Below are 112,229 nucleotides of genomic sequence, written 5' to 3'. Positions count from 1 at the left end.
CAGGCAGCGCGGCTCGCGCGGCTCGCACGCCGAGCGCGAGCCGCGCCCGTCCCCGCGCGTCCTGCGGCCTCTGTGACCTCCCGAGTCGCCCCTGTGCGCGACGACTGTCGGCGATCGTCTACGCTCGGGTGCACCGGGGACGCCGAAGCCGCCCCGCTCACCCGCCTCCGGAGGCACGATGGGCACCGACACCCCGCCCGAGGTCCCGCCGCGACCGGCCCGACTCAGCCGCGAGCAGGTCCGGACCCGGCTGCTCGACGCCGCCCTCGCGGTCGTCCGCGCGGAGGGACTGCGCGTCGGCGTCTCGCACCTGCCGCTCGAGGACGTCATCCGCTCCGCCGGCGTGCCGCGCAGCACGGTCTACCGGATCTGGCCCACCCGCCAGGCGTTCTACGACGAGCTGGTCGCCGCGATCCCCGAGCGGATCCTCACGGCCCGGCTCGACCCCACCTCGCTCACCGCGGGGGACGCCTACCTGCACCGCCGCCTCGCCGAGCAGCCGACTCCCGAGCAGATGCGCGAGATCCTCGTCGCCTCGCTCACCGTCGCGATCGAGGCCAACTACGACAACGTGTTCGCCTCCCAGCACTGGCGCAACTTCGTCGCCCTGATCGGCGCGGTCGACTCGCACTCGGAGTCGGCCCGCGTCGCGATCCACGAGGCCCTGCACTCGCGCCAGGTGCACTTCATCGAGAACATGGCGAAGTACTACCGGCACACCCTCGCCGAGGCGGGTCTGCGCCTGCGCTCGGGCCGGGAGGAGGAGTACGCCGTGCTCGCCTCCGCCATCTCCTCGTTCATCGAGGGACTCTGCGTCGCCCGGATCGCCGCACCCGAGCTGGTGACCGGTCCGATCGATCCGGGCCGGCCGGGCTCGCCCTCGCTCGTGGTGGCGGGCGCGCTGATGCTGATCGACGGGTTCTGCGAGCCCGTGCCGCCCGAGCCCGCGCCCACCGGGTCGGCACCGGCGGAGGACGCTGCGCTCTAGCGGTCGGCGGGAGGCTCGTCCTCGGCGACCGGCTCGAGCATCCCGTCGACGATCGAGCGGATCGTCCAGGCGGTGAGGCTCCACTCGACCGGCTCGCCGTCCAGGCCGGGCGCCGTGACGACCGCGTCGAGCTCGTCGTCGAGGAGCCGCCCGCGGTGCACCAGCCCGTCCGTGACGATCGCGGTGAGGTGCGCGAGCTGGAGCGTGGTGAAGCCGGGCCGGAGCGAGGCGCTGAACTGGTCCAGGACGTCCTGGTAGTAGTCGCGCAGCCTCTGGCTGAGCATCGTCTCGAGCCGGCGGGCGGTGGCGCGCACCGCCTCGCGTGCGGGCCCCTCCTCCATCGAGAAGGTGCAGGCCAGCAGCGCGTTGTAGGAGGACCAGTCCACCGAGGCGCGGAGGGTCTCCACGCTGGAGTTCGCGCCGATGCGGATCATTTCCCAGGCCACCTGGCGGCGGCCCGCCGCGGTGCCGAGGTGGGCGGAGGAGCGCTCGTAGACCTCGGTCATCGCCCGCTGGGCGTCGGGATCCGCGCCGTCGGCGAAGCGGTCCGCGACGAAGATCTCGCCGATCAGGTCGGCGACGAACTCCTCCCGCGTGCTCCAGATCCGGTAGACCGAGCTGCGCGGCACGGCGGCCAGGCGGATGTACTCCTCCATCGGCAGGTGGGCGAAGCCGACCGTGAGCCCGTGGGCCGAGATGACCTCGCGGGCGGCGCGGAGCATCCGGGTCCGCACCTGGTCGGCGGGGATCCGGGTCGAGCGGAGGGCGGTCTCGTCGGAGTCGTTCATCGACACGGAGACTAGCCCTCCTGGGCGGGGTGCGAGCAAGGAGCGTGCTCGGCTGAGACGCGCTGATCGCCGACGGGACGGAATGTCCCGTGCGTGGCTCGGCCGGTCCTCCTTTCGCTACGGTTCGATCCAGGACGGACCCGACCGTCCTTGCAAGGGGTTTCCGTGGCGGAATTCGAGAAGTTCGCTGTGACCGTGGTGAGCGGTCTGTCCATCGAGCGCGCGGCGCTCACGGCCCTCCTGGCCGACGTCCTCCCGCACCTCGGTGTCGCGGACCCGGACGCCGCCGAGGCGGACACGATCGCGGTCCTGGACCTCGACCGGGTCGCGCCCGAGGTGCTGACCAGCACGCTCGCGGCGGTCAGCGCGCGGCATCGCGGTCTGGTGGTGCTGTCCGCGTCGGACTCGCTCGAGGCCGTCCGCGCCGTGCTCCGCCTCGAGCGCACCGCCTTCGTCTGGAAGGGCGACGAGCCGGGCGAGCTCGTCGCGGCCCTGGTGTCGGTCGCGTCCGGCCGCTCCTGGATCTCGGAGGCGGCGCGGCACCGCTTCCTCGCCGCCGGCGAGCACCGCCGGCCCGTGCTCAGCCGGCAGGAGAGCCGCGTCATGCGCTCGTACGGTTCCGGCGCGGCGGTCAAGGACGTCGCCCTCGACATGCGGATCGCCGAGCACACCGTGCGCACCTACATCAAGCGGATCAAGGCCAAGTACCTCGACGCCGGCATCGCGCTGGAGTCACGGGTCGACTTCTACCGCCACCTCGACGGGCACGACGTCGCGATCCGCAACGGCCGCGACCGGGTGCGGCCCGGCCTGCAGGAGGCGGGCGGCGGCGTGCGAGGCGAGGTCGTCTCGTGAGGCGAGCAGGATCGCATTGCCGCTCCCGCGGCCCTCGGCGTAGCTGAGCGGACCGACGGCGGCGACCACCGGCAGGACGCGCTGCACCTCCCGTCGGAGCCGCCGCAGGCGCCGGTGATCGGCGTCGTCGGCGACGTTGACCGCGAGCAGGCCGCCGCCCTCCACCAGCCCGGCGAGACGGCCGAGCACCTCGGCGCGGTAGAAGGGCTCCGGGATCTCGTCGCCGTCGTAGACGTCCAGCACGACGAGGTCGGCCGGCGGCACGGCGAGGGGGCCGGCGGCGTCCGCGGTGACGCTGCGCAGCCGCGTCCCGGCGGCGAGCGGTGCGTGCGCCAGCACGAACTCGACCAGCCCGGCGGCGCGCTCGACGACCGTCTGCTCGGAGCCCGGCCGGGTCGCAGCGACATGGCGCGCCAGGGCCAGCGCCCCGGCGCCGAGGTGGAGGACCGTCACGGGGACGCCCTGCGGCGCGAGCGCATCGACCGCGGCGCCGAGCCGGGCCAGGTACTCGAGGCCGAGCTGCTCGGGCGCGCGGAGGTCGATCAGGGACTGCTCCGAGCCGTCGATCTCCAGCACCAGCGAGCCCTCGCGGATCGGGTCGGGCTCGAGCGAGACCAGCGCTCCACCGGGGAGTCGGGCGGAGGGGGTCACCCGCTCACGCTAGCGGGCGCTCCCGCCTCGCGCCGGACCGCGGCCGCGGCTACGGTTGCAGCCATGGCCGCCCTCATCCTGCTCGACGTCGACGGCGTCCTGAACCCGTCCGTCTCGAGCGACCGCGCAGCCGGCGGCCACCGGCTGATGCTCGAGCCCGAGCGCGAGGAGCTGGTGCGCCGCCTCGCCGCCGTCGGAACGATCGTCTGGGCCACCACCTGGCCGCCGAAGCTCACCTCGGTGCTCGCGGACGACCTCGGTCTGCCGGCCGGCACCGAGGCCATCGTCTTCGGCGGCGGCCTGCCGCGCGACCCGCGCTTCCCCGGGCAGACCGGCAAGCTCCAGCCGGTCGCCGTCTGGCTCGAGCAGGCACGGGAGAGGTCCGCGATCGACGCCGTCGTCTGGATCGACGACAACCTCCGCGGCGACGCCTTCGACTGGGCGCGCGAGCAGGAGACGCCGTTCCACCTGATCGTGCCCGAGGCGGCGACCGGTCTGACGGCGGACGAGGTCGCCGGAGCGGAGTCGTTCCTCGCGGGACTCGGTGCCCGCCCGGCGTCACACGGCGACATCCGGGAATAGCGGTCCCCCTCCCGCTGGTTGGGTGGAGGGTGCGGACGCGTGCGATCGATCGCCGTCCGCTCCTCCCCACCCCACCGAACCGTGCGCGGCTCCGGCCGCGATCCGGTCGTGAGACACCGCGATGCTACGAAGGAAAGACACTGTGACGCTCCTCCCCGCCCGCACCTCGCTGCGCGTCCTGCTCGGCACGACCGCGGCCGCCGCCGCCCTCGTCCTCGCCGGCTGCGCCCCCGCCTCCACCGACGACGTGGTCTCCGGTTCCAGCGGCGACAGCACCGCGTCGACCGCCTCCGGGCTGACGCTCGCCGAGGTCGAGGAGTCCGGGAAGCTGACCATCGGCACCGAGGGCACCTACTCGCCGTTCTCGTTCCACGCGGACGGCGGCACCGGCGACCTCACCGGCTACGACGTCGAGGTCATCACCGCGGTCGCCGAGAAGCTCGGCGTCGAGCCTGAGTTCGAGGAGACCCAGTGGGACGCGATGTTCGCGGGACTGGACGGCGGCCGCTTCGACGTGATCGCCAACCAGGTCTCGATCAACGACGAGCGCAGCGCGAAGTACGACTTCTCCGAGCCGTACTCGGTGAGCCCCGGCGTGGTCGTCGTGCCGGCCGACGACACCGAGATCACCTCGCTCGACTCGCTCTCCGGCAAGACGACCGCGCAGTCGCTCTCGAGCAACTGGTACACGCTCGCGCAGGACAGCGGCGCGACCGTCGAGGGCGTCGAGGGCTGGGCCCAGGCCGTCGCCCTCGTCGAGCAGGGGCGCGTGGACGCGACCCTCAACGACCGCCTCACCTGGCTGGACTGGTCCACGACCTACCCCGACCAGGCCGCGGGCCTGAAGGTCGCCGTGACGACCGACGACAGCTCCTCCAGCGCCTTCACCTTCCCGAAGGGCTCGGACGACCTCGTCGCCGCGGTCGACGGCGCCCTCGACGAGCTGCGCGCCGACGGCACCCTCGCCTCCATCTCCGAGCGCTACTTCGGCGCCGACGTCTCCCAGTAGCCACGCCTCCGGCGGCGGGTCTCGATACGCCCCTCCGGGGCTGCTCGACCAGCAAGAAGGACGCCTGCGGCGCTGGTCGCCGCTTCCGACGGTCGGCTGCGACATGCTGATCGAGTAGCCCGCGCAGCGGGCGTATCGAGATCCACGGTCATCGAGACGTGAGTCCGCAGACCACCGTCTCGGCCACGGTGGGTCTCGATACGCCCCTCCAGGGCAACTCGACCAGCATGGGTGGACCGACACCCCCGCTTCGCAAGGCCGAGCGGTCCCGAGAAATGCGTGCCAGCATTTCTCGGAAGCGGACCGGACACGCTCCACCCACGCATCCACCTCGAAATGCCGACCGCGGTCTTCTCCCGCCCAGGCGGGAGAAGACAATGGAACTCTTCGTCAGGTCGTTCTGGCCGATCCTGTCGGGCGGCATCGTCGGCACGATCCCGCTCGCGCTGTCGAGCTTCGTGCTCGGCCTGGCCCTCGCGCTGGCCGTCGCGCTGATGCGCCTCTCGCGGGTGAAGGTCCTGGCCTGGATCGCCCGCGCGTACATCTCCGTGATCCGCGGCACCCCGCTCCTGGTGCAGCTCTTCGTGATCTTCTACGGCCTGCCCAGCCTGGGCGTGAAGATCGACCCGTGGCCGAGCGCGATCATCGCCTTCGCGCTCAACGTCGGCGGCTACGCAGCCGAGGTCATCCGCGCCGCGATCCTCAGCGTGCCCAAGGGACAGTGGGAGGCCGCGCACACCATCGGCATGGGCCGCGGTCTCGCCCTGAGGCGGATCATCCTGCCGCAGGCCGCGCGCGTCTCGGTGCCGCCGCTCTCCAACACGTTCATCTCGCTGGTCAAGGACACCTCGCTCGCCTCGCTGATCCTGGTGACCGAGCTCTTCCGCCAGGCGCAGAAGATCGCCACCGCCTCGAGCGAGTTCATGCTGCTGTACCTCGAGGCCGCCCTCATCTACTGGCTCATCTGCCTCGTCCTCTCCAGCGGCCAGAGCCTCCTCGAGAAGCGATTGGACCGCTATGTCGCCCGTTGACGCCCCCTCCGGCACCTCAGGCCGCCCCACGGACGGCGACCGGCCCGTCCTCCGCGCCACGGGGCTGCGCAAGTCCTTCAGCGGCGTCGAGGTCCTCCGCGGCATCGACCTCGAGATCCGCCGCGGCGAGGTGATCGCGCTGATCGGCCCGTCCGGCTCGGGCAAGACGACGGTGCTGCGCTCGCTGAACAGCCTCGAGGTCCCCGACGGCGGCCTGCTCGAGCTCGCGGACGGCTCGGTGCTCGACTTCGGCGGGCCGGTCGGCAAGCGCGCCCTCACCGCGCTGCGCGACCGCTCGGCGATGGTCTTCCAGCACTTCAACCTCTTCCCGCACCTCACCGTCCTGCAGAACGTCACCGAGGGCCCGCTGCGCGTGCAGCGCCGCCCGGCGTCCGAGGTGGTGCCGGAGGCGGAGGCGCTGCTCGAGCGCGTCGGTCTCGGCGGTCGTGGCGGCGCCTACCCGTTCGAGCTCTCCGGCGGCCAGCAGCAGCGGGTCGGCATCGTCCGGGCCCTCGCGCTCCGGCCCGACCTGCTGCTCTTCGACGAGCCGACGTCGGCGCTCGACCCCGAGCTGGTCGGCGACGTGCTCTCGCTGATGCGCGAGCTCGCGGGCGAGGGCTGGACGATGCTCGTCGTCACGCACGAGCTGGAGTTCGCCCGGCAGGTCGCCTCCGAGGTCGTCTTCATGGCGGACGGGGTGGTCGTCGAGCGCGGCGCCCCCGCGCAGATCCTCCGCGAGCCGCAGGAGCCGCGCACCCGGCAGTTCCTGCACCGCCTGCTGCACCCGCTCGAGTAGCGCAGCGGCGTCCCCCGTCCCGGGGTGGGCGCGGCGGTCGCTCGTCCCGCGCGGACCCGTGCCTAAGCTGTCGGAGTGACGGGGAACAGCGAAGCCGAGACCACGCGGATGCCGACGACGGGCGACGGGACCGAGCCGACCCGGGAGTACGTCTGGCCCGAGCCGGAGCCGGGCGGGCGCCGTCCCGCGACCGGCGCCACCGCCGTGCAGGAGGCGCAGCCCGCGTCGCCGTCCCCGCTCGGCTCCGTCGAGCCGGAGCCGGAGCCCGCCCGCCGGAAGGGCAACCGCCTCGCCGGCCTAGCGATCGCCCTGCTCACCACCGCGGTCTTCGCCGCCCTGTACCTCGTCGCCCTCACCGCGATCCGCGTGCTGATCGACGCCGTCGAGGGCGACCCCGTGGCGCTCGCGCTCGCGCAGGGCCCCACGGCCGTCTTCCTCCTCCCGGTGGCCGCCTTCTTCGTCGGCCTCGCCCTGATCGTCCTCGCCGTCAACCGCGCGGGCTGGTGGGCCTACGTCCTCGGCGGCTTCTTCGTCGCCCTGCTCGCCGGCGCGGCGGCCCTCGTCGGCGCCTGGTCCGCGGTCGGCGGCTTCGCCGTGCCGCAGGACCGCACCGCCGTCGTCGACTTCCTCCGCGACCCCGCGACCCTCCTCGCCGTCGCCGCGGCCGCCGTGCTCGCCCGGGAGGTCAGCGTCTGGGGCGGGAGCCTCATCGCCGGCCGCGCGCGGGGAGTGAAGCGCCGCAACGCCGAGCGCGACGCCGCCGCGCAGTCGTGACGCCCGCCGGCCCGGGGGAGCAGGGCCGCGGCGCCGGGCTCGGCTACGGCATCGCCCTCGCGGCGTTCGCGTCCTTCCTCTACCTCGCCCTCGTGGTCTGCGCGTTCGGCGTGCTCAGCCTGCTGCTGGACCAGGACGTCGTCCCCGAGCGCGACGCCGGCCCGATCCTCGGCCCGGTCGTGGTGGCGGTCTGCGTCCTCGCCGTCCTCGTCTCGATGATCACACTCGCCGCCCGGCCCGGCGTCAGCCGTCTCGTCGGCCCCTCGCTGCTGACGGCGGTCGTCGTCTACGCGCTCTTCCTCCTGGTCGGCGGCGCGATCTACGGCCTGGGCCTGGGGGAGCCGGGCGCCATCCTCCGCTTCGTCGTCGACCACGCCGCGACGCCGTTCGCGATCGCCGCGGGCGTGCTGGCCGGAGCGGTGCAGATCCTCTTCCTCGCGATGCTCGCCCGCCGCGACGCCGGCGGCGGGACCCCGCACTGGGGCTGGGAGGGCGACGAGCGCGAGTGAGGCTCCCGGGCGGCGTTCTCTCCCAGGGCGAACGCCGTCCGGTTGACCGCCCCCGTCACTCCCCGTAATATTCTTCGGGTGTGCGCTTTGTCGTGCGCTCGTGTCGTGCCTCCGGGCCGGCACAGTGCCGCGCTTCGCTCCACCGGGTCCGCGAGGACCCGCGGGTTCGTCCGATCGGGCGGCCCCCACGGCATACCCCTCCCCTTCCCCGGTTCCGCTCGTCGGTGCCGAGAGGGAGTCGGGTCCAGATGAACTCGGCCGTCCCGGAGACGGGCAGGCCGAATGTCGACCATCGATCCGCTGTCACCGTGCAGCATTCAAGGAGCAAATCAGTGCCAACGATTCAGCAGTTGGTCCGAAAGGGACGCACGCCGAAGGTCACCAAGACCAAGGCGCCCGCCCTGAAGGCCAACCCCCAGCAGCGCGGCGTCTGCACGCGCGTCTACACGACCACGCCCAAGAAGCCGAACTCGGCCCTCCGCAAGGTGGCCCGCGTGAAGCTCTCCAACGGCACCGAGGTCACGGCCTACATCCCCGGTGAGGGCCACAACCTCCAGGAGCACTCGATGGTGCTCGTCCGCGGCGGTCGTGTGAAGGACCTCCCCGGTGTCCGCTACAAGATCGTTCGCGGCGCCCTGGACACCCAGGCCGTCAAGAACCGCAAGCAGGCTCGCAGCCGGTACGGCGCGAAGATGGAGAAGAAGTAATGCCTCGTAAGGGACCCGCTCCTAAGCGCCCCGTCGTCGCAGACCCCGTCTACGGCGCCCCGGTCGTCAGCCAGCTCGTGAACAAGATCCTCCTGGACGGCAAGAAGGGCCTCGCCGAGCGCATCGTCTACGGCGCGCTCGAGGGGGTCTCGACCAAGAACGGCCAGGACGCCGTCGTCACGCTCAAGAAGGCGCTCGACAACGTCCGTCCGACCCTCGAGGTCCGCAGCCGCCGCGTCGGCGGCTCGACCTACCAGGTCCCCGTCGAGGTCAAGCCGCACCGCGCCAACACCCTCGCCCTCCGCTGGCTCACCAGCTACGCGAAGGCCCGTCGCGAGAAGACGATGACCGAGCGTCTCATGAACGAGATCCTCGACGCGTCGAACGGTCTGGGCGCCGCTGTCAAGCGTCGCGAGGACACCCACAAGATGGCCGAGTCGAACAAGGCCTTCGCGCACTACCGCTGGTAGCGCACCCCGCGCCCGCCCCTGGCGAGCGCGACCCCCGGTCCCGCGGCGCGCGCCTCAGTGCGCGCGCCGCGGTCCCGGACCCGGCGGCGGATCCTCGGATCCGGCGTGGACGGGCGACCGCCACCATCACGATCCCAGCCGATCGGCCATGAACCCGTTGCGCTGGCTCCATCACCTATCGGAGGAACTCCGTGGCACAAGATGTGCTCACCGACCTGAACAAGGTCCGCAACATCGGCATCATGGCCCACATCGATGCCGGCAAGACCACCACCACCGAGCGCATCCTGTTCTACACGGGTATCACGCACAAGATCGGTGAGGTCCACGACGGCGCCGCCACGATGGACTGGATGGCGCAGGAGCAGGAGCGCGGCATCACGATCACGTCCGCCGCGACGACGTGCTTCTGGAACAAGAACCAGATCAACATCATCGACACCCCCGGTCACGTCGACTTCACGGTCGAGGTCGAGCGCTCGCTGCGCGTCCTCGACGGCGCCGTCGCCGTCTTCGACGGCAAGGAGGGCGTCGAGCCCCAGTCCGAGACCGTCTGGCGTCAGGCCGACAAGTACGACGTCCCGCGCATCTGCTTCGTCAACAAGATGGACAAGCTCGGCGCCGACTTCTACTTCACCGTCGACACGATCATCAACCGCCTCGGCGCCAAGCCGCTGGTCATCCAGCTGCCCATCGGCGCGGAGTCCAGCTTCGAGGGTGTCGTCGACCTCGTCGAGATGCGCGCGCTCACGTGGCGCGGCGACTCGAAGGGTGACGTCGCGCTGGGCGCGAAGTACGAGATCGAGGAGATCCCCGCGGACCTGGCCGACAAGGCCGCCGAGTACCGCGAGAAGCTGCTCGAGACCGTCGCGGAGACCTCCGACGAGCTGCTCGAGAAGTACTTCGGCGGTGAGGAGCTCACGGTCGCCGAGATCAAGGGCGCCATCCGCAAGCTGACCGTCAACTCGGACATCTACCCCGTGCTCTGCGGCTCCGCGTTCAAGAACCGCGGCGTCCAGCCGATGCTCGACGCGGTCGTCGACTACCTCCCCTCCCCGCTCGACGTCCCCGCCATCGAGGCGCACGACGTCCGCGACGAGGACAAGGTCATCATGCGCCACGCGGACTCGACCGAGCCCTTCTCGGCGCTCGCGTTCAAGGTCGCGGTGCACCCGTTCTTCGGTCGCCTCACCTACGTCCGCGTCTACTCGGGCAAGCTCGACTCCGGCGCCCAGGTCATCAACTCGACCAAGGGCAAGAAGGAGCGCATCGGCAAGATCTTCCAGATGCACTCCAACAAGGAGAACCCGGTCGACTCGGTCACCGCCGGCCACATCTACGCCGTCATCGGCCTCAAGGACACCACCACCGGTGACACCCTGAGCGACCCGACCGCGCAGGTCGTGCTCGAGTCGATGACCTTCCCGGAGCCGGTCATCGAGGTCGCCATCGAGCCCAAGACGAAGGCCGACCAGGAGAAGCTCGGCACCGCGATCCAGAAGCTCGCGGAGGAGGACCCCACCTTCCGCACCGAGCAGAACCAGGAGACCGGTCAGACGGTCATCAAGGGAATGGGCGAGCTGCACCTCGACATCCTGGTGGACCGCATGAAGCGCGAGTTCAACGTCGAGGCCAACGTCGGCAAGCCGCAGGTGGCCTACCGCGAGACGATCCGCCGCACGGTCGAGAAGTACGACTACACCCACAAGAAGCAGACGGGTGGCTCGGGCCAGTTCGCGAAGGTCCAGATCTCCATCGAGCCGATGGAGGTCGAGGCCGACAAGACCTACGAGTTCGTCAACGGCGTCACCGGTGGTCGCGTCCCCCGTGAGTACATCCCCTCGGTCGACGCGGGCATCCGCGACGCCATGCTGGTCGGCGTCCTCGCCGGCTACCCCATGGTGGGCATCAAGGCGACCCTGACCGACGGCGCGGCGCACGACGTCGACTCCTCGGAGATGGCGTTCAAGATCGCCGGCTCCATCGCGTTCAAGGAGGCCTCGCGCAAGGCGCAGCCGGTCCTCCTCGAGCCGCTGATGGCCGTCGAGGTCCGCACGCCCGAGGAGTACATGGGCGACGTCATCGGCGACCTCAACTCGCGTCGCGGGATGATCCAGTCGATGGAGGACGCCGCGGGCGTCAAGGTCATCAAGGCCAACGTCCCGCTGTCCGAGATGTTCGGCTACATCGGCGACCTGCGCTCGAAGACCTCGGGCCGCGCGGTCTACTCGATGACGTTCGAGACCTACGCCGAGGTCCCCAAGGCCGTGGCCGAGGAGATCGTCCAGAAGAACAAGGGCGAGTAGCACTCGTCCCACCCCCGCCGCGGTTCTGCGGAACCGCGGCGGGCCTGGTAGTGTCGTGCGGGTTTGCTGCCGCGTTCTGCGCGCCTCGGATCCTCATCGGATGGCCCGCGCGACCACTGCCGGTAACATACCTACACAAAACCCCCGCAAGTCCTCCTGTCCTCGTGCCGCCCCGTGCGGCGTCGGATGCGGATGCTTGCACCTAAGTCCTGAGGAGGACCCACAGTGGCTAAGGCCAAGTTCGAGCGGACCAAGCCGCACGTCAACATCGGAACCATCGGTCACGTCGACCACGGAAAGACCACCCTCACCGCGGCGATCTCGAAGGTTCTGGCGGACAAGTACCCGTCCGCGACCAACGTCCAGCGTGACTTCGCGTCGATCGACTCCGCTCCCGAGGAGCGCCAGCGCGGCATCACGATCAACATCTCGCACGTCGAGTACGAGACGCCGAAGCGCCACTACGCGCACGTCGACGCCCCCGGTCACGCCGACTACATCAAGAACATGATCACCGGCGCGGCTCAGATGGACGGCGCGATCCTCGTGGTCGCCGCCACCGACGGCCCCATGGCTCAGACCCGTGAGCACGTCCTCCTCGCCAAGCAGGTCGGCGTGCCGTACCTCCTCGTCGCCCTGAACAAGGCCGACATGGTGGACGACGAGGAGATCCTCGAGCTCGTCGAGCTCGAGGTCCGCGAGCTGCTGTCCTCGCAGGGCTTCCCCGGCGACGACGCCCCCGTGGTGCGCGTCTCGGGCCTCAAGGCGCTCGAGGGCGACGAGACCTGGACCCAGTCCATCCTCGACCTCATGGACGCCGTCGACGCCTCCGTCCCGGACCCGGTCCGCGACAAGGACAAGCCGTTCCTCATGCCGATCGAGGACGTCTTCACGATCACCGGTCGTGGAACCGTCGTCACCGGTCGCGCCGAGCGCGGCACCCTCTCGCTGAACTCCGAGGTCGAGATCGTCGGCATCCGCCCGACGCAGAAGACCACGGTCACCGGCATCGAGATGTTCCACAAGCAGCTCGACGAGGCCTGGGCCGGCGAGAACTGCGGTCTGCTCCTCCGCGGCACCAAGCGCGAGGACGTCGAGCGCGGCCAGGTCGTCGTCAAGCCGGGTTCGGTCACGCCGCACACCGACTTCGAGGGCACCGCGTACATCCTGTCCAAGGACGAGGGTGGGCGTCACAACCCGTTCTACGGGAACTACCGCCCGCAGTTCTACTTCCGCACCACCGACGTCACCGGCGTCATCACGCTGCCCGAGGGCACCGAGATGGTCATGCCCGGCGACACCACCGACATGACGGTCGCGCTGATCCAGCCGATCGCCATGGAGGAGGGCCTCGGCTTCGCCATCCGTGAGGGTGGTCGCACCGTGGGTGCCGGAACGGTCACCAAGATCGTCAAGTAGGTTCTCCTACTGATCTCTCGAGAGGGGTCGTCCGCTTCGGCGGGCGGCCCCTCTCGTCGTTCCCGCCGTAGGTCGGCCCCGGTCGCGAGTCGCTCGGCGGAGGCTGACTAGCGTGGGAGGCATGCCCTTCGTGAAGACGAACCCGTCCGCCCCCGCGCAGTTCTTCGAGTGGGAGGCGGCGGGACTGCGCTGGCTGGCCGAGGCAGAGGGGGCCGGGGGAGCGCGCTGCGCCGAGGTGCTGCAGGTCGGGCCCGGCCGCATCGAGCTCGAGGAGATCCCACCCGCACGTGCGTCGCGGGAGGCGGCGCGGCGGTTCGGCGGGGCGCTCGCCCGCAGCCACGACTCGGGCGCCGACGCCTTCGGTGCGCCGCCGACCGGCTGGACCGGTCCCGCGTTCATCGGACGTCGCGCCATGCCCTGCTCACCGGAGCAGTCCTGGGGGCGGTTCTACGCGGAGCAGCGGGTCCGGCCGTTCCTGCGTCCGGCCGTGGCGGCGGGGAACCTCTCCTCCGCCGAGGCCCGCACGGTCGAGAGCGCCCTCGAGCTGGTCGCGGCCGGGGCCTTCGACGACGACGACATCCCGGCCCGCCTGCACGGCGACCTCTGGAACGGCAACGTCCTGTGGTCGGCGGAGGGCGCCGTGCTGATCGACCCGGCCGCGCACGGCGGTCACCGCGAGACCGACCTCGGCATGCTCGCGCTGTTCGGGCTGCCGCACCTGGACGACGTCCTCGCCGGCTACGAGGAGGTGCATCCGCTGCGCGCGGGGGCCGCCGACCGGGTGCCGCTGCACCAGCTCCACCCGCTCGCGGTGCACGCCGCCGGGCACGGCCCCTCCTACGGGCGGGCACTGGCCGAGGCCGCGGCGCGCGTGATCGCGCTCTGAGCTCCCGGCGCGTCCCGCACCGTTCGTCCAGGCGGTGTCGCCACACTGATGCTCGCGCGGCCCCTGCCCGCACGGATCAAGGAGGAACCATGGTGGATCTCGGCAAGCTCGGACGACAGGCCGGCGAGCTCTTCAACAGCAAGAAGGTCCAGGACACGCTCCGCAGCGAGAAGGCGGAGGGCGTCTCGGACCAGGTCCTCGAGAAGACCGGCGACATCGCCAGCCGCCTCACCAAGGGCAAGTACGACGACCGCATCGAGGACCTCAAGCGGCAGGCCGACAAGCGCCTCGGCAACGAGTAGCGCAGGGCCCAGGGGGCGCCCGTCAACCCGGTGCCGGCGCCGGCGCCCCCGCCCTATCGTCGGGTCGATGGCCGATTCGCTCACCCAACGACTCCGCCGGACCGACTCGAGCGGCCGCGGCTACAGCCGGGTCCGCTCCGGCTCCGGCTTCAGCTACCGCGACCCCAAGGGTGCGACGGTCACGGACCCCGAGCTGCGCGAGCGCTTCGAGCACCTCGGCATCCCGCCGGCCTGGCAGGACGTCTGGATCGCGCCGTACCCCAACGGGCACATCCAGGCCACGGGCGTCGACGGCGCCGGCCGCCGGCAGTACATCTACCATCCGACCTGGCGCGAGCAGAAGGACCGGATCAAGTTCGACCGGGCGCTCCGGCTCGCGGAGGCCCTCCCCGGCGCCCGACGCCGGGTGACGATCGCCCTGCGCGACGAAGGGCCCACCCGCGAGCGCGCGCTGGCGACCGGCTTCCGGATGCTCGACACCGGCTCGCTGCGGGTCGGCAGCGAGCAGTACGCGAAGGAGCACGGCAGCATCGGCCTCACGACGCTGCTCTGCTCGCACGCGACGACGCACGGCGACCGCGTCGCACTCGCCTTCCCGGGCAAGAGCCACCAGGCCTGGACGAGCGAGATCCTCGATCACGACCTGGCCCGCGTGGTCCGGGCGCTGAAGCGCCGCGGCCCGAACGCCCGGCTCCTGGCCTGGAAGGACGGCCGCGTCTGGCGCCCGGTCTCCGCGGCCGACGTCAACGACTACGTGCGCGAGCGCGCCGGCGACGACTTCACGGCGAAGGACTTCCGCACCCTGCACGGCACCGTCGCCGCCGCGCTGAGTCTCGCGAAGGCGGGACCGCAGCCCACCCAGCGGCTGCGCACGAGGGCGATCTCGCAGGCGATGAAGGACGCGTCCGAAGTGCTCGGGAACACGCCGACCGTGGCTCGCGCGAGCTACGTCGACCCCCGGGTGCTCGATCACTTCCGGGCGGGCGAGACGATCGATCCGTCCCGCCCCGGCTCCGCCGAGACGACGCTGCGCGCTCTGCTCTTCGAGTGACCGGCCCGCGCGGCCCGGGCCCTCTGAGGCCCGGGATTCCGCGGGCGGACGCCTGCGGCCACGGACCTCCGCGCCGCGACACGCCCGGGTTGCACGGGTGCAGGATCCGTGAGAGACTCTTCTAGTTCAAAATTTCCGCCCGCGCAGCGTGCTGCGAGGGGGTGGAACACTGCCAGGCAGTGCCGAGACGGCGCCCCAGCGGCTCGACCCGAGAGGGCGGCCCCGCGAGTGCGACGTCGAGGCGGCGGGTAGCAGAACGACAACAACCGACAACTCAACGGGCTCTCCGTGCGTCGTGCGTTCTGCACGGCTCTCAGAGCGCCTCGAGCGCGGTGCTTTTGACAGAAGAACACTGGTGCACTTCCTCCGGTTCTCCGGATGTTCCTTCGCGAGCGCGTCCTATGCGACACGAGCCCGGCTCCGGCCGGGGGAGTGGCGTACGACGCAATAACAAGAGAGTGAGAGATCACACATGGCGGGACAGAAGATCCGCATCCGACTGAAGTCGTACGACCACGAGGTCATCGACACGTCGGCGCGCAAGATCGTCGACACGGTGACCCGTGCCGGTGCAACGGTCGTCGGCCCCGTGCCGCTTCCGACCGAGAAGAACGTGGTCTGCGTGATCCGTTCTCCCCACAAGTACAAGGACAGCCGCGAGCACTTCGAGATGCGCACCCACAAGCGCCTCATCGACATCATCGACCCGACGCCCAAGGCCGTCGACTCGCTGATGCGCCTCGACCTCCCGGCCGACGTCAACATCGAGATCAAGCTCTAAGGAGGAGTGCCACCATGTCTGTCACTGTTTCCCCCACGCTGAAGACCAGCAAGGGCCTCCTCGGCACGAAGCTCGGCATGACCCAGGTCTGGGACGAGAACAACAAGCTCGTCCCCGTCACGGTCATCGAGATCAGCCCCAACGTCGTGACCCAGGTCCGCACGGAGGAGAAGGACGGCTACACCGCCGTCCAGCTCGCCGCCGGTGCGATCGACCCGCGCAAGGTGAACAAGCCCGCCGCCGGTCACTTCGACGCCGCGGGCGTCACCCCCCGCCGCCACCTCACCGAGGTCCGCACCTCCGACGCCGCCGACTACTCGGCCGGCCAGGAGCTGACCGTGGACGCCGTCTTCGAAGCCGGCACCAAGGTCGACGTCGTCGGCACCTCCAAGGGCAAGGGCTTCGCCGGTGTCATGAAGCGTCACAACTTCAAGGGCGTCTCGGCTTCGCACGGTTCGCACCGCAACCACCGCAAGCCCGGCTCCATCGGCGCCTCCTCGACCCCCAGCCGTGTCTTCAAGGGCATGCGCATGGCCGGTCGCATGGGTGGCGAGCGCGTCACCGTGCTCAACCTCAAGGTGCACTCCGTCGACGCCGAGAAGGGTCTGCTGCTCGTCAAGGGCGCCGTCCCCGGCGCGCGCGGTCGCCTCGTGTTCGTTCGCAACGCCGTGAAGGGAGCGTAGTTCCATGGCTACCTCTGTCGACATCATCGACGTCCAGGGCAACAAGTCGGGCGCGTTCGAGCTCCCCGCCGAGCTCTTCGACGTCCAGACCAACATCCCCCTGATCCACCAGGTCGTCGTGGCGCAGCTCGCCGCGGCGCGCCAGGGCACCCACTCCACGAAGAACCGTGGCGAGGTCTCGGGAGCCGGCCGCAAGCCGTTCAAGCAGAAGGGAACCGGTCGCGCTCGTCAGGGCTCGATCCGCGCCCCGCACATGACCGGTGGTGGCGTGGTCCACGGACCGACCCCCCGCAGCTACGCGCAGCGCACCCCCAAGAAGATGATCGCCGCAGCCCTGCTCGGTGCTCTCTCGGACCGCGCCCGCGGCTCGCGCGTGCACGTGGTCGAGTCCCTCGCCCTCGGCGAGACCCCGAAGACGAAGGACGTCCTCGTCCTGCTCGATGCCCTCTCGGTGTCGCGCAACGTCCTCGTGGTCCTCGAGCGCGACGACTTCATCGCCGAGCTCTCGCTCCGCAACGTGCCGTTCGTGCACATCCTGCCGTCCGACCAGCTCAACGCGTACGACGTGCTCGTCTCCGACGACATCGTCTTCACGAAGGCCGCACTCGACGCGTTCGTCGCCTCGAAGTCCGGCGCCAAGAAGGAAGAGGTGAACGCATGAGCCAGTCCGCCGCGTTCAACAAGGACCCCCGCGACGTCATCATCTCGCCGGTGGTCTCGGAGAAGTCCTACGGCCTGATCGACGAGGGCAAGTACACCTTCGTCGTCGACCCGCGCTCCAACAAGACCGAGATCAAGCTCGCCATCGAGAAGATCTTCGGTGTCCAGGTCGCGTCCATCAACACGCTGAACCGTCAGGGCAAGACCCGCCGCACGAAGTTCGGAACCGGCAAGCGCAAGGACACCAAGCGCGCGATCGTCACGCTGAAGTCCGGCTCCATCGACATCTTCACGAGCGTCGGCTGAGCCGAAGAAGCGTAGAGGAAACAGACAATGGCTATTCGTAAGTACAAGCCCACGACCCCCGGTCGCCGCGGCTCCAGCGTTGCCGACTTCGCCGAGATCACCCGATCGACGCCCGAGAAGTCGCTCCTTCGCCCGCTGTCCAAGACCGGTGGCCGCAACAACTCCGGTCGCATCACGACGCGTCACATCGGTGGTGGCCACAAGCGCCAGTACCGTCTGATCGACTTCCGTCGGAACGACAAGGACGGCATCAACGCCAAGGTCGCTCACATCGAGTACGACCCCAACCGCACCGCGCGCATCGCGCTGCTCCACTTCGTGGACGGCACCAAGCGCTACATCCTGGCTCCGAACAAGCTCTCGCAGGGCGACGTCGTGGAGTCGGGCTCGGGTGCCGACATCAAGCCCGGCAACAACCTGCCGCTGCGCAACATCCCGACCGGTACGGTCATCCACGCCATCGAGATCAAGCCGGGCGGCGGCGCCAAGCTCGCCCGCTCGGCCGGCACCTCGGTCCGCCTCGTCGCCAAGGACGGCCCCTACGCGCAGCTCCGCCTGCCGTCGGGCGAGATCCGCAACGTCGACGCGCGCTGCCGCGCCACGATCGGCGAGGTCGGCAACGCCGAGCAGTCGAACATCAACTGGGGAAAGGCCGGCCGCATGCGCTGGAAGGGCGTCCGCCCGACCGTCCGCGGTGTCGCGATGAACCCGGTCGACCACCCCCACGGTGGTGGAGAGGGCAAGACCTCCGGTGGTCGCCACCCGGTCAGCCCCTGGGGTCAGTCCGAGGGACGCACCCGTCGCCCCAACAAGGAGAGCGACAAGCTCATCGTTCGCCGCCGCACCGCCGGTAAGAAGCGCAAGTAGGAGTTGTAGAAGATGCCTCGCAGTCTCAAGAAGGGCCCCTTCGTTGACGACCACCTGCTCCGCAAGGTGTTCACGGCCAACGAAGCCGGCAACAAGAACGTCATCAAGACCTGGTCGCGCCGTTCGATGATCATCCCGGCGATGCTGGGACACACCATCGCGGTCCACGACGGACGCAAGCACATCCCCGTGTTCGTGACCGAGACCATGGTCGGCCACAAGCTCGGCGAGTTCGCCCCCACTCGGACCTTCCGCGGTCACGAGAAGGACGACAAGAAGGGCCGTCGCCGCTGACGCGGCGACGAGAAGGAGGAGAGAAATGGTGGAGTCGATCGCACGCGTGCGACACATCCGCGTCACCCCCCAGAAGGCTCGCCGTGTCGTGAACCTGATCCGCGGGAAGCAGGCGGAGGAGGCCCTGGCCATCCTCAAGTTCGCCCCGCAGGGTGCGTCCGAGCCCGTCTACAAGCTCGTCGCCTCGGCGATGGCCAACGCTCGCGTCAAGGCCGATGCCTCGAACGAGTACCTCGACGACCAGGACCTGTTCGTGTCCCGCGCCTTCGTCGATGAGGGAACCACCCTCAAGCGATTCCAGCCCCGTGCTCAGGGTCGTGCCTTCCGCATCAACAAGCGCACCAGCCACATCACCGTCGTGCTGGCCACTCCTGAGGAGGGGACCAAGTAATGGGTCAGAAAGTAAACCCCTACGGTTTCCGTCTGGGAATCACCACCGACCACGTGTCGCGCTGGTTCTCCGACAGCACCAAGAAGGGCCAGCGGTACAGCGACTTCCTCGCTGAGGACGTCAAGATCCGCCGGCTCCTCGCCACGCAGCTCGACCGCGCGGGCGTCGCCCGCATCGAGATCGAGCGCACCCGCGACCGCGTCCGCGTCGACATCCACACCGCCCGCCCGGGCATCGTGATCGGTCGCCGCGGCGCCGAGGCCGAGCGCATCCGCGCCGACCTCGAGAAGCTCACCGCCAAGCAGATCCAGCTGAACATCCTCGAGGTGAAGAACCCCGAGGCCGAGGCTCAGCTGGTCGCGCAGGGCATCGCCGAGCAGCTCTCCGCCCGCGTGGCCTTCCGCCGCGCGATGCGCAAGGGGCTGCAGGGCGCGCAGCGCGCCGGCGCCAAGGGCGTCCGCATCCAGGTCTCCGGCCGCCTCGGCGGCGCCGAGATGAGCCGCTCGGAGTTCTACCGCGAGGGACGCGTGCCGCTGCACACCCTCCGCGCGAACATCGACTACGGCTTCTACGAGGCGAAGACCACCTTCGGCCGCATCGGCGTGAAGGTCTGGATCTACAAGGGCGACATCACCAACAAGGAGCTCGCTCGGGAGCAGGCGAACAGCAAGTCGTCGCGCCCCGAGCGCAGCGACCGTCCGCGTCGCGCCCCCCGCCAGCAGAGCGAGGCGCCCGTCGCAGCAGGAGTTGAGGCATAACCATGTTGATTCCGCGTCGAGTCAAGCACCGCAAGCAGCACCACCCCGGCCGTTCCGGCCAGGCCACCGGTGGCACCAAGGTGTCTTTCGGTGAGTACGGCATCCAGGCCCTCACCCCGGCCTACGTGACCAACCGTCAGATCGAGTCCGCTCGTATCGCCATGACGCGCCACATCAAGCGCGGTGGAAAGGTGTGGATCAACATCTACCCCGACCGCCCGCTGACCAAGAAGCCCGCCGAGACCCGCATGGGTTCCGGAAAGGGCTCGCCGGAGTGGTGGGTCGCGAACGTCAAGCCGGGTCGCGTCCTCTTCGAGGTCGCCGGCGTCGACGAGCAGCTCGCTCGTGAGGCCATGACCCGTGCCATCCACAAGCTGCCCCTCAAGGCACGCATCATCAAGCGCGAGGAGGGAGACGCATAATGGCGATCGGATCCAAGGAGCTCGTTCCCACCGAGCTCGACACCTTCGAGGACGAGCGTCTCGTCTCGGAGCTGAAGAAGGCCAAGGAGGAGCTGTTCAACCTCCGCTTCCAGTCGGCCACCGGCCAGCTGGACACCAACGGCCGCCTGCGTGCCGTCAAGCGCGACATCGCCCGCATCTACACGGTCATCCGTGAGCGCGAGCTGGGCATCCGCGCCACCCCCGCCCCCGTCGAGGCTCCGGCCAAGGCGGAGAAGAAGCCGAAGACCAAGAAGGCCGCCAAGGCCGAGGTCGCGGCGACCGAGTCGAACGAGGAGGCCAAGTAATGGCAACCGTCACTGACAGCGCCGGCCACGAGTCGGCCGCCCACGACATCAAGGAGGCGGGCGCTCGCGGTTACCGCAAGACCCGTCGCGGCTACGTGACCAGCGACAAGATGGACAAGACCATCGTCGTCGAGGTCGAGGACCGGGTGAAGCACCCGCTGTACGGCAAGGTCATCCGCCGCACGTCCAAGGTCAAGGTCCACGACGAGCTGAACTCCGCCGGCATCGGCGACTCCGTCGTCATCAGCGAGACCCGTCCCCTCAGCGCCACCAAGCGCTGGCGCCTGGTCGAGATCCTCGAGAAGGCCAAGTAGGCCACGGCCCGCTTGAGTTAGCAGGAGAGACACATGCTTCAGCAAGAATCCCGAGTCAAGGTCGCCGACAACACCGGCGCCAAGATGCTCCTCACCATCCGCGTGCTCGGTGGCTCCGGCCGCCGCTACGCCGGCCTCGGTGACGTCATCGTCGCGACCGTCAAGGACGCGATCCCCGGCGGAAACGTCAAGAAGGGCGATGTGGTCAAGGCCGTCATCGTCCGCACCATCAAGCAGACCCGTCGTCCCGACGGCTCGTACATCAAGTTCGACGAGAACGCCGCCGTGATCCTGAAGAACGACGGGGACCCCCGCGGCACCCGCATCTTCGGACCGGTCGGTCGCGAGCTCCGCGACAAGAAGTTCATGAAGATCGTCTCGCTGGCACCGGAGGTTATCTAGTCATGGCCAAGATCAAGAAGGGTGACCTCGTGCAGGTCATCTCGGGCGCGACCCAGGCCCGCGGCGGAGACCGCGGCAAGCAGGGCAAGGTTCTCGAGGTCCTGGTCGAGAAGAACCGCGTCGTCGTCGAGGGTGTGAACTTCGTCAAGAAGCACAACCGCGTCGGCCAGTCGCAGCGCGGCTCGAAGGAGGGCGGCATCGAGACCATCGAGGCCCCCCTCCACATCTCGAACGTCGCGGTCGTCGACCCGAAGACCAAGAAGCCGACCCGGGTCGGCCACCGCAACGTGGCCGTCACCAAGGACGGCGTGACCAAGACGGTTCGCGTTCGCTACGCGAAGGCGTCGGGTGAGGAACTGTAATGACTGACACCACCGCAGTGGCTGCGAAGGTTCAGCCGCGGCTCAAGGCCAAGTACCAGGCCGACATCATCCCCGCTCTCAAGGAGCAGTTCGGCTTCTCGAACATCCACCAGGTCCCCGGCCTGGTCAAGGTGGTCGTGAACACCGGAGTCGGCGAGGCTGCCCGCGACGGCAAGATCATCGACGGCGCCATCAAGGACCTCACCGCGATCACGGGCCAGAAGCCCCAGGTCACGAAGGCCCGCAAGTCCATCGCGCAGTTCAAGCTGCGCGAGGGCCAGGCCATCGGCGCGCACGTCACCCTCCGCGGTGACCGCGCGTGGGAGTTCCTGGACCGCCTGCTCTCGGTGGCGCTGCCGCGCATCCGCGACTTCCGCGGTCTGTCGGACCGCCAGTTCGACGGCAACGGCAACTACACCTTCGGCATCACGGAGCAGTCGATCTTCCACGAGATCGACCAGGACCGCATCGACCGCGTCCGCGGCTTCGACGTGACCGTGGTCACCACCGCGAAGACCGACGACGAGGGTCGCGCGCTGCTCAAGCAGCTCGGCTTCCCGTTCAAGTCGGCGGACAACGCGTAGCACGACCCCCGAGGCCGGAGGGCGGATCACCCGCCCTCCGGCCTCGCTGTGCACCCGCCCGCCCCGCGGCGCGGAAGCACTCTCAGAGCTCCGGTCCTCTCCCGGGAGGATCGGCCGTCGGCCCTCGACCGCCGGCCCTCAGCCGTGTACCATGGCTCGTTGGCCTGCGCTCGCGCGGCCGCATGGGCGTCGACGTCGTCGGCGCCGTCCCACACCACAGGTCGTCACTCTTGTAAAGGGTGCCGAAACCAGGCGAGAAAGGCACCATCAGCCATGACCATGACTGATCCGGTCGCAGATCTGCTGACCAGAATCCGCAACGCGAACTCCGCGCACCACGACTCCATCGCCCTCCCCGGCTCGAAGCTCAAGGCGAACATCGCCGAGATCCTCAAGCGCGAGGGCTACATCTCCGACTGGAAGGTCGAGGAGGCGCGCGTCGGCACGACGCTGTCCATCTCCCTCAAGTACGGACCGAACCGCGAGCGCTCCATCGCCGGCATCAAGCGCGTCTCGAAGCCCGGCCTGCGCGTCTACGCGAAGTCGACCGAGATCCCCACCGTCCTCGGTGGCCTCGGCGTCGCCATCCTGTCCACGTCGAGCGGTCTGCTGACCGATCGTCAGGCCGAGAAGAAGGGCGTGGGTGGGGAGATCCTCGCCTACGTGTGGTAACCCCATGTCGCGAATCGGAAGACTCCCCATTGAGATCCCGGCGGGCGTCGACGTCTCCGTCGCCGGATCCGTCGTCACCGTCAAGGGCCCCAAGGGCGAGCTGACCGTCCCGGTCGCCAGCCCCATCCAGGTCGCCGTCGAAGGCGGCCAGGTCCTCGTCTCCCGCCCCGACGACGAGCGCGAGTCGCGCTCTCTCCACGGCCTCACCCGGACGCTCATCGCGAACGACATCATCGGTGTCACGCAGGGCTACTCCAAGGGCCTCGAGGTCGTCGGAACCGGTTACCGCGTGCTGGTGAAGGGCTCGGACATCGAGTTCGCCCTCGGCTTCTCGCACCCGGTCGTCGTCACCCCTCCCGCGGGCATCTCGTTCACGGTCGAGGGCAACAACAAGGTCACCGTGCACGGCATCTCCAAGCAGGCCGTCGGTGAAGTGGCCGCCAACATTCGTAAGATCCGCAAGCCCGAGCCCTACAAGGGCAAGGGCGTGCGCTACGCCGGCGAGGTCGTTCGCCGCAAGGCCGGAAAGAGCGGTAAGTGATCATGGGACTCGGAACCAGAGGAAAGAGCAAGTCCGCTGCGCGCGGTCGTCGTCACGACCGTCTGCGCAAGAAGGTCGTCGGCTCCGCCGAGCGCCCCCGTCTCGTCGTCAACCGATCGGCCCGTCACGTCTTCGTGCAGATCGTCGACGACTCGCTGGGCCGCACCCTCGCGTCCGCGTCGACCCTCGAGGCCGACCTCCGCGTGTTCGACGGTGACAAGACCGCCAAGGCCCGCCGGGTCGGCGAGCTTCTCGCCGAGCGCGCGAAGACCGCAGGAGTCGAGGCGGTCGTCTTCGACCGCGGAGGCAACAAGTACGCCGGTCGCGTCGCCGCGATCGCCGATGGAGCACGAGAGGCAGGGCTCAACCTGTGACCGCCGCAGAGAGCAAGGAACCCGAGGTCGCCGCCGTGTCGGAGGCCCCCGTCGAGACCGCTGCGTCCACGCAGCCCCAGCAGGAGGCTCGCGAGCCCCGTCGTGGCGGCCGTGACCGCAACCAGGGTGGCCGCGACCGCGGTGGCCGCGACTCCGAGAAGAGCCAGTTCCTCGAGCGCGTCGTGACCATCAACCGCGTGTCGAAGGTCGTCAAGGGCGGTCGTCGCTTCAGCTTCACCGCGCTCGTCGTCGTCGGCGACGGCAACGGACTCGTCGGAGTTGGCTACGGCAAGGCCCGCGAGGTCCCCACCGCCATCTCCAAGGGCGTCGAGGAGGCGAAGAAGAACTTCTTCCGCGTCCCGCGCGTCGGCTCGACCATCCCGCACCCCGTCCAGGGTGAGGCCGCTGCCGGTGTCGTGCTCCTGCGCCCCGCGTCGTCGGGTACCGGTGTCATCGCCGGCGGTCCCGTCCGCGCCGTGCTCGAGTGCGCCGGCATCCACGACGTCCTGAGCAAGTCGCTGGGCTCGTCGAACACCATCAACATCGTCCACGCGACGGTGACGGCCCTGCAGCAGCTCGAGGAGCCGCGCGCCGTCGCCGCTCGTCGCGGGCTCGACTTCGACCAGGTCGCGCCGCCCCGGCTCGTCCGTGCCGAGGCCGACGCCCTCGCCGCCGCGTCCAAGTCGAAGGCAGGTGCCTGATGGCCCAGCTCAAGGTGACCCAGATCAAGTCGAAGGTCAGCGAGAAGCAGTACCAGCGCGACACGCTGCGCTCGCTCGGCCTCAGGAAGATCGGTCAGAGCGTCGTCCGCGAGGACAACTCTCAGAACCGCGGATACGTGAAGACCGTCGCCCACCTGGTGAAGGTCGAGGAGATTGACTAATGGCTGAGAAGAACCAGGCCGTCGCGGAGTCCACGACTCCCGCGCAGGCCTCGACCAAGGAGCACGTGCTCAAGGTCCACCACCTCCGACCCGCAGTGGGCGCCAAGAAGGCGAAGACTCGCGTCGGCCGCGGTGAGGGATCCAAGGGAAAGACCGCCGGTCGCGGCACCAAGGGCACCAAGGCCCGCTACCAGGTGCGCGTCGGCTTCGAGGGTGGGCAGATGCCGCTGCACATGCGCACCCCGAAGCTCCGCGGCTTCAAGAACCCGTTCCGCGTCGAGTACCAGGTCGTGAACCTGTCCGCTCTCGCGGAGCTCTACCCTCAGGGCGGCGACGTCACCATCAGCGACCTGGTCGCGAAGGGTGCCGTCCGCAAGAACGAGAAGGTCAAGGTTCTCGGCGACGGGGACATTGCGGTTACGCTGAACGTCGCGGTCGACAAGGTCTCCAGCTCTGCCGAGCAGAAGATCGTCGCCGCGGGCGGATCCATCAAGTAGCACCAGCAGCTTGTCGGTCGGGCTTGCCACGACGACTCCCCACGGGCACCTCGCCCCTGGAGAGCGCGTGGCAAGCTCGACCTGTATCCCGCACCAAGAACTGAGCAGGAGACCCTAGGTAGATGTTTGGCGCCGTAGCGCGGATCTTCCGCACCCCCGACCTCCGCCGCAAGATCGGCTTCACCCTCGCGATCGTGGCGATCTTCCGGCTGGGATCCTTCATCCCCGCTCCGTTCGTCGACTTCGAGGCCGTCCAGGCCTGCCTCGCCGGCAACCAGGGCACCTCGGGTCTCTACGAGCTCGTGAACCTCTTCAGCGGTGGAGCCCTGCTCCAGCTGTCGATCTTCGCGCTCGGCATCATGCCGTACATCACGGCGTCGATCATCGTGCAGCTGCTGCGCGTGGTCATCCCGCACTTCGAGACCCTCTACAAGGAGGGCCAGTCGGGCCAGGGCCGTCTGACGCAGTACACCCGCTATCTCACGATCGCGCTGGGCGTCCTGCAGTCGACCACCCTCATCACCGTCGCCCGCTCGGGCGCGCTGTTCGGCAACTCCGGCGTCCCGGAGTGCTCGGCGCTCATCATCACCGACGAGTGGTACTCCATCCTGCTCATGGTCATCACCATGACCGCGGGCACCGGCATCATCATGTGGATGGGCGAGCTCATCACCGAGCGCGGCATCGGCAACGGCATGTCGCTCCTGATCTTCACCTCGATCGCCGCCCAGTTCCCCACCTCGCTCTGGTCGATCGCGCAGTCGCGCGGCTTCGAGACCTTCCTCCTCGTCCTCGCGGTCGGGCTCGTGCTCGTCGTCGCGGTCGTCTTCGTCGAGCAGTCGCAGCGGCGGATCCCCGTGCAGTACGCCAAGCGGATGGTCGGGCGCAGGACGTACGGCGGGAACAACACGTACATCCCGATCAAGGTCAACATGGCCGGCGTCGTGCCCGTCATCTTCGCCTCGTCGCTGCTGTACCTGCCCGCGCTCATCGCGCAGTTCAACCAGCCGGCGGCCGGCCAGGAGGCGCCGTTCTGGGTGACCTGGATCACGAACTACCTCACCAAGGGCGATCACCCGCTCTACATGGCGCTGTACTTCCTGCTGATCGTCGGCTTCACCTACTTCTACGTCGCGATCACCTTCAACCCCGACGAGGTCGCCGACAACATGAAGCGCTACGGCGGCTTCATCCCCGGCATCCGCGCCGGCCGTCCGACCGCCGAGTACCTGAACTACGTGCTGACCCGGGTGACGCTGCCCGGCTCGGTCTACCTCGGTCTGATCGCGCTCGTGCCCCTCGTGGCGCTCGCGCTCGTCGGCGCCAACCAGAACTTCCCGTTCGGCGGCACGTCCATCCTGATCATCGTCGGAGTCGGACTCGAGACGGTGAAGCAGATCGACTCCCAGCTGCAGCAGCGCCACTACGAAGGGCTCCTCCGATGACCTCGACCCCGGTCGGCTTCCGTCTGCTGCTGATCGGCCCTCCGGGCGCCGGCAAGGGGACTCAGGCCGCTCGGCTCAGCGAGGTCCTGAAGGTCCCCGCGATCTCGACCGGAGACATCTTCCGCGCCAACGTCGCCAACGAGACCGAGCTCGGCCTGCAGGCCAAGTCCTACCTCGACGCCGGCCGCTACGTGCCCGACGAGCTCACGAACGCGATCGTGCACGACCGGCTGCAGGAGGCCGACGTCTCGACGGGCTTCCTCCTCGACGGCTACCCGCGCACCACGGAGCAGGTCGACGAGCTCGACCGCATCGTCGCGGCCGACGGCAACCGGCTCGACGCGGTCGTGCAGCTGACCGCCGACCCCGACGAGGTCGTCGCGCGTCTGCTCAAGCGCTCCGCGGAGCAGGGCCGCAGCGACGACACCGAGGAGGTCATCCGGCACCGTCTCGCCCTCTACGAGGAGCAGACCGCGCCGCTGATCGACATCTACGCCGCGCGCGGGCTCGTCATCGTCGTCGACGGCCTCGGCCCGGTCGACGAGGTCACCGAGCGCATCGTCGTCGCCCTCGAGGGCCACCGCGTCGGTCGCCTCGTCGGCGACTCGCCGGCCGCCTGACCCGTGGCGCTGCGCTCCTCCCTCTACAAGACGCCGGCCCAGCTGCGATCGATGATCGCGCCCGGGCTGGCGACCGCCGCGTCTCTCGACGCTGTCCGTGCCGCCGTGCGACCCGGCGTCAGCACGCTCGAGCTCGACGCGATCGCCGAGGCTGCGATCGTCGCGCTCGGCGGGCACTCGAACTTCCAGCTCGTGCCCGGCTACCGGCACACGATCTGCGCCTCGGTGAACGAGGAGGTCGTGCACGGGATCCCCGGCGGCCGCGTCCTCGAGCCCGGCGACATCGTCTCGATCGACAGCGGCGCCGAGATCGACGGCTGGAACGGCGACTCCGCCATGACGATCGTCCTGCCCGACGTCGAGCGCCCCGACGAGGTCGCGCGCCGCGAGGCCCTGTCCCGCGTCACCGAGGGCTCGCTCTGGCGCGGCATCGCAGCTCTCGCGTCCGCCCGGCACCTCAACGAGGTGGGCGCGGCGATCGAGGAGTACATCGAGGACGAGGCGGAGGCCTCCGGCGCCGTCTACGGCATCCTCACCGACTACATCGGCCACGGCATCGGCCGGACGATGCACGAGGCGCCGCCGGTGTTCAACTACCGGGTCCGCCAGCGCGGCCCGGAGGTGAAGCCCGGCCTCGTCGTCGCCATCGAGCCCATGGTCACGGCCGGCAGCGCCGAGACGGTCGTCCGCGAGGACGAGTGGACCGTCGCCACCATCGACGGCAGCATGTCGGCGCACTGGGAGCACTCGGTCGCGGTGCACCGCGATGGCATCTGGGTGACGACGCTCGCCGACGGCGGCGCCGCCGGCCTCGCGCAGTACGGGATCGTGCCGACGCCGATCGCGTAGGGGAGGACTTGGTCGCGGTGATGCGACCCATTGAGGGTCGCCGTCGCGTTGTCGAGTCTTCCGCGGTGAGGGCGGTCCACCGGACCGCCCGGCTGGCCGCCTTGGAGGAGCTGGTCAGGGTGACCGACAGCTAGCTGTCGATCACCCTGACCAGCTCCTCGATGAAGCCGCCGAAGTCCGCGGAGCGGCGGATCAGGCGCTGCACCTCGGCGCGGTCGGCGAAGACCTCGACGAACTGGTCGAAGACGGACTGGAAGCTGCTGCGGCCGGCGGAGGCGAAGGCGATCATCGCGATCACGTTCACCCGCTGCTCGCCCCAGGCCATCGGCACGTCGTTGACGACGATGGCGATCGCGGTCCGGCGCGCGCTCATCGCCATCGCGTGCGGGACGGCGAGGTTGTCGGTGAACGCGGTGGAGCTCATCCGCTCGCGCTCGATCGCGCCGTCGACATAGTCCTCGTCGATGATGTCGCCCGCGATCATCCGCTCGCCGAGCAGCCGGATCATCGCGGCCTCGTCGCGCGCGTGCACGTTCCGGAAGAAGAGCGACTCGTCGAAGAACTGCAGCAGCTCGTCCTTGATCCGCGCGCGGCGGCGGTGCCGGCGCACCCGGGCGATCGCGCGGCGCACGGCGTCCACGTCGTGGTCGGTGAGGAACGGCTGCACCACGACGACCTCCTCGGACGCGGGCCGCTCGTCGATCGTGGTGATCACCAGGTCCGCGGTGAGGCGGTCCCAGTCGACGTCGCTCCGGGTGATCAGCGAGCGGACCTCCACCTCGGTGCCGAGCGAGCGCTCGACTCGCAGCCGCAGCATGTGCGCGAGGTCGTAGTAGTTCGGGCAGACGATGACGCAGGAGAGCCGCTCCTCGCGCCGGGACACCCGCTCGAGGAAGGAGCCGACGTGCAGGGCGATGTAGGCGATCTCGTCCTCGTTGACGGTGATCCCGCGCAGCCGCTGCAGTCCGCTCGCGAGGAACACCGCGATCTCGTAGGTCATCGGGAAGCTGGTCTTGATCGAGCGGGTGAGCGGGTTCCGCGAGTAGCCGCCCTCGGCCGCCCGCGCGACGAGGTTCCGCACGTGCAGCGCGAGGCGGACGATGAAGCCCTCGTCGTCCAGGTCGACGAGATAGGCCTCGTTGACGTCGGCGACGAGCTCGCGGACGACGGCGACGTCCTCCGGATCGAGGTAGTTCTCGACGACGGCGGCGACGGGCTCGTTCTGACCCGGCGTCGCCACCCGCGTGGTCATCAGGATCGCGAGCTGGGCGAGCTCGGCGTCGGTGAGCCGCGTGGCGAAGTGGCGCTCGACGAGCTCGGCGAGCAGCGCGGCGAGCTCGCCGTGCACCGCGGGGGAGGGGCGCGAGCCCGACGGGTCACCGATGCCCCGCGACACGCGGTCGACGGCGATCGCGATGTGCAGCAGCACGCTGTTCACGCCGTAGTCGTTGATGTAGTAGCCGCGGGTCTCGAGCTCGGCCAGCAGCTCGGTCTTGAACGCGCCGAGACCGGGGGAGGCGAACTCGCGCTGCACGTCGTCGAGCGTGAAGACGCCCTGCGCGCTCTCGTCGCGGAACATCCGCGAGATCAGCCGGCGCCGGGCCTCCTCGCTGCCCTCGAGACGAACGGAAGGGCCGCGGCGCACGAGGGCCAGCCCGGACTCGTCCGCCAGCGCCTTCACCCGGCGCAGATCGGCGTCGATCGTCGACTCGCTGACGGAGAGCGTGTCCGCGAGCGCCGCGACGTCGAGTCCCTCGTCGGAGTCGACCAGGCGCCGGACGATGCTGTACAGCCGGTCGCGCGGGGTGTCCGGCTCGTCGTCGCGGAGCAGCCGGGTCTCGAGGAACGCCGTGTACGCGTCGCGCGCGAGCCGGTAGCCGTTGGCCGACGACTCCACGGGCTCGAGCGGGGCCGCCTGGGCCTTCACCGCCGTCACGTAGCTGCGGACGCTCCGGGTGGTGACCCCGAGCCGGTCGGCCAGCTCGTGCGCGGTCACCCAGCCGTCGGCGCGGGAGAGGTACTCCAGCAGTCGTTCGCGGTTGTCAGGCATCGGTCTTCCAGTCAACCATCTCCGCGTCGGCGCGGTCGGACCCGCGCCGAAGCCGCCGGGAGCGCTCTTCCGCCCCCGCGGAAGATTGTCTGCGGGGGGCGGACGCGCGGCCCCCGAGATGCTTGGATGAGGCAAGACCCGGACGCGAGGAGGCGAACGAGGTGCGCACGATTCTGATCGTCTGCGGTGCAGGCGCGTCGAGCACGTTCCTGGCCCACCGGCTGCGAGCGGGCGCGAAGCAGCGCGGCATCGATGCCGTGTTCCGATCCGAGACCCTTCCCGGTCTCGCGGACGCTCTGCCCCAGGCGGACGTCCTCCTGGTCGGACCGCACCTCGAGCCGCAGTTCGACGAGCTCCGCCAGCGCGCGGTGCACGTCGGCGCCGCGGCAGCCCTCCTCCCGCACGACGTCTTCGGGGCGCACGGTGCCGATGCCGTGCTCGACACCCTTCCCGTCCTCTTCGCCGCTCGCGCGGTCGTCGCAGGATCGGACGGGGACGCCCCACCTCCCGCCCCGGGCCTCGCGCCCGGCACCGGGAACCACTGACGCAGTTCCGACTGCAGGATCAAGGAGAAACGTTCATGGTCGAGCGCACCGTGCAGGTTGCATCGTCGAAGGGCCTCCACGCCCGCCCCGCCTCGCTCTTCAGCCAGGCCGCGGCGAAGTCGGGTCAGAAGGTCCTGGTGAAGAAGGGCGAGGGCACCGCGGTGAACGCGGCCTCGATCCTCGGCATCATCTCGCTCGGCATCGAGCACGGCGACTCGCTGACCCTCTCCGTGGAGGGCGACAACGAGCAGGCGATCCTCGAGGAGCTGTCCGAGTTTCTGAGCACTGACCACGACGCTTAAGACCCCTCGCCCCACCGCCCTCTCACCGACGAGACGCACGACAGGAACCGGGAACCCATGACGCTGTCCACTCCTTCCACCGCCTACGCCTCCGCGAAGCTCCAGGGCACCGGAGTCGGCCGCGGCCTGGCCCTCGGGCCGGTGCTGCGCATGCCCGACCCGCTCCCCGAGCCCGAGGACACCGCCAGCACCCGCTCCGTCGCGCAGGAGGAGGAGCGCGCGGTCGCCTCGCTGTCGGCGACCGCCGCGACCATCCGCCACCGCGGTGAGCGCGCCGGCGGCTCGGCGAAGGACGTCCTCGACGCCCAGGCGCTGATGGCGGAGGACCCCTCGCTCGCGGACGACGTCAAGACCCGCCTCGCCGCGGGCAAGACCGCCGAGCGCGCGGTGCACGAGGCGTTCGCCGGCTTCCGCGACCTGCTGGTCGCGATGGGCGGCTACATGGCCGAGCGCGCGACCGACCTCGACGACGTCTCGCAGCGGGTCGTCGCCCACCTGCGCGGCGTCCCGGCGCCCGGCGTCCCGGAGTCGGACGAGCCGTTCGTCCTCGTCGCCCGCGATCTCGCGCCGGCCGACACCGCGCTGCTCGACCTCGAGAAGGTCCTCGGCCTGATCACCAGCGACGGCGGCCCGACCTCGCACACGGCGATCCTCGCCCGCGAGAAGTCGATCACCGCCATCGTCGGCACCACCGGCGCGCTCGACCTGCGCGACGGCCAGCTCGTCATCCTCGACGCCTCCTCCGGTGTCGTGACGGTGAACCCGTCCGACGTCGAGATCGGCGACGCGAAGTCCTCGATCGCGGAGCGCGCCGAGATGCTCGCCGCCCCCGTCGTCCCCGGTGCCCTCGCCGACGGTCACGCGGTGCCGCTGCTGGCGAACCTCGGCTCGGCCGACGGCGCCGAGAACGCCGTCGAGCTCGGCGCGGAGGGCGTGGGCCTGTTCCGCACCGAGTTCCTCTTCCTCGACGCGAAGGAGGCCCCGACCGTCGCCGAGCAGGCCGAGCAGTACACCCGCCTCCTCGCCGCCTTCCCCGGCCGCAAGGTCGTGGTGCGCGCGCTCGACGCCGGCGCCGACAAGCCGCTCGCCTTCCTCAACGACAACCACGAGGAGAACCCGGCGCTCGGCCTCCGCGGCCTCCGCGCCCTGCGCGCCAGCGAGCAGATCCTCCGCGACCAGCTCACCGCGCTCGCCCAGGCCGACGCCGCGACCGACGCCGACCTCTGGGTCATGGCGCCGATGGTCGCGACCGTCGACGAGACCCGCTATTTCACCTCCATGGCCAAGGAGCTCGGGATCCGCACCGCCGGCGTGATGGTGGAGGTCCCCTCCTCCGCCCTGCTCGCCGACCGGATCCTCGGAGTCGCCGACTTCGCCTCCATCGGCACCAACGACCTGACCCAGTACACCCTGGCGGCGGACCGGATGCTCGGCACCGTGTCCGCCTTCCAGGACCCGTGGCACCCCGCCGTCCTCCGCCTCGTCGGCGAGGTCGGCCGCGCGGGCGCCGCACTGGGCAAGCCCGTCGGCATCTGCGGCGAGGCCGCCGCGGATCCGCTGCTCGCCGTGGTCCTCGTGGGTCTCGGCGCGACGACCCTCTCGATGTCGCCGTCGGCTCTCGCCGACGTCCGCGCCGAGCTGGCCGAGCACACCCTCGAGGACGCGAAGCGCTACGCCGAGCTCGCCCTCGCGGCCGACAGCGCGGCGGACGCCCGGTCCGCCGTCACCGAGGCGATCGCCGCCTCCTGATCCCGGGGATCGCGCGGCCCGCATCCGCACGATCCTCCGCAGCACCACCCCGCACCACCGCACCATCCCGCACCACCCCTGCACCACCCCGTCTCGTCCCGCCCCGCGGGAGCCCGGTCCGCCTCAGGAGCGACCGGATCTCCCACCCTCAGAATCGGAGAACACACCACATGACAACGACGTCAGCGACGTCGACGCGCGGAGGTACGCGCGTCCACGTCCAGCGATTCGGCACCTTCCTCTCGGGGATGGTCATGCCGAACATCGCGGCCTTCATCGCGTGGGGTCTCATCACCTCGCTCTTCATCGCCGCGGGTTGGCTGCCCAACGGCATCCTCGGCGGCTTCGGCGACGCGGCCCAGATCGGCTGGGAGGGTGCCCGCACCCAGCTCGCCGCCGGTGAGGACGGCGCGACCTTCCAGCAGTACGTCGGTCTCGTCGCCCCGATGATCACCTACCTGCTCCCGCTGCTCATCGCGAACACCGGTGGCCGCATGGTCTACGGCCAGCGCGGTGGCGTGGTCGCCTCGATCGCCACCATGGGCGTCATCGTCGGCGCCACCATCCCGATGTTCCTCGGCGCCATGATCATCGGCCCGCTCGCCGCGTGGCTGATGAAGAAGGTCGACTCGATCTGGGACGGCAAGATCAAGCCCGGCTTCGAGATGCTGGTCAACAACTTCTCCGCCGGAATCCTCGGCATGCTCCTCTCGCTGGGCGCGTTCTTCGGCATCGCGCCGATCATCTCGTTCCTCACCAAGATCCTCGGCGACGGCGTCGACCTCCTGGTGAACGCGGGCCTGCTGCCGCTGACCTCGATCTTCATCGAGCCGGCGAAGATCCTGTTCCTCAACAACGCCATCAACCAGGGCGTCCTCACCCCGCTCGGCACCGTCATGGCGCAGGAGCAGGGCAAGTCGTACCTGTTCCTGCTCGAGGCCAACCCCGGCCCCGGCATGGGCGTGCTGCTCGCCTTCGCGATCTTCGGTGTGGGCATCGCCCGCGGCTCCGCTCCCGGCGCCGCGCTGATCCACTTCGTCGGCGGCATCCACGAGATCTACTTCCCCTACGTGCTGATGAAGCCCGCGCTCGTCGCGGCCGTCATCCTCGGCGGCATGACCGGTGTCGCGACCAACGTCGCGTTCGACTCCGGCCTCGTCGCCCCGGCGTCGCCGGGATCGATCATCGCGGTGCTCCTGCAGACCTCGCGGGACAGCTACCTCGGCGTGATCCTCTCGGTCCTGCTCTCGATGGCCGTGTCGTTCGTCGTCGCGTCGTTCATCATCCGCGGCAGCCGCAAGCGCGACCTCGACGCGATGGCCGCCGGTGACGACAAGCTCGCCGCCGCCGTCGCCGCCAACTCGTCGAACAAGGGCAAGGAGAGCGCCGTCGGCTCGCTCCTCAACGCGAGCGGCGCCTCCAACCAGGACGGTGCCTCGGCGACCGCCACCGCCACCCAGGTCCGCAACATCGTCTTCGCCTGCGACGCCGGAATGGGATCGTCCGCCATGGGCGCCTCCGTCCTGCGCAACAAGATGAAGAAGGCGGGCTTCGAGGACGTCACGGTCACCAACAAGGCGATCGCGGCCCTCGAGGACGACGTCGACCTGGTCATCACCCAGGCCGAGCTGACCGAGCGGGCGCGCCAGCGCACGCCGGGCGCGATCCACGTCTCCGTCGACAACTTCATGAACAGCCCCAAGTACGACGAGGTCGTCTCGCTCGTCGCGGAGCAGCACGGCAAGTAGTCGGGAACACCCCTGAGGGAGCCCGTAGGGTGCGACGTGGCGGAGACGCTCCGCTCGCCCCTGCGGGTTCCCTCATTCGTTCACCACCCACGGAAAGGACGCACGCCATGAGCGATGTGCTCACCATCGGACAGATCAACGCCTCCGGCACCGCCACGTCGAAGGAGACCGCCATCAAGGAGGCCGCCGACATGCTGGTCGGCGTCGGCGCCGTGACGCCCGCTTACCACGAGGCGATGCTCGCCCGCGAGGCGACCGTCTCCACCTACATGGGCAACCTGCTCGCCATCCCGCACGGCACGAACGACGCGAAGGACGAGATCCGCTCCTCGGCGCTCTCCTTCGTCCGCTACGCGCAGCCGATCGACTGGGACGGTAACGAGGTCCGCTTCGTCGTCGGCATCGCCGGCGTCAACAACGAGCACCTCGAGATCCTCTCCAAGATCGCGATCATCTTCTCCGAGGAGGACGAGGTGCAGAAGCTCCTCGACGCCCCGGACGCGCAGTCGCTCTACGCGCTGCTGGGCGAGGTCAACTCCTGATGCCCACCGCCGTCCACTTCGGCGCCGGCAACATCGGTCGCGGCTTCGTCGGGCTGATCCTGCACGGTGCCGGCTACGAGCTGGTCTTCGCCGACGTCAACGCGGCGCTGATCGACCAGCTCGCCGCCGCCGACAGCTACGAGGTGCACGAGGTGGGGGAGTCGTCCGCGACGCACGTCGTCGACGGCTTCCGCGCGATCAACTCGGCGAGCGACGAGGAGGCACTCGTCCGCGAGATCGCCGCCGCGGACATCGTCACCACCGCGGTGGGTCCGAGCATCCTGCGCTTCGTCGCCCCGGTGATCGCGAAGGGCCTCGCGGCCCGAGCGGAGTCGGCGCCCCGCCTGGCCGTGATGGCGTGCGAGAACGCGATCAACGCGACCCGTCTGCTGCAGACCGAGGTCGCCGCGAGCCTGGGCGCGGACGAGTGGGAGCGCCTGCGCACCCGCGCGGTCTTCGCCGACACCGCGGTCGACCGCATCGTGCCGAACCAGGCGGCCGGCCAGGGTCTCGACGTCACGGTCGAGAGCTTCTTCGAGTGGGTCGTCGACCGCACGCCGTTCGAGGGCTCCGAGCCCGCGATCCCCGGCGCGACCTGGGTCGACGACCTCGAGCCGTTCATCGAGCGCAAGCTCTTCACGGTGAACACCGGACACGCCACCGCGGCGTACGTCGGCTTCGCGGCCGGCGCGCACAAGCTGTCGGACGCGCTCGCGCTGCCCGAGGTGCACGATGCGGTGAAGGCCGCGCTCGAGGACACCAAGACGCTGATCGTCGAGAAGCACGGCTTCAGCGACGAGGAGCAGGAGGCCTACCTCCAGAAGACGCTGAAGCGCTTCGCGAACCCGGGTCTCACCGACACGGTGGACCGGGTCGGGCGCCAGCCGCTGCGCAAGCTCTCGCGGCACGAGCGCTTCATCGGCCCGGCGGCGGAGCTCGCGGAGCGCGGGCACGTGCCGAGCGGACTGCTGACGGCGATCGGCGCGGCCCTCCGCTTCGACGTGCCGGAGGACCCGCAGAGCGTCGAGTTGAAGGAGAAGCTGGCGGCGCTGTCGCCGGAGGAGTTCGTCGCCGAGGTGACCGGCCTCGGCGCGGACCACCCGCTGTTCGCGCAGGTCGTCGCGGTCGTCCGCGGCTGACCTCCGCGAGGCTTCGTCCGGAGGGGCGGGATCGGGTGCTCCGGCATCCGGCCCCGCCCCTCCGCGGTTCGCGCCGCGATCCGGAACGCGACCCGGGCTAGAAGAGGCGCCAGCGGGTCAGTGGCCAGGCGACGGCGAAGACGCGCCCGACCACCCGCTCGATCGGCACCGTCTTCACGCAGGAGTCGATCGGGCCCGGCGCCCCGCGGCAGTCGCCGAGCGAGTCGTTGGAGTTGGAGCGGTGGTCGCCGAGGACGAAGAGCGTGTCCTCCGGCACCGTGTACTCCTGGAAGCAGCGGGTGGAGGCCGGCTGCGAGTCGCAGTCCTGGGTGCCGGGGGTGAACGGGAAGTCCTCGAAGACGTAGTCGCCCGCGAGCGGCTGCCCGTCCACGAGCACGTGCCCTTCGGCGTCGCAGCAGGACACCGTCTGGCCGGCGGTCGCGATCACGCGCTTCACGAGGAACTCCTCGTGCGACGGGCCGATGCTCGTGACGTCGCCGAAGTACTTCACCGCCTCGGAGAGCGGGTTCCCGACCGCGTCGGCCGCGCCCCAGCGCGCGTCGCGCGAGAAGACGACGATCTGCTCCGACTCCGGGGCGCCGTGGAGCGCCGCGGTGCGGTCGACCAGGATGCGGTCGCCGAAGAAGCCGCCGCCCTGCAGGGTGTTCTCCATCGAGCCGGTCGGCACGGTGTACACCTTCACGAAGAACGTCTGCACGAGGGCGATGACGACGATCGCGACCAGCACGGTCACCAGGGGGTGCGAGTACCAGCTCCGCCGGCTCCTCGCCGTGCCGCCGTCCGTCGTCTTCTCCGTGCGCGCCATCCGCGGTCCCTTCGACGAGGGAGAGCCTAGGCGGCGGCCGTCGTGCCCGCGCTCCGCGGCGCGCACACCGCCGTCAGCGGCGGGTGCCCGCACCTGTCCTGAGGCGACACGCCCGGGCTGGCGGAGAAGCGGGGATTCGCGTAGTATCGACCCTTGGTGTTTGCGCGTGCTCCGGCACGCCCGCGCACCGCTCCCCAGGCTCCGCCCGGGGGGAGGATCGTCGCGGAAGCATTCGCACGACCAGTACACACACTACTTCCGAACGACAGTGAGGCTATGGCCAAAAAAGACGGTGTCATCGAAATCGAAGGTGCGGTTGTCGAGGCGCTCCCCAACGCGATGTTCCGCGTGGAGCTCACCAACGGACACAAGGTTCTCGCCCACATCTCGGGCAAGATGCGTCAGCACTACATCCGCATCCTCCCCGAGGACCGCGTGATCGTGGAGCTCAGCCCCTACGACCTGACCCGCGGCCGGATCGTCTACCGCTACAAGTAGACGTTCGCTCCGCTCAGTTCGCGACGTGCGTGTCCTGTAAGGAACGGCCCCGGCATCCGCCGGGAGCACGACGCCAGCGAAAACAAGGAACAGAACAATGAAGGTCAACCCCAGCGTCAAGCGCATCTGCGACCACTGCAAGATCATCCGCCGCCACGGCAACGTGATGGTCATCTGCAGCAGCAACCCCCGCCACAAGCAGCGTCAGGGCTAGTCCTCCGGGACTCCCGGCGCTCCTGCGAGGAGCGCGGGCGGGAAACCGCCCAGCAGCACGGCAACACACCACCCCGCAACGTCAGAAATCGCGCAGCGCCCCGGGTCTCCCGGGGTGAACGGCGAGGACACCTTCGGTCGGAGGCCGAGGCACCGACGTTGCTTCACACCTCCACTCACTCACAGGAGAAGCCACCATGGCACGTCTGGCAGGAGTAGACATCCCGCGCGAGAAGCGCGTGGAGGTCGCACTGACCTACATCTACGGAGTCGGCCGCACCAGCGCGCTGAAGACGCTGAGCGACACGGGGATCGACGGGAACATCCGCGTCAAGGACCTCACCGACGACCAGCTCGTCGCGCTCCGCGACTACATCGAGGGCAACTACAAGGTGGAGGGCGACCTCCGCCGCGAGGTCGCCGCCGACATCCGCCGCAAGGTCGAGATCGGGTCCTACGAGGGCATCCGCCACCGTCGCGGCCTCCCGGTCCGTGGACAGCGCACCAAGACGAACGCTCGCACCCGCAAGGGCCCGAAGCGCACCGTCGCCGGCAAGAAGAAGGCCGGCCGCAAGTAACGCGGGCGACACGGACCTAGAGGAGATAACAAGTGGCTACCCCCAAGTCGGCCGCGCGCAAGCCGCGCCGCAAGGAGAAGAAGAACATCGCTGTGGGCCAGGCCCACATCAAGTCGACGTTCAACAACACCATCGTGTCGATCACCGACCCCGCCGGGGCCGTCATCAGCTGGGCTTCGTCCGGTGGAGTCGGCTTCAAGGGCTCGCGCAAGTCGACGCCGTTCGCCGCCCAGCTCGCTGCCGAGTCGGCCGCGCGTCAGGCGCAGGAGCACGGCATGAAGAAGGTCGACGTCTTCGTGAAGGGCCCGGGCTCGGGTCGCGAGACCGCGATCCGCTCGCTCCAGGCCGCAGGCCTCGAGGTCGGCTCGATCAACGACGTCACCCCGCAGGCGCACAACGGCTGCCGCCCGCCGAAGCGCCGTCGCGTCTAACGCAGCACTCGCAGCCGTCGGCCGGCCGAACGAAGCGCTCTCCAGCGCGACGTGAGGCCGGCCGGCGGATCGCGCATTTCTTTCACAACTTCAGACTCGCAAACGCACGTGTCATATAGCGGACACGTGATCGAAAGGAATCAACAGTGCTTATCGCACAGCGTCCGACGCTCACCGAGGAGAACATCTCGGAGTTCCGTTCCCGCTTCGTCATCGAGCCCCTCGAGCCCGGCTTCGGCTACACGCTCGGCAACTCGCTGCGTCGCACCCTGCTGTCCTCCATCCCCGGCGCCGCTGTCACCAGCATCCGGATCGACGGAGTCCTGCACGAGTTCACGACCGTCCCGGGCGTCCGCGAGGACGTCACCGAGATCATCCTGAACATCAAGGGACTCGTCGTCTCCTCCGAGCACGACGAGCCGATCACCGCCTACCTGCGCAAGCAGGGCGCCGGCCAGGTCACCGCCGCCGACATCTCGGCTCCGGCCGGTGTCGAGATCCACAACCCGGACCTCGTCATCGCGACCCTGAACGACAAGGCGAAGTTCGAGCTCGAGCTCACCATCGAGCGCGGCCGCGGCTACGTCTCGGCGACCCAGAACCGCAGCGAGTTCTCCGAGGCCGGCCAGATCCCGGTCGACTCGATCTACTCGCCCGTGCTCAAGGTCACCTACCGCGTCGAGGCCACCCGTGCCGGCGAGCGCACCGACTTCGACCGCCTCGTCGTCGACGTCGAGTCGAAGCCGGCGATCACGCCGCGCGACGCCATCGCGTCGGCCGGTCGCACGCTGACCGAGCTGTTCGGTCTCGCCCGCGAGCTGAACAACGCGGCCGAGGGCATCGAGATCGGCCCCGCGCCGGTCGACGCCGTCCTCTCGACCGAGCTGTCCATGCCCATCGAGGACCTCGACCTCTCGGTGCGCAGCTACAACTGCCTCAAGCGCGAGGGCATCAACAACGTCAATGAGCTCGTCGCCCTCTCGGAGACGCAGCTCATGAACATCCGCAACTTCGGTCAGAAGTCGGTGGATGAGGTCAAGGAGAAGCTGACGGAGCTGGGCCTGTCGCTGAAGGACTCGGTCCCCGGGTTCGACGGCGCCCACTTCTACAGCTACGACGACGAGAGCATCTAGGTCTCCGCTCCGGCGTTCGACCTTCTGACACCCCTTTAGTACTGGAGTAAAGCCATGCCCAAGCCCACGAAGGGCCCCCGCCTCGGAGGCGGTCCCGCACACGAGCGTCTGCTGCTCGCGAACCTGGCCGCGGCCCTGTTCACGCACAAGAGCATCAAGACGACCGAGACCAAGGCCAAGCGCCTGCGTCCCCTCGCCGAGCGTCTGGTGACGTTCGCGAAGCGCGGCGACCTGCACGCCCGCCGCCGCGTCCTCGCGACCATCGGCGACAAGAGCGTCGTGCACGAGCTCTTCACCGAGATCGCGCCGCTCGTCGCCGAGCGTGAGGGCGGCTACACCCGCATCACGAAGATCGGTCCCCGCAAGGGCGACAACGCCCCGATGGCCGTCATCGAGCTCGTCCTCGAGCCCGTGACGCCGAAGGTCAAGAAGTCGCGCACCGGCGCCGCTCCCGTCTCGGCTCCGGTCGAGGACGAGACCGTCGTCGCGGACGCCCCCGCCGAGGACGCCACTGTCGAGGAGGCGCCCGTCGCCGACACGACCGAGGCCGATGCGACCGTCCAGGACGCGCCCGTCGAGGACGCCCCGGTCGAGACGACCACCGAGACCAAGTAGTCCCGAGCACGTCTCGAGAGCCCTCCGCCCCCTCGGGGACGGGGGGCTCTCGTCGTTCCCGGCCGCGGCACTCCTGCGTGCTCGGTGGCGCGGAACGTCGCTTACGATGGCGGGATCATCCCGACAGAGGGGCGGAGGCGTCCGGTACCCGGGCGTCCGTCCTCGTCGGCCAGCAGGAGGAGTTCCGTGCGCGCGCACCATGCGGTCCTGCTCCTCGCCGCGACGGCCCTGCTGGCGGGCTGCTCCTCCACCGGGGTCGTCGACGTGCCGGAGTCGGCGCGCACGACGGCGCCGGGCGCCGCCTCCGAGTCCGTGCCCAGCGCGACTGCCACGGCCGTCGCGCCGCCGGCTCCCGCCCTCGACTGCTCCGCGGCCCTGCCCGCCTCGGCCGTCGAGACGGCGGTCGGTCTGCCCGCCGGGACGGCCGTGCTCGTCCAGGCGGGGGACACCTGCTCCTACGGCATCGCCGGCAACCCGTCCGCGGTCCTCGTCGGCGTCGGGCCCGCACGGCTCGCTGAGACGTTCGCCGGCGCAGGCGAGGCCGTCGGCGCCGTGCCGGCTCCGCTGGGGGAGGCCGCCTACCGGCTCGAGGGCTCGCCGACGACGCCGTCCCAGCTGGCCGTGCTGGCGGGCGGCTACGAGCTGCACGTCGAGTCCTTCGTCGGGGACCAGGACGTGCTCGCCGACTGGGCGGTGGCCGTCTTCGACTCGCTCGGCGTCCGGCTCTCGGCGGGCTGATCCGCGATCCGAGGCGGCCCGGCGGACGACCTAGACTCGTCGGGTGCTCCACCGCGTCCGCCTCGACCTGGCCTACGACGGCACCCACTTCGCGGGCTGGGCACTCCAGCCCGGTCTCCGCACGGTGCAGGGCGTCCTCGAGGACGCGCTCGGCGTGCTGCTGCGCTCGGAGGAGCGGACGGTGGTCACCGTCGCGGGACGCACCGACGCGGGCGTGCACGCGAGCGCTCAGGTGGCGCACCTGGACCTCACGCCCCAGCAGTGGTCGCGCCTGAACGGCAGCCCGCGGGCCGGGACCGAGAAGGTCGCGCCCGAGGTCGTGCTCCAGCGCAAGCTCCAGGGGATCCTCGGTCAGTACTCGGACCTGTCCGTGCACCGGGTGACCCGGGCGCCCGAGGGCTTCGACGCGCGCTTCTCCGCGCGCTGGCGGCGCTACGAGTACCGGCTCGCCGACCGCACCTCGCTCCGTCGGCCGCTCGAGCGCGGCTTCACGACCTGGATCAACGAGGCGGTCGACGAGGGCGTGATGGCGCAGGCGGCCGAGTCGCTTCTCGGCCTGCACGACTACGCCTCGTTCTGCCGCGCGCGCGTGGGAGCCACCACCATCCGGAGCCTCCTCGACTTCACCTGGGAGCGCGACGAGGACGGCGTGCTGCACGCGCACCTGCGCGCCGACGCCTTCTGCCACAGCATGGTGCGGGCGCTCGTCGGCTCCTGCGTGGCCGTGGGGATCGGCAAGCTGGACGCGGGAGAGCTCCCGCTGCTGCGCGACGCCGCCCGCCGCACGAACGCCTTCGCGGTCATGCCGGCGCGCGGCCTCATCCTGCGCGAGGTCGATTACCCTGAGGACTCGGAACTGGCCGAGCGGGCCGTGCTCACCCGGGTGAAGCGCACCCTGCCCGGCGGGGACGCCCAGGGGGAGGACGACGAGTGATCCGCAGGAACCACCGCGTGAGGGCGCTGGTCGCCGCGCTCGTCCTGCCGGCGGGGCTGCTGCTGGCCGGCTGCTCGTCGTCGGCGATCGACGTGCCGGACCGGGCGCCCGCCGCCGCGGTCGACTCCACCGCGCCGACCGCCGTGCCCACCGCGGTGCCGACCGCTCCCGCGGCCGAGCCGACCGCCGGTGCAACGGTCGAGGTCCTCGACTGCGCCGCGGTGCTTCCGGTGCCGGCGATCGAGGCGGCGCTCCAGCTGCCCGAGGGCTTCGTCACCGCCTCGGATCAGGGCTCCGGCTGCGCCTGGGCGATGGCGGGCAACCCCGCCGCGCTCGTCCTGCAGACGGCGACCGGCGCCACCACGGCCGACGTCGCCGCGCAGGAGTCCGCGGCCCCCGTCGGGCCGAGCGGGCTGGGCGACGCCGCCTTCTTCCGCGCCGGCGACCCGGCGGTCGACCCGGCCGCCACGGTCGTCGTGCTCGCCGGGGATCGGCTGCTCTCGCTCCGCTCCTACGTCGGCGGCCAGGCCCCGCTCGAGGAGCTGGCGACCGAGGTCCTGGCCGCGCTGGGGCAGGACGACTCCTGACCCGGACCGCCCGGGGGAGCGCGGCGGCGAACCCGTGAGCTTCCGCTCCGGTACGGATTGCTGTACTGTCGACCCTTGGTGTTCTCGGCCGCGTGCCGGCACCCGAAGTTGAGCCCTCCATCGGATCGGTTCGGCCCCCTCGCGGGTCGAACGGCCACGGAGCGGGATTCACGAACTCCTCACTCCGATCAGAAAGCAGCACTCACGTGACTCGCACTTTTTCTCCGAAGCCGGCTGACGTCCAGCACGACTGGATCGTCATCGACGCGTCCGACGTCGTGCTCGGCCGTCTGGCCACCCACGCCGCTGCGCTCCTGCGCGGCAAGCACAAGCCGACGTTCGCGCCGCACATGGACATGGGCGACTTCGTCATCATCGTCAACGCCGAGAAGGTGGCCCTCACCGGCCAGAAGCTCCTCCAGAAGAAGGCGTACCGCCACTCCGGCTACCCGGGCGGCCTCACGGCCACCACGTACGCCGAGCTCCTCGAGAAGAACCCGATCCGCGCCGTCGAGAAGGCCATCCGCGGAATGCTCCCCAAGAACTCCCTCGGTCGTGCGCAGCTGCGCAAGCTGAAGGTCTACACGGGCACCGAGCACCCTCACGCGGCTCAGCAGCCCAAGGCGTACGCCTTCACCCAGGTCGCCCAGTAGGCTCCGGCCCTCCCCGACACCCCAGACTTCGAAGACAAAGGATCACCTACACCGTGGCGAAGATCGCAGACCAGATCGACGTGGCTCCCGAGAGCTACTCCACCGAAAGCCCGGCCACCGAGGCGTCCTCGACGCCCCGCGCCGTCCTCAACGTCTCCGGCGCAGCCGTGGGCCGTCGCAAGCAGGCCATCGCCCGCGTGCGCCTGGTCCCGGGCTCCGGCAGCCTGACCGTGAACGCCCGCGAGTTCGCGGAGTACTTCCCCAACAAGCTGCACCAGCAGCTGATCAACGACCCGTTCAAGGTCCTCGACCTCCTCGGCTCGTACGACGTCGTCGCGAAGATCACCGGCGGTGGCCCCTCCGGCCAGGCCGGTGCACTCCGCCTGGCGATCGCGCGTGCGCTGAACGAGATCGACCGCGAGAACAACCGCGCCATCCTCAAGAAGGCCGGCTTCCTCACCCGCGACGCTCGCGTCATCGAGCGCAAGAAGGCCGGTCTCAAGAAGGCCCGCAAGGCGTCCCAGTTCTCGAAGCGCTAGTCGCTGCGGCCCCCGTGGCCGCCGATCAGCAGCTTCAGAAGGGGACTGGCATCATGCCGCGTCTGTTCGGAACAGATGGCGTCCGTGGCCTCGCGAATCGCGACGTCACGGCCGACCTGGCCCTCGGCCTCGCTCAGGCGGCCGCCCGTGTACTCGGTGCGGCCGCCCGGGCGGAGGGCCGTCGGCCCCTCGCCGTCCTGGCCCGCGATCCTCGGATCTCGGGCCAGTTCATCGGTGCCGCCGTCGCGGCCGGCCTCGCGAGCGCCGGCGTCGACGTGCTGGACGCGGGAGTCATCCCGACGCCCGCCGCCGCATACCTCATCGCCGATGAGAGCGCCGACTTCGGCGTGATGATCTCGGCGTCGCACAACCCCGCCGCCGACAACGGCATCAAGTTCTTCGCGGCCGGCGGCCGCAAGCTCCCGGACGAGCTCGAGAACCGCATCGAGGCGGCTCTCGGCGTCCCGCCGCTCACGCCGCTCGGCCCGGACGTCGGCCGCATCCGCCGCTTCGCCGACGCGGAGGACCGCTACGTCCTCCACCTGCTCGGCTCGCTCGGCAGCACCCGCCTGGACGGACTGCACGTGGTCATCGACTGCGCGCACGGTGCCGCCGCGGGCATCTCGCCGGAGGTCTTCACCGACGCCGGCGCGACCGTCACCGTGATCGGCAACGATCCGGACGGCATCAACATCAACGACGGCGTGGGCTCGACCCACCTCGACCACGTCGCCGAGGCGGTCCGCGAGGCGGGCGCCGATCTCGGCATCGCGCACGACGGCGACGCGGACCGCTGCCTCGCGGTCGACGCCGAGGGGCGAGTCGTCGACGGCGACCAGATCATGGCGATCCTCGCGACGTCGATGGCGCGGCGCGGCGTCCTCCGCGACAACGTGCTCGTCGCCACGGTGATGAGCAACCTCGGTCTCAAGACCGCGATGGCCGACGCCGGCATCCGCGTGATCGAGACCGGCGTGGGCGACCGCTACGTGCTCGAGGCCATGAACGACGGCGGCTACTCGCTCGGCGGCGAGCAGTCCGGCCACGTCATCATGAGCCGCTTCGCGACGACCGGCGACGGCGTCCTCACCGGGCTGCAGCTCGCCGCCGAGGTGGCGCGGACCGGGAAGTCGCTCGCCGAGCTCGCCTCAGTGATGCGGGTGTTCCCGCAGACGCTCGTCAACGTCCGCGGCGTCGACCGCGAGGGCGTGCACGACGACGCCGTCATCGCGGCCGCCATCGCCGAGGCGGAGCGCGAGCTCGGCACCGGCGGGCGCGTGCTGCTCCGCCCCTCGGGCACCGAGCCGATGGTGCGGGTCATGGTCGAGGCCTCCACCAAGGAGACCGCCGACCGGCTGGCCGAGTCCCTCGCTGCGGTCGTGCTCGAGCAGCTGCGCGTCGCGGCCTAGCGGCTGCACCCGCCGCTGACCGGGGGATCTCGATACGCCCCTGCGGGGCTGATCGACCAGCATGCTTCGATCAGCACGCTTCCGCCGCGCACTCAGATCTTGCGGAGGAGCACCGAGGAGACGGTGTGGTCGGCCTGCTTGCGCAGGACCAGGCTCGCCCGCGAGCGCGTGGGCCGCACGTTCTGCAGCAGATTCGGCTCGTTGATCGAGGACCAGATGCTGCGGGCCCGCTCGCGCGCCTCGTCGGGCGTCAGCGAGGCGTAGCGGTGGAAGTACGAGTTCGGGCTCGCGAAGGCGCCCTGCTGCAGTGCGAGGAACCGCTCCTCGTACCAGCGCGCGATGTCGCTCGTCCGCGCGTCGACGTAGACCGTGAAGTCGAAGAGGTCGCTGACCGCGAGGCCGTGCCCGGGCGCGGGCGGCTGCAGGACGTTCAGGCCCTCGACGATCAGCACGTCCGGTCGCCGCACGACGATCTCGGCATCGCGGACGATGTCGTAGGAGAGGTGCGAGTAGAACGGAGCACGCACCTCGGCCGCCCCGCCCTTCACCTCGGAGACGAAGCGCAGCAGCGCGCGGCGGTCGTACGACTCCGGGAAGCCCTTCCGGCTCATCAGCCCGCGCCGCTCCAGCTCGCTGTTGGGCAGGAGGAAGCCGTCGGTCGTCACGAGCTCGACGCGCGGGGTGTCGTCCCAGCGGGCGAGCAGCTCGCGGAGCAGGCGGGCGATGGTCGACTTGCCGACCGCGACCGAGCCGGCGACGCCGATCACGAACGGAGTGGGCTGCGCCCGCTCACCGAGGAACGTGCTCGTCGCCCGGTGCAGCTGGCGCGCGCCGCCGGCGTAGAGGGTCAGCAGCCGGGACAGCGGGAGGTACACCTCGGCGACCTCGGTGAGGCTCAGCCGGTCGCCCAGCCCGCGCAGTTGCACGACCTCGGTCTCGCTCAGCGGCAGCTCGGTGCTGCGGGCGAGCTCGGCCCAGTCGGAGCGGACGATCTCGACGAACGGGGAGGGGTGCGCCTCGCGCCCGGGTTCGCGAGCTGACGAGGACATCTGCACGATCCTAGCGGCCGCCGCGGCTCGGCCCCGTCGCCGCAGGAGCGCCCCCGCACGCGATTAGGATCGAGCGCATGTGTGGAATCGTTGGATACGTCGGCGCGCGCGACAGCCTGGCCGTGCTGCTCGGGGGACTGAAGCGACTGGAGTACCGCGGGTACGACTCCGCCGGAGTGGCCGTGATCGACGCCGACGGCCGGATCGACAGCCGCAAGCGCTCGGGCAAGCTCAGCGTCCTCGTCGACGACCTCGAGGCGCACCCGATCGCGCAGGGCACCACCGGCATCGGGCACACCCGCTGGGCGACGCATGGCGGCCCGACCGACCGCAACGCGCACCCGCACCTCGCGGACGACGGGCGCCTCGCGGTCATCCACAACGGCATCATCGAGAACTTCCAGCCCCTCAAGGAGGAGCTGCTCGCCGAGGGCGCCGTCTTCGAGAGCGAGACCGACACCGAGGTCGCCGCGCACCTGATCGCCCGCGAGCACCGCCGCACCGGGGACCTGGTGCTCGCGTTCCAGGCCGTCGTCGCGCGGCTCGAGGGCGCCTTCACGCTGCTCGCCCTGCACCAGGACCAGCCCGGCGTCGTCGTCGGCGCACGTCGCAACTCGCCGCTCGTGATCGGCCTCGGCGACGGCGAGAACTTCCTCGGCTCCGACGTCGCCGCGTTCGTCGAGTTCACCCGCCGCGCGGTCGCCATCGGCCAGGACCAGATCGTCACCATCACGCCCGACGCGGTGACCGTCACCGACTTCTTCGGCAACGCCGTCGAGACCGAGCCGTTCGAGATCGCCTGGGACGCCTCCGCCTCCGAGAAGGGCGGCTGGTCGAGCTTCATGGCCAAGGAGATCAGCGAGGGCCCGGAGGCCGTCGCCAAGACGCTCCTCGGCCGCATCCAGGACGGCGCGATCGTCCTGCCGGAGCTCGCGTCGCTCGACGCGACCCTCACCGACATCGACCGGATCACCGTGATCGCCTGCGGCACCGCCGCCTACTCCGGCATGGTCGCCAAGTACGCCATCGAGAAGTGGGCGCGCGTGCCCCTCGAGGTCGAGCTGAGCCACGAGTTCCGCTACCGCGACCCGGTGCTGACCCCGCGCACCCTCGTCGTCTCGATCAGCCAGTCCGGCGAGACCATGGACACGCTGATGGCCGTCAAGTACGCCCGCGAGAAGGGCGCGAAGACGCTCTCCGTCTGCAACACCCAGGGCGCAACGATCCCGCGCGAGTCCGACGCCGTGCTCTACACCCACGCCGGCCCGGAGGTCGCGGTCGCCTCGACCAAGGCGTTCGTCGCCCAGATCGCGGCGCTCTACCTCTTCGGCCTGCACCTGGCCGCGGTGCGCGGCGCGGCCACGCCCGAGCTGATCGCCTCGCAGGCCGCCCAGCTCGCGGCGATCCCGGAGAAGCTCTCGCGCGTGCTCGACGCCTCCGAGGCGATCGCCCAGCTCGCCGGCTGGATGGCGGACACCCGCGCGGTGCTCTTCCTCGGCCGCCACGTCGGCTACCCGGTGGCGCTCGAGGGCGCGCTCAAGCTCAAGGAGCTCGCCTACATCCACGCCGAGGGCTTCGCCGCGGGCGAGCTCAAGCACGGGCCGATCGCGCTGATCGAGCCCGGCCAGGTCGTCTTCGTCATCGTGCCGAGCCCGAGCGAGTCGTACGAGCTGCAGCGCAAGGTGATCTCGAACATCCAGGAGATCAAGGCTCGCGGCGCCCGGGTGATCGCGATCGCCGAGCAGGGCGACGCCGCCGCGATCCAGATCGCCGACGAGGTCGTGCCGATCCCGCTGGCCGACCCGCTGTTCGAGCCGCTGCTCGCGGTGACGCCGCTGCAGATGTTCGCGATGGAGCTCGCCTCGGCGAAGGGCCTCGACGTCGACCAGCCGCGGAACCTCGCCAAGTCGGTCACGGTCGAGTGACCCTGCCGTGATCGTCGGGATCGGCGTGGACGTGGTGGATCTCGCGCGCTTCGAGCGGGCGATCTCCCGCACGCCCCGGCTCCGCGAGCGGTTGTTCGCCGAGAGCGAACGCGACCTGCCGACGGCCTCGCTGGCCGGACGGTTCGCGGCGAAGGAGGCGCTGATCAAGGCGCTCGGCGACTCGGCCGGCGCGCGCTGGCACGACATGGTGGTCGAGCGGGACGAGCACGGGAATCCGTCCTTCGTCCTGCACGGCGCGGCGCGCGCGGCGGCGGAGTCGCGCGGGATCGCGCGGGTGCACCTCTCGATGAGCCACGACGCCGGCGTCGCCTGCGCGTTCGTGGTGGCCGAGTCGTGATCGCGCCGCTCGCCTTCCGCGAGGCGCTGATCGATCTGGACGCCGTCGCGGCGAACACGGCGAGGCTCCGCGAGCTGACCGCTGCTCCCCGGCTGATGGCGGTCGTCAAGGCGAACGCCTACGGGCACGGCGCCCTCGCGGTCGCGCAGGCGGCGCTGGCCGGCGGCGCGGACGCGCTCGGCACGGCCGATCTCGACGAGGCGGTCGCCCTCCGCGAGGCCGGGATCCTGGCGCCGGTGCTCTGCTGGCTGCACGACCCCGAGCAGGACTTCGACACCGCCCTCGAGCACGGGATCGAGGTCGCCGTCTCCTCGGTCGGTCAGCTCGACCGGCTGGCGCAGGCCGCTGAGGACCGCGGGGTGCGCGGGGCGGTGCAGCTCAAGGTGGACACCGGTCTCAGCCGCAATGGCGCCGCGGAGGCGGAGTGGGTGCCGCTCGCGCAGTCCCTCGTCCGCCACGCGGCGCGCGGCTCGCTGCAGCTCACCGGGCTGTTCTCGCACCTCTCCAACACCTCGCGCGAGGAGGACCTCGCCCAGCTCGAGCTCCTGCGCCGGGCGGAGGAGGTTCTGCGCGCGCATGGGACGCCGGCGCCGCTGGTGCACCTGGCCGCCACGGCCGCGGCGCTCCGCCTGCCGGAGGCGCGGCTCGACCAGGTGCGCACCGGCATCGGCGTCTACGGGCTCTCGCCGTTCGACGACGAGACGTCGCTCGGACTCGGCCTCGTACCCGCGATGACCCTGCAGGGGCGCGTCGCCGGAGTCCGGCGGGTGCCCGCGGGGACGGGCGTCAGCTACGACTACGCCTACCGCGCGTCCGGCGAGACGACGCTCGCGCTGGTGCCGTTCGGCTACGCCGACGGGATCCCGCGCGCCGCGTCCGGAGTCGCCGAGGTCTCGATCGGCGGGCGCCGGCACCGCATCGCCGGGAGGGTGGCGATGGACCAGTTCGTCGTCGACGTCGGGGACGCTCCCGTTGCGGTCGGCGACCCGGTGACCCTGTGGGGCGACCCGACCACCGGGGTCCCGTCGGTCGACGAGTGGGCGCGCTGGTGCGGCACGATCAACTACGAGCTGGTCACCCGGGTCGGGCACCGCGTTCCGCGCAGGACGGTCGGCGGCGCCGCGGGAGGCGTCCGTGCCTGAGCGCGATCGGTTCGCCGACAGCACCGTCGAGATCACGGATCCGGAGGCGATGGAGGAGCTCGGCCGCTCCCTCGGCCGGGTGCTGCGCGCGGGCGACCTGCTGGTGCTGACCGGGCCGCTCGGCGCGGGCAAGACGACCTTCACCCGCGGCCTCGGCGAGGGGCTCGGGGTGCGCGGGCCGGTGACCAGCCCCACGTTCGTCATCGCGCGGACGCATCCTCCGCTGCACGGCGGGCCGCCGCTGGTGCACGTCGACGCCTACCGCGTCGGGTCCGCGGTGGAGCTGGACGACCTCGACCTCGACCTCGAGCACTCGGTCGTCGTGGTGGAGTGGGGCGCCGGCCTGCTCGACGGCGTCGCCGAGTCGTGGCTCGACATCGTGATCGAGCGCCCGACCGGCGGCTCCGACGCCGAGGACGGCGAGGAGCCGATCGAGCCGCGGACGGTGCGCTTCCGCGGCACCGGCTGGCGCTGACCGCTCTGCTGACGGCGGGTCTCGATACGCCGCTGCGCGGCTGCTCGACCAGCATGGTCTGCATGCTGACCGAACAGCCGTCGGAGATGTCCGCCGTCCATGCTGATCGAGTAGCCCTCGGAGAGGGCGTATCGAGATCCACCGAGCATCTTTGGAGCGCCGCAGGCTCCTCGGTCGGTGCCCGTCCTCCCGCGGGTACCCTGTCAGGGTGCTGCTCGCGATCGACACCTCCTCCGGTACCTCCGTCGCCGTCGTCGGCGCCGACGGGGTGGTCCGGGCCGAGCGCACCGAGACCGACACCATGCGGCACGCCGAGGTCGTCGGCCGGCTGATCGAGGAGGCCCTCGAGGCGGCCGGCATCGGCCCGGACGCGATCGAGGCCGTCGCCGTCGGCATGGGCCCCGGCCCCTTCACCGGACTCCGGGTCGGCATCGCCGCCGCCCGCGCCTTCGCGTTCGGCCGCGCCGTGCCCACCCTGCCGGTCGTCTCGCACGACGCGGTCGCACTCGGCGCGCTGCGCCACGGCCGTGCGGACGGCTTCCTCGTCGTCACCGACGCGCGCCGCCGCGAGCTCTACTGGAGCGCCTACGCCGGCCTCGACGAGCAGGGCCTGCCCGTCCGCACCGCCGGACCCGGCCTCGACAAGCCGCCCGCGCTGCCCTTCCCCGAGCTGCCCCGCCTCGAGGCGGAGACGGTGTCCGCGGCCGAGCTGGGCGTGGTGGCCGCGCTCACCCACGCGGCCGGTCGCGCCCCCGCGGCGGACGAGCCGCTCTACCTCCGCTCGCCCGACGTCACACTCTCGGCCGGTCCCAAGCGGGTCACCGCGTGAGCGCGGAGCTGCGCGACGCCACCGTCCACGACCTCGACGCGATCATGGCGATCGAGGAGTCCGAGTTCACCAGCGACGCCTGGTCCCGCACGATGATGCGCGAGGAGATCCGCAGCCGGCACACCCGCTACCTGGTCGCCGAGGACGCGGGCGAGCTGGTCGGCTACGCCGGGCTGCTCTGCCCGGTCGGCGCGCACGAGGGCGACGTGCAGACCATCGCGGTGCTCGCCTCCGCGCGCCGCACCGGACTCGGCAGGCGCCTCCTGCGCGCGCTCGTCGCCACCGCCGCCGAGCGCGGTGCCCGCGAGGTCTTCCTCGAGGTCCGTGCCGACAACCCCGTCGCCCAGTCGCTCTACCGCTCGGAGGGCTTCGAGGAGATCGGGGTCCGCCCCGCCTACTACCAGCCCGACAACGTCGACGCGCTCGTGATGCGCGCGCCGATCGCCGCCCCTCGACAGGAGTCGCCATGACCGCCGGTCCGCTCGTCCTCGGCATCGAGACCAGCTGCGACGAGACCGGGATCGGCATCGTCCGCGGCACGACGCTGCTCGCCAATACCATCGCCTCGTCGATGGAGGAGCACGCCCGCTACGGCGGCGTCGTGCCCGAGGTCGCCGCCCGCGCGCACCTGGAGGCGCTCGAGCCGACGCTGCGGACGGCGCTCGCCGAGGCCGGCGTCTCGCTGCAGGAGCTGGACGCGATCGCGGTCACCAGCGGTCCCGGACTCTCCGGGGCGCTGATGGTCGGCGTCGGCGCGGCCAAGGCGCTCGCGGTCTCGCTCGGGAAGCCGCTCTACGCGGTCAACCACCTCGTCGGACACGTCGGCGCCGACGTCCTGCGCGCCGACGGCGGCGAGGGCGGCCCGGTCGAGGTGCCCACCATCGCGCTGCTCGTCTCGGGCGGGCACACCTCGCTCCTGCACGTGCGCGATCTCGTCTCCGACGTCGAGCTGCTCGGCGAGACCATCGACGACGCTGCCGGCGAGGCGTTCGACAAGGTCGCCCGCGTGCTCGGCCTGCCCTACCCCGGCGGCCCGCAGATCGACCGCGTCGCCGCCGACGGCGATCCGCGGGCCATCCGCTTCCCCCGCGGCCTCACCCTCCCGAAGGACAGGGAGAAGCACCGCTACGACTTCTCCTTCTCCGGGTTGAAGACCGCCGTCGCGCGCTGGGTGGAGAAGCGCCAGGACGCGGGCGAGGCGGTGCCGGTCGCCGACGTCGCCGCGAGCTTCCGCGAGGCGGTCGCCGATGTGCTGCTCACCAAGGCGATCGCGGCCTGCGTCGACCGGGACGTGCCCCGGCTGCTGCTGGGCGGGGGAGTGGTCGCCAACGCGCGGGTCCGCGAGCTCGCCGCGGAGCGCTGCGCGGCGGCGGGCATCGCGCTGCGGATCCCCCCGCTCTCGCTCTGCACCGACAACGGCGCGATGATCGCGGCGCTCGGCGCGCAGCTGATCGAGGCGGGGCACGCGCCCTCGAGCCTCTCCTTCGGCGCCGACTCCACGCTGCCCGTCACCGAGATCCAGGTGCGCTAGGCGCTCTACCGCAGTGCCGTCTCGCGTCACAAGCGCCGTCCAGGGTTTTGACAGCCCTCCGGGGACGCTGCCACGCTGAGCGCATCCACTCGTTCCTGATCAAGGGGGATCCACCATGACCGCTCCGTACACGCCCGCGTCCGATCGCTACAACATCCTGGCGATCATCGGCTTCATCGCCTCGTTCTTCGTCTCGATCGTCGGCATCGTCCTCGGCTTCATCGCCCTCTCGCAGATCAAGCGGACCGGTGAGCGCGGTCGCGGCCTCGCGATCGCCGCCGTCGTGATCGGCTTCGTCGCGATCATCATCACCATCATCTCCGCCGTCGCGCTGTTCTCCCTCGCGGGCATCGCGAGCACGACGAACTACTGATCCCCACCGCCCCGCCCCGCACGGCCGGGACGGCGGAGCGCTCGAGGAGGGCGACGTGAACGACGAGTCCACCGGCGATCCGGCACCGGGATCGGTGCCGCCCCCGCCGCCGCGGTACGCGCCGCCCTCCGGAGCACCGTCCCCCGCCTCCGCTCCGCCGGCCGCCGGTGCCGCGTCCGGCTGGACCGGGGAGGCCGTTCCCCCCGGAGCCCCGAGCGGCCAGGAGGCCTTCGACGGCTCCGCGCATCCCGGTGCTCCCGCGCCGCGGCCGCCGCTGAACGGCCTCGCCGTCGCCGCTCTGATCTGCGGCATCCTCGGGCTCGCGCCCGCTGCGATCGTCCTCGGGCACGTCGGCTTCGCGCAGGCGCGCCGCTCGGGGCAGCGCGGCCGCGGACTCGCGATCGCCGGCTTCCTCCTCGGCTACCTCGCGCTCGTGCTGCTGCTGGTCGGCGCTCTCGCCTACTCGACCTTCGTCGGCGGACTCCGGACGGACGGCTACCTCCCGGCCTGAGCCGGTCGGCGGCCTCGTTCTAGACTTCGAGGCATGAGCGACAGCAGCCGGCCCGGGTCCGACGACCGACAGGGCCCTCCCGTTCCCCCTGCCCCTCCCGTGCCGCCGGCGCCCCCGGCCCCGCCGGTGCACTCCGGCGGCACTCCGGCGCCCCCGGCCCCGCCCGCGTACTCGAGTGGCGCCCCGACGGCACCGGGACAGGGCGCCCAGGACACCCCGCCGCCCGCGTACGGGACGCCGCTCCCGCCGGCCCCGAGCGCCGCGCCGCCGCAGTATGCCTACGTCCCGGCGCCGACGACGGTGCCCAAGACCCTGAGCCTCACCGGCATGATCCTCGGCATCGTCGGCCTGGTGATCTCGATCTTCGGCTGGGGCTTCGGCTTCATCCTGTCCGCGCCCGCGATCGTGCTCGGCTTCCTCGGCCGCCGTCGCGAGCCGGGAGCACGCGGATTCGCGCTGACCGCGATCATCACCGGCATCGCCGGCGTCGTGGTCTCGCTGATCTACCTGGCCGTCACGATCGTGATCTTCGTGGTCGCCCTCGACGCGGCGACCTCCTCCTCCGGCTACTAGGCGCCGGCGCCCGGTCTCAGGAGACGCGCTCGGCGAGCAGGGCGCGGTGGCGCCCCTGGATCCTGGTGAGGATCAGGACGGCGCTGCCCCGCCCGGCCAGGCCGAGCTTCCTGCGGAAGCGCGCGGGGTCGACGTCGACGCCGCGCTTCTTGATCTCCAGGACGCCGATGCCGCGGGCGCGCAGCTCGCGCGCGAGGGTGCGCTCGTCCAGGGGCAGCTCCGCGAGCACGCGGAAGCTGCGCAGGAACGGCGACGCGGACGGCTCGTCGCCCGTGAGGTAGGCGATGCCGGGAGAGAGCATCCGCGAGCCGCTGGTGCGGGCCAGCTCGCCGAGCAGGCGCGCGCGGATGGCCGACCCGTCCGGCTCGTGCACGAACGCGCCGAGGTCGCCCACCTCCTCGTCGTCGCTGTCGGCCGGCGCGGTGAGCTCCACGGCGCCGGTCGCCGAGAGCAGGAGCGCGGACCGGCGGACGCCCGGCCGCGCCAGCGGACCGAACCACAGCCCCGTCTCGATGAGCTCGCCGTCGACCGACACCCACTGCGCCTCCGCGTCCGCGGGGATCCGCTCGCGGTCGAAGCCCGGCCCGAGCTTCACGCCCGCGGGCCGCGCCTCGGCCAGGCCGAAGGCGAAGTCGAGCGAGGGGGAGTAGTCGTCGGGATCGTCGAGGCGCCGCGTCTCGCGGTGGCCGGCGGTGCGGCGGGCCGGGTCGAGGTAGACGGCGTCGAAGCCGTCCAGGTCGAACGACTCGGCGTCGGCGTGCACGGCCTGCGCGGAGGGGAACGGGGCGAGGTTGAAGCTGGCGAGGGTCGCGGTGATCTCGTCCGCGTCCACCGCGGTCACCTCGAGGTCGATGGCCGCCATCGCGAGGGCGTCGCCGCCGATGCCGCTGCCGAGGTCGGCGATGCGGGTGAGCCCGGCGGAGGAGAAGCGGCCGGCGTGCAGCGCCGCGACCCGGAGGCGGGTCGCCTGCTCGAGCCCGGCGTCCGTGAAGAGCATCGACCGGGCGAACTCGCCGAACTTGCCGGTCGCCTTCGCCCGCAGCCGAGCCTGGGTCAGCACGGCCGACACCAGGCCGGGGGAGTGGCCGGCGGAGCGGAGCGCCGCGACGGCGCGCACCAGGTCGTCCGCGCGGTAGCCGTCGAGCGAGTCGAGGAGCCGGAGGCCCTCGGGGGAGAGGAGCTCGACCAGCTCGGCGCGTTGCATCCGGCCATGCTAGGCCACGCCCTCCGCACGACGCGGCGCGCCTGCCTGGCACTCTGATTGCACGAGTGCCAGCGGAGCCTCTACAGTGGAGCTAGCACTCTCGGAGCGTGTCTGCCAACGGCGGCGCTCCGCCCCCGTCGTCGTCAAGAAAGAGGTCAACCGTGTCGGTGTCCATCAAGCCGCTCGAAGATCGCATCGTCATCAAGCAGGTCGAGGCCGAGCAGGTCACTGCTTCCGGTCTCGTCATTCCCGACACCGCCAAGGAGAAGCCCCAGGAGGGCGAAGTCGTCGCCGTCGGCCCCGGCCGCATCGACGACAACGGCAACCGCGTCCCGCTCGACGTGGCCGTCGGTGACAAGGTCATCTACTCCAAGTACGGCGGAACCGAGGTCAAGTTCGGTGGGGACGACCTGCTGGTCCTCTCCGCCCGCGACGTCCTCGCGGTCGTCGTCCGCTAGAGACGGATCCCCGAAGGGCCCGGCGACGACAGTCGCCGGGCCCTTCGTCTTTCAGCGCAGTGGGCCCGGCGACGACAGTCGCCGGGCCCTTCGTCGTCCCGTGCGGTGGGCCCGCCGGCGGGAGTCGCCGGGCCCACCGTCGTGCGCCCGGTCCTCTTCGCGACCGGTGGCCTGATCCTGACGTCCGGTGGCCGTTCCGGGCGGTCCGCGGGCGCCGGCCCTGCGTAGCATCGGACGGGTGCCCGCCTCCCGCCTCCCCGCCGATCCCGCCTCGCCGACGACGGGCGACGCCGCGGCCGGCGAGGGTGTCGAGGCCCTGCCCGTGAAGGGCGCCGGCGGCGCGCTGTCGTCGACCGGCCTCTGGTTCGGCTTCGCCGCCTACCTGCTCTGGGGCGCGATGCCGCTCTACTTCATCGCGATGGCCCCCGCCTCGCCGTTCGAGATCGTCGCGCTGCGCGTGCTCTTCTCGCTGGTCTTCTGCCTGCTCCTGCTGACGGTGACCCGCAGCTGGCGCGGCTTCGCGGCGCTCTTCCGCGAGCCGAGGCTGCTCGGCGTGATGGCGATCGCCGGCGTGCTGATCTACATCAACTGGCAGGTCTACGTCATCGCGACGACCACGGGCCACGTGATCGAGGCGGCCCTCGGCTACTTCATGAACCCGCTCGTCACGGTGCTGCTCGGCGTGATCGTGCTGCGCGAGCGGCTGCGGCGGGCGCAGTGGGTCGCGATGGCGATCAGCGCCGTCGCCGTCCTCGTGATCGCCGTCGGCTACGGCTCCTTCCCCTGGGTCTCGCTCGCGCTCGCCTTCTCCTTCGGCCTCTACGGCCTGGTGAAGAGCCGGGTCGGCGGCCGGATGGACGCGGTCAGCGGTCTCACGCTCGAGACGCTCTGGCTCACGCCGCTCGCGATCGTGCAGCTGCTGGTCGTCGGCTCGACGGTCGGGCTGACGCTGGCGACGGAGGGCACGGGGCACGCGCTCATCCTCGCCTCGGCCGGCATCGTCACCGCAGTGCCGCTGCTGCTGTTCGCGGGCGCCGCCCGGCGGCTGCCGCTCTCGATCGTCGGCTTCATCCAGTACCTGACGCCGGTGCTGCAGTTCGTCGTCGGCGCCTTCCTCCTGCACGAGGAGATGCCGCCGGAGCGCTGGATCGGCTTCGCGCTCGTCTGGGCGGCCCTGGCGATCTTCTCAGTCGACCTCGTCTCGGCCGAGCGCCGGAGGCGGCGCGTGACGGCCGGACCTGCGGATCGCGTCGCGGGAGAGCGCTCCGACGACGAAAAGTAACGATCAGGTCGCGAAACGCATCTGAAACACCCCCGTATTGTTCACGGCTTCTCCGAAGGTTAGGTTGGCCGAGCGGTTGCCTCCGGCACCGCTCCCACGACAGAACCTCTCAAGGAGAAACATGCGCGTTCACGCGAAGGCCGGGACGGCCCGTACGCGATCCCTCCGGGCGACCCTGAGCGGGGTCGCCTTCCTGGGCGCCAGCGCTCTCGTCCTCGCCGGTTGCGCCAGCGGCGGCGGCGGAGACGCGGGCACCGACGGCGGCGAGTCCGGCGACCTGTCCCTGAAGATCGGCACGATCCTCCCGCAGACCGGCACCCTCGCCGTCCTCGGCCCGCCCGAGATCGCGGGCGTCGACCTCGCCGTCAAGGACATCAACGACGCCGCTGCCGGCCTCACCATCGATGTCGAGCAGAAGGACTCCGGCGACACCACGACGGACATCGCGACGCAGTCGGCGACCTCGCTGATCGCCGACGGCGCGAGCGTCATCATCGGTGCGGCCTCCTCGGGTGTCTCGAAGACGTTCATCGACCAGGTGACCCAGGCGGGCGTCGTCCAGATCTCGCCGGCCAACACCTCGCCGGACTTCACCACCTACGACGACGACGGCTACTACTGGCGCACCGCCCCCTCGGACGTGCTCCAGGGCCGCATCCTCGGCAACAAGATCCTCGGCGACGGCAAGACCAACGTCTCGATCCTGTACCTGAACGACGCGTACGGCACCGGCCTCGAGTCGAACATCAAGGAGACCCTCGAGGCGGGCGGCGCGACCGTCGCGGCCGAGGAGATCTTCGAGCCGGCCTCGACCGACTTCAACTCGGCGCTGACCTCGCTGCTCGCCCCGAACCCGGACGCGCTCGTCGTCATCTCGTTCGACGAGATCACCACGATCGCGGAGCAGCTCGCGGCCAAGGGCTTCGACTTCGCGAACCTCTACGGCACGGACGGCAACTACGGCGTCATCACCGATGCGGACACGAACGTCGACATCGACGGCGCGCAGTTCACCAACCCCGGTGTGCAGGCGTCGGAGGAGTTCCAGTCGAACCTCCAGGCTCTCGTGAAGGAGCAGGGGAACGACGCGCTGACGGTGTTCAGCTACGCCCCCGAGTCGTACGACGCCACGGTGCTCGCCGCTCTCGCGGCGCTCGCGGGCGGCGCGACCGACGGTGCGACCATCCGCGACAACCTGCAGGACGTCTCGACCGGGGGCACGAAGTGCACCACGTTCGCCGACTGCGCCACGATGCTCGCCGACGGTGAGGACATCGACTACGACGGCCTCTCCGGCCCGATCTCGTGGGACGAGAACGGCGACCCGACCGAGGCGTCGGTGTCGATCTACAAGTACGGCGCCGGCAACGTCACCTCGTTCGAGGAGACCGTCGACGGCTCGCTGAACTAGCACCCCGCCTGCGGCTCCGGCCGCGACGCGAAGGGGCCCGGTCATCCGACCGGGCCCCTTCGTCGTGCCCGAGGTCTCGATACGCCGGTGCGCGGCTACTCGACCAGCATGAAGCGCCGGCTTCCCGTTCCGGTGGACCCGCGCCGATCTCGATCGGCAGGCCATCTCCATGCTGATCGAGTAGCCCTCGGAGAGGGCGTATCGAGATCCACCACCGAACGAACGTGGGTCCCCGCTCCGTCCCTCCCGGTGCCGCACGACGCAGCGAGCGCGCGCCCCCGAGGGGACGCGCGCTCGCTCAGTGCTCGGTGCGGCTCAGGAGGCGCGGAGGAGCTCCGCCTCCTGGGCCAGGCGGTAGGTCACGAACGAGCGGCTGTAGTTGCGGCGCTTGCCGCCGGTGGTCTCGGCGATGACGACCTGCGCGTAGACGCCGACGACGGACCAGCGCTCGTAGTCGCCGATCGCACCGGTGCCGAAGGTCGCGCCGAGGGCGACGGGTGCGGGGGTGTAGCTCTTCATGGGTCGGCTCCTTCGAAGACGGGGACCGCGGCGCCGGAACGGGACGCGGAAGGGGAAGGAATCGGTGCCGAGGACAGCGGGAATCCGCCCCTGATCAGGGGGAGAGGAGTCCGGCCGGGGTGTCGGCGCCGATGTTTCTTGTCACCAAAATTACGGCACGGCGGCCGCTGTCCTGGCCCTCGGGCGGGGGGTGCCAGCGCAGAGAGAGACTCGATGTCCGTGCGGCGCCGGCGCTCACTGCCAGCGGCAGGAGTCCTCGGCGATGAAGCGGTAGAGCGCCCCGCGCACGGCGTCGGAGACACCGATCGCGACGACTCCCGACGTGCCGTCGTCGAGTGTGACGGCGACCGGGAGGAACGTGCCGCGCTTGTCCTCCGAGACGGTGTGCGTGTTGCAGTTGCTCGGCAGGATCGCGAGGTCGACGCGGGAGGCGTCCGCGCCGGCGTCCAGGCGCACGCCGACGGGCCAGGCGTCCGCTCCCGAGGCGGGCCGGAGCAGGATCGTCCGGCCGATCGCCGCGATCGAGACGCCCCCGTCCGCCCCCGTGGGGGTCAGGACGACCTCCAGGTGCGCGACCGGCTCTCCGCCCTCCTGCGCCACTGTGACGGCGTCTCCGGGCACGATCGACACCACGTCCGCCACGCGCTGCGCGAGGCAGTCCTCGGCATGGATGCGCGGCGGGCTGCCGAGCGGGTCGTCCGGCGCGACCACGGCCGTCCCCGACACCCCGCCCTGCGTGAAGGCGAGCCGCACGCGGGCGTCCGCGCCGGGGTCCGCGCAGTCCGGGGGAGCGAGCTGCAGCCGGAGCGCGGTCGTCGTCCCCGGGCGCACCGTGGTCGGGCCGTCGGTGGCGGCCGGGTCGGTGAAGGCGGGGGAGTCGAGCCGCGCCTCCCAGACGTCCAGGGGCTCGTCGGCGGTGTTCGTCACCAGGACCTCGAGCCGGCGGGGACCGTAGTCGTCGCGGTTCTGCTGCACGCCGACGGAGACGCCCGCCGGCAGCTGCGAGACCGGCCCGGGTGCGCAGCCGGAGAGGAGCCCCGCCGCGAGCGCGACGACGACCACAGCGGCGCTGCGGTTCATCCGGTCCTCCTCCTCGACGACGACGGGCCCGCCCCCGCCTCTCGGCGGGTGACGGGCCCGGGGGTGCAGCGGCCTCAGCCGCCGACGGTGGGCGTGCTCGTGGTGACCTCGTTGGTCGTCGCGAGCGTGCCGAGGTAGAGCTCGATCACCTTCGGATCGTTCATCAGCTCGCGGCCGGGGCCCTCGTAGGCGTCGCGGCCCTGGTCGAGCACGTAGCCGCGGTCGCAGATCTGCAGCGCGCGGCGGGCGTTCTGCTCGACGATCATGATCGAGACGCCGGCGCGGTTGATCCGCTGGACGTTGACGAAGGTCTCGTCCTGGCGCATCGGCGAGAGACCCGCGCTCGGCTCGTCCAGCAGCAGCATCGACGGGTCCATCATCAGGGCCCGCGACATCGCGACCATCTGGCGCTCGCCGCCCGAGAGCGAGCCGGAGCGCTGCTTGAGGCGCTTGGTCAGCTCGGGGAAGAGCTCCGTCACGAACTCGAGGCGGTCCTTGAACATCTTCGGCTTCTGGTACATGCCCATCTCGAGGTTCTCCTCGATGGTGAGCGACGGGAAGACGTTGTTGTTCTGCGGCACGAAGCCGACGCCCTTGGAGACCAGCTTGTCGGCCTTGAAGCCGGTGATGTCCTCGCCGTTGAGCAGGACCGTGCCCTGGCGGATGTTCACCAGCCCGAACATCGCCTTGAGCAGCGTCGACTTGCCGGCTCCGTTCGGGCCGATGATGCCGACGAGCTCGCCCTTCTTCACGTAGACGTTCGACCCGTTCAGTATGTTGACTCCCGGCACGTACCCCGCGTGGAGGTCGTGCGTCTCGAGCGTGTTCTGGGTCACTTCTCGTCCTTTCCGAAGTCGACGGCGGGCGCGTCGGTGGTCGGCGCGATGCTCGTCGGTGCGCCGTCCGCCGGTGCGGCCGTCGCAGGGGCGTCGTCCACGGAGGATGCCGTCGCAGCGGAGGCCGCAGGGCTCGCCGCGGCCGCGTGCTCGCCGCCCGTGTGGTGCACGTCGACGCCGGCCGCCTCGGCCCGCTTCTCGACGTCCTCGCGGACCAGGTCCGAGTCCATCTCCTCCGCGACCTCGAGCTGGCCCTCGATCGTGCCGAGGTCGGTGTCGTGGTGCGCGCCGAGATAGGCGTCGATGACCGCGGGGTCGTTCATCACCGTCGAGGGCGGTCCCTCGGCGACGACCTTGCCCTCGGCCATCACGATCACCCAGTCGGCGATGGTGTTGACCATGTGCATGTCGTGCTCGACGAAGAGCACGGTCATGCCCTCGTCCTTGAGGTTCACGATGTGGCCCAGCAGCGACTGCGTCAGCGCCGGGTTGACGCCCGCCATCGGCTCGTCGAGCATGACCAGCTCGGGCTCCGACATCAGGGCGCGCGCCATCTCGAGCAGCTTCTTCTGACCGCCCGAGAGGCTGGACGCGTAGTCGTCCTTCTTGGTGTCGAGCTTGAACTTCTCCAGCAGCCGGATCGCGCGGTTCTCGATCGACTCCTCCTCCTTCGACCACAGCGGCCGGATGAGCGAGGTGAGGATGTTCTCGCCCTTCTGCCCCTTGGCGCCGAGGAGCATGTTCTCGAGCACGGTCATGCCGCCGAGGGCCTTGGTGAGCTGGAACGTGCGCACCATGCCCATCCGGGACACCTTGTAGGCGGGGACGTTCGCGAGGTTCTTGCCCTTGAAGTTCCAGCGTCCGGTGTTGGGCTTGTCGAAGCCCGTCAGCAGGTTGAAGAACGTGGTCTTGCCGGCGCCGTTCGGGCCGATCAGCGCGGTGATCGAGCCGCGCGGGATCTCGACGTGGGCGACGTCGACCGCGGTCAGGCCGCCGAAGCGGCGGCTGACGCCGTCGGCGACGAGGATGGGGTCCTTCTTGACGACCCCGGGGACGATTTCCTGCTCGGTGATGTCCGAGACCGGCGTTTTAGGCAAAGTGCAGATCCTTCTTCTTGCCGAAGATGCCCTGGGGTCTGAAGATCACCAGGAGCATGAGGGCCACACCCACCACGATGAACCGGATCGGTCCGGTCTGCACGGTGGTGAGCTTGATGAGGTCGTTGTTGAGGACCCCGGTGTCGATCCCGAGCGTGAGCAGTCCGTCGGTCAGACCGAGGACGACCCAGAAGATGATCGAGCCGACGACCGGCCCGAAGACCGTCGCGGCACCGCCCAGCAGCATGATCGTGTAGAGGAAGAACGTCAGCTGGGTGCCGTAGTTGTCGGGCTGCAGGGAGCGCGGCAGGATGAACAGCGCTCCGGCCAGGCCGCCCAGCACGCCGCCGAGGATCAGAGCCTGGATCTTGTAGGAGAAGACGTTCTTGCCCAGCGAGCGCACGGCGTCCTCGTCCTCGCGGATGCCCTTGATGACGCGGCCCCAGGGGCTGCGCATCAGGAGGAAGACCAGCAGGCAGGCCAGGAGCACGAGGCCCCAGCCGACGATGCGGACCCACCACTGGTCCTGGTTGTACATGAGGATGCCGATGCCGAAGCGCCCCTCCGGCAGCGGGTTGAGGTCGTTGAACGCCTTCGCCGCGCCGTTGATGCCCTCCGAGCCACCGGTCACCGCCGAGAACTCGGGTGTCTTGACCGAGAGCCGGACGATCTCGGCCGCCGCGATCGTGACGATCGAGAGGTAGTCCGCCCGCAGTCTCAGCGTCGGGATGCCGAGGATGAGGGCGAAGAGGGTCGCCGCGACGATCGTCGCGAGCAGGGAGCCCCAGACGGGCCACTCGAACTTGACCGAGGTGATGGCGAAGGCGTAGCCGCCCACCGCCATGAAGCCGGCCTGGCCGAAGTTGAGGAGGCCGGTGAATCCGAAGTGGATGACCAGGCCGATGGTCGCGAGCGCGTAGGCGGCGACGGTGGGATCGACGATCTGCCCGATCGCCAGCCAGATGAAGTTGAGGTTCATGGTGTCAGCCGATCCGTTCCTTGCGACCGAGGATGCCCTGCGGTCTGACCAGCAGGATGATGATCATGAGGACGAGCGGAGCCACGTACTTGAGGTTCTCCGGGATCCAGATCGTCGAGATGTTCATCATCAGGCCGATGATGAGCGAGCCGACCAGCGCTCCGTAGGCGGAGCCGAGTCCGCCGAGCGTGATCGCCGCGAAGATCAGCAGCAGGATCGACGCTCCGGTGTCCCAGCGCAGCGACTGGTAGTAGCCGATGTAGACGCCGGCCAGTGCGGCGAGGGCTCCGGAGAGCACCCAGACCACGCGGATGACGCGCTCGACGTTGATGCCGGAGGCGGAGGCGAGGGCCCGGTTGTCGGACACCGCGCGCATCGCCTTGCCGATCTTGGTCTTCGTGAGCAGCAGGGCGACGCCGACGATGCAGACGATGCCGACGGCAGCGCCGACGAGGTCGGTGAACTTCAGGCTGATGCCGAGCGCCGGCACCGTGAAGAACGGCGCCGTGCTGTTGGGCAGCGAGAGCCGGTCCGCGCCGAAGAAGAAGACGAAGGTGTAGCGCAGCGCGAGCGACAGGCCGATCGTCACGATCATCAGCGGGATGAGCTGGATGTTCCTCTTGCGCAGCGGCTTCCAGAGCAGGCCGTCCTGCGCGAAGCCGAACGCCCCGCCGAGGATCACCGCGATCGGGATCGCCAGCAGCGCCGGCAGCCCGAAGACGCCGGAGAAGAGGTACGCCATCAGCGCGCCGAAGGTGACCAGCTCGCCGTGGGCGAAGTTGTTCAGCCCGGTGACGCCGTAGATCAGCGAGGCGCCGATGGCCGCGAGGGCGATCAGGAGTCCGAAGATCAGGCCGGTGACGACCTTGGGCCAGAAGATGATCCAGAAGGTGTTCGCCGTGACCGGCTGGTTCGCCGCGGTCGAGGTCCCGTCGGGGTTCGTCGCGTCGTTGCCCGTGGTGCCCTCGGTGGCGGGGTTCGTGGGGGCGGCGGAGTCGGTCGGGACCGGAGCGCTCGCACCCGTGCCGATCGGGTTGGCCGTCGACACGATGAAGTTCACGATCTGGTTCTGCGAGGAGACGATCGTCACCTGCTTCGGGTTCTGCCCCGCTGCCGGGTAGCCCTTGTCGGCGGGGAGCGTCTCCTCGTCGACCGTCACGCTGAAGGTGCCGGCCTCCTCGAGGGGGAAGACCGCGCGGCCGTCGTCGCCCGTGGTGAGGGTCGCGGTGGCGTCGCCGCCGAGCTCGACGGTCACCCCCACCAGGTTCTCGTTCGTGCCCTGCACGCGGACCCAGGCGATGATCGACTGGTCGGCCGTGGTCTCGGCGGTCGCGGCGGGCGCTGCGGCCGCGACGCCCGTCAGGGTCGCGGCGAGCAGGCCGAGAGCGACCAGGCCGTCGCGGAGCGTGCGGAGTGTGGGGAGCCGCCTAGGCACGGGGAGCCTCCCGGTCCGTCGGATGCAGGGTCGTCGCGCGCTTGTGGCGCGTCGAACGGCTGGCTGTGAGCAAGACGTCTACCTCTCGTCAGGGTGCACAGACGGATGGGGTCCTCGGGCGCGCCCGGATCGCCGTCGTCAAACAACGTTGGTTGACCATACGTTCCGCATGTGTCGGCGGTGTTTCCCCACCTGCACTACTGCGTGACGACATTATGCGGGGCGGAGAGCGCTCCCGTGGCCCCCGCACGGGTCGCGAGCGCGCCCGGAGCACATCCGAGGGACGTCCGGGCAGGAATACCGGGCGCGTCGCCGCGCTTAAGATTGAGCATCCGGGACACCCGTGACCGGATGCGCGACCTCCACCACCGGGCCACCCGCACGACCTGCTAAGGGGCATTGATGGACCAGCCGGATCCCTTCGGATTCCTCGGACTCACCTACGACGACGTCATGCTCCTCCCCGGGCACACCGACGTCATCCCGAGCGAGGCCGACACGGCCTCCCGGCTCACCAAGCGCATCACGGTCGCGACGCCGCTGCTGTCCGCGGCGATGGACACCGTCACGGAGTCGCGGATGGCGATCGCCATGGCCCGTCAGGGCGGCCTCGGCATCCTGCACCGCAACCTCTCGATCGCCGATCAGGCCGATCAGGTCGACCGCGTCAAGCGCAGCGAGTCGGGCATGGTGTCGAACCCCGTCACCACCACTCCCGACGCGACCGTCGCCCAGGTCGACGACCTCTGCGGCCAGTACCGGATCAGCGGCCTCCCCGTCGTCGACGCGAGCGGCGTCCTCGTCGGCATCATCACCAACCGCGACATGCGCTTCGTCTCGCCGTTCGAGAAGGCCTCCACCCTCGTCCGCGACGTGATGACGAGCGCCGGCCTGATCACCGGCCGCGTCGGCATCCCCGACAGCGAGGTGATCGCGCTCTTCGCGCAGCACAAGATCGAGAAGCTGCCCCTGGTCGACGCGCAGGGCAAGCTCGCCGGGCTCATCACCGTGAAGGACTTCGACAAGTCCGAGCAGTACCCGAACGCGACCAAGGACGAGGAGGGGCGCCTGCGCGTCGGCGCCGCCATCGGCTTCTTCGGCGACGCTTGGCAGCGCGCCACCGCGCTCCTCGACGCCGGGGTCGACGTCCTCGTCGTGGACACCGCCAACGGCGACTCCGCCGGCGTCCTCGAGATCATCCGCCGCCTCAAGGCAGACCCGGCCTTCGCCGGCGTCGACGTCATCGGCGGCAACGTCGCCACCCGCTCCGGCGCGCAGGCGCTCGTCGACGCGGGCGCCGACGCCATCAAGGTCGGAGTCGGCCCCGGCTCCATCTGCACCACCCGCGTCGTCGCCGGCGTCGGCGTGCCGCAGGTGACCGCCGTCTACGAGGCGTCGCTCGCCGCCCGCGAGTCGGGCGTCCCGGTGATCGCCGACGGCGGACTGCAGTACTCCGGCGACATCGCCAAGGCGCTCGTCGCCGGTGCCGACACCGTCATGCTCGGCTCGCTCCTCGCCGGCTGCGAGGAGAGCCCCGGCGACCTCGTCTTCCAGAACGGCAAGCAGTTCAAGACCTACCGCGGCATGGGCTCGCTCGGCGCGCTGCAGACCCGCGGCGAGCGGACCTCCTACTCGAAGGACCGCTACTTCCAGTCCGACGTGCCCACCGACGACAAGCTGATCGCCGAGGGGATCGAGGGGCAGGTGCCGTACCGCGGGCCGCTCGCGAATGTGGCGTACCAGCTGGCGGGCGGGCTGCGGCAGTCGATGTTCTACGTGGGGGCGCGGACGATCTCGGAGCTCAAGGAGCGCGGGAAGTTCGTGCGGATCACGGCGGCGGGGCTCAAGGAGTCGCATCCGCATGATGTGCAGATGGTGGTGGAGGCGCCGAACTACCGGCGCTGAGGCTGCTGCTGGGGCTCTGGGTGGGGGTCGGCGCCGGGTCGTGAGGGCGGCCCCTCTGCCCGATGGGCCTTCGGCCCATACGCCCACCACGCCGGAGGGGCCGCCCTCACGACCCGTCGCCTCCCACTCGGGGCACGCGGACCTGTGGGAGACCGAGGGACGCAGCGCGAGCGGCGCTGGCGCGCCGCCGCGACTGCGCCGGCTGTCGGCAGCGCGAGCGGGCCTTGCCCGCCGCGACTGCCCCGTCAGACACGCGCGGCAGCAAGGTGGGAGCGCTATCCGGCGATCCGCGTGCCAGCGGATCGCCGTGCGTGGACGCGGGACGCTCTGCGGGACGCGACCGCCTGCCTGAGCCGACTGCGGGCGAGCGACGAGCGGAGGGGCGAGCGCAGCGAGGCGCGGAGCGAGGAGCGAGCCACCGGTAACATCGCCCTCATGGAGATCGAGATCGGGCGCGCCAAGCGCGCCCGCCGCGCGTACGCCTTCGACGACATCGCGGTGGTCCCGAGCCGCCGGACCCGCGACCCGGAGGTGGTCTCGGTGAAGTGGGCGATCGACGCCTACCAGTTCAGCACTCCGATCCTCGCGGCGCCGATGGACTCGGTGGTGTCGCCGGCGACGGCGATCACGCTCGGCCGGCTGGGGGCGCTGGGCGTCCTCGACCTCGAGGGGCTGTGGACGCGCTACGAGGACCCGGAGCCCCTGCTCGCGGAGATCCGGGAGCTGCCGGCGGAGCGGGCGACGCAGCGCATGCAGGAGATCTACTCGGAGCCGGTGAAGCCGGAACTGGTGACGGCGCGGCTCGCGGAGATCCGCGCGGCCGGCGTGACGGTCGCGGGCGCGCTGTCGCCGCAGCGCACCGCCGAGCTGTACCAGACGGTGGTCGACGCGGGGGTCGACGTGTTCGTCATCCGCGGCACGACCGTGTCGGCCGAGCACGTCTCGCGGGACACCGAGCCGCTCAACCTGAAGAAGTTCATCTACGAGCTCGACGTGCCGGTCATCGTCGGTGGGGCCTCGACGTACACGGCCGCCCTGCACCTGATGCGCACGGGCGCCGCGGGCGTCCTCGTCGGCTTCGGTGGCGGTGCGGCGTCGACCACCCGCGCAACGCTCGGCATCCAGGCGCCGATGGCGACCGCGGTCGCCGACGTCGCCGGCGCTCGCCGCGACTACCTCGACGAGTCCGGCGGACGCTACGTGCACGTCATCGCGGACGGCGGCCTCGGCACCTCCGGCGACATCGTCAAGGCCGTCGCGGTCGGCGCCGACGCCGTGATGCTCGGCTCCGCGCTCGCCCGAGCCACCGACGCGCCCGGCGGCGGCTGGCACTGGGGTGCCGAGGCACACCACCAGCAGCTCCCGCGCGGACGCCGCGTCCAGGTCGGCACCGTCGGCACGCTCGAGCAGGTGCTCTACGGCCCCGCGACCGACGCGAACGGCACCGCCAACCTGATCGGCGCCCTCCGCCGCTCGATGGCGACCACCGGCTACTCCGACCTCAAGGAGTTCCAGCGCGTCGAGGTCGTCGTCGCCCCGTACCAGCCCAGCTAGCCGGCCGGCCGGCCGAGGCGTCCCCGAACGGTCGAGACGTCCCGCAGCAGCTGGACGCTTCGACCGTTCGAGGCCGTCTCGGTGGGGTGGACTCCCGCGCGCGCGAGGGCGGCGAGCATCGGGCGCGCGGCGTAGGCGTCCTGCCAGCGCCAGCGGACCACGCCGCTGACGAGAGCGCGGAGGCGGTCCTCCCGGCGCTTCTCGTCGAGCAGCGCCCGCTCGGGGCTGCGCCCGCGAAGGAACCGCGGATCCGTGTACTTATGCGCCCCATCGGCCTCGCCGACGACGTCGGCGTCCTCGAAGAAGAAGTCGACCGGGCCGATCAGGCCCGCGTCGTCGTGGAACGGCCGCTGGAGCACCGGGCGGGGGAGCCCCGCCTGGTGCATCGCGACCCGGCTGATCGACTCCAAGGGCGAGTCGGCGCGCTCGTCGGCGAAGTCGATCGCCCGCGCCGCCGCCGTACGACCGCGGGCCCCGCCGGGAAGGACGGCGAGGCGCTCCCTCAGCTCCTCCGGCTCGAGAAGGTGCTCGCCGTGGCTGCCGCGCATCCGCAGGGCGTGGTCCGCCGCAGTGATGGCGCGCCGGAAGGACGAGAAGCGGCAGAGGTCGAGAACGGTCTGCGCGAGATCGGAGATCGTCAGCCCGTCGACGACCACCGCGGAATCGGATGACACGCCTCCGTGCTCCGCGACGCGGTTGCGCGTTCGGCTGCCGACCGCCGGCGACGCCGCGACGTGCACGGTCTCGTCGAGCGGCTCGACCAGGGGGAGGCCCCAGACAGCGGCGGCGGACTCACGGAGGAAGACGGGCCGGCTCCACGTCGCGGCGACCGCGTCGATGCGGGCGCGGTGGCGCGCGTCGACCGAGGCGCTCGCCCACTCCGCCGCGCGCACGTGCACCCCGCGACGGAGGCGGACGAACTCCGCCGACCTCCCGCAGGCCCCTCCCCGGAACAGCTCCACCCGTGTCATCCCGGAACCCTCCCACTCCGGGCGCCCTCATCGGCCTGCCTCTCCCCACCTCTGTGGACGGCGCGCGACACCCTGTGGAGAGCGAGGCGTCCCACTGTGGTCGAGACGTCCCGCTGCGGATGGACGTCTCGACCGTTCGGGGACGCCTCGGCGGCGGCGGCCGGCGGCCGGCGGCCGGGTCCTCCGTGGGCGAACGGGGGCAGGGGGCGGGCGGTGGCCGCCTAAACTGGGAGGAATCCCGAGGTCGGAGCGCTGTCAGGCGCGGATGGAGCACGCATGGTCGAGGTCCGCAGGGTCAAGCTGCCCGGTGTCGGTGTCCTGCACACCTTCCTCACCGCCGACGGCGGCAAGGTCGGCGTCATCGCGCACCGCTCGGGCCACAGCGACCTGATCACCTTCGCCGAGGGCGACCAGGACGGCGCGAAGGTCTCGCTCCGCCTCAGCGACGACGAGGCGCACACCCTCGCCGAGCTGCTCGGCGGCACCCAGATCACCGAGTCGCTCACCGCACTCGACCAGATCCCCGGGCTCTCGATCGACTGGTTCACCGTCGACTACGACGACCACATCGCGGGCCAGCAGCTCGGCAAGCCCGCCGACCGTGGCATCGTCGGCCTCACCGTCGTCGCGGTCGTCCGCGGTGACGCGGCCAATCCCGCTCCCGCCCCCGACTTCCGGGTGTTCCCGGGCGACACGCTCGTCGTCGCCGGCAGCCCCGAGAAGGTCGCCAAGGCCTTCGCCTTCTTCCGCTCCGGCGTCTTCGCCAAGGCTCCCGAGACGCCGCCCGGAGCCTGAGGATGCACCACGGCGAAGACCTCATCGTCCTCGGTGTCCTGTTCGTCGTCGCCTACGTCCTCGGGCGGCTGGGGCGCACGATCGGCCTTCCGGCCATCCCGATCTACATGGTCGTCGGCCTGCTCGCGAGCCCGAACTTCCACCTCTTCCCGCTCGACTTCGAGTCGTCCTACATCGAGCTGACGGCGGTCTTCGGGCTGATCCTGCTGCTGTTCAACCTCGGCCTGGAGTTCGATCAGGACGAGTTCTACGGCAATGCGGCGCGGCTGATCCTCTCCGGCGGCTCCTACATCGCCGTCAACATGGCGGCCGGGCTCGCCTTCGGCTTCGTGCTGGGCTGGGGCAGCCGCGAGGCGCTGATCATCGCGGGCATCACGGCGACGAGCTCGAGCGCGATCGTGACGAAGCTGCTGATCGAGCTCAAGCGCCTCGCCAACCCGGAGACGCCGATGATCCTCGGCGTGACCGTCGTGGAGGACATCTTCATCGCGGTCTACCTGGCGATCGTGTCGGTCGTGCTCTCGGGCGAGACGGAGCCGTGGCCGGTCGTCCTGAAGCTGGTCATCGCGTTCGCGTTCCTCGTGGTGATGTTCGCGATCGCGCGCTGGGGCGGCCGGGTGGTCTCCCGGTTCTTCCGCACCCGCGACGACGAGCTGTTCACGATCCTGTTCTTCGGTCTCGCGATCCTCTTCGGCGGGATCGGCGAGGTCCTCGGCGTCACCGACGCGATCGGCGCGTTCCTGATCGGCCTGGTGATCGGCGCCACCCGGTTCCGCGCGCGGGTCGAGCGGATCGCGATCCCGCTCCGCGACGTGTTCGGCGCCTTCTTCTTCGTGAACTTCGGCCTCGGCCTCGATCCGGGAGCCTTCCCCGACGTCGTGCTGCCGGTGATCGCCGCCGCGGTGATGACGATCGTGCTCAACCTCGGCGCCGGCCAGTTCGTCGCCTGGCTGAACAAGCTCGGGCCCCGCGCCGGGCTCAACGCGGCCTTCATCCTGCACAACCGGGGCGAGTTCGCGCTGATCCTCGCGACGCTCTCGCTCTCGGCGGGGCTCGACGAGCGGATCCAGCCGTTCGCAGGTCTCTACGTGCTGATCATGGCGATCGTCGGCCCGATCCTCGCCTCGCGCTCGGAGAGCATCGGGCAGTTCCTCTCGCGGCGGCGGCACCGGCCGAAGCCGGCCACCCGCAGCGCGATGGCGGAGGAGGACTTCGCCCTGGTCGAGGCGGCGATGGCGGACGGGGCGGCGGACGAGCGTCCGGCGGCCGACCCCGCCGAGGCGCCGGTCGCCGAGCCTGCTCCCCGCCCGCGCCGGCCCGTCGAGCCGGACGAGCTGGACGACGAGTTCCCGGACCCGATGCGGCAGGCCCTCATCGACCAGGCGATGCAGCAGTCCGACGGCATCGACTCCGACCGGCCGCGGCGCCCGCGCGAGCCCGACTACTGAGCCGTCCGATCCGATCATCGGGCGGACCTTCATGCTGGTCGAGTAGCCCGCGGAGCGGGCGTATCGAGACCCACCTGAATCAGAAGGACGGGTCTGCAGCCCCGCCGTGCTGATGGCGTCGGGTCTCGATACGCCCCTGCGGGGCTGCTCGACCAGCATGGAGAGGGGAGCCGCCGCTTCGGCGGTGCTCGACCGGCTTGAGCGGCAGCGATCCGAGGGTCCTCCCACCCTGGTTGGCTAGGCTTCAGCGGTCCGCCGCCGCCGAGCGGATCCGCCCCGAACGAGGAACGCATGACGCAGAGCGCCCCGCCGCAGAGCACGGTCTGGCAGGTCGCCCGGCGACCGCGCTGGCTCGCGGCCCTGGCCCTGGCCCTGGTCATCGCGGGGCTCTTCGCGGCCCTCGGCCAGTGGCAGGTGGGACGCGCGGTCGAGGCCGCCGCGCCCGACTCCGGCGTCTCCGAGACGGTGCTGCCGCTCGACGAGGTCGCCGCCCCGTCGCGCCCGATCACCGCGACCGCCGACGGCCAGCGCGTGGCGGGCAGCTCCGAGTTCGTCCCGGGCGGCGCCGAGATCCTCGGCGGGCGCCTGAACGGCGAGCAGCCGGGCTGGTGGGTCATCGCGCGCACCCGCACCGCTGACGCCGACCTCGTCGTCGCCTACGGCTGGACCGCGGACGAGGATCAGGCGCGGAGCGTCGCCGAGCGCCTGAACGACGGCGCGGAGGCGGCGCCGACCGGCTTCACCGGCCGCCTCGTCGCGAACGAGGCCGCCGAGGTGCCCGCCGAGGGCACCGATCCGATGACCCTCACCGCGCTCTCGATCCCGGCGCTGATCAACCGCTGGCCGGACCCGCCGCTGGACGTCTACCAGGGCTACGTCGTCCTCGACCAGCCGGTCTCCGGCCTCGAGGCGATCGACTCGCCCGCCCGCGTCACCGACGTCTCGCTGAACTGGCTCAACGTCTTCTACGCGATCGAGTGGGTCGTCTTCGCCGGCTTCGCGCTCTACCTGTGGTTCCGCCTCGTCCGCGACGCCTGGGAGCGCGAGACCGAGGAGGCCCTCGAGGCCGCAGAGCTCGCGCAGAGCCCGGTCACCGCCTCCGCCCCGTAAACTGGACCCCATGCCCCTCGAGCCCAAGCCCGCGCAGTTCCCTGCGATCCGGAGCGCGCTGCGCTTCTACCGGGTGACCTCGATCATCACCGGCGTGATGCTCCTGCTGCTCTGCGCGGAGATGCTGCTGAAGTACGTGTTCCACCTCGAGCTGTTCGTCTTCGGGCAGCAGGGGATCGCGCACTTCGCCCCGATGTACGAGGTGCCGGGCGGCGAGTGGAAGTCGAGCGGGACGGGCGCGAACCTGTCCACCGGCATCCTGATCGCGCACGGCTGGTTCTACGTCGTCTACCTCTTCGCCGACTTCCGCCTCTGGAGCCTGATGCGCTGGCCGTTCTCGCGGTTCATCCTCATCGCGCTCGGCGGCGTCGTGCCGACCCTGTCCTTCTTCGTCGAGACCCGCATCGCCCGCGAGGTGGAGCAGTACCTCGAGCGGCGCACCGCCGCCCTCGAGCCGACGACCCCGACCGACTCCGTGGAGGCCCCCCATCAGTGAGCAGTCCGGCGCCAGCGCGCCGCAGTCCGCCCCGCAGCCGCACCTCGCCGCCCAGCCCGTGCTCGTCGTCGACTTCGGCGCCCAGTACGCGCAGCTGATCGCGCGGCGCGTCCGCGAGGCGAACGTGTACTCCGAGATCGTCCCGTCCGGCACGACGGCCGCGGAGATCGCCGCCAAGTCGCCGGTCGGGATCATCCTCTCCGGCGGTCCCTCGAGCGTGTACGAGGAGGGGGCGCCGCAGCTCGACCCCGCCATCTTCGACCTCGGCATCCCCGTGCTGGGCATCTGCTACGGCTTCCAGGTGATGGCCAAGACGCTCGGCGGCGAGGTCGCGAACACCGGCCTGCGCGAGTACGGCGCGACCGACGCGTCCCTCACCGCCGACGGCGGCGTGCTCCTCGGCGACCAGCCCGTCGACCAGACGGTGTGGATGAGCCACGGCGACCAGGTCTCGAAGGCGCCCGAGGGCTTCGACGTCCTCGCCTCGACCGGCTCGACCGCCGTCGCCGCGTTCGGCAGCGACGCGCGCCGCCTCTACGGCGTGCAGTGGCACCCCGAGGTCAAGCACTCGGCGCACGGCCAGGCCGTCATCGAGAACTTCCTGCACCGCGCCGCCGGCATCCCCGCCGACTGGAACTCCTCCAACGTCATCGACGACCAGGTCGCGCTCATCCGCGAGCAGGTCGGCACCGGCCGCGTCATCTGCGGTCTGTCCGGAGGCGTCGACTCCGCCGTCGCCGCGGCGATCGTGCACCGCTCGGTCGGCGACCAGCTGGTCTGCGTCTTCGTCGATCACGGCCTGCTGCGCAAGGACGAGCGCCGCCAGGTCGAGGAGGACTACGTCGCCGCCACGGGCGTGCGACTGGTGACCGTCGACGCGCGCGAGCAGTTCCTCGACGCGCTGGCCGGCGTCAGCGACCCCGAGCAGAAGCGCAAGATCATCGGCCGCGAGTTCATCCGCACCTTCGAGGGCGCCGCCGAGGCGCTCGTGCTCGAGGCGCAGGGCGAGGGCACGTCGATCGACTTCCTCGTGCAGGGCACGCTCTACCCGGACGTCGTCGAGTCGGGCGGCGGCACCGGCACCGCGAACATCAAGTCGCACCACAACGTCGGCGGCCTCCCCGAGGACCTCCAGTTCGCGCTCGTCGAGCCGCTGCGCACCCTCTTCAAGGACGAGGTCCGCGCGATCGGCCGCGAGCTCGGGCTGCCCGAGGCGATCGTCGGCCGCCAGCCGTTCCCCGGCCCCGGCCTCGGCATCCGCATCGTCGGCGAGGTCACCCAGGAGCGGCTCGACCTGCTGCAGGAGGCCGACGCGATCGTCCGCGCCGAGCTCACCGCCGCCGGGCTCGACGGCGAGATCTGGCAGTGCCCGGTCGTGCTGCTCGCCGACGTCCGGTCCGTCGGCGTCCAGGGCGACGGCCGCACCTACGGCCACCCGATCGTGCTGCGCCCCGTCTCCTCCGAGGACGCGATGACGGCCGACTGGACGCGACTGCCCTACGACCTGCTCGCCCGCATCTCCAACCGCATCACCAACGAGGTGAGCGGCGTGAACCGCGTGGTGCTCGATGTGACCTCGAAGCCGCCGGGAACCATCGAATGGGAGTAGCCGCGATCGCGGTCTGAGAACGGGCCTCCTTCGGGGGCCCGTTCCTCGTTTCCGGGCGGGTGGTCCGATGAGCAGGAGATTGCGGCGCAAGGGCGCGCTCACCCGCGTCGGACGTGAACGGGCGGCCGGATCGCCTGCGAATCGGACGGGGGCGGGCGGGACGGGCGGGTCAGACGGGGGTGTCGAGGACGCCGACGAAGCGGGTGCCGATGCCGTCGTACTCGTCGCGGCGGTGGCCCTCGGGGTGGTGCGGCCACGCGTCGGGGGAGTGGTCCTCGCAGACGAGGAAGCTGAAGTCGGGCCACCACTTCTTCGGGCGGGCCGACTCGGAGCGGCCGCAGATCGCGCAGTCCAGGGTCACCCAGACCGGGCGCTTCCCGGTGCGGTTCTCGCGCGACTGGGCGAGCCAGGCGGGCGGGTCCTGCTCGAGGGCGACGAGCTCCTCCTCGGAGAGCCGGGTGGGCAGCCCGTGCCGCGTCGCCATCTCGACGGGGATGTCGAGGCGCTGAGCGGCTTCGCGTCGCGTGATCATCGGATCACCCTAGCCGAGCGCCGGCCGAGCGGCCCGGGTGCGCGGCCGGAGCGACGCCCGCGCGACCAGCCACTCCAGCGGCCCCTGGCCGACGAAGCGACGCCAGAGCAGGGCGCCGAACACCGCGACGACGGTGAAGGACGCGAGCAGCGTCCAGCTCTGCCAGGCGGCGAAGTCGAACGGCTCGAACGGGATCAGGTACACCGCCAGCGCGACGAGCTGCACGGAGTAGACCGTGAGTGGCATGGCCCCCACCGCGGCGAGCGGCGCGGTGACCGCGCGGACGACGGCGAGGCGCGCGGCGAGCGCGGTGAGCGCTCCGATCGCGACGGCCGCGAGGCCGCCGGCGCCGACGATCTCGGCGGTGGTGCTCGAGTGCGCCTCGACGCTCTCCGGCCCGCCGAGGGCGAGGCCGACACCGTAGCCGAGGACCGCGGCGACCGCACCGCCGATCACGAGCCGGCGCTGCGTCGTGGCCGAGCGGATGTCGCAGCGCGCGACCAGCAGCCCGAGCATCACGTAGGCGAGCCAGGAGGGCACGGGGTAGTACTGCGTCAGCCAGGTGAGCGGCATCCGCGCGAGCAGGGCGTCCTCGGGGGAGAGCGTCGCGATCCAGTCGTTCCCGGTGGTGACGATCCGGTCGACGAGCAGGGGGCCGCCGGTCGCGAAGACGGCGGCGAGGACGGCGAGCACCGCTCGCGGCAGGAACATCAGCAGCGCCGCGACGACGAACATCAGGCCGTAGTGCGGCAGGATCACCGCGATCGGCGTGCCGAGCAGGTTCAGCCCCACGCCGATCACGAGCAGGTAGAGGCCGCGCAGGAGGATCGACGCGGTGTCCAGGAGCGGACGGGTCGAGCGCGTCGCTCCGCCGGACATCAGGCCGATCGAGACGCCCGCGAGGACGGCGAAGAGGACGGCGCTGCGGCCGTCCCAGATCATCTCGCGCTCGGCGGGTGCGAGGTGCGCCGCGAGCATCCCGAGCACGGCGAGACCGCGGGCCACATCGAGGCCGACGATGCGGGTCGGAGCGGCGGCCATCATTCCTCCATCGTCTCAAAAGCGGCGGGCGGGGCTGCGCGGCCCGGCCGCAGAACGACGGACGGGCGCCCGACCGGTGAGGTCGAGCGCCCGTCGGGCCGGTCCGGATCGCTCCGGAGCGGACGTGACTACTGGCGGAAGATCGAGATCAGTCGCAGCAGCTCGAGGTACATCCAGACGACGGTGACGAGGATGCCGTAGGCGCCCGTCCAGCCGTAGATGCGCGGGGCGCCGTTGCGGACGCCCTGCTGGATGAACTCGAAGTCCATCACGAGGGAGTAGGTGGCGAGCGCGATGGCGATGAGGCCGATCACGATGCCGATGAAGCCGGTGCGGAGACCGAAGCCGCCGCCGACGCCGAACAGGCCGAGGCCGAGGTTGACCAGCGAGAAGACCGCGTAGCTGATCATGCCGATGAAGAAGATCTTGTTCAGCTTCGGCGAGGTGCGGATCTTGCCGTTCATGAACAGCGCCAGGGTGACGCCGATCACGACGACGGTCGCGAGCAGGGCCTGGACGACCGCACCCTCGTAGGCGCTCTCGAAGAAGCGCGAGATCGCGCCGACTCCGATGCCCTGGGTCGCGGCATAGCCGAGGATCAGAGCCGGCGACGGCACCTTCTTGAAGGCGTTGACGATGCCGAGGACCAGCGCGACCAGCACGGCCGGCAGCATCAGCCCGGGGACGAACCAGCCCACCGCGGCACCCGCGAGGAGCACGACGAAGGCGAGTGCCGTCTTCGCGAGGGTGTCCTCGACGGTCATCCGGTTGGTGTCGGCCGAGCCCGCGGCCGGACGGTTGTACATCTGGTCGAGCGTGCCGGGCGACACGTCCGGGACGTCCTGCACGCGGCCGGCGTAGCCCCGGTTGCTGAACTCCGGACGACCGAACGCCGGGTTGTTGCTTGCCATGGTTCCTCTTCTCTCAGGTGCGCTCGACGGTGACGGACGGATCCGTCGGGACTCGCGGAGCTGAGTCGCTGTGACTGCGGGATCCACCGGCCGCCCTCTCGGGCCGCAGGCGGTAGGTCCACAGTATCTGAGAACATCTCTCAGAGTCTGGCTATTCCCTTCGCGGGAGCCCCGGTTCCGCCCGGAGTCGCCTGCCGCCGCCCGTAGGATCGCCGCATGCCGACCCGTCCCGTCCCGCTCGTCATCGGTCACCGCGGGGCCAGCGGCTACCGCCCGGAGCACACCAGATCGGCCTATGAGCTCGCGATCGCGCTCGGTGCCGACGCTGTCGAGCCGGATCTCGTCGCCTCGCGCGACGGGGTGCTGGTGCTCCGGCACGAGAACGAGATCTCCGGCACGACTGACGTGGAACGTCGCCCCGAGTTCGCGCAACGTCGCACGACGAAGCGCGTCGACGGCAAGGAGATCTCGGGCTGGTTCACCGAGGACTTCACCTGGGCCGAGCTGTCGACGCTCCGCGCGCGGGAGCGGCTGCCGGCCGTCCGCGCCTCGAGCGCCACCTTCGACGGGCAGTTCCCGATCCTGCGCTTCAGCGATCTCCTCGCCCTGCTCGACCGGGCGGGGGAGGAGTCGCCCCCGTCGCCTCCGGGGCTCGTCGCCGAGATCAAGCACGCCACGTACTTCGATGCGCTGGGTCTGCCGCTGGACGTGCTCCTCGAGCAGGAGCTGGCCGCGGCGGGCTGGGCGCGGACCGATCCGCGCCTCACGATCGAGAGCTTCGAGAAGACCGTCCTCGAGCGCCTCGCGGTCCGCGGAGTGGGCACCCGGCGCGTCTACCTGATCGAGTCGCGCGGCACCCCGCCCGATCTCACCGCCGCCCACGGCTCCCGGGCGACCCCCTACGCCGACTTCGTCACTCCCGCGGGCCTGCGCGGTCTCGCCGGGACGGTCGACGGCGTCAGCGTCGACAAGAGCATGCTCTTCGGGCGGGACGGCGCCGGGCGGGCCGTGGGGACGAACTCGCTGGTCGCCGACGCGCACGCGGTCGGGCTGCAGGTGTACACCTGGACGCTGCGCGCCGAGAACCGCTTCCTCGAGAAGGTGCACCGGATCGGCCGCGAGCCGGAGGCGTACGGCGCCTGGCAGGACGAGTTCCGCGCGATCCTGCGCACCGGGATCGACGGGGTGTTCGCGGACCAGCCGGACCTGGCGATCGAGGCGCGCGCGGCCGAGGACGACGCCTGGGCGGGGTCCGCCGGCTGATCCCGATCGCGCGGCCCGGCGAGTGCGCAGGCGACCGGGAGCCTCCGCTGGCATCATCGGGCCGACGACCCCGCCGCCCGGCGCCTCCCGCCGGTGCCGACCGACCCCGCCCCGCGCATCCCGAGAGGAGCCCGACCGTGAAGACCCGCGCCCGCATCACCCGCCGCTGGATCGTGTTCGCCGTGCTCGCCGCACTCGGGGTCGCCGTGGTCTACGGACTCGCCGTGCTCACCCCGCAGGGGCAGGCGGCCGAGAACTCCGGGCTGCGCGGCGCCGATCTGGTCTTCGGCCGGGCCACCGGCACGGCGGCGGGCGCGCTCGCCGACGTCACCCCGGTGTCGATGATCGGCGGTGCGCTGCTGGTCGCGGCGATCGCGCTGATCCGCCGGCGTCCGGCGCTGGCGCTCGCCTCCGTCGGCTCGATCGTGGTCACGGCCGGGCTGACGCAGCTGCTGAAGAACGTGGTGCTCGAGCGGCCGCTGCTCGTCGAGACCGACTCCTGGTACACCGGCGGCAGCTTCCCGAGCGGGCACACCGCGGCGGCGGTGTCGGTGGTCTTCGCGCTGGCGATGGTCGTTCCGGGACGCGGGCGCACGGTCGTGCTGGCGATCGGAGGCGCCGTGGTGGTGCTGGTCGGGAATCTGACGATGGCCGCCTCCTGGCACCGCGCGAGCGATGTGCTGGGCGCCGATCTGGTCGGTCTCGCCTCCGCCTCCCTGGCCTGCGCCTGGCTGTCGACGCGGGCGCAGGTGGGGCGGGCGCCGCGGAAGCCGCCGCGCCGGGCGGTGCTGCGGGTGCTGCTGGTCTGCTCGATCGTGCTCGTGCTGACGCTCGGGGCGCTCGCCGTGCAGGGCATCCAGTACTACCCGGACGACACCAAGGACCTCACAGCGTTCGTGCTGCTGCAGGTGCTCGCGGTGGCGACCTCCACGGTCGCGGTGGTCGGCTTCGCGCTGGCCTGGCGCGGGCTCGACATCGGCGGGCCGCTCTCCGCGCCCGTGCGGCGGCCGCGCGCCGCCTGAGCCCGGCGGGGCCCGACCGGGTGGCGTCCCGCGGCGGGGTGTCGGAGGCGCGATCTACACTCGGAGGGACATGAGCCTCCTCTTCGATCCGAGCGATTCCCGCGCCACCCCGGTCATCGTCGGCGCGCCCGGCGGGCCCTCCGGCGACTCCGCGCGCACCGACCCCGAGCACGAGCGCCTCGTGGCGGGTCTCAACCCGCAGCAGCGCGAGGCGGTCGAGTACCGCGGCGACGCGCTGCTCATCGTCGCGGGCGCCGGCTCGGGCAAGACCAGCGTGCTGACGCGGCGCATCGCGAGCCTGCTCGGCAGCGGCGAGGCCTGGCCCAGCCAGATCCTCGCGATCACCTTCACCAACAAGGCGGCCGCCGAGATGCGCGAGCGCGTCGAGAAGATCGTCGGCCAGGCGGCCGAGGGCATGTGGATCTCGACGTTCCACTCCGCCTGCGTGCGGATCCTGCGGCGCGAGGCCGAGAACTTCGGGATGACCTCGTCGTTCACCATCTACGACTCGGGCGACCAGCGGGCGCTGCTCAAGCGGATCGTGAAGGACCTCGAGGCGGACTCGCTCGGCATCACGGTCGCCAGCGCCTCATCGAAGATCTCCAAGCTCAAGAACGAGCTCGCCGACGTCGACTCCTACGCGCGGACCGCGAACATGAGCGACCCGAACGAGGAGATGTTCCTCCAGGTCTTCCGCGCCTACTCGCGCGCCCTCGAGAGCGCGAACGCCTTCGACTTCGACGACCTGATCGCGCAGACGGTCTACCTCTTCCGCGCGTTCCCGCACGTCGCGGCGAAGTACCAGCGCCGCTTCCGGCACGTGATGGTCGACGAGTACCAGGACACGAACCACGCGCAGTACTCGCTGATCCACGAGCTGACCCGGGCCGTTCCGCCGGCCACGATCGCGGCGGCCGCCTTCGACCGGCCGTACCGCGGCCCGGTGACGGCCGACGGCTCGATCCCCGGGGCCTCGCTCACCGTCGTGGGCGACTCCGATCAGTCGATCTACGCGTTCCGCGGGGCGGACATCCGCAACATCGTCGAGTTCGAGCGCGACTTCCCGGGCTGCCGCGTGATCCTGCTCGAGCAGAACTACCGCTCCACCCAGAACATCCTCTCGGCCGCGAACGCCGTCATCTCGAACAACTTCGACCGCCGTGCGAAGAACCTCTGGTCGGCCAGCGGCGAGGGCGAGAAGATCATCGGCTATACCGGGTACTCCGGCCACGACGAGGCGCAGTTCGTTGTCGACGAGATCGCCCGGATCCACGCGGCCGGCACCGGCTACGACGAGATCGCGGTGTTCTACCGCACCAACGCGCAGACCCGCGCGCTGGAGGAGATCTTCATCCGCTCGGCGCTGCCGTACCGGATCCTCGGCGGCACCAAGTTCTACGAGCGCGCCGAGATCAAGGACGCACTCGCCTACCTGATCACCGTCGCGAACCCCGCCGACGTGCTGGCGCTGCGGCGGATCATGAACACGCCCAAGCGCGGCATCGGCCCGGCGACGGAGGCGCAGCTGCAGTCCTTCGCGGACACCAACGCGGTGACGCTGCGCGAGGCGATGCGCAACGCCGGGTCGCTGGGCATGGGACCGAAGGTGACGAAGGCGATCGTCGATCTCGCGACGCTGCTCGACGAGTGCGCCCTGATGCTCGACCCGGCGCGGCCAGAGGGCGAGGCGAAGGTGCACGAGGTGCTGTCGGCCCTGCTCTCCCGCAGCGGCTACATCGACATGCTCCGCGCCAGCCGCGACCCGCAGGACGAGGCGCGCGCCGAGAACGTCGACGAGCTGATCGCCGTGACGAAGGAGTTCGCGCGCAACAACCCCGACGGCGGCCTGGTCGACTTCCTCACCGAGGTGTCGCTGGTCGCCGCGGCGGACGACCTCGACGACGACTCCGGGACCGTGTCGCTGATGACCCTGCACACCGCGAAGGGGCTCGAGTACGACGCGGTGTTCCTCACCGGCATCGAGGAGGACCTGCTCCCGCACCGCATCTCGGCGAACGAGCCGGGCGGTCCGGCGGAGGAGCGGCGGCTGTTCTACGTGGGCATCACCCGCGCGCGGAAGCGGCTCTACCTCTCGCTCGCGATGACCCGCGCGCGGTACGGCGAGACCTCGGTCGCGATGCCGAGCCGGTTCCTCCAGGAGATCCCGGCCGAGCTGATCGAGTGGCGCCAGTCGCCGGGGGCGGCGACCTCCCGCGGCGGCACCCAGCCGCGGGCGCTGAACGCGCAGCGGCCCGGGTTCGGCCGCTCGAAGTCGAACACCGAGTTCCGCCAGGCGCTCGCCGCGGCGCCGAAGGCGAAGGGCGAGTTCCCCAACCGGATCACCGGGATGGTGCGCGACAACGGCGACCTCGAGCTGATCGCGGGCGACCGCATCCGGCACACCGACTTCGGCGAGGGCCGCGTGAACGCGGTCACCGGCGAGGGCAGCAAGCGGGTCGCGCACGTGCTCTTCGACCAGGTCGGCGCCAAGAAGCTGCTGATCAAGGTCGCGCCCATCGAGAAGATCTGAGCCGGTCGGAATGCCCCGTGCCGGTCGACGAGTCGTGAGCCGCTTCAGGGGCCCTGCGGCCGACACCGCGACGAGCGGAGGCGGGCCGCTCGCGGCGCGGGTGGCGACGGAGGCGTTCGCGCCGCCGGTGCTGGCGATGGTCGTCCCGCTGATCGTGGGTGCGCGGGTCGCGGACCCGCCGCTGCTCGGGGTGGCCTGGGGAGCGCTCGCCGCGCTCTTCGTCGGCGTGCTGCCGTACCTCGTCGTGCGGCTGCTGATGCGCGCGGGGCGGATCCGCGGCGATCACCACGTGCCGGACCGCCGTGAGCGGGCCCTGCCGATCGGGCTCGCGCTGGTCTCGATCGTGGTCGGGCTCGTGCTGCTCGCCGTGCTCGGCGCGCCGGCCGCGGTGACGACGTTCGGCGTGGTGACGGTGGCGGTGCTCACGGTGATCGGGATCGTCAACCTCGGCTGGAAGCTGTCGGGGCACGCCGCGGTCGTCGCGACCTGCGCGGTGGTGGTGCTGATCGCCTACGGCCCGTGGTCGCTGCTGATCACCGTGCCGATCGCGCTCTGGACCGGCTGGTCGCGCGTGCGCCTCGGCGCCCACACGCCGGCGCAGGTGATCGCGGGCGCCGTGGTCGGCGCCGCGCTCGCCTCACTCGTCTGGACCCTCCTGAGCTGACCCCTCCGCGAGATGCCACTTGTGCACGCTCGACACGGCGTGTCGCGTGCACAAGTGGCATCTCGCGGCAGGGGAGGGCTACTTGTCGCAGGCGATGCCGTCGCCGTCGTTGTCGAGGCGGTAGCTGTCGGGGCCGACGACCGTGACCGGGCCCTGGATGTAGACGGGGCCGTCGCCCTTTCCGGAGGCGCAGTCGCCGTCGGAGGCGATCGGGACGCACTCGCCGGCGTAGCTGGAGTGGCAGCCGGCGTCGGCTGCCGCGGCGACCGGGGCGGGGGCGGGGGCCGGGACCAGTGTGCCGACGCGGGTGACGTCGTCGACGGCGGGAGTGGTGACCGCCTCCGAGAGCTGCGCGCGGGAGACCTCGACGCCGTCGTGCTTGACGACCTCGAATGTGCGGGTGAGCACGCCGTCGACGCCGGCGACGACGGTGCTCGTGCCCTGCGCGGCGCTCGGGTCGTCCTCGGTGCGCGAGGAGCGGGCGATGGGAGCGGTCTCGGTGACCTGCTCGGTCGTGATCACGACGGTCGGGGTCGGCGTCGGCGTGCGGGTGGGCGCCGGCGTGGTCGTGCGGGTCGGAGCGGCGGCGAACGACGCCGGGCTCTCGGTCCCGGACGCCACGGCCTGGTCGTCCGTGGGCGCCGGGGCCGCCGTCGATCCAAACGCCGACAGGCCGACGATCAGGGCGAGCATCGCCGCCCCGCCGGCCGTCGCGGACGTCCGGCGGCGGCGCGGCAGTCCGAGCCAGGTCGGGCGGCGCAGGAGTGCGCCGTACGCAGCGGTGACGAGGACGACGAGGGCGATCACGACGAGGGCCGCGCCGGGGCCTCCCGTCAGCCAGCCGACCAGTGCGAAGAAGAGGGTGACGCCGCCGACGGTCCACTGCAGCGGCGTGAGGCGGAGGCGGGTGAGCCGCAGCGATCCCGCCCGCAGCGGCCGGCGCCCGGACGGGCTGCGGTCCGCGGAGACGGGGCCGGCGGGAACGCTGTCCTGCGGCCGACCCGCGGACCGGAGGAGGGCGGGCAGGGCGGCCGCCCGCCGGCGGACGGCGGAACGCGGATCGGCGGAGCGGGCGTTCCGGCGGGCGCGACCCGGCAGATCGGGCGGGAGGTGCGGGTGGCGGGGGCTCATCGACGTTTCTTCCTGGTGGCGCGGCGGGACGCCTCAGCATGCCCCACGAGACCCCTCCTCCGTGTCCCCCGAATAGGGCGGCATCCGAAGGACGCCCGCCCCCGCGAGATGCCACTTGCGTACGCGACACGCCGGGAAAGGCGTGCACAACTGGCATCTCGCGGGGAGGGGCGGACCCGGGCCGGGGTCAGGAGTACTGGGCGACGAGCTCGCGCTTGAGGATCTTGCCGCTCGGGCCGAGGGGGAGAGCGTCGACGAGCTCGATGCGGCGGGGGAACTTGAAGGCGGCGAGGTGCTCGTTCGCGTAGGCGATCAGCTCCTCCGCGGTCGCCGTCGCCGAGGGCAGCAGCACGACGGCGGCCATGATCTCCTGGCCGTGCTTCTCGTCGGGGACGCCGAACACGGCGGCGTTGGCCACGGCCGCGTGCCCGATCAGGACCTCCTCGACCTCGCGCGGGTACACGTTGTAGCCGTTGCGGATGATCATGTCCTTGGTCCGGTCGAGGATGCGGATGTAGTCCTCGTCGTCCTTGGTGCCGAGGTCGCCGGTGCGGAACCAGCCGTCGACGACCGCGGCGGCGGACGCCTCCGGGTTGCCGAGATAGCCCTTCATCAGGTTGTGGCCGCGGACCACGATCTCGCCGAGCTCGCCCCGGGGGAGCAGCTCGATCCGGTCGACGACCTCGGGGCTGGCGACCTCGACGTCCACGCCCCAGATCGGCGTGCCGACGGTGCCGGCGCGCGGCGGGACGCCGACGTGGTTGAAGGTGGCGACGGGGGACGTCTCGGTGAGGCCGTAGCCCTCGTAGATCTCGACGCCGAACACCTCGCGGAAGCGCTCGATCACGGCGACGGGCAGGGCCGCTCCTCCGGAGACCGCGTAGCGCAGCGGTGGGCGGTCCTCGCGGCGGGTCGCGGCGTCGAGCAGCGCGACGTACATCGTCGGGACGCCCTCGAACACGGTGCACTCGTGCGCGATCATCGCCTCGAGCGCGGCGTCGCCGTCGAACTTGGGCACGAGCACCACGGTCGCGGCGGTGCGGAACGCCGTGTTCATCGCGCAGACCTGGCCGAACGTGTGGAAGAGCGGCAGCGCGCCGAGCACCACGTCGCCCTGGTGCAGGTCGAAGGTGTTCATCAGCAGCACGTCGGACTGCGAGACGATCGCGAAGTGCGTGCCCTCGGCGCCCTTGGGCCGGCCGGTGGTGCCGCTGGTGTAGAGGATCGTCGCGGTGTCGAACGGCGAGCGCGGCACGTAGGTGTCGATCGGCGTCGCGTCGGCGGCGAGGTCCTCGAGGCGGGGGAAGGGGCTCTCGGTGCCGTCGGGCACCAGCACGCTCAGCACGGGGACGTCGGCCAGGGCCGCTCCGGCGGCGCCCTCGGCCAGCAGCGGGGCGGCGCAGACCAGAGCGGTCGCTCCGGAGTCGCGCAGCACGTAGGCGATCTCGTCGTGCTTGAGCAGCGCGTGCACCGGCACCACGACGGCGCCTAAGGCGAGGACGGCGAAGTAGCCGCGCGGGAAGTCGGGGACGTTGGGGATCAGCAGGGCGACCCGGTCGCCGGGGCCGATGCCCTGAGCGCGGAGAGCTCCGGCGTAGGTGCGGGTCTGCTCCCAGAGGGTGCCGTAGTCGATCGCCTGCGGGCCGACCCGGACCGCGATCGTCGTCGGCGTGCGGCGGGCCGCCTCCGCCAGGATCGCCGCGACCGAGACGCTGCCGAACCCGGCTGTGGGCGGGGGTGCGGCGGGTGCCTCGGTGGTGCGCGGTTCGGTGATGCTCATCGGGGCTCCAGTCGTCGTTGACCGCCGCGGCGCGTTCGCCGGGTGCTTCACGGTAGATCCGCCGGGGGCGCCGTTCAAGCGCTGCGCATCGGATGCTCAGCGTGCCCTCCCTCTGCGGCAGCGCGGCGGCAGGCCGGTGGCGGCCGTCGGCGAGGGAGCGGATCGCGCCGGAGGCAAGGGCCTGCACCCGAGCATTGCCGCCCGTACAGTCGAGGCGACGACGGAGGAGGCGCTCATGCGCGGGGAGGCCACGCTCTACACCGAGACGATCGCGACGGCGCCGTTCGCGCTGGCCGTGATCGCGGAGGCGACCGGCTCGCGGGTGGTCGGCGCGCGCACCGCGGACGCGCACGTCCCGCTCTACAGCGGACCGACCAGCGCGCGGGTCTCGGTCGCGGGCTTCGGCGACAGCGTGCCGATCAGCGTCGACGTCCGCGACGAGCGCGGGCAGGACGAGGCGCGCGCCGCGGCGCAGGCGCTCGGGCTGGAGCTCGCCGCCTACGCGGGCTGGACGATCACGGCCGGCTTCTGAGACTCCGGTCGGACTCGGCGCGCACCCGGGCCAGGAAGAACCTGCTCGGGGCCGTGCGCACCGCGGTCGGCAGGACGCGGTAGACGGCGAAGGTGCGGGCGAGCGCCCGGTCGAACCGCCTCTGCTGCCGTGCGCTCCAGCGGAAGCCGAACGGCGCGCGGAGCTCCGGTGGCAGGAGGCCCGCCGTCATCAGCCTCAGGTAGGGGCCGACCGGGCGCAGCCACCAGGCGGCGATCCCGCCGTCGAGCAGGTCGTGCGCGACGCGGCGCGCGGCGGGCGTGACCTCGAGCCGGGCGAGCTCCCGCTCCCAGTAGGCGTCGAAGGCCGCCCGGGAGTCGGGCCAGAGCTCCTCGGGCATCTGCAGCGCCGTGCCGACGACGCGGGAGCGGTGCACGATCTCGTCGGCCTCCTCGCGGCCGAGCGGGCCGAAGGCGCCCTCGTGGAGCTGGAGCATCGACTGGGTGATCGTCGCGGCGACCCAGCGCTGGAGCTCCGGATCGAACGCGGTGTAGCCGGGGCCGCGGACCGGCGCGTGCGCGCGGTTCACCCGGCGCTGGACCGAGCGGACGTCCTCGGGGCTGCCGAACTGGAGCGCGTAGAGGTAGGAGAGGGTGCCGAACAGCCGGCCGAGCGCGCGGTGGACGAAGTCGGAGTGCTCGGCGACGCCGGCGCCGACCGCGGGGTGCGCGATCTGCAGGAGGATGGCGCGCGCGCCCGCGACGAGGAAGACGCCCTCGCGGAAGACGTCGCGGTCGGCGGGTGCGCGCAGCGGCATCCCTCCACGGTACGCGGGGCAGGTCCCTCCCCACTGCGCGTTCCGGCCACCTCTCCACAGTCCGCGGCTGTGCGCCCCCCGGCGCAGGAAGCGCCCGCGGGGTCCGGAGTAGAGTTGGCGCGGCCCAGGAAGAGTGCCGACACAGAACCGTGCCGAGACTCCGGACAGCGCAGCGGACCACCAGCGCGGATCCGGACAGCACGGACCGCCGGCGCCGTGGGCCGACCTCGGACTCGGAACGCAAGCGCGCTCGGCGCGGAATGGGAATGCAGCGTGGATCTCTTCGAATACCAGGCCCGTGATCTGTTCGAGAAGTACGGCGTGCCCGTGCTCCCCGGCATCATCGCCGACACGCCGGAGGAGGTGCGCGCCGCGGCGGAGAAGCTGGGCGGCGTCACCGTCGTCAAGGCGCAGGTCAAGATCGGCGGCCGCGGCAAGGCGGGCGGCGTGAAGGTCGCGAAGACCGCGGACGACGCGTTCGAGGCGGCGAAGTCGATCCTCGGCCTGGACATCAAGGGCCACGTCGTCAAGCGCGTCATGGTCGCCGGTGGCGCCCGCATCGACCGCGAGTTCTACTTCTCGGTCCTGCTCGACCGGGCGAACCGCTCCTACCTCTCGCTCACCTCCTACGAGGGCGGCATGGAGATCGAGCAGCTCGCCGTCGAGCGCCCCGAGGCGCTCGCGCGCGTCGAGGTCGTCCCCGGCCAGGGCATCGACCAGGCCAAGGCCGAGGAGATCGCCCGCGCGGCGAAGTTCCCGGAGGAGCTGATCGCCAAGGTCGCCCCCGTGCTCGTCAAGCTCTACGACGTCTACACCGGCGAGGACGCGACGCTCGTCGAGGTCAACCCGCTCGTGCTCACCGAGGAGGGCGACATCGTCGCGCTCGACGGCAAGGTCTCGATCGACGAGAACGCCGGCTTCCGCCACCCCGAGCACGCCGCGCTGGAGGACAAGGACGCGGCCGACCCGCTCGAGGCCAAGGCCAAGGAGAACGACCTCAACTACGTGAAGCTCGACGGCGAGGTCGGCATCATCGGCAACGGCGCGGGCCTGGTCATGTCCACGCTCGACGTCGTCGCCTACGCCGGCGAGAAGCACAAGGGCGTGAAGCCGGCCAACTTCCTCGACATCGGCGGCGGAGCCTCCGCCCAGGTGATGGCGAACGGCCTCGACGTGATCCTCGGCGACGAGCAGGTCAAGAGCGTCTTCGTCAACGTCTTCGGCGGCATCACCGCCTGCGACGCGGTCGCCAACGGCATCCTGCAGGCCCTCGAGATCCTCGGCGACTCGGCGACCAAGCCGCTCGTCGTGCGCCTCGACGGCAACAAGGTGGAGGAGGGCCGCGCGATCCTCGAGGCCGCCGCCAACCCGCTCATCACCCTGGCCGCGACGATGGACGAGGGCGCCGACAAGGCCGCCGCACTCGCCGCCGCGTAACGACCCCCTCGACTCAAGGAATCAGAGAACAAGCATGTCGATCTTCCTCAACAAGGACTCCAAGGTCATCGTCCAGGGCATCACCGGCGGCGAGGGCACGAAGCACACCGCGCTGATGCTCAAGGCCGGCACGAACGTCGTCGGCGGCGTCAACGCCCGCAAGGCCGGCACGACCGTCACGCACGGCGACGTCGAGCTGCCCGTCTTCGGCACCGTCAAGGAGGCCATCGAGGCCACCGGCGCCGACGTGTCGATCGCGTTCGTCCCGCCCGCCTTCTCGAAGGACGCCGTCATCGAGGCGATCGACGCCGAGATCGGCCTCCTCGTCGTCATCACCGAGGGCATCCCGGTGCAGGACTCGGCCGAGTTCTGGGCCTACGCGCAGGAGAAGGGCAACAAGACCCGGATCATCGGCCCGAACTGCCCCGGCATCATCACGCCGGGCGAGTCGCTCGTGGGCATCACCCCCGCGACGATCACCGGCAAGGGCCCGATCGGCCTCGTCTCCAAGTCGGGCACGCTGACCTACCAGATGATGTACGAGCTGCGCGATCTGGGCTTCTCGACCGCCATCGGCATCGGCGGCGACCCGATCATCGGCACCACGCACATCGACGCCCTCGCGGCGTTCGAGGCCGACCCCGAGACCAAGGCGATCGTCATGATCGGCGAGATCGGCGGCGACGCCGAGGAGCGCGCGGCCGACTTCATCAAGGCGAACGTCACCAAGCCGGTCGTCGGCTACGTCGCGGGCTTCACCGCTCCCGAGGGCAAGACCATGGGCCACGCCGGCGCCATCGTCTCCGGCTCCGCGGGCACCGCGCAGGCGAAGAAGGAGGCCCTCGAGGCCGCCGGCGTCCGGGTGGGCAAGACGCCCTCCGAGACGGCCGACCTGCTCCGCGAGGTCTACGCGGCGCTGTAGCGCACCCCCGTCCCGCGCGCGCCGCGGGACACGATCGGACGGGATCCTCTGCCTCGGCAGGGGGTCCCGTCGGTCGTCGCGGGCCCCGGCGGCGGTAGCGTGCAGGGGTGACCCGCCGCCTCGGACTCGACTTCCTGACCTTCGTGCCCTACCCGGAGGGCCCCGAGCAGCCGGGTGACGCGGCGCGCAGCCTCGAGGACGGCCTCGCGCTCTTCGAGCTCGCGGAGGAGCTCGGCTACGACACCGGCTGGGTGCGGGTGCGGCACTTCGAGCGCTTCCTCGCCTCGCCGATGACCTTCTTCGCCGCCGCCTCGCAGCGGACCCGACAGCTGCGCCTGGGCACCGCGGTGATCGGCGCGCGCTACGAGTCGCCCGTCCGCCTCGCCGAGGACGCGGCCACTGTGGACCTGCTCTCCGGTGGCCGGCTCGACCTCGGCGTGAGCAGCGGCTTCGCGCACCTCGCCTCGGTCTTCGACGGCGTCTTCGGGCAGGCCGAGCGGGAGTTCCGCGCCGAGGCGCAGGAGCGGATCGAGCGCCTGCGCGACGCGCTCTCGGGCTCGGTGCTCGGCATCGCGGAGTCCGCGCTGATGTCGGTGCCGGTCGGCGATCCGCTCGTGCAGCAGCCGCACGCGCCCGGTCTGGCCGACCGGCTCTGGTACGGCGCCGGCACCACCGCCTCCGCGGTCCGCGCCGGCGAGCAGGGCATGCACCTCCAGGTCTCCACGCTGAACACGGAGGAGACCGGGCTGTCGTTCGCGGAGCAGCAGGCCGCGCAGATCCGCGCCTACCGCGAGGCCTTCGCCGCCGCGCACCCCGGGCGCACCTCGCGGGTCACGGCGGGGCGCATCGTGCTGCCGCTGACCGGCCCCGCCGACGAGGAGGCGCACCGCCCCTTCATCGAGGGCTACCTCGCGCGGATGGACGACGACGGCCGGCCGCGCACCGCCGACCGCTCGATCATCGCGGCGCCGATGCGCTTCAGCCCGCTGCATCTCGGCACGGCCGACGAGATCGTCGCCTCGCTCGCGGCCGACCCCGCGCTGGCGGAGGCGGACTCGCTCACGGTCACACTGCCCGCGGTCGGCGGGGTCGAGTCGCACCGGCGCATCCTGCGGACGATCGCCGCGGAGATCGCGCCGCGGCTGGGCTGGACGCCCGCCGCCTAGCTGCGGCGCAGCAGGAGCAGCGTGAGCGGGCGCTGCGCGATCAGCAGCAGCAGCCACCAGAGCCCGACCGAGGGCACGAGCAGTGCGAGCGCGAGGGCGAGCACGAGGAGCGCGAACGGGACGACGGCGGGAGCGAGCCGGATCGGCCCGACGCCCTCCCGCAGCAGGTGCGGTCGGCGCCGCAGCCGCAGCTCGATCAGCAGCAGCGCCCCGCTGACCACGACCATCGTGCCGATGTAGAGGCCGGTCGTCGCGCGCGAGTCGGGCAGCAGGGCGATGGCGCTCGTCGAGAACGGGAAGAACGCGATCGCGACCAGCCAGAGCAGATCGAGCCAGACCAGCCCGGCGTCGTAGTCGCCGGCCAGCTCGAAGACCCGGTGGTGCGGCATCCAGAACACCGCGATCAGCGTGAAGGAGAGCGCGAAGGCGAGCACCGAGTCGAGGTGCTGGCCGAGGACCTCGCCCACGCCGCCGCCGTCGCGGCCGATCTCGGGAGCGAGTTGGACCAGCGGGAGCACCAGGATCGTGATCGCGATCGCCACGGTCGCGTCGGAGAAGTTGACCAGGCGATCCAGGCCCCGCTCGGTGCGCGCCGGGCGGTGCCGCTCGGGCGCGTGCCCGCGGTGCACCAGGCGCTCGATCGGGCCGGAGAGCAGCAGCAGCAGCAGCGCGAACATGTTGACGCTCGGGAGGGTGACGGCGAGCACGAGCGCGACGGCCAGCAGCGCGATCACGATCAGCGAGCGCGAGAGCGAGCGGAGCGGGTCCGTGCCGGGCACGAGGAGGGCGGGGTCTCGGCGCAGGATCAGCTGCATCGCCAGGGTCGCGGTGCTCGCGACGATCATGGTGCCGATGTAGAGCGCGAACACGCTCGGGTCGGTGGCGAAGACGTTCGACAGCAGATTCGCCGCGAAGGGCAGCAGCACGATCGCCGCGAGCCAGACGAAGTTCACCGCGACCAGAGCGGGGGAGTAGCGGGCCACGCCCTCGAAGACCGCGTGGTGCACCAGCCACAGGCGCCCGATCACGGCGAAGGTGATGAAGAACGCCGAGAGGGTGCCGTAGTGGCCGGCGAGCAGCGCGCCGAGGTCGGTCGCACCGCCCTCCTCGACGACGTCGACGAGGGGCAGCACGAGGAACGTGATCGCGATGGCGACCGTCGCATCGGTGAAGTTGACCAGTCGGTCGAGTCCGCGCTCGGTGCGGGAGGCGCTGGTCGTCACGGCTCGACCCTAGGGGACGGCTGCTCCGGTGACGCAGGTGGATCTCGATACGCCCGCTGCGCGGGCTACTCGATCAGCATGGCGCGGCGGTGCATGCTGGTCGAGTTGCTTCCGACGCTGGTCGGTCGCCGCTCGTCCGGGGCGTCGCTGAGCGGTCGCGGGCGGGGCCGCCGATAGGCTCGACAGGCTCATGAACCGGATCACCGTCGCACTCCTCGCCGCCTTCGACGCCGCGCTCTCGGCGCTGATCGGGCTCGCGATCCCGCTCGTGCCGCTGACGATCCTCTGGGCCGTCCAGTACGACACGGCGGTCGACTGGAGCGTCTTCTGGCGCGTCGCCGCGGACGCCTGGCTGCTCGGCCACGGCGCGGATCTGCAGGCCGCCTTCGCCCCCGACTCCCCGCTGGCGCTCGGACTCCCGGACGGCGGGCAGCCCTTCGCGATCACGATCGCGCCGCTCGCGTTCGCGCTCCTCGCGATCCTGCTGGGCGCCCGCACGGGCCGCCGCGCGCAGGAGTCGCCCTACCGCCTCCTCGGGATCGGCTCGGCGATCGCCACCTACCTCCTCGTCGCGCTGCTGGTCACCCTCGGCGCGACCACCGACGTCGCCCGGATCGACGTCCTGCAGGGCACGCTGCTCCCGCCGCTCGTCTTCGGACTCGGCGTGGTGATCGGAGCCGCGACCCACTCGGCCAGGAGCGGCGAGCGCGACCCGATCGGCGACTTCGCCGACCGGACGCTGCACCGCCTGCCCGAGCCGGCCGCGCCGCTCGTCCTCGCCTCGCTGCGCGGCGGCACGCTCGCGGCGGCCGGCGTGATCGGGGTCGCCGGCGTGCTCGTCGCGGTGCTGCTGGTCGCCGACTACGCCGCCGTCGTCGCGCTCTACGAGGGTCTCGGCGGTGAGGCCCTCGGCGGCCTGGTGCTGACGCTCGGGCAGCTGGCGATCCTCCCGAACCTGGTGATCTGGGCGGCGAGCTGGCTGATCGGGCCTGGCTTCGCCCTCGGCGCCGGCTCGTCCGTCGCACCCGCTGGGACCCTCCTCGGCCCGATCCCCTCGATCCCGGTGCTCGCGGCGCTGCCGCAGGGCGAGCTCGCCTTCGCCTTCCTCGGCCTGCTGGTGCCGCTGCTCGCCGGCTTCCTCGCCGGCTGGCGGCTGCGCGCGGAGGTCGTCGACGGGCTCGACGGGCGGTCACTGCTGCGCTGGGGTGCGGCCGCGGCAGGCGGCATCGGTGTGGTCGGCGGTCTGCTGCTCGGGCTGCTCGCCTGGTTCTCGGCCGGAGCCGCCGGGCCGGGGCGCCTCGTCCAGGTCGGGCCCGATCCGCTGCTCGTCGGCGCGTTCGCGGCGCTCGAGCTGGCGCTCGCCGCGGGTCTCGGACTGGCCGCCGGCCGCATCCGCCGGGCCTGACCGCCGGGCCCGACCGCCGGTGGTCGCCGCGGAGGCGTCCCCCTAGACTTGCGCAGTGCTGAAGTTGGTCGTCCTCATCTCCGGCGGTGGCTCCAATCTCCGCGCGCTGCTCGAGGCGACGCGCGACGACCGCTTCCCCGCCCGCGTCGTGGCGGTCGGCAGCGACACCGACGCCGACGGCCTGCGCCACGCCGAGGCGCACGACGTCCCCTCCTTCACCGTGACGCCCGGCGCCTTCGCCTCCCGCGACGCCTGGGGCGCGGAGCTGCTCGAGCAGATCCAGGGCTGGCAGCCCGACCTCGTCGTCTGCGCCGGCTTCATGCGGATTCTGCCGCCCGTCGTCGTCGACGCCCTCAGCCCGCGGATGATCAACACGCACCCCGCCCTGCTGCCGCTCTTCCCCGGCGCGCACGCCGTGCGCGACGCCCTCGCCGCTGGCGCCACCGAGACCGGAGTGACGGTGCACGTCATCGACACCGGCGTCGACACCGGCCCGGTCATCGCCCAGGAGAGCCTCGCCGTGCTCCCCGGCGAGAGCGAGCACGCGCTGCACGAGCGCATCAAGACCATCGAGCGTCGCCTGCTGGTGCAGACGGTGCTCGACATCGCCCACGGAAACGTCGATCTCGAGGAGCTCGCCCGCGCATGAGCATCACCGCACACGACCCCAGCAGCTACGACGACCGCGACGTCGTCCCCGTCCGCCGGGCGCTGATCTCGGTCAGCGACAAGACCGGACTGCTCGAGCTCGCCTCGGCGCTGGCCGGCGCCGGCGTCGAGCTGGTCTCCACCGGCTCGACCGCCGCGACCATCCGCGACGCAGGCCACTCGGTCACCGACGTCTCGGCCGTGACCGGCTTCCCCGAGTCGCTCGACGGCCGGGTGAAGACCCTGCACCCCGGCGTGCACGCGGGCATCCTCGCCGACGTGCGCCTCGCCTCGCACCGGGAGCAGCTCGAGCAGCTCGAGATCGCGCCGTTCGAGCTCGTCGTGGTGAACCTGTACCCGTTCCGCGAGACCGTCGCCGGCGGCGCCGACGCGCCGACCGTGGTCGAGAACATCGACATCGGCGGCCCCGCGCTCGTCCGCGCCTCGGCGAAGAACCACGCGAATGTGGCGATCGTCGTCGATCCGGCCGACTACGCCGGCATCGTCGCCGCTCTCGGCACCGGCGGCACCACCCTCGCCGCCCGCCGGACGCTCGCCGCGCGCGCCTTCGCGCACACCGCCTCCTACGACTCCGCCGTCGCCGCCTGGTTCGCCGGGCAGGAGGCGGGCGGCGAGTCCGAGTTCCCCGGATCGGTCGAGATCCGCGGCACCCGGCAGCAGGTGCTCCGCTACGGCGAGAACTCGCACCAGAAGGCCGCGCTCTACGTCTCGCCCGACGGCACCGGTATCGCCCAGGCGCGCCAGCTGCACGGCAAGGAGATGTCGTACAACAACTTCGTCGACGCCGACGCGGCCGTCCGCGCGGCCTACGACTTCGTCCTCCCCGCCGTCGCGATCATCAAGCACGCCAACCCGTGCGGCATCGCGATCGCCGGCGCGAAGGCGATCGACCCGATCGCGTCCGCGCACCGCCGCGCCCACGAGTGCGACCCGGTGTCCGCCTTCGGCGGCGTCATCGCGGCGAACCGGACCGTCACCCTCGCCATGGCCGAGACGGTGAAGGAGATCTTCACCGAGGTCCTCGTCGCCCCCGGCTTCGAGCCCGAGGCCCTCGAGGTGCTGAAGACCAAGAAGAACCTGCGCCTCCTGCAGCTCCCCGACTTCTACGCCCCCGTCGAGACCGAGTTCAAGCAGATCTCCGGCGGCATCCTGCTGCAGGAGCCCGACCGCTTCGTCGGCGGCCCCGGCGAGGTCAGCTCCGGCTGGGAGCTCGTCGCCGGCGAGCCCGCCGACGCGGACACGATGCTCGACCTCGAGTTCGCCTGGAAGGCTTGCCGCGCCGTCAAGTCCAACGCGATCCTGCTCGCCAAGGGCGGCGCCTCCGTCGGCGTCGGCATGGGCCAGGTCAACCGCGTCGACTCCTGCCACCTCGCGGTCTCCCGCGCCGGCGACCGCGCCCCCGGCTCCGTCGCCGCCTCCGACGCGTTCTTCCCCTTCGCCGACGGCCTCGAGGTCCTCCTCGCCGCCGGCGTGAAGGCCGTCGTCCAGCCCGGCGGCTCCGTCCGCGACCCCGAGGTCATCGAGGCCGCGAAGCGCGCCGGCGTCACCATGTACACGACGGGGGAGCGGCACTTCTTCCACTGAGCGCCGCAGGCGCTCAGTGGGCGCCTTCTTCCACGCCGCTCCCTGCGCGGCGTGGCGCGGTCGGCCTCCTGGGGTGGTGCGTTCCGCAGAGCGGGTCGCGTCGGCCGCCGCGGGAATAGCTTGGCACGCGATCCCCGCCGAGCGCCCTCTCCCTTGCGGGAGTCGGGGTCTCGACGTGACACGCGCCACTCCTCAGAAGTTGCGGTAGTGGGCTGCGACTACCGCAACTTCTGCGGAGTGAACGGCTTCCGAGCGTGGAGGAGCCGCCCCGCTCTCCAGGAGTTGTCGTAGTCGGGCGTCGAGTGCGACAACTTCTGCGTCTTCGGGGGAGCGGACCCGGTGCGCGCCGCCACTCTCCAAAAGTTGCGGTAGCGGAGCGCGACTACCGCGACTTCTGCTGAGTCGACGGCTTCCGAGCGTGGAGCAGCCGCTCCGCTCTCCAGGAGTTGTCGTAGTGGGGCGTCGGGTACGACGACTTCTGCGTACTGGCGGCGCGAGGCGGGCGGGCGGCTTCACTCCGCGGACGTTGCGGTAGCGGGGCGCGAGTACCGCACCTTTCGCGGAGTCGGTGTCCGGCGAGTGCGGGCCGGGTGCTCCACTCGCGAGAAGTTGCGGTAGCGGGATGCGACTACCGCAACTTGTGCTGAGTGGGTGGGCTCCGGGCGCGGGCCGGCGTCTCCGCTCGCCAGGAGTTGTCGTAGTGGGGGTCGACTACGACAACTCCTGCGCACTCGGGGAGGGGGCGCGCCGCGGCGCGGGGGCCCGGCTCTCAGACGGCTGAGAGGGTCCGGCCAGGAGCGGCAGGGGTGCGGGCGCGTAGGGTCTCCGGGTGCCCTCCGACTCGACGCTGAACGCGCCCACCGCTCCGACCGCCACCACCGCCCCGACCGTGGGGCGGCGCCTGCTGACGGCGCTCGCCGCCGCGGCGGCCACGGCGGTCGCGGCCCACCTCGCCAACCTGCTCGCCTTCTTCATCGGCAACCAGCTGGCGCCGACGTCGATCCCGCAGGTCAACGCCTACTTCCTGCTCTCGAGCGTGCTCGCCTTCGTGGTGGTGCTCGTCCTCGCGGCGGCCGGACTGCTCGCCCGTGCCTGGACGGCGGCGATCGCCGGACTCGTCGCGGGGCTCGTCGGCGCCGTCTTCGGGACGCTCGTGCAGGCGAGCGCGAGCGGCACCCCGATCACCGGGGAGGTCTGGGGATCGATCGTCGCGACCTTCGGCGGGCTCAACCTCGTCTTCCTGCTCGCCTTCGTGATCGCCGCCGCGACCCTCGGCCACCGCATCGCCGTCGCATCGACACCTGCCCGCGCCCGGAAGTCCTCGGCCGCCGCCGCCCGTCCGGAGCGCCGCATCGCCCTCATCCGGCAGCCCGCGGACGACCTCGACGCCGGCGAGCTCACCCACCTCGAGCGCGTCCCCGTCGACCGGGTGAAGGCGCTGCAGCAGTGGGAGGAGTACGTCGACGCGCTCGAGGAGGCCGGCTGGGAGACCGTCCAGGTCGCCACGGCGCCCGAGCTGCCCGACTCCGTCTTCGTCGAGGACGCGCTGCTCGTCGTCGACGGGCATGCGGTCCTCACCCGCCCGGGCGCCGAGTCGCGCCGCGGCGAGGTCGACGGGGCGGAGGAGGCGGCCCGCGCCCTCGACCTGATCGTGCACCGGATCGAGGCGCCCGGCACCCTGGAGGGCGGCGACGTCCTCCGCGTCGGCTCCACCGTCTACGTCGGCCGCGGCGGCCGCACCAACGCCGAGGGCGTCGCGCAGCTGCGCGCGCTGCTCCGCCCGCTCGGCCTGAGCGTCGTCGCGGTCCCGCTCACCCGCGCCCTGCACCTCAAGAGCGCCGTCACCGCTCTGCCGGACGGCACCGTGATCGGCTGGGAGTCCGTCGTCGACGAGCCGCGGCTCTTCCCCTCCTTCCTGCCGATGCCGGAGGAGGGCGGCGCCCACGTGGTCGTGCTCGGCCCGGACACGCTGCTGATGGCGGCGTCCGCGCCGCGGAGCGCGGAGCTGCTCCGCGACCTCGGCTACCGCGTCGTGACGGTCGACATCTCGGAGTTCGAGAAGCTCGAGGGCTGCGTGACCTGCCTGTCGGTGCGCGTGCGCTGACAGCCTCGGCGCCGCTCGCGCGGGCTCGGTCGTGGAGGAGGGAGCGACCCGACGATCCGCGCCCGCGGTCGCCGAGCGGTGGACGCCGCCGAGGGACCGGGTATAGCCTGCAAGGCTGCCCAGAGGCCCGCAACGGGCCGGCGGCATCCCCGCCCTCGCGACGCCACGGTGCCGCAGGGCTCCGTCCTCCGTCGCGAAAGCCCTGCACCGTGCTCGCACAGTCCTCTCCGCCCGCCGCTCCGAAGCGTCCGAACACACTGCGCACCCTGCTGCGCCTGGTCCCGTTCGTCGGCGACGCGCTGCCGCGCCTGGTCGGCGGCATCGCGATCGCCCTCGTGGCGAGCCTCGTCTCGCTCGCGATCCCGATCGTGCTGCAGCAGCTGGTCGACGGCCCGCTCGGCGACGGTGCGACCGCCGCCGGCTCCGGCGACCTCGGCCCGCTGATCGGCCCCGTCGTCGTCGTGCTCCTGCTCGGCGTGCTCGAGGCCGCCGCGATCGCGCTGCGGCGCCGGATGGTGCTCACCCCGAGCACGCGGGTCGAGGCGCGGATGCGCACGGCGCTCTACCGCCAGCTCCAGGACCTGCCCGTCTCGTTCCACGACCGCTGGCAGAGCGGGCAGCTGCTCTCCCGCGCGATGAGCGACCTCAGCCTCATCCGCCGCTGGATCGCCTTCGGCTTCGTGCTGCTCGTCGTCAACGCGCTGACGATCGTCGTCGGCTTCGGTGTGCTCGTCTACTGGAACCCGATCCTCGGCGCGCTGTTCGTGGCCTGCTCCATCCCGGTCTGGATCTACGGGTTCGCCTTCGAGAAGCGCTACTCGAGCATCGCCCGCCGCAGCCAGGACCAGGCCGGCGACCTCGCCACCACGGTGGAGCAGTCGGTGCACGGCATCCGCGTCCTCAAGGCGTTCGGCCGCCACCAGCACGCGCTGGCCGGCTTCGCGGACCAGGCGGAGAAGCTGCGCGGCACGGAGGTGGAGAAGGCGAAGGCCATCGCGGGCATCTGGGTGGTCCTGCTGCTCATCCCGGACATCGCCTTCGCGCTCTGCCTCCTCGCCGGCGTCTGGCTGGCGGCCGACGGGCAGCTCAGCGTCGGCGAGCTCTTCGCCTTCTTCGCCACCGCGACCGTGCTGCGCTGGCCGGTGGAGTCGATCGGCTTCCTCCTCTCGATGACGTTCGACGCGCGCACCGCCGTCGACCGCTACTTCGAGGTGATGGACAGCCGCAACACGATCACCGACCCGGAGTCGCCCGCGACGATCGCGCGGCCGCTCGGCCGGGTGCGGTTCCGCGACGTGCACTTCCGCTACCAGGACGCGCCGGAGCGCTTCGCCGACCTCCTCGACGGCGTCGACCTCGAGGTCGAGCCCGGCGAGACGATGGCGCTCGTCGGCCTCACCGGCTCGGGCAAGACGACGCTCACCGCCCTGCTGCCGCGCCTCTACGACGTGACCGGCGGAGCTATCGAGATCGACGGAGTGGACGTGCGGCACCTCCGGCGCGACGAGCTGCGCTCCCACGTCGGCATGGCCTTCGAGGACGCGACGCTGTTCTCCACCTCGGTGCGCGAGAACGTGCTGCTCGGCCGCCCCGACGCCTCGGAGGCGGAGCTGCTCGAGGCGCTCGAGATCGCGCAGGCGGACTTCGTGCACTCCCTGCCGAACGGGCTCGACACCACCGTCGGCGAGGAGGGGATGAGCCTCTCCGGCGGCCAGCGCCAGCGGCTCGCCCTGGCGCGCGCCATCGCGGCGCGACCCGCCGTCCTCGTCCTCGACGACCCGCTGTCGGCCCTCGACGTCGACACGGAGGCGCGGGTGGAGAAGGGCCTGCGCCGGGTGCTCGGCGACACCACCGCCCTGATCGTCGCGCACCGCCCCTCGACGGTGGCCCTCGCCGACCGCGTCGCCCTCCTCGAGGAGGGCCGCGTCACAGCGGTCGGCACCCACACCGAGCTGCTCGCGAGCAGCCCGCACTACCGCTTCGTCATCTCGAGCCTCGAGGAGGACGAGCTCGCCCGCCCCCGCGGCACCGAGCGCGTCGGCTCCCGCCCGCGCGCCGAGGCCGAGCTGACGGACCTCACCGAGCTGGAGACCCGATCATGAGCACTCTCGGATCCACCGAGGAGCGCGACGACCTCACCCGCGCGGAGTCCGCGGCCCTGCGCCGGCGCTCGCTCGCGCTCCTGGGATCGCTGCTGCGCCCGCTGCGGATGCGCCTCGTGCTGACCGCGGTCGTCGTGGTCGTCTCGACCGCAGCCCAGGTCGCCGGACCGGCGCTGATCGCACTGGGCATCGACAACGGCCTGCCCGCCGTGCTCGACGGCGATGCGACCCCGCTCGCCCTCACCGTGATCGCGTACGTCCTGACCGGTGTCATCGGCGCGGTCCTCGTCGCCTGGTACACGGTGCTGTCGGCCCGGGTGAGCCAGGCGATCCTGATCGACCTGCGCAAGCGCGTCTTCCTGCACACCCAGAAGCTGAGCCTGGAGTTCCACGAGAACTACACCTCCGGCCGGATCATCTCCCGGCAGACCAGCGACCTCGACTCGATCCGCGAGCTGCTCGACTCCGGGATCAACCAGCTCGTGCAGGGCGCCCTCTACATGGGCTTCGTCGCCATCGCGCTGGTCTCGCTCGACGGCGTCAGCGGCCTCGTGCTCGCCTGTGCCCTCGTGCCGCTGGCGATCCTGACCCGCTGGTTCCAGAAGCGCTCGCAGTCGCTCTTCCGCGGCACCCGCGTCGCGTCGTCCCGCCTGATCGTGCAGTTCGTCGAGACGATGACGGGCATCCGCGCCGTGCAGACCTTCCGCACCCAGGAGCGCAACGAGTCGGCCTTCGGCGTCGTCGTCGAGCGCTACCGGGTCGCCTACAAGAAGGTCTTCGGCGTCTTCGGCACCTTCGACCCCGGTCTCGTCCTGATCGGCAACGTCACCATGGCGGCCGTGCTCTTCTTCGGCGGGATGCGCGTGCTCGACGGCGGTCTCGAGATCGGCGCCCTGCTCGGCGTCCTGCTCTACACGCGGCGGTTCTTCGCGCCGGTGCAGGAGATGGCGATGTTCTACAACTCCTACCAGTCCGCGGCGGCCGCGCTCGAGAAGATCTCGGGCGTCCTCGCGGAGGAGCAGAGCGTGCCCGACCCGGCGCACCCCGTCGACCTGCGCGAGGCGCGCGGCGCCCTCGGCTTCGAGGGCGTCCGATTCGCCTACACGACCGACCGCGAGGTCCTGCCACGCTTCGATCTGCGGATCCCCGCGGGTCAGACGATCGCGCTGGTCGGTTCGACCGGCGCGGGCAAGTCGACGCTCGCGAAGCTCGTCTCGCGGTTCTACGACCCGACCGACGGAGTGGTGACCCTCGACGGCGTCGACCTCCGGCAGCTGCACCCGAAGGACCTGCGCCGCGCGATCGTGATGGTGACCCAGGAGGCGTACCTCTTCTCCGGCTCCGTCGCGGACAACATCGCGATCGGCCGGCCCTCGGCCTCCTACGACGAGATCGTCGACGCGGCGAAGGCGGTCGGCGCGCACGCGTTCATCCAGGCGCTGCCCGACGGCTACGACACCGACGTGAACAAGCGCGGCGGGCGGGTCTCGGCCGGGCAGCGCCAGCTGATCTCGTTCGCGCGGGCGTTCCTGGCGGACCCGGCGGTGCTGATCCTCGACGAGGCGACCTCCTCGCTCGACATCCCGAGCGAGCGGCTGGTGCAGCTCGGCCTGCAGACGCTGCTCGCCGACCGGACCGCGGTGATCATCGCGCACCGGCTGTCGACGGTCGCGATCGCCGACCGGGTGCTGGTGATGGAGCACGGCCGCATCGTCGAGGACGGGACGCCGGAGGCGCTGATCGCGGGCGACGGCCGCTTCGCGACCCTGCACGCGGCCTGGCGGGACTCGCTGGTCTGAGCCGGAGGGTCCGCCGCCGTGGTCAGGGGGTCCAGCGTGCGGCGCGGACGTCCACCCGGTAGCCGCTCGGCGTCGTGACGAGCGGCGTGCCCTCGCGCTCGTAGTGCTCGCGGGCGCGGTCCTCGTGCCCGATCGCGGGGGCGCCGCCGGAGCGGACCACCCGCCACCAGGCGACGTCGGAGCCGTAGCGGGCGAGCACCGTGCCGACGGCGCGGGCGGCGCGGGTGCCGAGCACCGCGGCGATCTCTCCGTAGGCCATCACACGGCCGGGCGGGATCGCGTCGACGACGGCGAGGACCGCCGAGACGAAGTCGGCGGGATCCGGGTCGGCGGGGGCGGCCGCCGGAGTGCCGGTCAGAGCTTCAGCGCCCCGATGTTCTCGCCGTACGGGGTCTCGCCGATGACCTCGAAGCCGATCCAGCGGAAGAACTGCTCGGGGCCGTCGGCGCCGGACTCCCAGATCACGGTGAGGGTGTCGAAGCCGCGGGCGCGCGCCTCGTCGGCGGCGGCGCGGACCGCGAAGGTCCCGACGCCGCGGCCCTGCTTGGCCGCGTCGATGTTGATCCGCCAGATGCAGCTGCGGAACTCCTCCGGCGCCTGCGGGTCGAAGTGCGCGTGGATGAAGCCGACGAGCTCGTCGCCGTCGAGGATCGCCCGCTGCCAGGCGGCGCCCGGGTCGATCACGGCGGCGGCCGCGGAGTACGACTCCGGTGCGACGAACTGCTCCTGACCCGGTTTGAGGCTCAGTCCGTTCACGGCGGAGATGTTCGCGGCCGACAGCTCTTCCAGGCGGAGGTCACTCATGCCGCCCAATCTAGCGGCCCGGCTCGGCGGCGGTCATCCTCCTCGCGGACGAGCGTCGCGGCGCGCACGGTCCGGGACCGGGTCACCTCCGGAACTGTCTCGACGTCGAGACAGTTCCGGCCTCGGGTAGGCTGGTCGAGGCCGTCTGGAGCGGCCGCGGAGCCACCCGTCCCTCGCAGCAGCGGGGCGGTGCAACGAGACCCTGGGAGTGCAATGTCGAAGATCAAGGTTGAAGGAACCGTCGTCGAGCTCGACGGCGACGAGATGACGCGGATCATCTGGCAGAAGATCAAGGACACCCTGATCCACCCGTACCTCGACGTGAACCTCGAGTACTACGACCTCGGCATGGAGTACCGCGACCAGACCGACGACCAGGTCACGATCGACGCCGCCCACGCCATCCAGAAGCACGGTGTCGGCGTCAAGTGCGCGACCATCACGCCCGACGAGGCGCGCGTCGAGGAGTTCGGCCTGAAGAAGATGTGGAAGTCGCCCAACGGCACGATCCGCAACATCCTCGGCGGCGTCATCTTCCGCGAGCCGATCATCATCTCGAACATCCCGCGTCTGGTGCCCGGCTGGAACAAGCCGATCATCATCGGCCGCCACGCCTTCGGCGACCAGTACCGCGCCACCGACTTCGTCTTCAAGGGCAAGGGCACGCTCACCGTCGAGTTCACCCCCGAGGACGGCTCCGAGCCGATGAAGTTCGAGGTCTACAAGGCCCCCGACGACGGCATCGCGCAGGTCCAGTACAACCAGGACTCGTCGATCCGCGACTTCGCCCGCTCCTCGCTCAACTACGGCCTGACCCGCAACTACCCGGTCTACCTCTCGACGAAGAACACGATCCTCAAGGCCTACGACGGCCGGTTCAAGGACATTTTCGAGGAGATCTTCGAGACCGAGTTCAAGGAGCGCTTCGAGGCAGCCGGCCTCACCTACGAGCACCGCCTCATCGACGACATGGTCGCCTCGGCCATGAAGTGGGAGGGCGGCTACGTCTGGGCCTGCAAGAACTACGACGGCGACGTCCAGTCCGACACCGTCGCGCAGGGCTTCGGCTCGCTCGGCCTGATGACCTCGGTGCTCTCCACCCCCGACGGCAGCGTCGTCGAGGCGGAGGCGGCGCACGGCACCGTGACGCGCCACTACCGCCAGCACCAGGCCGGCAAGCCCACCTCGACGAACCCGATCGCCTCGATCTACGCCTGGACGCGCGGCCTCGCGCACCGCGGCAAGCTCGACGGCAACCAGGAGCTCATCGACTTCTCGCTGACCCTCGAGGACGTCGTCATCAAGACGGTCGAGTCCGGCAGCATGACGAAGGACCTCGCGCTCCTCGTCGGCCCGGACCAGGCCTGGCAGACGACCGAGGAGTTCCTCGCCACGCTCGACGAGAACCTCAAGGCGCGCATGGCGAGCTGATCTCCGGCTCGCACGAACGGCTCCGGCCCGCGGGAATCCTCGGATTCCCCGGGCCGGAGCCGTTTCCGCGTGCCGGGCACCGGCGGGGTGGCGGTCGGCGTCAGAGCACGCGCGCCAGCTGCTCCATCGCCGCGCGGGGGTCGTCGCCGACCGGCATGAGCACCGTGCTGGCCGCTCCGGCCGCGTGCAGCTCGTCGATCCGCGCGCGGGCCGTCTCCGGCGTCCCGACGACGGCGAGCCGGTCGACCCACTCGTCCGGCAGATCGCGGACGAAGGCGGCGCGATCGGCGCTCCGGGCGCGGAGCTGCGCGAACTCCGCGGCGAAGGGCAGCGGCTCGATGTGCGGCGCCCAGTCCGGCTCGCCGACCCACTCCAGCCCGGGCCGCACCGCTGCCCGCGCGGCGGCGGCGTCGTCCGAGACCGCCGCGACGTTGTAGGCGACGACGCGGCCCGGTGTGCCCATCTGCTCGCGGGCGCGGGCGAGGTACTCCGGAGCGACCGGCTCGGCGAGGATCGCCCCGTCGGCGATGCGCCCGGCCAGCTCGAGCGAGCGCGGTCCGCGCACCCCGGCCAGCAGCGGCGGCACGACCGGCGGGGGCGACTCGAGCCGCAGGCCGTCGACGTGGACGTAGCGGCCGTCACGGGTCACCTGCTCGCCGGCGAGCAGCGCGCGGATCGCGGCGAACTGCTCCGAGAGCAGGGTCAGCGGGCTCTTCGGCCAGACGCCGAGTCCGCGCATCCAGCCCGGCATGCCGTGGCCGATGCCCGCGTGGACGCGGCCGGGGAAGAGCTCGGCGAGGGTGCCGAGCTCCATCGCGGTGAACGCGGCGGTGCGGACCGCGGCGGGCAGGATGCCGATGCCGACGACGATCCGCTCGGTCGCGGCGAGGACGGCCGCGGCCTGGGCGACGCCGCCGCGGAAGCCGAGGTCCTCGACGACCCAGAGCTCGTCGAAGCCGAGCTCCTCGGCCCGGCGGGCGTAGGGCAGGACCTCGGCGGCGGGGAGATCGCGGGGGAGCAGGACGCCGACGGCGGCGTCGGGATTCGGGGTGCGCATCCCGCCAGCGTAGGACCGGCAGGGGTGGGGTCCCCGAAATGGGGGCACCGGGATCACCGGACATCGGACGCCGCTGTCACCCGGACAAGGACTTCGTTACCTGTTCGTAACAGAGCCGGGCGATCCAGTTCGTAGGGTCGACTCTGTGCGAGAACCGATCCGGTTCTCAGCAACTGTGAGTAAAGGACATCGATTGCCGCTTCACTTGTCCCACCGTCCACCCGTCCGCCGCGCTGAGACGCGCATCCTCGCCGGCCTCGCCGTCCTCGGCATCGCCGCCTCCGGCGCCTTCGCCGTCTCGGCCGCCTCGGCCGCCCCGCTCGTCGGCGGGGCCGCTCTCGTCGGCGGACTCTCCACCCTCCAGACCTTCGACGACGGCGACTACGTCGTCACGCTCGTCGAGCCGTCCGCGGCGACCTACGAGGGCACCGACGCCCGCTTCGCCCGGACCGCTCCGGACGCGGGCGCGCAGCTGCAGGCCCGCTCGGCTCCGGTCGAGGACTACTCTGCTCACCTCGAGCAGCGGCAGGACGACGTCGCCGCCGCCGTCGACGCCGCGATCGGCTACCACTACACGGTCGCCCTCAACGGCTTCTCCGCCTCGCTCACCGCCGAGCAGGCGAGCGAGCTCGCCGGCCGCAAGGACGTCGCGCAGGTGCGGGAGCTCGAGGACCTGAAGCTCGACCGCGCCCGCGCCTCGACCACGTCGGCCCCCGGCGCCACCGCCGACGCCGTCATCCCCGTCCCGGACACCGGGCAGGAGTCCTCGACGAGCTTCCTCGGCCTCGAGGGCGACGGCGGAGTCTGGGACACCGTCGGCGGTGTCGAGAAGGCCGGCGAGGGCATCGTCGTCGGCGTCATCGACTCCGGCATCGCACCCGAGAACCCGTCCTTCGCGGGCGCTCCGCTGGCGACCTCCCCGGGCGCCGCTCCGTACACGGACGGCACGACCGTCCGCTACGCCAAGTCGGACGGCACCACCTTCGCCGGCTCCTGCTCGCCCGGCCTCGCCGGATCCGAGCAGTGGGACGGCGGCGAGTGCAACCAGAAGCTGATCGGCGCCCGCTGGTTCCTCGGCCAGAACGAGAAGGCCGGCTCGACCGACAACCCGGAGTACCGCTCGCCGCGCGACGCGGACGGCCACGGCTCGCACACCGCGAGCACGGCGGCCGGCAACGCCGACGTCGAGGCCTCGGTCGACGGCTACGACTACGGCACCATCTCCGGTGTCGCACCCGCCGCGAAGGTCGCCGCCTACAAGGTCTGCTGGAACGGCGCCGTGAACGGCACCGACGACGACGACTACTGCTCCGGCGAGGGCATCCTGGCCGCGATCAACGCGGCCGTCGCGGACGGCGTCGACGTCATCAACTTCTCGATCGGCGGCGGTTCCGCCGTCTCGACGCTGACCCCCTACGACGAGGCGTTCCTGAACGCCGCGGCAGCGGGTGTCTTCGTGGCCGCCTCGGCCGGCAACTCCGGCCCGGGCGTCTCGACCCTCGACCACGCCTCGCCCTGGTACACCACGGTCGCCGCGTCCTCGATCCCGACCTACACGGCCACCGCCACCCTCGGTGACGGCCAGGCCTTCGTCGGCGGATCGATCAGCGTGCACGACGACGTCACCGGCCCCCTCGTGAACAGCGCCGACGTCGTCGTCGCCGGGACCGAGAACGCCGACATCTGCGCGCCGGGCTCGCTCGACGCCGCGAAGGTCGCCGGGAAGATCGTCGCCTGCACCGCCGGCGTCACCGCGCGCGTCTCCAAGTCGGCCGAGGTCGACCGGGCCGGGGGCATCGGCATGCTGCTGCTGAACCCGTTCCCGAACGCCCTGCACGTCGACGACCACTCGGTCCCGAGCATCCAGATCGACTCGCAGGCCTACGACGCGATCACCGCGTACGCCGGCACCGCGGGCGCGACGGCGACGCTGACCGAGGGCAACGCGACCGGCACCGAGATCCCGGTGCCGCAGGTCGCGGGCTTCTCCTCGCGCGGACCGGCCGAGGCGGACGGCACGGACGTGCTCAAGCCCGACCTCACGGCGCCCGGCGTCGCGATCCTCGCCGACAGCTTCAACGCCGAGGGCGACGACCCCGCCTTCGCGTTCGAGTCCGGCACCTCGATGTCCTCCCCGCACATCGCGGGCCTCGCCGCCCTCATCCTGGGCGTGAGCCCGAACGCGTCGCCGTCGGCGGTCAAGTCGGCCATGATGACGACCTCGTACGACAGCGTCGACCAGTCGGGCGCCGCGTCCGACGACGTCTTCGCGCAGGGCGCCGGACACGTCGACCCGACCGCGTTCCTCGACCCCGGACTGCTCTACGAGAGCGGTACGAGCGACTGGATCGCGTTCCTCAAGGGAGCCGGCTACGTCTTCGCCGACCCCGAACTCGACGCGGTCGAGGCGATCGACCCGTCCGACCTCAACCAGGCCTCGATCGCGATCGGCGCCCTGGCCGGGACCCAGACGGTCACCCGCACGGTCACCTCGACCGAGGCCGGCAGCTACACCGCCGCCCTCGACATCCCCGGGATCGACGCCGTCGTCTCGCCGTCCACCCTCTCCTTCACCGGAGCGGGCCAGACCGCCGAGTACACGGTGACCTTCACGAGGACCGACGCCGAGCTCACCGAGTTCGCGACCGGCTACCTCACCTGGTCGAGCGCCGAGCACGAGGTGCGCAGCCCCGTGGCCGTGCGTCCCGTGCTGCTCGACGCGCCGTACGAGGTGTCGGGCTCCGGCTCGACCGGCTCGACGAGCGTCGAGATCATCCCCGGAATCGAGGGTGCGCTGCCGCTGACGCCGAGCGGTCTCGCGGTGGGAGTCCTCGCCGAGGACGCGACCGCGGCGGACGGCCACACCGGCACGCTGCCGCAGGGCGTGACGTTCGAGACGACCGTCGAGGTGCCCGAGGGCACCGAGTTCGCCCGGTTCGACCTCGACTCGCTCGATGACACGGCCGACCTCGATCTGACGGTCGCGCAGATCGTCGACGGGAAGCCGGTGCCCACGGCGACCAGCGCGACCGGCTCGGCCGACGAGCGGGTGGACCTCTACGCCCCCGAGGCCGGCAGCTACCTGGTCTCCGCGGACATCTACGCGGTGGGCGCGGAGCCGGAGGCGACCTTCGACCTCCGGAGCTTCCTCATCGCGGCGGACGGCGGCGAGGGCTCGCTGAGCACCGCGCCCGAGACCGTCGACGCGGTCCTGGGGGAGCCGACGAGCTACTCCGTGTCCTGGACCGGTCTCGCCGGCCCGGCGCAGTACCTGGGCAGCGTCGACTACGCGGACTCGGGTCTCCGGACCCTCGTCAGCGTCGACGTGACCGAGGCCTCGACGCCGGCTCCGACCGGGACGCCGACGGCCGGACCCACAGCCGAGCCGACCGCGACGCCGACCGCCGGACCGACGGCGACGCCGGCTCCGACCGGGACGCCGACCGCCGGACCGACCGCGCCTCCCGCGCCGACCTCCACGCCCACCGCCGGACCGGGCGCGCCCGGCCACGGCGCGGGCGGGCTGCCCTCCACCGGCTTCGGCGGCGGACTGCTCGGAGCGGGCGCCCTGGCGCTGATCGGCGCCGGAGCGGTGCTGACGGGACTGCGTCGCCGCGCACTCGCGCAGCGTGAGGCGGGCGCCGCGGAATAGCCCCCGCAGCCCGTCGCGACGGCCGCCCCGCACGCCCCTCCGGGGGCGGCGGGGCGGCCGTCGCTCGTTGCGCGCGGGATCTCGATACGCCCGCTGCGCGGGCTACTCGATCAGCATGGTGCGCCCGCTCTGCGGGCTGCTCGATCAGCATGGGTCGGAAGCCCTGGAGCTCCTCATGCTGGTCGAGTAGCCCCGGAGGGGCGTATCGAGACCCGCCGTCGTCTGCAGGGTGGTCTGCAGGCCACGGTCCTGATGGCGGTGGATCTCCATACGCCCGCTCCGCGGGCTATTCGATCAGCAAACGTGCACTCGCCCCGCGCCGTCAGCTCAGCGCGCGGCGCCCCGAGATCACGCCGGACACCACGGCGACCACGCCGAAGACGATCGCGACGACGGGCTGGCCGAGGTCGAGCCAGGCGAGGGCGGCGGCGCCCATGATCAGCAGCTCGATCAGCGAGCGGCCGTAGAGGTCGATCGCGAGGACGGCGCGCGGCGACAGGAAGAGCGCCCAGAGCAGGATCGCCAGCACCGGTGCGCCCACGCCGAAGACGATGCTCCACGGCAGATCCCAGGACAGGAAGCCCCACAGCCCGAGGCTGACGAACGCGAACAGCTCGAGCACGAGGCGCAGCACGTCGTTCGGCCCGACCCTCGGATCGGTCCGTGCAGTGCCCGCTGTCGCTCGATTCACGCGGACCATCGTATCCGCCCGCGGTGAGTCGCCCGAGAGGGCTCGTTCTCCCGCCCTGCGGGCAGCCGTTCCGGGCGACTCGACGCCGCGCGCCGGAGCAGCGCCGGGGTCAGTGGAAGATGATCGTGCGGGCGCCGTCGAGCAGCACGCGGTCCTCCGCGAACCACTTCACGGCCTGGGTGAGCGTGCGGCTCTCCTCGTCCTGCCCGATCGCGACCAGCTGTGCGGGGGAGTGCGAGTGGTCGACCCGCACCACGTTCTGCTCGATGATCGGGCCCTCGTCGAGGTCGCTCGTCACGAAGTGCGCGGTCGCGCCGATCAGCTTCACCCCGCGGGCGTGCGCCTGCTTGTAGGGGTTCGCGCCCTTGAAACCGGGCAGGAAGGAGTGGTGGATGTTGATCGCCCGGCCGGCCAGGCGCGCGCAGAGCTCGGGGGAGAGGATCTGCATGTAGCGGGCGAGGACGACCAGCTCGATGTCGTGCTCCTCGACGACCTCGACGACGCGGTCCTCGAAGGCGCGCTTGGTCTCGGGCGAGGTGACCGCGCGCGACTCGAACGGCACTCCGTAGAAGCCGGCCAGGTCCTCCAGGGTGGCGTGGTTCGAGAGGATCAGCGGGACGTCGATGGCGAGCTGCCCCGCACGCTGGCGGAAGAGCAGGTCGTTCACGCAGTGCCCCGCGGTCGAGGCGAGCAGCAGCGTGCGCAGCGGACGGCCGACGACGTCGAGCCGCCAGGTCATGCCGTAGTGCTCGGTGACGGGGAGCAGCGCGGCCTCGAACTCGTCGCGGGTGACGGGCGACTGCACCTGCAGGCGCATGAAGAAGCGGCCGGTGTCGGCGCTGGAGAACTGCTGGCTCTCGGTGATGTTGCCGCGGGCCTGCACCACCGCTCCCGAGACCGCGTGCACGATGCCGGGCAGGTCGGGGCAGGCGAAGGTGAGCGTCCAGTGGTTGCCGGGACCGTCGTCGGAGCCGCCGATCGCCGCGTCGGCGGGCGTTCGGGCGGGAGCGGGCGCGGCGGAATCGGTCTGCATCCGCTCAGGATATCGGCCGCCCGTTGCTACACTGGCCGCGTCGCGACTGGCGTTCGGATGGGTGACCATCAGGGAGCGGCACCCTCTCCGGAGACCTCTTCCGGACACTTTTCCTGCCGCTCGCCTGGGCCGGAACGGATACCGTTGTCCTGCGTGCCCGAGCGTGCCTCGTCGCCTCGCGGACGCCATCCGTTTCGCAGCCAAGGAGCGCACGTGTCCTCTTCTCCCGCCTCGAGCACCGCCAGCACCGGTGTCTCGGCCTCGTTCAACGAGCCCGTCTCCGTCGTCGATCCCGAGATCGCCGCCGTCCTGCAGCAGGAGCTCGACCGCCAGCGCGGCTACCTCGAGATGATCGCCAGCGAGAACTTCGTGCCGCGCGCGATCCTCGAGTCGCAGGGCTCGGTCCTCACCAACAAGTACGCCGAGGGCTACCCCGGCCGTCGCTACTACGGCGGCTGCGAGTTCGTCGACGTCGCCGAGCAGCTCGCGATCGACCGCGCCAAGGCCCTCTTCGGCGCCGAGTTCGCGAACGTCCAGCCGCACTCCGGCGCGACGGCCAACGCGGCGGCGCTCGCCGCCCTCGTCCAGCCGGGCGACACCATCCTCGGCCTCGAGCTGGCGCACGGCGGCCACCTCACCCACGGGATGAAGCTCAACTTCTCGGGCAAGCTCTACAACGCCACGGCGTACGGAGTCGACCCGCAGACCTTCCGCATCGACATGGACGCGGTCCGCGAGAAGGCCCTCGAGGTCCGCCCGCAGGTCCTGATCGCCGGCTGGTCGGCCTACCCGCGCCACCTCGACTTCGAGGCGTTCCGCGCGATCGCCGACGAGGTCGGCGCCAAGCTCTGGGTCGACATGGCCCACTTCGCCGGACTCGTCGCCGCGGGCCTGCACCCCTCGCCCGTGCCGTACGCCGACGTGGTGACCACCACGGTGCACAAGACGCTCGCCGGCCCCCGCTCCGGCCTCATCCTGGCCAAGCAGGAGTACGCCAAGAAGCTCAACTCCGCCGTCTTCCCGGGCCAGCAGGGCGGGCCGCTCATGCACGTCATCGCCGCGAAGGCCACCGCGTTCAAGCTCGCGGGCGAGCAGGAGTTCGCCGACCGCCAGGCGCGCACCATCCGCGGCGCGCAGATCCTCGCGGAGCGCCTGACGGCCGCGGACTCGAAGGCCGAGGGCATCGACGTGCTCACCGGCGGCACCGACGTGCACCTCGTGCTCGCCGACCTCCGCGACTCGCCGCTCGACGGCAAGCAGGCCGAGGACCGCCTGCACGAGGTCGGCATCACGGTCAACCGCAACGCCGTGCCGTTCGACCCGCGCCCGCCGATGGTCACCTCGGGCCTGCGGATCGGCACGCCCGCGCTCGCGACCCGCGGCTTCGGCGACGCCGAGTTCACCGTCGTGGCCGACGTCATCGCCGAGGCGCTCAAGCCCTCGGCCGACCTCGAGGCGCTGCGCGCCCGGGTCAAGGGGCTCACGGACGACTTCCCGCTGTACCCGGGGCTGTAGGCCGCACCGCTTCCCCGTGCTCGGCGGGGTCCGGAGCGCCGAGTGCGCCTCCGGACCCCGCCGAGCACTACTGCACGACAGGCGCGGGAGCGCCGACGAACGAGGAGTTGCACGATGACGGCACAGGTACTCGACGGCGTCGCGACCGCCGCGACGGTCAAGGCGGAGATCGCCGAGCGCGTGGCGGTGCTGCGCGAGAAGGGCGTCGTGCCCGGTCTCGGCACGCTGCTGGTCGGCGACGACCCGGCCTCGCGCTCCTACGTCGCGGGCAAGCACCGGGACTGCGCGGAGGTCGGGATCGAGTCGATCCGCGTCGACCTGCCCGCCACGGCCTCCGCGGAGGACATCCGCGCGGCCATCCGGCAGCTCAACGAGTCGGACTCGGTGACCGGCTACATCATCCAGCTGCCGCTGCCCAAGGGCATCGACGAGAACGCGATGCTCGAGCTGATGGACCCGGAGAAGGACGCCGACGGGCTGCACCCGACCAACCTCGGCCGGCTGGTGCTGGGCGTCGAGGGCGAGCTCGACAGCCCGCTGCCCTGCACGCCGAACGGCATCGTCGAGATGCTGAAGCGCCACGAGATCCCGATCTCGGGGAAGCACGTCGTCCTCGTCGGGCGCGGGCTCACGGTCGGCCGCCCGCTCGGGCTGCTGCTGACCCGCAAGGGGCTCGATGCGACGGTGACGCTGACGCACTCGCGGACGACGGATCTCGCTGCGGAGGTGCGGCGGGCGGACATCGTGGTCGCCGCCGTGGGCGTTCCGGGACTGATCGCGGCGGACTGGGTGAAGCCGGGCGCGGCCGTGCTCGACGTCGGGATCACGCGGGTCGAGAATCCGGAGACGGGGAAGGCGAAGCTGACCGGCGACGTCGCTCCCGGAGTCGCGGAGGTCGCGGGGTGGCTGTCGCCGGTGCCGGGCGGGGTCGGGCCGATGACGCGAGCGATGCTGATCCACAACGTGGTGGGGGCGGCGGAGCGGGCTCTTCGCTAGCTGGACGTCTGGTTGCTTGCTGCTGCCGTTCTGACGGGGGGAGGGGCGCGGGGGGGGGGGGGGGGGGGCGCACCCCCCCCCCCCGCGCCCCCCCCCCCCCCCCCCCCCGACCCCCCCCG

118 protein-coding genes are annotated in these 112,229 nt (G+C 71.4%); 94 read left to right on the top strand and 24 right to left on the bottom strand.

Annotated features, from left to right (window positions below; genetic code table 11):
- Positions 1–178 precede the first annotated feature (178 nt).
- Positions 179–988, top strand: a complete 810-nt coding sequence (locus EDF35_RS02290) for a TetR/AcrR family transcriptional regulator (RefSeq protein ID WP_133960603.1) — start codon at positions 179–181, stop codon at positions 986–988.
- Here the strand turns inward: EDF35_RS02290 and EDF35_RS02285 are convergent.
- Positions 985–1,776 (bottom strand): hypothetical protein, encoded by a 792-nt coding sequence (locus tag EDF35_RS02285; RefSeq protein ID WP_127885906.1) that lies wholly within the window; start codon positions 1,774–1,776, stop codon positions 985–987. The genes EDF35_RS02290 and EDF35_RS02285 overlap by 4 nt on opposite strands.
- Before the next feature lie 165 nt (positions 1,777–1,941).
- Here EDF35_RS02285 and EDF35_RS02280 point away from each other — a divergent pair, with 165 nt between their 5' ends.
- From EDF35_RS02280 to map, 37 genes are all read left to right on the top strand, one after another.
- On the top strand, positions 1,942–2,631 hold the full coding sequence (locus tag EDF35_RS02280) for a LuxR C-terminal-related transcriptional regulator (RefSeq protein WP_123733508.1): 690 nt from the start codon (positions 1,942–1,944) through the stop codon (positions 2,629–2,631).
- 714 nt (positions 2,632–3,345) lie between these two features.
- Entirely contained in the window at positions 3,346–3,864 is a 519-nt protein-coding gene (locus EDF35_RS02275; protein WP_123702088.1) for an HAD domain-containing protein, read from the top strand.
- Between the two features lie 247 nt (positions 3,865–4,111).
- Complete coding sequence (locus EDF35_RS02270) at positions 4,112–4,873, top strand: amino acid ABC transporter substrate-binding protein (RefSeq protein ID WP_243839882.1); 762 nt, start codon at positions 4,112–4,114, stop codon at positions 4,871–4,873.
- A 377-nt stretch (positions 4,874–5,250) separates the two neighbouring features.
- Positions 5,251–5,904 (top strand): amino acid ABC transporter permease, encoded by a 654-nt coding sequence (locus EDF35_RS02265; protein ID WP_123702092.1) that lies wholly within the window; start codon positions 5,251–5,253, stop codon positions 5,902–5,904.
- The gene (locus EDF35_RS02260; protein ID WP_133960602.1) at positions 5,891–6,700 is read left to right on the top strand and encodes an amino acid ABC transporter ATP-binding protein; all 810 of its coding nucleotides are present in this window, start codon (positions 5,891–5,893) and stop codon (positions 6,698–6,700) included. Before EDF35_RS02265 ends, EDF35_RS02260 begins: the two co-directional genes overlap by 14 nt.
- A 75-nt stretch (positions 6,701–6,775) precedes the next feature.
- Positions 6,776–7,474, top strand: coding sequence for a hypothetical protein (locus EDF35_RS02255; protein WP_133960601.1), 699 nt, complete (start codon positions 6,776–6,778; stop codon positions 7,472–7,474).
- A complete protein-coding gene (locus EDF35_RS02250) occupies positions 7,471–7,983 on the top strand; it encodes a DUF6121 family protein (RefSeq protein WP_123735025.1) in 513 nt (170 codons plus the stop codon). The genes EDF35_RS02255 and EDF35_RS02250 overlap by 4 nt, the downstream gene beginning before the upstream one ends.
- Before the next feature lie 332 nt (positions 7,984–8,315).
- Positions 8,316–8,690, top strand: coding sequence for a 30S ribosomal protein S12 (rpsL, locus tag EDF35_RS02245; protein WP_011186743.1), 375 nt, complete (start codon positions 8,316–8,318; stop codon positions 8,688–8,690).
- Positions 8,690–9,160 (top strand): 30S ribosomal protein S7, encoded by a 471-nt coding sequence (gene rpsG, locus EDF35_RS02240; protein WP_056037355.1) that lies wholly within the window; start codon positions 8,690–8,692, stop codon positions 9,158–9,160. Before rpsL ends, rpsG begins: the two co-directional genes overlap by 1 nt.
- A 191-nt stretch (positions 9,161–9,351) precedes the next feature.
- The gene (gene fusA / locus EDF35_RS02235; protein ID WP_133960600.1) at positions 9,352–11,466 is read left to right on the top strand and encodes an elongation factor G; all 2,115 of its coding nucleotides are present in this window, start codon (positions 9,352–9,354) and stop codon (positions 11,464–11,466) included.
- A 225-nt stretch (positions 11,467–11,691) separates the two neighbouring features.
- Positions 11,692–12,885 (top strand): elongation factor Tu, encoded by a 1,194-nt coding sequence (gene tuf / locus EDF35_RS02230; RefSeq protein ID WP_133960599.1) that lies wholly within the window; start codon positions 11,692–11,694, stop codon positions 12,883–12,885.
- Between the two features lie 121 nt (positions 12,886–13,006).
- Complete coding sequence (locus EDF35_RS02225) at positions 13,007–13,771, top strand: fructosamine kinase family protein (protein ID WP_133960598.1); 765 nt, start codon at positions 13,007–13,009, stop codon at positions 13,769–13,771.
- A gap of 89 nt (positions 13,772–13,860) precedes the next feature.
- On the top strand, positions 13,861–14,073 hold the full coding sequence (locus EDF35_RS02220) for an Rv0909 family putative TA system antitoxin (protein ID WP_133960597.1): 213 nt from the start codon (positions 13,861–13,863) through the stop codon (positions 14,071–14,073).
- A 67-nt stretch (positions 14,074–14,140) separates the two neighbouring features.
- A complete protein-coding gene (locus EDF35_RS02215; RefSeq protein WP_133960596.1) occupies positions 14,141–15,124 on the top strand; it encodes a DNA topoisomerase IB in 984 nt (327 codons plus the stop codon).
- A gap of 472 nt (positions 15,125–15,596) precedes the next feature.
- On the top strand, positions 15,597–15,905 hold the full coding sequence (rpsJ, locus tag EDF35_RS02210) for a 30S ribosomal protein S10 (RefSeq protein ID WP_005050520.1): 309 nt from the start codon (positions 15,597–15,599) through the stop codon (positions 15,903–15,905).
- 14 nt (positions 15,906–15,919) lie between these two features.
- Positions 15,920–16,588 (top strand): 50S ribosomal protein L3, encoded by a 669-nt coding sequence (gene rplC, locus EDF35_RS02205; protein WP_104224566.1) that lies wholly within the window; start codon positions 15,920–15,922, stop codon positions 16,586–16,588.
- 4 nt (positions 16,589–16,592) lie between these two features.
- On the top strand, positions 16,593–17,249 hold the full coding sequence (gene rplD, locus EDF35_RS02200; protein WP_123445041.1) for a 50S ribosomal protein L4: 657 nt from the start codon (positions 16,593–16,595) through the stop codon (positions 17,247–17,249).
- Complete coding sequence (rplW, locus tag EDF35_RS02195; RefSeq protein WP_123702106.1) at positions 17,246–17,554, top strand: 50S ribosomal protein L23; 309 nt, start codon at positions 17,246–17,248, stop codon at positions 17,552–17,554. The genes rplD and rplW overlap by 4 nt, the downstream gene beginning before the upstream one ends.
- A gap of 27 nt (positions 17,555–17,581) precedes the next feature.
- Positions 17,582–18,421, top strand: coding sequence for a 50S ribosomal protein L2 (gene rplB / locus EDF35_RS02190; RefSeq protein WP_123445043.1), 840 nt, complete (start codon positions 17,582–17,584; stop codon positions 18,419–18,421).
- A gap of 12 nt (positions 18,422–18,433) precedes the next feature.
- Positions 18,434–18,715, top strand: a complete 282-nt coding sequence (gene rpsS, locus EDF35_RS02185; RefSeq protein WP_055787078.1) for a 30S ribosomal protein S19 — start codon at positions 18,434–18,436, stop codon at positions 18,713–18,715.
- Positions 18,716–18,740: 25 nt separating this feature from the next.
- Positions 18,741–19,106, top strand: coding sequence for a 50S ribosomal protein L22 (gene rplV / locus EDF35_RS02180; RefSeq protein WP_123445044.1), 366 nt, complete (start codon positions 18,741–18,743; stop codon positions 19,104–19,106).
- Positions 19,106–19,864, top strand: a complete 759-nt coding sequence (gene rpsC / locus EDF35_RS02175; RefSeq protein ID WP_056037327.1) for a 30S ribosomal protein S3 — start codon at positions 19,106–19,108, stop codon at positions 19,862–19,864. The genes rplV and rpsC overlap by 1 nt, the downstream gene beginning before the upstream one ends.
- Positions 19,865–19,866: 2 nt before the next feature.
- Positions 19,867–20,286: a 50S ribosomal protein L16 gene (gene rplP / locus EDF35_RS02170; protein ID WP_123445045.1), complete on the top strand. Its 420-nt coding sequence runs from the start codon at positions 19,867–19,869 to the stop codon at positions 20,284–20,286.
- Positions 20,286–20,612 (top strand): 50S ribosomal protein L29, encoded by a 327-nt coding sequence (gene rpmC / locus EDF35_RS02165; protein ID WP_123733513.1) that lies wholly within the window; start codon positions 20,286–20,288, stop codon positions 20,610–20,612. The genes rplP and rpmC overlap by 1 nt, the downstream gene beginning before the upstream one ends.
- Entirely contained in the window at positions 20,612–20,926 is a 315-nt protein-coding gene (gene rpsQ / locus EDF35_RS02160) for a 30S ribosomal protein S17 (RefSeq protein ID WP_123445047.1), read from the top strand. The genes rpmC and rpsQ overlap by 1 nt, the downstream gene beginning before the upstream one ends.
- Positions 20,927–20,959: 33 nt before the next feature.
- The gene (rplN, locus tag EDF35_RS02155) at positions 20,960–21,328 is read left to right on the top strand and encodes a 50S ribosomal protein L14 (protein WP_123445048.1); all 369 of its coding nucleotides are present in this window, start codon (positions 20,960–20,962) and stop codon (positions 21,326–21,328) included.
- A gap of 2 nt (positions 21,329–21,330) precedes the next feature.
- Positions 21,331–21,690: a 50S ribosomal protein L24 gene (rplX, locus tag EDF35_RS02150; RefSeq protein ID WP_123445049.1), complete on the top strand. Its 360-nt coding sequence runs from the start codon at positions 21,331–21,333 to the stop codon at positions 21,688–21,690.
- The gene (gene rplE / locus EDF35_RS02145) at positions 21,690–22,274 is read left to right on the top strand and encodes a 50S ribosomal protein L5 (protein WP_123445050.1); all 585 of its coding nucleotides are present in this window, start codon (positions 21,690–21,692) and stop codon (positions 22,272–22,274) included. Before rplX ends, rplE begins: the two co-directional genes overlap by 1 nt.
- A 273-nt stretch (positions 22,275–22,547) precedes the next feature.
- A complete protein-coding gene (gene rpsH / locus EDF35_RS02140) occupies positions 22,548–22,946 on the top strand; it encodes a 30S ribosomal protein S8 (RefSeq protein ID WP_123445051.1) in 399 nt (132 codons plus the stop codon).
- Positions 22,947–22,950: 4 nt separating this feature from the next.
- Complete coding sequence (rplF, locus tag EDF35_RS02135) at positions 22,951–23,487, top strand: 50S ribosomal protein L6 (protein ID WP_133960595.1); 537 nt, start codon at positions 22,951–22,953, stop codon at positions 23,485–23,487.
- 2 nt (positions 23,488–23,489) lie between these two features.
- Positions 23,490–23,861, top strand: a complete 372-nt coding sequence (rplR, locus tag EDF35_RS02130; protein ID WP_123445053.1) for a 50S ribosomal protein L18 — start codon at positions 23,490–23,492, stop codon at positions 23,859–23,861.
- A gap of 35 nt (positions 23,862–23,896) precedes the next feature.
- The gene (rpsE, locus tag EDF35_RS02125; protein ID WP_173287519.1) at positions 23,897–24,562 is read left to right on the top strand and encodes a 30S ribosomal protein S5; all 666 of its coding nucleotides are present in this window, start codon (positions 23,897–23,899) and stop codon (positions 24,560–24,562) included.
- Positions 24,562–24,744 (top strand): 50S ribosomal protein L30, encoded by a 183-nt coding sequence (rpmD, locus tag EDF35_RS02120; RefSeq protein WP_173232138.1) that lies wholly within the window; start codon positions 24,562–24,564, stop codon positions 24,742–24,744. The genes rpsE and rpmD overlap by 1 nt, the downstream gene beginning before the upstream one ends.
- Positions 24,744–25,241: a 50S ribosomal protein L15 gene (gene rplO, locus EDF35_RS02115; protein WP_123445055.1), complete on the top strand. Its 498-nt coding sequence runs from the start codon at positions 24,744–24,746 to the stop codon at positions 25,239–25,241. The genes rpmD and rplO overlap by 1 nt, the downstream gene beginning before the upstream one ends.
- A gap of 122 nt (positions 25,242–25,363) precedes the next feature.
- Positions 25,364–26,686, top strand: coding sequence for a preprotein translocase subunit SecY (gene secY, locus EDF35_RS02110; RefSeq protein ID WP_123445056.1), 1,323 nt, complete (start codon positions 25,364–25,366; stop codon positions 26,684–26,686).
- Positions 26,683–27,306 (top strand): adenylate kinase, encoded by a 624-nt coding sequence (locus EDF35_RS02105; protein ID WP_123445057.1) that lies wholly within the window; start codon positions 26,683–26,685, stop codon positions 27,304–27,306. The genes secY and EDF35_RS02105 overlap by 4 nt, the downstream gene beginning before the upstream one ends.
- Before the next feature lie 3 nt (positions 27,307–27,309).
- Complete coding sequence (gene map / locus EDF35_RS02100; protein WP_123733514.1) at positions 27,310–28,155, top strand: type I methionyl aminopeptidase; 846 nt, start codon at positions 27,310–27,312, stop codon at positions 28,153–28,155.
- Between the two features lie 130 nt (positions 28,156–28,285).
- Here map and EDF35_RS02095 read toward each other — a convergent pair whose 3' ends face one another.
- On the bottom strand, positions 28,286–30,205 hold the full coding sequence (locus EDF35_RS02095) for a BglG family transcription antiterminator (RefSeq protein WP_133960594.1): 1,920 nt from the start codon (positions 30,203–30,205) through the stop codon (positions 28,286–28,288).
- 161 nt (positions 30,206–30,366) lie between these two features.
- On the opposite strand from EDF35_RS02095, the gene EDF35_RS02090 reads away from it, so the two are divergent.
- From EDF35_RS02090 to EDF35_RS02060, 6 genes are all read left to right on the top strand, one after another.
- Positions 30,367–30,750, top strand: a complete 384-nt coding sequence (locus tag EDF35_RS02090) for a PTS sugar transporter (RefSeq protein WP_166673980.1) — start codon at positions 30,367–30,369, stop codon at positions 30,748–30,750.
- 35 nt (positions 30,751–30,785) lie between these two features.
- Positions 30,786–31,052: an HPr family phosphocarrier protein gene (locus tag EDF35_RS02085; RefSeq protein ID WP_123733517.1), complete on the top strand. Its 267-nt coding sequence runs from the start codon at positions 30,786–30,788 to the stop codon at positions 31,050–31,052.
- A gap of 57 nt (positions 31,053–31,109) precedes the next feature.
- Entirely contained in the window at positions 31,110–32,801 is a 1,692-nt protein-coding gene (ptsP, locus tag EDF35_RS02080; RefSeq protein WP_127885916.1) for a phosphoenolpyruvate--protein phosphotransferase, read from the top strand.
- Between the two features lie 170 nt (positions 32,802–32,971).
- On the top strand, positions 32,972–34,549 hold the full coding sequence (locus EDF35_RS02070) for a PTS mannitol transporter subunit IICB (RefSeq protein ID WP_123702120.1): 1,578 nt from the start codon (positions 32,972–32,974) through the stop codon (positions 34,547–34,549).
- Between the two features lie 107 nt (positions 34,550–34,656).
- The gene (locus EDF35_RS02065; RefSeq protein ID WP_123445065.1) at positions 34,657–35,091 is read left to right on the top strand and encodes a PTS sugar transporter subunit IIA; all 435 of its coding nucleotides are present in this window, start codon (positions 34,657–34,659) and stop codon (positions 35,089–35,091) included.
- Positions 35,091–36,230 carry a mannitol-1-phosphate 5-dehydrogenase gene (locus EDF35_RS02060; protein ID WP_123702122.1) on the top strand — a complete coding sequence of 380 codons (1,140 nt, stop codon included), beginning with the start codon at positions 35,091–35,093 and terminating at the stop codon, positions 36,228–36,230. Before EDF35_RS02065 ends, EDF35_RS02060 begins: the two co-directional genes overlap by 1 nt.
- A gap of 97 nt (positions 36,231–36,327) precedes the next feature.
- On the opposite strand, the gene lepB is transcribed toward EDF35_RS02060, so the two are convergent.
- Positions 36,328–37,056, bottom strand: a complete 729-nt coding sequence (gene lepB, locus EDF35_RS02055; RefSeq protein ID WP_133960591.1) for a signal peptidase I — start codon at positions 37,054–37,056, stop codon at positions 36,328–36,330.
- A gap of 276 nt (positions 37,057–37,332) precedes the next feature.
- Here lepB and infA point away from each other — a divergent pair, with 276 nt between their 5' ends.
- From infA to glmM, 12 genes are all read left to right on the top strand, one after another.
- A complete protein-coding gene (infA, locus tag EDF35_RS02050; protein ID WP_022883252.1) occupies positions 37,333–37,554 on the top strand; it encodes a translation initiation factor IF-1 in 222 nt (73 codons plus the stop codon).
- A gap of 97 nt (positions 37,555–37,651) precedes the next feature.
- The gene (gene rpmJ / locus EDF35_RS02045) at positions 37,652–37,768 is read left to right on the top strand and encodes a 50S ribosomal protein L36 (RefSeq protein WP_055787164.1); all 117 of its coding nucleotides are present in this window, start codon (positions 37,652–37,654) and stop codon (positions 37,766–37,768) included.
- A 196-nt stretch (positions 37,769–37,964) separates the two neighbouring features.
- Positions 37,965–38,345 carry a 30S ribosomal protein S13 gene (gene rpsM / locus EDF35_RS02040; RefSeq protein ID WP_056037260.1) on the top strand — a complete coding sequence of 127 codons (381 nt, stop codon included), beginning with the start codon at positions 37,965–37,967 and terminating at the stop codon, positions 38,343–38,345.
- 32 nt (positions 38,346–38,377) lie between these two features.
- Entirely contained in the window at positions 38,378–38,776 is a 399-nt protein-coding gene (gene rpsK, locus EDF35_RS02035) for a 30S ribosomal protein S11 (protein ID WP_056037257.1), read from the top strand.
- A gap of 146 nt (positions 38,777–38,922) precedes the next feature.
- Positions 38,923–39,909, top strand: coding sequence for a DNA-directed RNA polymerase subunit alpha (locus tag EDF35_RS02030; protein ID WP_123445069.1), 987 nt, complete (start codon positions 38,923–38,925; stop codon positions 39,907–39,909).
- A 54-nt stretch (positions 39,910–39,963) separates the two neighbouring features.
- Positions 39,964–40,524 (top strand): 50S ribosomal protein L17, encoded by a 561-nt coding sequence (gene rplQ, locus EDF35_RS02025; protein ID WP_123702126.1) that lies wholly within the window; start codon positions 39,964–39,966, stop codon positions 40,522–40,524.
- A gap of 186 nt (positions 40,525–40,710) precedes the next feature.
- Positions 40,711–41,262 (top strand): hypothetical protein, encoded by a 552-nt coding sequence (locus EDF35_RS02020; protein ID WP_133960590.1) that lies wholly within the window; start codon positions 40,711–40,713, stop codon positions 41,260–41,262.
- 43 nt (positions 41,263–41,305) lie between these two features.
- Entirely contained in the window at positions 41,306–42,196 is an 891-nt protein-coding gene (locus tag EDF35_RS02015) for a tRNA pseudouridine synthase A (RefSeq protein ID WP_127885922.1), read from the top strand.
- Positions 42,193–42,783 carry a hypothetical protein gene (locus tag EDF35_RS02010; RefSeq protein WP_123702132.1) on the top strand — a complete coding sequence of 197 codons (591 nt, stop codon included), beginning with the start codon at positions 42,193–42,195 and terminating at the stop codon, positions 42,781–42,783. The genes EDF35_RS02015 and EDF35_RS02010 overlap by 4 nt, the downstream gene beginning before the upstream one ends.
- A 206-nt stretch (positions 42,784–42,989) precedes the next feature.
- Positions 42,990–43,436 carry a 50S ribosomal protein L13 gene (gene rplM / locus EDF35_RS02005; protein WP_123445074.1) on the top strand — a complete coding sequence of 149 codons (447 nt, stop codon included), beginning with the start codon at positions 42,990–42,992 and terminating at the stop codon, positions 43,434–43,436.
- Positions 43,437–43,489: 53 nt separating this feature from the next.
- Positions 43,490–43,975, top strand: a complete 486-nt coding sequence (gene rpsI / locus EDF35_RS02000) for a 30S ribosomal protein S9 (protein WP_123445075.1) — start codon at positions 43,490–43,492, stop codon at positions 43,973–43,975.
- Positions 43,976–44,028: 53 nt separating this feature from the next.
- Entirely contained in the window at positions 44,029–45,384 is a 1,356-nt protein-coding gene (glmM, locus tag EDF35_RS01995) for a phosphoglucosamine mutase (protein WP_123704625.1), read from the top strand.
- A 92-nt stretch (positions 45,385–45,476) separates the two neighbouring features.
- Here glmM and coaA read toward each other — a convergent pair whose 3' ends face one another.
- Positions 45,477–46,433, bottom strand: coding sequence for a type I pantothenate kinase (coaA, locus tag EDF35_RS01990; protein ID WP_123445076.1), 957 nt, complete (start codon positions 46,431–46,433; stop codon positions 45,477–45,479).
- Positions 46,434–46,510: 77 nt separating this feature from the next.
- Here coaA and glmS point away from each other — a divergent pair, with 77 nt between their 5' ends.
- The 10 genes from glmS to EDF35_RS20605 all read left to right on the top strand — a co-directional run bounded on the left by glmS (position 46,511) and on the right by EDF35_RS20605 (position 54,150).
- Positions 46,511–48,358, top strand: a complete 1,848-nt coding sequence (gene glmS, locus EDF35_RS01985; protein ID WP_133960589.1) for a glutamine--fructose-6-phosphate transaminase (isomerizing) — start codon at positions 46,511–46,513, stop codon at positions 48,356–48,358.
- 7 nt (positions 48,359–48,365) lie between these two features.
- A complete protein-coding gene (locus tag EDF35_RS01980) occupies positions 48,366–48,716 on the top strand; it encodes a holo-ACP synthase (RefSeq protein WP_123445078.1) in 351 nt (116 codons plus the stop codon).
- Positions 48,713–49,858, top strand: a complete 1,146-nt coding sequence (gene alr / locus EDF35_RS01975; protein WP_133960588.1) for an alanine racemase — start codon at positions 48,713–48,715, stop codon at positions 49,856–49,858. Before EDF35_RS01980 ends, alr begins: the two co-directional genes overlap by 4 nt.
- A gap of 49 nt (positions 49,859–49,907) precedes the next feature.
- A complete protein-coding gene (gene tsaE / locus EDF35_RS01970) occupies positions 49,908–50,333 on the top strand; it encodes a tRNA (adenosine(37)-N6)-threonylcarbamoyltransferase complex ATPase subunit type 1 TsaE (protein ID WP_123733554.1) in 426 nt (141 codons plus the stop codon).
- A 208-nt stretch (positions 50,334–50,541) separates the two neighbouring features.
- A complete protein-coding gene (gene tsaB / locus EDF35_RS01965) occupies positions 50,542–51,162 on the top strand; it encodes a tRNA (adenosine(37)-N6)-threonylcarbamoyltransferase complex dimerization subunit type 1 TsaB (RefSeq protein ID WP_133960587.1) in 621 nt (206 codons plus the stop codon).
- The gene (gene rimI / locus EDF35_RS01960; RefSeq protein WP_311316330.1) at positions 51,159–51,632 is read left to right on the top strand and encodes a ribosomal protein S18-alanine N-acetyltransferase; all 474 of its coding nucleotides are present in this window, start codon (positions 51,159–51,161) and stop codon (positions 51,630–51,632) included. The genes tsaB and rimI overlap by 4 nt, the downstream gene beginning before the upstream one ends.
- Positions 51,629–52,693, top strand: coding sequence for a tRNA (adenosine(37)-N6)-threonylcarbamoyltransferase complex transferase subunit TsaD (gene tsaD / locus EDF35_RS01955; protein WP_133960586.1), 1,065 nt, complete (start codon positions 51,629–51,631; stop codon positions 52,691–52,693). The genes rimI and tsaD overlap by 4 nt, the downstream gene beginning before the upstream one ends.
- Before the next feature lie 115 nt (positions 52,694–52,808).
- On the top strand, positions 52,809–53,066 hold the full coding sequence (locus EDF35_RS01950) for a DUF4190 domain-containing protein (RefSeq protein WP_123445082.1): 258 nt from the start codon (positions 52,809–52,811) through the stop codon (positions 53,064–53,066).
- A gap of 55 nt (positions 53,067–53,121) precedes the next feature.
- Positions 53,122–53,577: a DUF4190 domain-containing protein gene (locus EDF35_RS01945; protein WP_133960585.1), complete on the top strand. Its 456-nt coding sequence runs from the start codon at positions 53,122–53,124 to the stop codon at positions 53,575–53,577.
- Positions 53,578–53,610: 33 nt separating this feature from the next.
- On the top strand, positions 53,611–54,150 hold the full coding sequence (locus tag EDF35_RS20605; protein WP_166673979.1) for a DUF4190 domain-containing protein: 540 nt from the start codon (positions 53,611–53,613) through the stop codon (positions 54,148–54,150).
- A 16-nt stretch (positions 54,151–54,166) separates the two neighbouring features.
- Here EDF35_RS20605 and EDF35_RS01930 read toward each other — a convergent pair whose 3' ends face one another.
- The gene (locus EDF35_RS01930; protein ID WP_133960584.1) at positions 54,167–55,354 is read right to left on the bottom strand and encodes a class I SAM-dependent methyltransferase; all 1,188 of its coding nucleotides are present in this window, start codon (positions 55,352–55,354) and stop codon (positions 54,167–54,169) included.
- 161 nt (positions 55,355–55,515) lie between these two features.
- Between EDF35_RS01930 and groES the strand changes: the two genes are divergently transcribed.
- The 3 genes from groES (at position 55,516) to EDF35_RS01915 (ending at position 58,505) form a co-directional block, all read left to right on the top strand.
- Positions 55,516–55,812: a co-chaperone GroES gene (gene groES, locus EDF35_RS01925; protein ID WP_068251574.1), complete on the top strand. Its 297-nt coding sequence runs from the start codon at positions 55,516–55,518 to the stop codon at positions 55,810–55,812.
- A 316-nt stretch (positions 55,813–56,128) separates the two neighbouring features.
- Positions 56,129–57,094 (top strand): EamA family transporter RarD, encoded by a 966-nt coding sequence (rarD, locus tag EDF35_RS01920; RefSeq protein WP_133961469.1) that lies wholly within the window; start codon positions 56,129–56,131, stop codon positions 57,092–57,094.
- A 121-nt stretch (positions 57,095–57,215) separates the two neighbouring features.
- On the top strand, positions 57,216–58,505 hold the full coding sequence (locus EDF35_RS01915; RefSeq protein WP_123733530.1) for an ABC transporter substrate-binding protein: 1,290 nt from the start codon (positions 57,216–57,218) through the stop codon (positions 58,503–58,505).
- Between the two features lie 315 nt (positions 58,506–58,820).
- Here the strand turns inward: EDF35_RS01915 and EDF35_RS01910 are convergent, their stop codons facing one another.
- From EDF35_RS01910 to EDF35_RS01885, 6 genes are all read right to left on the bottom strand, one after another.
- Complete coding sequence (locus tag EDF35_RS01910) at positions 58,821–59,024, bottom strand: hypothetical protein (RefSeq protein ID WP_123445088.1); 204 nt, start codon at positions 59,022–59,024, stop codon at positions 58,821–58,823.
- Positions 59,025–59,258: 234 nt separating this feature from the next.
- The gene (locus EDF35_RS01905; protein ID WP_133960583.1) at positions 59,259–60,104 is read right to left on the bottom strand and encodes a hypothetical protein; all 846 of its coding nucleotides are present in this window, start codon (positions 60,102–60,104) and stop codon (positions 59,259–59,261) included.
- 74 nt (positions 60,105–60,178) lie between these two features.
- Positions 60,179–60,940: an ABC transporter ATP-binding protein gene (locus EDF35_RS01900; RefSeq protein ID WP_123445090.1), complete on the bottom strand. Its 762-nt coding sequence runs from the start codon at positions 60,938–60,940 to the stop codon at positions 60,179–60,181.
- Complete coding sequence (locus EDF35_RS01895; protein WP_123733532.1) at positions 60,937–62,037, bottom strand: ABC transporter ATP-binding protein; 1,101 nt, start codon at positions 62,035–62,037, stop codon at positions 60,937–60,939. The genes EDF35_RS01900 and EDF35_RS01895 overlap by 4 nt, the downstream gene beginning before the upstream one ends.
- Entirely contained in the window at positions 62,030–63,016 is a 987-nt protein-coding gene (locus EDF35_RS01890) for a branched-chain amino acid ABC transporter permease (protein WP_133960582.1), read from the bottom strand. Before EDF35_RS01890 ends, EDF35_RS01895 begins: the two co-directional genes overlap by 8 nt.
- Before the next feature lie 4 nt (positions 63,017–63,020).
- A complete protein-coding gene (locus EDF35_RS01885) occupies positions 63,021–64,451 on the bottom strand; it encodes a branched-chain amino acid ABC transporter permease (protein WP_243839817.1) in 1,431 nt (476 codons plus the stop codon).
- 402 nt (positions 64,452–64,853) lie between these two features.
- On the opposite strand from EDF35_RS01885, the gene guaB reads away from it, so the two are divergent.
- Both guaB and EDF35_RS01875 read left to right on the top strand, forming a co-directional pair.
- On the top strand, positions 64,854–66,356 hold the full coding sequence (guaB, locus tag EDF35_RS01880) for an IMP dehydrogenase (RefSeq protein WP_123733533.1): 1,503 nt from the start codon (positions 64,854–64,856) through the stop codon (positions 66,354–66,356).
- Between the two features lie 435 nt (positions 66,357–66,791).
- Complete coding sequence (locus EDF35_RS01875; RefSeq protein WP_123733534.1) at positions 66,792–67,910, top strand: GuaB3 family IMP dehydrogenase-related protein; 1,119 nt, start codon at positions 66,792–66,794, stop codon at positions 67,908–67,910.
- Here the strand turns inward: EDF35_RS01875 and EDF35_RS01870 are convergent.
- The gene (locus tag EDF35_RS01870; protein WP_133960581.1) at positions 67,907–68,881 is read right to left on the bottom strand and encodes a hypothetical protein; all 975 of its coding nucleotides are present in this window, start codon (positions 68,879–68,881) and stop codon (positions 67,907–67,909) included. The genes EDF35_RS01875 and EDF35_RS01870 overlap by 4 nt on opposite strands.
- 276 nt (positions 68,882–69,157) lie before the next feature.
- Here EDF35_RS01870 and EDF35_RS01865 point away from each other — a divergent pair, with 276 nt between their 5' ends.
- The 5 genes from EDF35_RS01865 (at position 69,158) to guaA (ending at position 74,339) form a co-directional block, all read left to right on the top strand.
- Positions 69,158–69,676, top strand: a complete 519-nt coding sequence (locus EDF35_RS01865; RefSeq protein WP_123445096.1) for a TrkA C-terminal domain-containing protein — start codon at positions 69,158–69,160, stop codon at positions 69,674–69,676.
- A 2-nt stretch (positions 69,677–69,678) separates the two neighbouring features.
- A complete protein-coding gene (locus EDF35_RS01860; RefSeq protein WP_123445097.1) occupies positions 69,679–71,124 on the top strand; it encodes a cation:proton antiporter in 1,446 nt (481 codons plus the stop codon).
- 291 nt (positions 71,125–71,415) lie between these two features.
- Positions 71,416–72,234: an SURF1 family cytochrome oxidase biogenesis protein gene (locus EDF35_RS01855; protein ID WP_133960580.1), complete on the top strand. Its 819-nt coding sequence runs from the start codon at positions 71,416–71,418 to the stop codon at positions 72,232–72,234.
- A gap of 10 nt (positions 72,235–72,244) precedes the next feature.
- Entirely contained in the window at positions 72,245–72,730 is a 486-nt protein-coding gene (locus tag EDF35_RS01850; protein ID WP_133960579.1) for a DUF3817 domain-containing protein, read from the top strand.
- 58 nt (positions 72,731–72,788) lie between these two features.
- Positions 72,789–74,339: a glutamine-hydrolyzing GMP synthase gene (guaA, locus tag EDF35_RS01845; protein WP_208322998.1), complete on the top strand. Its 1,551-nt coding sequence runs from the start codon at positions 72,789–72,791 to the stop codon at positions 74,337–74,339.
- 169 nt (positions 74,340–74,508) lie between these two features.
- On the opposite strand, the gene EDF35_RS01840 is transcribed toward guaA, so the two are convergent.
- The 3 genes from EDF35_RS01840 to EDF35_RS01830 all read right to left on the bottom strand — a co-directional run bounded on the left by EDF35_RS01840 (position 74,509) and on the right by EDF35_RS01830 (position 76,823).
- Entirely contained in the window at positions 74,509–74,871 is a 363-nt protein-coding gene (locus tag EDF35_RS01840; RefSeq protein WP_123445101.1) for a hypothetical protein, read from the bottom strand.
- A 9-nt stretch (positions 74,872–74,880) separates the two neighbouring features.
- On the bottom strand, positions 74,881–75,915 hold the full coding sequence (locus EDF35_RS01835; protein WP_133960577.1) for a DUF418 domain-containing protein: 1,035 nt from the start codon (positions 75,913–75,915) through the stop codon (positions 74,881–74,883).
- Between the two features lie 125 nt (positions 75,916–76,040).
- Entirely contained in the window at positions 76,041–76,823 is a 783-nt protein-coding gene (locus EDF35_RS01830) for a Bax inhibitor-1/YccA family protein (RefSeq protein ID WP_123702166.1), read from the bottom strand.
- 216 nt (positions 76,824–77,039) lie between these two features.
- Between EDF35_RS01830 and EDF35_RS01825 the strand changes: the two genes are divergently transcribed.
- The 4 genes from EDF35_RS01825 to EDF35_RS01810 all read left to right on the top strand — a co-directional run bounded on the left by EDF35_RS01825 (position 77,040) and on the right by EDF35_RS01810 (position 82,302).
- Entirely contained in the window at positions 77,040–78,086 is a 1,047-nt protein-coding gene (locus EDF35_RS01825; RefSeq protein ID WP_133960576.1) for a glycerophosphodiester phosphodiesterase family protein, read from the top strand.
- Positions 78,087–78,223: 137 nt separating this feature from the next.
- Entirely contained in the window at positions 78,224–79,108 is an 885-nt protein-coding gene (locus EDF35_RS01820; protein ID WP_133960575.1) for a phosphatase PAP2 family protein, read from the top strand.
- A gap of 70 nt (positions 79,109–79,178) precedes the next feature.
- Positions 79,179–81,638 carry a UvrD-helicase domain-containing protein gene (locus EDF35_RS01815; RefSeq protein WP_133960574.1) on the top strand — a complete coding sequence of 820 codons (2,460 nt, stop codon included), beginning with the start codon at positions 79,179–79,181 and terminating at the stop codon, positions 81,636–81,638.
- A gap of 34 nt (positions 81,639–81,672) precedes the next feature.
- Positions 81,673–82,302, top strand: coding sequence for a phosphatase PAP2 family protein (locus EDF35_RS01810; RefSeq protein WP_133960573.1), 630 nt, complete (start codon positions 81,673–81,675; stop codon positions 82,300–82,302).
- Between the two features lie 78 nt (positions 82,303–82,380).
- Here EDF35_RS01810 and EDF35_RS21115 read toward each other — a convergent pair whose 3' ends face one another.
- The gene (locus EDF35_RS21115; protein WP_243839816.1) at positions 82,381–83,433 is read right to left on the bottom strand and encodes a G5 domain-containing protein; all 1,053 of its coding nucleotides are present in this window, start codon (positions 83,431–83,433) and stop codon (positions 82,381–82,383) included.
- Between the two features lie 187 nt (positions 83,434–83,620).
- Entirely contained in the window at positions 83,621–85,213 is a 1,593-nt protein-coding gene (locus EDF35_RS01800; RefSeq protein ID WP_133960572.1) for a long-chain fatty acid--CoA ligase, read from the bottom strand.
- Between the two features lie 235 nt (positions 85,214–85,448).
- Between EDF35_RS01800 and EDF35_RS01795 the strand changes: the two genes are divergently transcribed.
- Positions 85,449–85,745, top strand: a complete 297-nt coding sequence (locus EDF35_RS01795) for a hypothetical protein (RefSeq protein WP_123702176.1) — start codon at positions 85,449–85,451, stop codon at positions 85,743–85,745.
- Here EDF35_RS01795 and EDF35_RS01790 read toward each other — a convergent pair.
- A complete protein-coding gene (locus EDF35_RS01790) occupies positions 85,729–86,520 on the bottom strand; it encodes an oxygenase MpaB family protein (protein WP_133960571.1) in 792 nt (263 codons plus the stop codon). The two genes, EDF35_RS01795 and EDF35_RS01790, sit on opposite strands and share 17 nt — an antisense overlap.
- Before the next feature lie 273 nt (positions 86,521–86,793).
- On the opposite strand from EDF35_RS01790, the gene sucC reads away from it, so the two are divergent.
- The 3 genes from sucC to EDF35_RS01775 all read left to right on the top strand — a co-directional run bounded on the left by sucC (position 86,794) and on the right by EDF35_RS01775 (position 90,045).
- Positions 86,794–87,957, top strand: coding sequence for an ADP-forming succinate--CoA ligase subunit beta (gene sucC, locus EDF35_RS01785; RefSeq protein ID WP_123702180.1), 1,164 nt, complete (start codon positions 86,794–86,796; stop codon positions 87,955–87,957).
- Between the two features lie 34 nt (positions 87,958–87,991).
- Entirely contained in the window at positions 87,992–88,879 is an 888-nt protein-coding gene (sucD, locus tag EDF35_RS01780) for a succinate--CoA ligase subunit alpha (protein ID WP_123445113.1), read from the top strand.
- Between the two features lie 107 nt (positions 88,880–88,986).
- Positions 88,987–90,045 (top strand): LLM class flavin-dependent oxidoreductase, encoded by a 1,059-nt coding sequence (locus EDF35_RS01775; RefSeq protein ID WP_123702182.1) that lies wholly within the window; start codon positions 88,987–88,989, stop codon positions 90,043–90,045.
- Here EDF35_RS01775 and EDF35_RS20600 read toward each other — a convergent pair.
- Positions 90,042–91,268, bottom strand: a complete 1,227-nt coding sequence (locus tag EDF35_RS20600) for a TMEM175 family protein (protein WP_166673978.1) — start codon at positions 91,266–91,268, stop codon at positions 90,042–90,044. The two genes, EDF35_RS01775 and EDF35_RS20600, sit on opposite strands and share 4 nt — an antisense overlap.
- A gap of 190 nt (positions 91,269–91,458) precedes the next feature.
- Between EDF35_RS20600 and EDF35_RS01765 the strand changes: the two genes are divergently transcribed.
- The 6 genes from EDF35_RS01765 (at position 91,459) to EDF35_RS01740 (ending at position 100,931) form a co-directional block, all read left to right on the top strand.
- Complete coding sequence (locus tag EDF35_RS01765; protein ID WP_133960570.1) at positions 91,459–92,673, top strand: DUF6350 family protein; 1,215 nt, start codon at positions 91,459–91,461, stop codon at positions 92,671–92,673.
- 55 nt (positions 92,674–92,728) lie between these two features.
- Complete coding sequence (gene purN, locus EDF35_RS01760) at positions 92,729–93,322, top strand: phosphoribosylglycinamide formyltransferase (RefSeq protein WP_123702188.1); 594 nt, start codon at positions 92,729–92,731, stop codon at positions 93,320–93,322.
- Positions 93,319–94,926, top strand: coding sequence for a bifunctional phosphoribosylaminoimidazolecarboxamide formyltransferase/IMP cyclohydrolase (gene purH, locus EDF35_RS01755; protein WP_133960569.1), 1,608 nt, complete (start codon positions 93,319–93,321; stop codon positions 94,924–94,926). The genes purN and purH overlap by 4 nt, the downstream gene beginning before the upstream one ends.
- Before the next feature lie 829 nt (positions 94,927–95,755).
- On the top strand, positions 95,756–97,030 hold the full coding sequence (gene ddaH, locus EDF35_RS21360) for a dimethylargininase (protein WP_279587512.1): 1,275 nt from the start codon (positions 95,756–95,758) through the stop codon (positions 97,028–97,030).
- 209 nt (positions 97,031–97,239) lie between these two features.
- On the top strand, positions 97,240–99,132 hold the full coding sequence (locus EDF35_RS01745; protein ID WP_133960568.1) for an ABC transporter ATP-binding protein: 1,893 nt from the start codon (positions 97,240–97,242) through the stop codon (positions 99,130–99,132).
- The gene (locus EDF35_RS01740) at positions 99,129–100,931 is read left to right on the top strand and encodes an ABC transporter ATP-binding protein (protein ID WP_133960567.1); all 1,803 of its coding nucleotides are present in this window, start codon (positions 99,129–99,131) and stop codon (positions 100,929–100,931) included. The genes EDF35_RS01745 and EDF35_RS01740 overlap by 4 nt, the downstream gene beginning before the upstream one ends.
- A 22-nt stretch (positions 100,932–100,953) precedes the next feature.
- Here EDF35_RS01740 and EDF35_RS01735 read toward each other — a convergent pair whose 3' ends face one another.
- The gene (locus EDF35_RS01735) at positions 100,954–101,190 is read right to left on the bottom strand and encodes an MGMT family protein (RefSeq protein ID WP_243839815.1); all 237 of its coding nucleotides are present in this window, start codon (positions 101,188–101,190) and stop codon (positions 100,954–100,956) included.
- Between the two features lie 95 nt (positions 101,191–101,285).
- The gene (locus EDF35_RS01730; RefSeq protein WP_123445122.1) at positions 101,286–101,735 is read right to left on the bottom strand and encodes a GNAT family N-acetyltransferase; all 450 of its coding nucleotides are present in this window, start codon (positions 101,733–101,735) and stop codon (positions 101,286–101,288) included.
- Positions 101,736–101,948: 213 nt separating this feature from the next.
- On the opposite strand from EDF35_RS01730, the gene EDF35_RS01725 reads away from it, so the two are divergent.
- The gene (locus tag EDF35_RS01725) at positions 101,949–103,166 is read left to right on the top strand and encodes an NADP-dependent isocitrate dehydrogenase (RefSeq protein WP_123445123.1); all 1,218 of its coding nucleotides are present in this window, start codon (positions 101,949–101,951) and stop codon (positions 103,164–103,166) included.
- A 100-nt stretch (positions 103,167–103,266) separates the two neighbouring features.
- On the opposite strand, the gene EDF35_RS01720 is transcribed toward EDF35_RS01725, so the two are convergent.
- On the bottom strand, positions 103,267–104,223 hold the full coding sequence (locus EDF35_RS01720) for an LLM class flavin-dependent oxidoreductase (protein WP_133960565.1): 957 nt from the start codon (positions 104,221–104,223) through the stop codon (positions 103,267–103,269).
- A 205-nt stretch (positions 104,224–104,428) separates the two neighbouring features.
- On the opposite strand from EDF35_RS01720, the gene EDF35_RS01715 reads away from it, so the two are divergent.
- Complete coding sequence (locus EDF35_RS01715) at positions 104,429–107,875, top strand: S8 family serine peptidase (protein ID WP_133960564.1); 3,447 nt, start codon at positions 104,429–104,431, stop codon at positions 107,873–107,875.
- Positions 107,876–108,197: 322 nt separating this feature from the next.
- Here the strand turns inward: EDF35_RS01715 and EDF35_RS01710 are convergent, their stop codons facing one another.
- Both EDF35_RS01710 and purU read right to left on the bottom strand, forming a co-directional pair.
- Positions 108,198–108,566, bottom strand: a complete 369-nt coding sequence (locus tag EDF35_RS01710) for a YrdB family protein (protein ID WP_243839814.1) — start codon at positions 108,564–108,566, stop codon at positions 108,198–108,200.
- A gap of 109 nt (positions 108,567–108,675) precedes the next feature.
- Positions 108,676–109,599 (bottom strand): formyltetrahydrofolate deformylase, encoded by a 924-nt coding sequence (gene purU, locus EDF35_RS01705; protein WP_133961463.1) that lies wholly within the window; start codon positions 109,597–109,599, stop codon positions 108,676–108,678.
- A 213-nt stretch (positions 109,600–109,812) separates the two neighbouring features.
- Here purU and glyA point away from each other — a divergent pair, with 213 nt between their 5' ends.
- Together glyA and EDF35_RS01695 are read left to right on the top strand one after the other, a co-directional pair.
- On the top strand, positions 109,813–111,114 hold the full coding sequence (gene glyA, locus EDF35_RS01700) for a serine hydroxymethyltransferase (RefSeq protein ID WP_208322997.1): 1,302 nt from the start codon (positions 109,813–109,815) through the stop codon (positions 111,112–111,114).
- Positions 111,115–111,228: 114 nt separating this feature from the next.
- Entirely contained in the window at positions 111,229–112,110 is an 882-nt protein-coding gene (locus tag EDF35_RS01695) for a bifunctional methylenetetrahydrofolate dehydrogenase/methenyltetrahydrofolate cyclohydrolase (protein ID WP_133960562.1), read from the top strand.
- Positions 112,111–112,229 lie beyond the last annotated feature (119 nt).

This window comes from Rathayibacter sp. PhB151, assembly GCF_004366415.1.
GTDB lineage: Bacteria > Actinomycetota > Actinomycetes > Actinomycetales > Microbacteriaceae > Rathayibacter > Rathayibacter festucae.
This window is presented reverse-complemented; position numbering and strand designations above follow the sequence as displayed.

Coding starts and splice junctions, on each gene's coding strand:
- EDF35_RS02290 (WP_133960603.1), top strand. CDS start 179: ATGGGCACCGACACCCCGCCCGAGGTCCCGCCGCGACCGGCCCGACTC.
- EDF35_RS02285 (WP_127885906.1), bottom strand. CDS start 1,776: ATGAACGACTCCGACGAGACCGCCCTCCGCTCGACCCGGATCCCCGCC.
- EDF35_RS02275 (WP_123702088.1), top strand. CDS start 3,346: ATGGCCGCCCTCATCCTGCTCGACGTCGACGGCGTCCTGAACCCGTCC.
- EDF35_RS02265 (WP_123702092.1), top strand. CDS start 5,251: ATGGAACTCTTCGTCAGGTCGTTCTGGCCGATCCTGTCGGGCGGCATC.
- EDF35_RS02260 (WP_133960602.1), top strand. CDS start 5,891: ATGTCGCCCGTTGACGCCCCCTCCGGCACCTCAGGCCGCCCCACGGAC.
- rpsG (WP_056037355.1), top strand. CDS start 8,690: ATGCCTCGTAAGGGACCCGCTCCTAAGCGCCCCGTCGTCGCAGACCCC.
- EDF35_RS02225 (WP_133960598.1), top strand. CDS start 13,007: ATGCCCTTCGTGAAGACGAACCCGTCCGCCCCCGCGCAGTTCTTCGAG.
- EDF35_RS02220 (WP_133960597.1), top strand. CDS start 13,861: ATGGTGGATCTCGGCAAGCTCGGACGACAGGCCGGCGAGCTCTTCAAC.
- EDF35_RS02215 (WP_133960596.1), top strand. CDS start 14,141: ATGGCCGATTCGCTCACCCAACGACTCCGCCGGACCGACTCGAGCGGC.
- rpsJ (WP_005050520.1), top strand. CDS start 15,597: ATGGCGGGACAGAAGATCCGCATCCGACTGAAGTCGTACGACCACGAG.
- rplC (WP_104224566.1), top strand. CDS start 15,920: ATGTCTGTCACTGTTTCCCCCACGCTGAAGACCAGCAAGGGCCTCCTC.
- rplD (WP_123445041.1), top strand. CDS start 16,593: ATGGCTACCTCTGTCGACATCATCGACGTCCAGGGCAACAAGTCGGGC.
- rplW (WP_123702106.1), top strand. CDS start 17,246: ATGAGCCAGTCCGCCGCGTTCAACAAGGACCCCCGCGACGTCATCATC.
- rplB (WP_123445043.1), top strand. CDS start 17,582: ATGGCTATTCGTAAGTACAAGCCCACGACCCCCGGTCGCCGCGGCTCC.
- rpsS (WP_055787078.1), top strand. CDS start 18,434: ATGCCTCGCAGTCTCAAGAAGGGCCCCTTCGTTGACGACCACCTGCTC.
- rplV (WP_123445044.1), top strand. CDS start 18,741: ATGGTGGAGTCGATCGCACGCGTGCGACACATCCGCGTCACCCCCCAG.
- rpsC (WP_056037327.1), top strand. CDS start 19,106: ATGGGTCAGAAAGTAAACCCCTACGGTTTCCGTCTGGGAATCACCACC.
- rplP (WP_123445045.1), top strand. CDS start 19,867: ATGTTGATTCCGCGTCGAGTCAAGCACCGCAAGCAGCACCACCCCGGC.
- rpmC (WP_123733513.1), top strand. CDS start 20,286: ATGGCGATCGGATCCAAGGAGCTCGTTCCCACCGAGCTCGACACCTTC.
- rpsQ (WP_123445047.1), top strand. CDS start 20,612: ATGGCAACCGTCACTGACAGCGCCGGCCACGAGTCGGCCGCCCACGAC.
- rplN (WP_123445048.1), top strand. CDS start 20,960: ATGCTTCAGCAAGAATCCCGAGTCAAGGTCGCCGACAACACCGGCGCC.
- rplX (WP_123445049.1), top strand. CDS start 21,331: ATGGCCAAGATCAAGAAGGGTGACCTCGTGCAGGTCATCTCGGGCGCG.
- rplE (WP_123445050.1), top strand. CDS start 21,690: ATGACTGACACCACCGCAGTGGCTGCGAAGGTTCAGCCGCGGCTCAAG.
- rpsH (WP_123445051.1), top strand. CDS start 22,548: ATGACCATGACTGATCCGGTCGCAGATCTGCTGACCAGAATCCGCAAC.
- rplF (WP_133960595.1), top strand. CDS start 22,951: ATGTCGCGAATCGGAAGACTCCCCATTGAGATCCCGGCGGGCGTCGAC.
- rplR (WP_123445053.1), top strand. CDS start 23,490: ATGGGACTCGGAACCAGAGGAAAGAGCAAGTCCGCTGCGCGCGGTCGT.
- rpmD (WP_173232138.1), top strand. CDS start 24,562: ATGGCCCAGCTCAAGGTGACCCAGATCAAGTCGAAGGTCAGCGAGAAG.
- rplO (WP_123445055.1), top strand. CDS start 24,744: ATGGCTGAGAAGAACCAGGCCGTCGCGGAGTCCACGACTCCCGCGCAG.
- secY (WP_123445056.1), top strand. CDS start 25,364: ATGTTTGGCGCCGTAGCGCGGATCTTCCGCACCCCCGACCTCCGCCGC.
- EDF35_RS02105 (WP_123445057.1), top strand. CDS start 26,683: ATGACCTCGACCCCGGTCGGCTTCCGTCTGCTGCTGATCGGCCCTCCG.
- EDF35_RS02095 (WP_133960594.1), bottom strand. CDS start 30,205: ATGCCTGACAACCGCGAACGACTGCTGGAGTACCTCTCCCGCGCCGAC.
- EDF35_RS02085 (WP_123733517.1), top strand. CDS start 30,786: ATGGTCGAGCGCACCGTGCAGGTTGCATCGTCGAAGGGCCTCCACGCC.
- ptsP (WP_127885916.1), top strand. CDS start 31,110: ATGACGCTGTCCACTCCTTCCACCGCCTACGCCTCCGCGAAGCTCCAG.
- EDF35_RS02070 (WP_123702120.1), top strand. CDS start 32,972: ATGACAACGACGTCAGCGACGTCGACGCGCGGAGGTACGCGCGTCCAC.
- EDF35_RS02065 (WP_123445065.1), top strand. CDS start 34,657: ATGAGCGATGTGCTCACCATCGGACAGATCAACGCCTCCGGCACCGCC.
- EDF35_RS02060 (WP_123702122.1), top strand. CDS start 35,091: ATGCCCACCGCCGTCCACTTCGGCGCCGGCAACATCGGTCGCGGCTTC.
- lepB (WP_133960591.1), bottom strand. CDS start 37,056: ATGGCGCGCACGGAGAAGACGACGGACGGCGGCACGGCGAGGAGCCGG.
- infA (WP_022883252.1), top strand. CDS start 37,333: ATGGCCAAAAAAGACGGTGTCATCGAAATCGAAGGTGCGGTTGTCGAG.
- rpmJ (WP_055787164.1), top strand. CDS start 37,652: ATGAAGGTCAACCCCAGCGTCAAGCGCATCTGCGACCACTGCAAGATC.
- rpsM (WP_056037260.1), top strand. CDS start 37,965: ATGGCACGTCTGGCAGGAGTAGACATCCCGCGCGAGAAGCGCGTGGAG.
- rplQ (WP_123702126.1), top strand. CDS start 39,964: ATGCCCAAGCCCACGAAGGGCCCCCGCCTCGGAGGCGGTCCCGCACAC.
- glmM (WP_123704625.1), top strand. CDS start 44,029: ATGCCGCGTCTGTTCGGAACAGATGGCGTCCGTGGCCTCGCGAATCGC.
- coaA (WP_123445076.1), bottom strand. CDS start 46,433: ATGTCCTCGTCAGCTCGCGAACCCGGGCGCGAGGCGCACCCCTCCCCG.
- glmS (WP_133960589.1), top strand. CDS start 46,511: ATGTGTGGAATCGTTGGATACGTCGGCGCGCGCGACAGCCTGGCCGTG.
- tsaE (WP_123733554.1), top strand. CDS start 49,908: ATGGAGGAGCTCGGCCGCTCCCTCGGCCGGGTGCTGCGCGCGGGCGAC.
- tsaD (WP_133960586.1), top strand. CDS start 51,629: ATGACCGCCGGTCCGCTCGTCCTCGGCATCGAGACCAGCTGCGACGAG.
- EDF35_RS01950 (WP_123445082.1), top strand. CDS start 52,809: ATGACCGCTCCGTACACGCCCGCGTCCGATCGCTACAACATCCTGGCG.
- EDF35_RS20605 (WP_166673979.1), top strand. CDS start 53,611: ATGAGCGACAGCAGCCGGCCCGGGTCCGACGACCGACAGGGCCCTCCC.
- EDF35_RS01930 (WP_133960584.1), bottom strand. CDS start 55,354: ATGCAACGCGCCGAGCTGGTCGAGCTCCTCTCCCCCGAGGGCCTCCGG.
- EDF35_RS01915 (WP_123733530.1), top strand. CDS start 57,216: ATGCGCGTTCACGCGAAGGCCGGGACGGCCCGTACGCGATCCCTCCGG.
- EDF35_RS01910 (WP_123445088.1), bottom strand. CDS start 59,024: ATGAAGAGCTACACCCCCGCACCCGTCGCCCTCGGCGCGACCTTCGGC.
- EDF35_RS01905 (WP_133960583.1), bottom strand. CDS start 60,104: ATGAACCGCAGCGCCGCTGTGGTCGTCGTCGCGCTCGCGGCGGGGCTC.
- EDF35_RS01890 (WP_133960582.1), bottom strand. CDS start 63,016: ATGAACCTCAACTTCATCTGGCTGGCGATCGGGCAGATCGTCGATCCC.
- guaB (WP_123733533.1), top strand. CDS start 64,854: ATGGACCAGCCGGATCCCTTCGGATTCCTCGGACTCACCTACGACGAC.
- EDF35_RS01875 (WP_123733534.1), top strand. CDS start 66,792: ATGGAGATCGAGATCGGGCGCGCCAAGCGCGCCCGCCGCGCGTACGCC.
- EDF35_RS01870 (WP_133960581.1), bottom strand. CDS start 68,881: ATGACACGGGTGGAGCTGTTCCGGGGAGGGGCCTGCGGGAGGTCGGCG.
- EDF35_RS01865 (WP_123445096.1), top strand. CDS start 69,158: ATGGTCGAGGTCCGCAGGGTCAAGCTGCCCGGTGTCGGTGTCCTGCAC.
- EDF35_RS01860 (WP_123445097.1), top strand. CDS start 69,679: ATGCACCACGGCGAAGACCTCATCGTCCTCGGTGTCCTGTTCGTCGTC.
- EDF35_RS01855 (WP_133960580.1), top strand. CDS start 71,416: ATGACGCAGAGCGCCCCGCCGCAGAGCACGGTCTGGCAGGTCGCCCGG.
- EDF35_RS01850 (WP_133960579.1), top strand. CDS start 72,245: ATGCCCCTCGAGCCCAAGCCCGCGCAGTTCCCTGCGATCCGGAGCGCG.
- EDF35_RS01840 (WP_123445101.1), bottom strand. CDS start 74,871: ATGATCACGCGACGCGAAGCCGCTCAGCGCCTCGACATCCCCGTCGAG.
- EDF35_RS01835 (WP_133960577.1), bottom strand. CDS start 75,915: ATGATGGCCGCCGCTCCGACCCGCATCGTCGGCCTCGATGTGGCCCGC.
- EDF35_RS01830 (WP_123702166.1), bottom strand. CDS start 76,823: ATGGCAAGCAACAACCCGGCGTTCGGTCGTCCGGAGTTCAGCAACCGG.
- EDF35_RS01825 (WP_133960576.1), top strand. CDS start 77,040: ATGCCGACCCGTCCCGTCCCGCTCGTCATCGGTCACCGCGGGGCCAGC.
- EDF35_RS01815 (WP_133960574.1), top strand. CDS start 79,179: ATGAGCCTCCTCTTCGATCCGAGCGATTCCCGCGCCACCCCGGTCATC.
- EDF35_RS21115 (WP_243839816.1), bottom strand. CDS start 83,433: ATGAGCCCCCGCCACCCGCACCTCCCGCCCGATCTGCCGGGTCGCGCC.
- EDF35_RS01800 (WP_133960572.1), bottom strand. CDS start 85,213: ATGAGCATCACCGAACCGCGCACCACCGAGGCACCCGCCGCACCCCCG.
- EDF35_RS01795 (WP_123702176.1), top strand. CDS start 85,449: ATGCGCGGGGAGGCCACGCTCTACACCGAGACGATCGCGACGGCGCCG.
- EDF35_RS01790 (WP_133960571.1), bottom strand. CDS start 86,520: ATGCCGCTGCGCGCACCCGCCGACCGCGACGTCTTCCGCGAGGGCGTC.
- sucD (WP_123445113.1), top strand. CDS start 87,992: ATGTCGATCTTCCTCAACAAGGACTCCAAGGTCATCGTCCAGGGCATC.
- EDF35_RS01765 (WP_133960570.1), top strand. CDS start 91,459: ATGAACCGGATCACCGTCGCACTCCTCGCCGCCTTCGACGCCGCGCTC.
- purH (WP_133960569.1), top strand. CDS start 93,319: ATGAGCATCACCGCACACGACCCCAGCAGCTACGACGACCGCGACGTC.
- EDF35_RS01740 (WP_133960567.1), top strand. CDS start 99,129: ATGAGCACTCTCGGATCCACCGAGGAGCGCGACGACCTCACCCGCGCG.
- EDF35_RS01735 (WP_243839815.1), bottom strand. CDS start 101,190: ATGGCCTACGGAGAGATCGCCGCGGTGCTCGGCACCCGCGCCGCCCGC.
- EDF35_RS01730 (WP_123445122.1), bottom strand. CDS start 101,735: ATGAGTGACCTCCGCCTGGAAGAGCTGTCGGCCGCGAACATCTCCGCC.
- EDF35_RS01725 (WP_123445123.1), top strand. CDS start 101,949: ATGTCGAAGATCAAGGTTGAAGGAACCGTCGTCGAGCTCGACGGCGAC.
- EDF35_RS01720 (WP_133960565.1), bottom strand. CDS start 104,223: ATGCGCACCCCGAATCCCGACGCCGCCGTCGGCGTCCTGCTCCCCCGC.
- purU (WP_133961463.1), bottom strand. CDS start 109,599: ATGCAGACCGATTCCGCCGCGCCCGCTCCCGCCCGAACGCCCGCCGAC.
- EDF35_RS01695 (WP_133960562.1), top strand. CDS start 111,229: ATGACGGCACAGGTACTCGACGGCGTCGCGACCGCCGCGACGGTCAAG.